Here is a 101,456-nt window from a genome sequence, read left to right on the forward strand (position 1 = left end):
ACAAGAAAAGGGTTTTGTGGACAGGTTCTTATTTTGTCTCTAGCTGCGGTGGCGTTACAATAGAAAGGCTTAAGGTCTACATCCAAGAGCAAGAATGTCCTGATTCATCCCATCGCGCTCAAGCGAGGGTCTTCTCAGGACAGGAAGGATAACTGTAAGGGTAGCGTAATAGTTTTTAGCCAGGTGGCTGTAAAAATAGTTTACCGCTAGGATGGCGTTGCTCCCTCCTGATTAAAGGCGGCTGATCGGTGCGCGATCGCGGGGTTGTCAATCCAGCGAGAGCCTTCTCAAACGCAGACGATTTGTTGTCTTTTGATACGGGATGGGGAGCTTTCGGACATCCTAACCGTTGAAAAATTGCTGATTAGTAGTGGCGTGGCACACCTTAGCAAGATGAATTAGAATTACGCCCGGAAACTGTAGGGGCGCAAAGACTTGCGCCCGATTCAATGATAAAATCTATTCCACAATTTTAGCTGTGCCACGCCAGTAGGTTGGGTTGACGCCAGGAAACCCAACAGCATCTAGGGCGAAAGCCCTTACTACAAGCTCGTTACATTTGTTCATATTTCTTTGATTTTATCGGGTTTATTGGTTACAGACTCTAAGGAAACGTATAGTTTTATCAGGTCATCCAAAAAAAGCGATCGCGTCTTAACGGCTATGGAAACCAGTGATTTTACTCAGTCCTCGTCCACTCCCTCATCCCCAGACAAACCCCTGCCCAGAATCAAGATTTTGACCATGTTCCGCCTGGGTTTATTCCAGATGGGGTTAGGGATTATGGCGATTCTCACCTTGGGTATCCTCAACCGGGTGATGATTAGCGAACTCGGAATTAATCCAGCTTATGCCACAGGAGTTTTAGCCATGCATCAACTGGTTGCCCCGGCTAGAATTTGGTTTGGTCAACTTTCTGATGCTAAACCCCTCTTTGGATATCACCGCAGTGGTTATGTTTGGCTGGGCACCGCCGGATTTACGATCGCGGCTTTTCTGGCGGTTCAGGTGATGTGGCAACTGGGTGCAGCAGTACAAACGGCTGGAGGTTGGACATTAAATACCGAGATATTAGGCTGGACAGGGGTATTGGCATTAATTTTCACCCTCTATGGCTTAGCCCTGAGTGCCAGTTCTACCCCATTTACCGCTATGCTGGTGGATGTTTCGGATGAGGACAATCGCTCCAAGTTAATTGGCACAACCTGGTCAATGCTGATGGTGGGTATTATTATTGGCGGGATTACTGGGGGACTCTTGCTCAACAGCCTTGATCCGGCAGAAACCGCCTCACAGGTTAGTGCAGAGGTTTTGTCATCACCCTTAGCCACATTACAGACTCCCCTCAACCGTCTGTTTATCATCGTGCCACTGGTGGTTATCGGATTAACCCTGCTGGCAACTCTGGGAATTGAGAAAAAATACTCCCGCTACGCTTCCCGTTCTAGTTTAGTGGAACGAGAAGACCAAGTTACCTTGGGTAGAGCGCTGAAAGTGTTAACCGCAAGTCGCCAAACGGGTTTATTTTTCACCTTTTTACTGGTGATGACGATTAGCCTGTTTATGCAGGAAGGCGTGTTAGAACCTTATGGCGCTGATGTCTTTGGTATGCCCATTGGCGAAACCACTCGGCTCAACTCCTATTGGGGGTTAGGCACATTAATTGGTGTGAGTACCACAGGCTTTTTAGTCGTGCCTCATATCGGTAAACAAAATACGACGAAATTGGGGTGTCTATCCGTAGCCATTAGCTTCTGCCTGATTATTCTAGCCGGATTTACGCAACAGGGGGAGATTTTGAAGCTAGCGATGCTGTTATTTGGTCTAGCGGCGGGAATCACCACGACGGGAGCATTAAGTCTGATGCTGGATCTGACGGCGGCGGAAACAGCGGGAACCTTTATCGGTGCGTGGGGATTATCTCAAGCGATGGCGCGGGGGTTAGCTACCTTTATCGGCGGTTGGGTGTTGTCCATTGGAGAAACCCTGTTTACCGCACCTGTGCTAGCTTATGGTTTGGTATTTGCCTTGCAAGCCATAGGCATGATTGCCGCGATTTGGTTTTTGGGACGAGTAGACGTGCAAGAATTCCGGGATAATACCAAGCAAGCGATCGCGACGGTTATGGAAAACGATTTAGACGGGTAATATTGTAGGGGCGGGTTTCACCATTATTGTTTTGGATTGACCCAGATGTAACGAAACCCGCCCTGACCTAGTTTTGAGGGTAACCATTTCTATCCAGGGACTCTGGATGAGGGATTATATGGATGTTTGATAAATGAAGGAATTTTGGGCGTCTGTACTTGACTTTGCTAAAGAGATTACTAACCATGTTGGTAGCCAACTACTGCCTGATTTTCGCCAGGTACAGGCGTCGCAGAAAGCGGATGGGAGTTTGGTGACAAAAGCGGATCATTGGGCGGATGAGACAATTCGTCGGGCGATCGCGTCTCGGTTTCCTAGCCACGGAATCTTAAGTGAGGAAGGGGAACATCGGTTTCCTGATACGGAGTGGTGTTGGATTATCGATCCCTTAGATGGTACGACTAACTTTACACGAGGCATTCCGATTTGGGGGATCTCTCTGGGTTTGCTGTATCATGGCACACCAGTGTTTGGATATGTTCATTTTCCCCCCATTGGGCAATCCTTTCATGGCTTTTGGGCGGGGGAATCGGGATTAACCGATATTATTTCTGCCGCGTTTATGAATGAGTTTTCCATCCACAGTAGTCCGGATGAACTCAGTAATAATCACTTTTTCAACCTTTGCTCTCGCAGTACCTCCCTCTTACAGCAACCCTTCCCCTGTAAAATTCGCATGTTAGGGGTTGCCAGTTATAACTTCATCACCGTTGCTACAGGCGCGGTGCTTGGCGGGATGGAAGCAACACCCAAGATTTGGGATATTGCTGGGGCGTGGGTGATTGTGAAAGCCGCAGGTGCGGTTTGGGTGTCGTTGGAATCCGACCCAATTTTTCCGTTGAAAGCAGGTCAAGATTACGGTGGGCGATCGTTTCCCACGCTGATTGTTAGCCGTGCTGAATTAGTGGATGTGTTTAAATCTTATATCCAACAGAATTAGAATTAGCTCCCCTAGCCAGACGTTCCGCCGGAGTAGAGACGTAGCATGCTACGTCTCTACAACCCCCTCTCCCCATCACCCCTAAAATCTTGGCTAGAACCTTGATGATCACTCTACCGAGAGGTCATTATGGAAGCGTCAATGCGTTACAGCGATCGCTCCTAGCCATTTGCTACTGTACAGATTAATCCGGCTACAGGGAAAGGGCAGATCGTGATCAGTGGTGACATCGGGAAAGTTAAACCTAGCCCAAGGGTGCAACCAAACGGTACTCAAGGTAATACGGGAAGGAAGCGGCTTCTCGACCAGTAGCAGGGTATCAACGTTGAAAGGCTCACGAATAGGAGTTTTTTACGCAAGCCCCCACGATGGCGATTGCCCTCGTTACCAGAATAAAAAATAGGGGTCTGGGGGTAAGGACGGGCTAAAGCCGCTTAATTGGGTGTTTTCCCTTCCCGTCCTTAGCCAGGTTTTTTGAGAGTATTATGGAGCAATAGAGATTTACCATGTCTTACGACCAAGAAAAACAGGTAGCTATTGAGGCGGCGCTGACAGCAGCCAAACTCTGTGAGCAAGTTCGCCAAGAACAGGTGACTGAAGCGATGGAAAAGAGCGATAAGAGTCCTGTCACAGTGGCGGATTTGGGTTCCCAGGCGGTTATCTGCCGAGCGTTAGCGATGGCGTTTCCTGATGACCTCGTGGTGGGTGAAGAAGATGCGTCCCAGTTGCGTCAACCCGAAATGGCTGATCAACTGAATCGGGTAAGTCACTACGTCAAGTCTGTCGTTGGTGATGCGACACCGGATCAGGTATTGGACTGGATTGATCGCGGCAATAGTCAGATTGGGGGGCGCTATTGGACATTAGACCCCATCGATGGCACAAAAGGGTTTCTGCGTCAAGACCAATATGCCGTAGCTTTAGCGCTAGTAGAACTGGGTGAAGTGAAACTCGGTGTTCTGGTGTGTCCCGCCCTACCCATTTCCTCTCATGAACCGGATGGAGAAAAGGGTGTCCTCTTCGTCGCGGTACGGGGTCAGGGTGCAACCATGGTTCCCATCTCTGGCGGAGAACCTCAGCCGATTCAGGTGACAAAGGCTGATAGTCAGGAGGCGATGCGCTTTGTCGAGAGTGTGGAATCCGGTCACGGGGATCACTCACGACAGGATGCCGTTGCCAAAGCCGTAGGCATTACCTCACCTTCGTTGCGGATGGATTCTCAAGCCAAGTATGGCGCAGTCGCGTCGGGGCGTGCATCGCTTTACCTGCGTTTGCCATCACCCAAGTCTCCAGACTACCGGGAAAAGATTTGGGATCATGCGGCGGGAACGATTGTGGTTGAGGAAGCTGGCGGACGAGTGACCGATATGCACGGGAAAGCCCTCAACTTTTCTCTCGGTGCCAAACTGTCTGATAATCAGGGGGTCATTGTCAGCAATGGTGTGATTCACGATACCGTGCTGGACGCCTTGCGGGAAACGGCGAGCGTGTAAAGAGGGTGCCAATCTAACCATTGTCAGTGATCAAAAAGGGAAAAGGTTAAACCTTTTCCCTTGAACCTATCCCTCACAACCTTGAGTCAAGCGCCTTAATTGTCAGCATTGATTTCAACAGTTGACCCAGAATGACTCACCAACGGTTCTTCAATCAGTTGATCTAGACCCGCAAAGTTCAAGGCAGATTGCCAATTTTCTTGAACTTGAGGATCATCGGAATCCTGACGTAACTGAGCCAATCTACCTGTTGCATCCATCCAGAAGCCATATTCAGCGAAAATAGCTGGCTTTTCCCGTTCTGATGCATTGGCTAACTTTTGAGCAAGTTCAGTTTCTGGAGAAACACGCTCAACCCACCCTTCGACAGTCAAATTTCCAGAAGCATCACCCCCCTCCTCACAACTGAGGGAAAATACCCACTGGTATTTTTCCGATTCCTTGAGGAGTTCCTCCTCCTCTGTCATCGGTTCTGGCAGAGTGAACATGACAATTCCTGGCGTTTTGTTTAGAGAAACCGTTTCGTGATAAACAATCCCTTTATCTTGACTCAGCAATGCAAATTCTGCTTCTTTGGCTTGAGTCTCACCGACATAAACCAAGAACGTTGGATTGGGCTGTACAGTCACTTCAACTGGAACTGTGTTTTTTTCTGAGGTTTCTGGTACTAATGGTGTGACTTCGACTTTTTCTCCATAACACATACCCGAACCTCGCGAGAACCCTGGAGTTCTCCACCGAGACGCTCGAATTCTTCGGTTGCGAAATCGCAGACCTTTATTTCCAGCGAAGAGGGTTTCTGAAGGCTTCTGATGATTTTGACTGGAAGAATTTGGTTTGAATCCAGCGATCGCCATAGCACTGGCACTCATTACCAATCCGACAGACAACATCAGGGAAAACGTTTTCAGATAGATAGAGGGCTTTTTCATTTTACTTTTTGCCAATGGCAGGTCTTGAGACAAATCTAGCCTTATCCTTATTCTGGTCTGTAGAAACGTTCCGAGAGAACGTCTCTAGCTGGGGAAAAGAGAATCTGCTTTTCCCGGATCTACATCATTATCCTGGCAGACATTAGGATTTGGAGTTGAAATTTATAGCAGTAGACACATCGATTAGGACTTTCGGAACCATTGTAGAGACGCGCCATGGCGCGTCTCTTGTCAACTTACTCAGGACTATTAACGGGACGTCCTGCAACGAGATTCTCTAATCCCACAGATGCAAGGAGATCTTTCCAATCCGCTTGAACTTGAGGATTATTCGGATAACGCTCTCGCAATTCTGCTAGTGAACTCACCGCCTCTGTCCAAATGCCATGATCCACAAAGACTTTCGGTTGCTCAATGTCTGGGGTTTTGGCTAACTCTTGCTTGAGAGACTCTTCTTTGGCAATTCGCTTCACCCAGCCTTCTGCTGTAGGATTTTGACTCCAATCATTCTTATCGCAAGGAATGGTTACAAACCAATTGTAGGTTTGATCCACTTGTAACAACTTATTCTCTGGATCAGACGGATCGGACTCTGGGATGCTAATGCTGACAATTCCGGGAGTTTTATTTTCTAGAGAAATGGTTGTTTCATAAACAACCTCATCCCTGTTTTCAGTCATCAGCGTAAACACGGCTTCCTCTGCTTCAGTCTCGGTGATATGAACTAAGAACGTTGGAGTTTGCTCAACTGTCAATTCAACCGGGATTTCTTCAGTGGTGGATGATTCTTGGGGATCGTCTGGTAACTCCTTACTTTGAAGTTGCGGTAATAATGCGGTTACGTTAACTTGTTTTTCTTGATCCCCGATTTTGCAGACTCCCCGCGAGAACCCTCCGGTTCTGCGCCGAGAGGCTCGCATCCTCCGCCGCCGGAAGCGTAGACCTTTATTCCCTGCGACTAACGTTTCTGAAAGCTTCTGATTGTCCTGATTGGGTGAACTCGGTTTGAGACCAGCAATTGCCATGGCACTGGCACTCATCACTAATCCCAGAGACAACATCAGGGAAAACGTTTTAAGATATGTAGAGGACTTTTTCATTTTACTCCTTGCCAATGGCAGTAATGGATACAATTTTAAGTAACGCGGTAGTAGAGAGCTAGAGCGAAGTCTGTGTATTCATCTAGGGTATTCATTTACAGAGCAACTCCTCTCTATTCAGCCAAGTTTCCGGTTCTAGCTGTAAAGTTGACGTGACGCTAAACCAGGTTACCTCATTTTTTTATTTATAGCGACTCAGCTAAGGTGATCGGCAATGAGCCTATTCACCGTCTAAGCTGGCTTTGTGTCCAATTTAAACCCCATGACAGCAATAAACTGACAGGGTAATATATTATATACTAATATTCTATCTGATTCGTCTGTAAACTCTAGTATCATTACAGTTCTTTAAAAAAAGTGATTAATATCTGGAGAAACTTTGAAAGTGGCTATAGTGTTTTAACTTCACGTTAATTTATATTAAGTTTGATTATCCGAATCCAAGGTTCAAAATTCAAAAAAACTGCGTAAAGTAGGCGTTGTCAGTGAATTAACCCTCAGGGAAACAGGAGGCAATACCAAGATGATTTCTGAAATGCGTTCATTTTTCACGCAACATCCCGTAGGTAAGGGAATCATGGCATTTGGCGGCACAGTCGTTCTGACGAGTGTTGTCGTTACAGGGGTGATTGTGGGACTGCGACAATTGGGAGCGTTAGAAGGCTCTGAATTGAAAGCTTACGACCAACTCGTGCGATCGCGTCCTGAATCTGAGCCAAGCGATCGCGTGTTAGTCGTGGGGATTAGCGAAGAGGATATCCGTAAATATAACGCAGATCCCATATCCGACGCGACCTTAGCTGCGGTTCTACAGAAGCTAGCAGAGGCTCAACCCCGTGTAATCGGTATTGACATTGGACGAGATATTATTATTGGCGAAGGTCGTGAGGATTTAATTCAGGTTATTGAGCAAAACGATAACATCGTTGCCGCCTGCGTCATGAGTTCCGCAACTGAACCCGGAACGCCACCTGCTCCCGGAGTTCCTCTAGAACGGGTTGGTTTTGCGGATATGCAGCTTGATCGGGATCAAGTTATCCGCCGCACGGCATTAGTTTCATTTCCGCCGTTTGTGGAACCACTTCCAGAAAATCCCCATCTGTGTCAAGATCCCGATAACCTACTCTATTCCTTACCGTTTCAGTTAGCTCTATCCTATCTGGAAAAAGAGGGAATCGAAGAAGAATTAACCACCCCAGAGGAATTCATCAAGTTGGATTCCACGATCTTCCTTCCTCTAGAAGAGCAATCAGGTAACTATAGTTACACAGGTGCGCTTGACTACCAAATCATGATCAATTGGTCAGGTGAAAATCCTATTGAGCAAGTCACCGTAACTGATGTATTGGAAGGTAACGTTACTCCTAATCTTATTACAGACCGTGTGGTTGTAGTTGGATACACAGCAAGCTCGGTTAATGACGATTTTGCTACACCCTTTAGTGCAGCCGCTCAGGATCGAGTGTTAATGCCTGGGGTAGTCCTTCATGCTCAAGTTGTCAGTCAAATCCTGAGTACCGTTTTAGAGGGTCGCCCCTTAATTTGGTATTGGTCACAGGGGAGTGAAATTCTCTGGATTTTTCTCTGGTCAGTTGTCGGTGGAACCCTGGCTTGGAAAATTCGCCGTCCTTGGATTCTGATTCCCGTTGTGATTGTAGCGGGTGGTATTGTGTATGGTATTTCCTATGCTTTATTCGTCCAACAGTCGGGATGGATACCATTAGTACCACCAGTCGTCGGGTTAGTCTTAAGCACCTTTAGTGTTGTTATTCTTGACCGCTACGGTCAAGTTGTGGCTAAAACCGTTAAAAAACTGCTGAGAATTAACATTGAAATCGACGAAACGCAAAAAGAAGAGCAAGTCGCCCAAATCACAGAAACTGATAGCTTTCAAGACATTCAGATCAGAGCTGATCAGCTCAGACGTCGCCGCCAAATCACCAAGCCTAAAACCTATAATAATACAGTCACGGATCAAGTAGACCTAAATTGGGAAGAGGTTCCAGAACTCGGTCAATATCAACAAGTACTGCAACGAGCGAGAGTATTAAGACATCAGCTAAACCGGGTGGAGGATCAACGAGACGAGGTTGAAGAGGTTGATCATTCAACGAACGGTTCGTCCGGGACAATGCCAACGGTTAAAAAACAAGCATTTAATCCAGAAGACGAAAGTTATCTCTCACAATTACAAAGTCGGGGAAGACGGATGAGAAACAGATAAACAATGAACCAGGAACAACGAAGGATTCTCTTAAAACTTGCTGCCAAGGTATCCCAAGATCCTTTACTCTTGCGGAAACTCAGCGATCGAGTGTATCAGCTTATGCAAGAGGATTTACGGAAGCAACGCGAACGCTATAAAAACTACAGAAGGTTACTATAAATGGCTGACAATGGTAATATTACCCACGAACTTAACTACGTCACCGCTAATCGATTTTATATCGAAATCGAAAGTCAGATTACGGCTTCATTTAGCGAGTGTTCTGGGTTAGGAGTTCAGATTGATAAAGAAGTCTATTTTGAGGGAGGAGTCAACGAACAGCAACGCATCTTTCTCAAGCAAGCCAAATTTGATGATGTGACTCTAAAGCGGGGGATTACCGAAGATTTAGTGTTTTGGGATTGGATTAACAAAACGCTCAATCCCGGTAAAAAAGAACGGCGCAATGTCAACATTTTGGTCTTTAATCAAGCCGGAGAAACCATGCAATGTTGGACATTAATCGGTGCGATTCCAGTCGGTTGGAAAACGCCAGCCTTACAAGCGAGTTCTAGCACCGTGGCGATTGAGGAATTAACCCTTGCTTATGAAGGCTTAAAGGTTGTCGCCGAGCAAGGTGGCGGCGGTGCTAGTACCAATTTACAACGTGCTAACACTGGCTATTTCCCCAGCAATTAACTAGATCAATTGGTGGGAAAAAGTAAACTTAATGGTGAGAATCGTCATTTGTCATTTGTCATTTGTAAGGGTTTGAGGAATATTGACAAAAGTTGGGTATTTCCACCAACTTACTTAGAGACGTGCCATGGCACGTTTTGAAGGACAGGTTTAGGAAGAATGTCACTGACTTAAGGCTGGTGGGTTTCGACTTCGCTCAACCCACCCTACGGTATATCAAGGGTTTTGGCACTCCCTAAATGAAATGCTTATTTTAGTGCCATTCGGTTTAGGAATGTTCGTGATAATTGTACCTCAAACTTGCTCTGACTAAATTTTAAGCTTAAAAAAATTGATGAAATTTTCAGAACTATCACTGGGGATAAAAAAGCCATTACTGTCAGCTAAACCTCTTGGACAAATGACTGGTAAATTGCCCCCTCTAGGGCTATTGGCTAACTCAACTGTTCATAACTTAGACATACTTTCTTCCACGGGTAGAACTGTATTAGCGGCTATCTCTCAAACAGAGGAAAAGGAATCTGTCAGGTTGGCAGAAAATGCTCAAGCTAACGATGGCGTTGGATTGAGGAACGACACCCAACGGTCAAGTATTCCCAGAAACCGGGTTTCTGGTGAGGACAACAACGAAATATCGGCATTTTACCCAAAGGTTAATCAAGCCAAATCTTTTCCACAACTTCCTTTGAGTTGGCAAGACTTAAACACCCTAATTTATTTAGGTCAATTTCATAGTTTAGGTCGGTCTTCTCTTCAATCTTTGCAGGTGTTAAACCTTACTTTTGAAACTTCAATCGATCAGGAATTAGCTGAATTGTCCTTAAGTCGTTCTGAGAATGATCAGAATCGTTTACCTGAGTTAAGTTTCTCACGATTGAATTCAATTGCTTTAGACAAGAGTCATTCAAATTTACATCTAGATAGTCAATCCTCTAGTCAAACTACACCAACCTCTTGGGAGAGTTTGGCTGAATTAATTGGTGAAGATAGTCCGGCTTCTAGCCAGGATAGGGATGATGAAAGCATCGAAGGGTTCATGTTTACCCCAGAAGGATTTCGTCCTATTTATGCTAATCCGAGAAAAACATCTGGTGATGTGGCAGATTCAATTGAAGCGGAAGCAAAAACAGTTTCTGAAACCGATCAAACTTCTAGAGTAACGGTTCAACCTTCATCAACAGTCGTTCCATCCTCCCAATCAACCGAACCGGAACTCGTCAGTGAATCTAATTTGCGGATGTTGGCACAGGAAGTCTACAAGTTAGTCCGACAGCGTTTGCAAATTGATCGAGAACGTTATCGTCGTTAAGCTTTTTATAACATGGAATTATAAACTATAATGATTTAATCAAAAACAATCTATAGCTGATACTAGATTTAGGTTAACTGCCTCCGCTTTTATAGAGGGAAATCAGAGAAAACAATGGTAAAATCAAGGAAACTAAAATGGAGCAAATCAGTAAATATCGCTTAAATTCAAAGCTGAAACTGATACTAATCGGGGGTTTAGTTGTTTTTCTGATTATTGCCAACAAACATTTCAACATTCGGGAACTTTTGCAAACCGCCTTACATTGGGTTGAAAGTCTTGGTGTCTTAGCGCCCATTGTATATATAATTATCTACAACCTAGCAACAGTACTATTTATTCCGGGTTCCCTCTTGACCCTAAAAGGAGGTTGCTTGTTCGGCTTGTTTTGGGGTTCAATCTATGTCACGATCGCAGCAATGTTTGGCGCCATTTTTGCTTTCCTAATTGGACGCTATCTCTCGCGGGATTGGGTTTGTAAACAGATTGAACATCATCCCAAATTCAAAGCGATTAATCAAGCGGTGAAGAGAGAAGGATGGAAAATTGTCCTGCTGACTCGCCTTTCTCCTATCTTTCCGTTCAACCTACTCAATTACCTATTTGGTGTTACCCAAGTTTCTATCAAAGACTATGTTTTGGGTTCCATTGGGATGATTCCAGCTACCTTGGTATACGTTTATATCGGTTCCCTGGCTAGCAATTTAGCCACAGTCAATATGTCTAATCAACCTACCACACAGGAAACTCAAATCGCTAAATGGGTGATTCGGATAATTGGCTTAATGGCGACGATTGCGGTAACGGTCTACCTAGCCCATCTTGCTAAAAAAGCTTTAGATGAAACTGTTGTATAGCGCTACGCGCCAGGCAATGGGCAATAGGCAATCGCAAACCCCGAATAGGGGTGCGGACATCTTCACGTTGATACCCCAAGAAATCATTGTGCCAGGGAATCGCCTACAGAAATTAAACGAGGTTTTTGATTGGTTATGAATGACTTAATTCAGCAAACGGTAATTCTTGGCGGTGGGTTTACCGGACTGTTTACTGCTATACATTTAAGCCGTTCAAATTATCCGCGCTCAGTTATTCTTATCGATCGCGAAGAACGGTTTCGCTTTAAACCCCTTCTCTATGAGTATTTCAGCGGTCAAATGGAGGAACCAGAGGTTATGCCTCGTTTTGAGGAGTTACTTGACGGTAGCGGCGTGACATTCGTGCAAGATGCGGTGCAAACTATTGACCTGCACCAGAATCGAGTTACCTTAGCCTCAGGGACATCTTGCCCTTACAGTAATTTGGTCTTAGCTTTAGGCAGTGTCACGGGCTATTTTGGCGTTGAGGGGGCAAAGGAGAATGCTTTGCCATTTCGGGAAGGAAAAGACGCGATCGCACTAGATCAGCGTTTACGGGAATGCCTGATCCAAGCGATGCAAACCCCAGACAGGGAAGAACGCCGCAAACTGTTAACCGTTGTCATTATCGGGGGCGGTCCGACGGGAGTAGAATTAGCCGCCACGTTAGCCGATTTGCTGCCACCTTGGTATGAGGCAATGGGGGGTCAACCCCAAGAAATTCGGGTGGTACTGCTCAATCGTGGAGCCGAAATTCTCAAAGGTGATATTAATGATCCCCTGCGGGACACAGCATACGAGGAGTTGCAAAACCGTGCGGTTAAGGTGGAATTGCTGACCGAGGCACAAGCGACTGCTGTTCGCCCGGATTCCTTGGACTATGAACAGGGGGATAAGGTGGAAACGTTACCCGCCGCAACGATTGTGTGGACAGCCGGAACTTCAACCCATCCTTTAATTAAGGACTTGCCTATTGCTGAGGAAAAGCGCGATCGCAAAGGTCGTCCGTTGGTCAAACCAACCCTGCAACTGTTAGAGTTTCCCGACGTTTTCGCTGGCGGTGATTGCGCGGCTGTGGAAGACCAATCCCTCCCACCGACAGCACAGGTGGCGCATCAACAAGGAGACGCGATCGCGTCTAATCTCCAGGCTTTAGCCAAAGGTAGAGAACCTAAGCCTGCTGACGTTAACATTCGAGGCACGCTAATGAAACTAGGGTTAGAAGAGGCGGCGGCAAACATCTCTAATCAGGTTGAGGTGGATGGCGAAATCGGACACCTAATTCGCCAAGGCACTTATATGAATATCTTGCCCACACCCCTACGGGATTTGAAGTTGACAGCGAAATGGTTCACAGAGGAAGTGTATCAGCAATATTTAGAACCCAAAGTAACCGGAAAAACCGCGAAAGTGGTGGCGGGTGCTGTTGTAGGTACGCTGATTGCCAGAAAGTTGCTCAAAGCATTAGGGGATGAGAATAAAAAGTGAATGTCAAAAACCTGAAGGTGAGGAAGTTTTGAGTGTTGATTGTGTAGGGGCGGGTTTTACCATTAACAGTTTTTGTCACCCAGATATGACTAAACCCGCCCCGACGTTTGACCCTTCACTGGAAGCGGTATCTCTGGCACGAAATTGTCAACGATACAGTCGGCGGTACTAACCTCACGGTTTCCTATTGTCCCCTGTGCGATACCATTGTAGTCTTTGAGCGGGGGAACACCACTTACGGGGTATCGGGTAAGTTGTATCAAAGTTGCCTAGTGATGTGCGATCACGCTGATGATACCCTGTATGTACAACCCTGGGCGCTTGGTGTCGTGGGTGCAAACGTCAACCGTTCTCTAGACAGGCTTCCCGCCGTTACAACCCCACTTGGCGACTAGCCTAGCCGAGTATCCTGTATTTTTTGCAGGTGAACAAAACTATGAATCCCCAAAAAACTAAATGGTGGCAAAAAAGTGTAATCTACCAAATCTATCCTCTCACCTTTGCTGATGCCAATGGAGATGGTAAAGGAGACCTGAAAGGCATTATTCGTCGGTTAGATTACCTGAATGATGGCAATCCCGACAGTCAAATCTCATTAGGAGTTGATGCGATTTGGCTCTCCCCGATTAACCAATCACCGATGATTGATAATGGGTACGATGTAAGTGATTATCGCGATATCTGTCCTACCTTTGGCACATTAGCCGATTTTGAGATGCTTTTAAACGAAGCCCATCAACGCGGCATCAAAGTGATTATGGACTTAGTGATTAATCACACCTCAAATCAACACAATTGGTTTATCGAATCGAGTTCCAGCCGAGATAATCCCAAAAGCGATTGGTATTTATGGCAAGATCCCGCCCCGGATGGTGGAGTTCCCAACAACTGGCTTTCCTATTTCGGAGGAAGCGGGTGGACTTTTAATCAACAACGCGGTCAATATTATTACCACACGTTTAATTACAATCAACCTGATGTTAACTGGAGAAATCCAGAAGTTAAAGCCGCTATCTATGACATGCTCCGGTTTTGGCTGGATAAAGGGGTGGATGGCTTTAGACTGGATGCGTCGAGTGTGTATAGTAAAGACCAATACTTTCGCGATAATCCGATGAAATTTGGGGCAACGGATAGAAATGACTACAATAACCAACATCACCTTTACAATAAAAACCTTGCCGAAAACCATCAAATCATTAAGGAGATCCGGAACCTAATAGATGAGTATGACGACCGAGTGATTCTTGGTGAAACCTTCATCGATAATCGTCTTTATGATTCCATCGTTTTTTATGGGGTAAACAATGATGAACTTCATTTACCCTTCACCTTTGAATTTGCCTTTAGTCCTTGGTATCCTGCCTATCTGCAACAAGAAATTGAAAAGAAAGAACTTTTGACTCCAGCAGGTGCTTCGCCCACCTACTTCTTAGATAATCACGATATTCCCCGACATTTATCGCGCTGGATTGAATGTAGTCTCTGCACGAATCCCAAAGCCATTGCCAAAGCTGCCGCTACCATATTATTGACAGTTCGAGGGACTCCTCTTTTGTATTACGGTCAGGAAGTTGGCATGGTTAATCATCTCAATATTCCCCCAGAAAAAGCCAGGGATAAAGCTGTCGCTAATCCTCAAAGTGGTGAATCTGTACCGTCGCGGGATGGTGCGAGGACGCCGATGCAATGGGATGATTCGGCACAAGCAGGGTTTAGTTTTGGCAAAGATGTTGAACCTTGGTTACCTGTTAACGAAAACTATCTGGACGTGAATGTTGAAAATAAACTGAAGCAAGATGATTCAATTTTTAATTTCTATAAATCGTTACTACGAGTCCGCAAAAACAGCGAAGCGTTACAGGTGGGACGTTGGCGAACTCTGATTTATTATCCTTACGAGCATTTAGCCTACCTGAGAGAAACGGAACATGAGAGCGTGTTGATTTTAATTAACTTCTCCTATGAAAAAGATTTAGGATTGGATGAATCCATCGAAATCCCAATGTGGGAAGTTTTGCTATCCAATAAGCGGAAAACGGGCAAAATTATTGATTTACCCGAAAAGTTGCAACCTTTCGAGGTGTCTATCTTGAGAAAGTCATGAAACCTTTAGGGATAGTAGAGACGGTACCGTGGAACGTCTGGAAGCAAGGGGAGAAAAAATCGTAGGGGCGCAAAGACTTGCGCCCGATTCAATGGTCACTCCTGCGGTTGCTTATGGTGTGACGCGATCGCTGTGGTCTGCTGTTATTTTACACTGGCTGGCGGTAAATATTTGGTTATTTGTCTTCGGGGGAAGAGGCAAACTCCACGTCAAACAGACTGAGATTTTGCACGAGTCGCACTAACGTTTACGCCGATAGAGGTTATGAGGATTCGGATTGCTCAAGCATCGGATATTCCCGAATTAGCCAAACTGTATCAAGAAACGGTACTCGCGATCGCGCCTCAATTCTACTCTGATGCTCAAACCCATAGCTGGGCGTCGTTTGCTGAGGATAGGGTTGGGTTTCGGGAGTTCATTTTGTCAGGGACAACTTTTCTGGCGGTGGATGAAACCGGGATTCTCGGCTTTGCGGGAATAGCCAATAATGGTCATATTCTCTCAGCTTATGTGCGGCGCGATCGCATCCATCAAGGGATTGGTTCTCAGCTTATGGACATTCTCTTGGATTATGCTAAACGTCACAGGATTCAGCGCTTATATGCAGAAGCGAGTGAGTTTAGTTTGGGGTTGTTTAAAAGGTTTGGTTTTCAGGTTTATGATATGGAGATTGTCGAGCGTCAAGGGGTGGAGTTTCAGCGCTATTTGGTTGAACGATTTACCCTCATCCCTTAACTTTTTCAGCCTTGTATCGCAGGTACGCGGATTACGGTGCAGAGTTTGAGACAATAGGGCACGGCAATGCCGTACCCCTACGTTAGGGATAATTGATGGGGTAGAGGCACAATACTATCGTGCCCTAATCTAGCTGAATTCAACTGCCAAGAGTTGATCTAAAAGCAACAGCCAGCAACCGCAGATGGTAGGTGGGCAATGATTGCCCACCCTACTCAATCGCCTGTTGTAAGATTGCTTTATTCACCGACGGTTCAACGGTTTCCAGGGATGCAAGATTCGTCGCCAATAATTCCTCCACCATCGCATTCACCTTACCAGAGACACGATCACGCCAAGCCTGACGCTGTAGGGAATGTCCATCCTGCTTGCACCATTGTGCGATCGCATTAGATAAATCTTCTATCTTATTGGGTAACGGTTCAATCAACTCAGCCAACTCAGCCAACTCTTGAGGCGAAAAAAGCGATCGTTGATGCTGTAACAGTTCAATAAAAGCCACAACATTTTGTTCAGCAAATAACCGTGCGGCTTGTTGAACCACTTCCCCAGGCAAATCCAATCCTTCAGCAATCATCTCCCAACTCAAACCTAACTGCATTAGGCGGGGTATGGCTTTTAACTTGGCTTTTTGCTCACCTTCTTCTTGCGCTTCCTGATAAACCTTGGTTTGTTTGAGTTCACTTAACCCGAACATAGCTTGTATCTCCTCTCGGCTTTTTTGCGGTAATTTGTAAACGATGATTGTCTCGATTAAATCAATCAGATTCTGTTTAGTCGTCTCATCGGTTATCTGGACTTGGGCTTGTTCAATCAAGCGTCTGGCTTGTTCCGGGGCTGTCTTTTCCCTCTCAATCACTAGCTTAACAACATTAACCCCCAGAGAATCCGATGCCTCCTCTCCTAACTCATCTAAGTATATCCGAGTAACCCGGGTGAAAAGTTCCCTAAAGTGTAACGGTTGTTCCCTTTCAATCCGACGAGTGGGATAAATGACCACAACCCGCCATTGATGGGCAGGTTTGTATTGCTTCAGAAAAATAAACAGTTCCGTAAATACACGATAATATAAATTCTCATCCGGTTGAAACTGAACCTCGACCACATAAAAGGGTTCGTTTGATTGTTCATTCTTCGGCAGAAACAACCCATCGAGTCGAAATGACAGTTCCTTAATTTCACGGGATGTGAATTCATACATCTCGGCTTGTTCTGGGGATTGGTTGATCAGTTCAAAGAAGATACTGGGAAACCCTTTGAACAAGCGATAAAAAATGCTGTCAGTTTTCACGTTCTCCTTGGGCTTTCCATCACACAGTTGACGATTAATACTGTGTCACCCCAGAAGCGGAAAATTCCTATCACCACAATCTTGACAAATTTAACCAATTATGAGTTAAGCCAGGACAGACGACGCGATCGCACCTGTGGAAACCGTGTAGGGGCGACCCGCCTGCATCAATTAACAAACTACTCCACTCAATTGGATCGGGTCGCCCTTTACTCAATGCAACAAAAACGCTTAAACTTGCTCACATCAATAGCCCCGGGTTTGACTTTTCTCGACTTGCGCCAATAATTGTTCCTGGGTATGAGCCGTCGGTTTACAACTGAGTCCCTGACAAACTAAGCCAACGGAATTCTCCGGAAGACTGGGTTCTAATCGATACATAATCGCCGGAAAATACTGCGTCATTAGGGATAAAATCTGAGCCACGCTGGTGCGAATTAAGGTAGAATTGCGGAACCAATCTAAAGCCGTAAACAGACTAGGACAGGATTGGGATGACTGGTTCATCACACTACTAAACGCATTCAGGGCTTGTTCTGCGCGATCCAGATAAGCCAAGTTTTCCGTGAGTAACGTCAGACGCACCAAATTCGCGATCGCGACTCCATTCGCCGCAGGTGTGGCATTATCGGTATAACTGCGTTCCCGTACCAATAAATCCCCACTACTATCATTAGCAGCGTTATAGTAGCCTCCGAGTTCCACACTCCACAGGTATTCGTCAAATTCGTCCTGTACCTTAATCGCCTCCTCTAACCAAATATCCGGGATTGGCGATTGGGAAGACTCCTGTGCTGTTGCTAATCCTAGTGAGGCTTGATGCAAATCTAATAACGCTTTAATAAATAACGCATAATCTTCCGACTGTGCCAATACAGAGGCTTGACCTTCGTAATTCAAGCGATGGAAACGCTGATCAACCCATTGATTCTCCAGAATAAATTTAGCGGCTGTTGTTGCTAATTCCAGGTATTCGGGTTTACGAAATACGCCATACGCCCGGGCTAAACCAGAAATCATCAGGCTATTCCATGCCACAATCATTTTCGTATCTGTAACCGCCGGAATGCGACCTGACCAATTCTTGGTTTTTGCCTCCTGATTGTTTTGGGCGGGTGGGAAGGTTTTTAAGCTATCGGGAGGGGAACCATAACGGGCAGTAAATAGTTTTGCTAATGCCGTTTCTAAGGAATCACTTAACTGATCCGAATAACGGCGCTGCAATACATTTTGTCCTTCAAAATTGCCCTCAGGTGTCACCGTAAATTGTTCTTGCAATTCTGCCAATTCCTCAGCCGTGAGGAGTTGCTGCAATTCGGCATAACTCCAGACATAAAATGCCCCTTCTTCCGGTTCAGCGGCGCTGGGTTCGGTGAAGCTATCGGCATCTTGGGCGGCGTAAAAATAACCGGACGATGCGGTCATTTCCCGCGTCAGCCATTGCACGGTTCCCGATATTGCCCGTTCAAATGCAGCTTCTTTAATCCCCGCACTCCACAGATTCGCCAGATACTCGACAATCTGCCCATTATCGTAGAGCATTTTTTCAAAGTGAGGCACTGTCCAAGTGGCGTCTACGGTGTAGCGATGAAAGCCGCCAGCGACGTGATCATAGATTCCCCCTTTGGCTAAATCTAACCCACGCGATCGCGACGCTTGGTACGCATCAACCTCGGTCATCTCCTGGAAACGAATTCCCCGCAAGGCTAAATCCGCATAGGGAATCATCGGAAAACTCGGTCCATAACTCCCACTATCTACAATCCGGATTGTCTTGTCCATCCCCTGGCGCAGTAACTCAGCCGTGAGTTGTCCCGAAGCGGGGAGGAGAACCGACTGTTGTAGATGACCAAGAATTTCTTGTTTAAAGTTTTGCAGCTTGGTCTTTTCCACATCATAGAAGCGGCGAATCGCTTGCAATACCTGTAAAAAGCCTGGACGCCCATAGCGCGGTTCCACAGGGAAATACGTCCCGCCGTAAAAAGGAACCCGATCCTCTGGCGTCAGAAAGATATTCAGGGGCCAACCCCCTTGACCCGTCATCATCTGCAACGCCTGCATATAAATGCTATCAATATCTGGGCGTTCTTCCCGGTCTACCTTAATCGGTAAGAAATTGGCATTCATGTACTGTGCGATCGCCGGATCGGAAAAGGCTTCCCCTTCCATCACCGTACACCAGTGGCAGCTTGAGTAACCAATGGACAAGAAAATTGGCTTATTGTCTGCCTTGGCGGTGAATAAAGCTTCCTCACTCCAGGGCCACCAATCGATGGGGTTTTCCGCATGCTTACGCAGATAAAGGCTTTGGCATTGGGCAAGGCGATTGGTCATAGTGACTCTTAGTGACTCTTGATGCTCTCTGGATCAGTGTATCGCGGTTCGCGGTTTTGGTCTTCCCCAGTGGGACGAAGTTTCGTGCGGTTCGCGATCGCAACCCACCTAAAGCCCTTACTACGAAATACGCCTCTCAAAAGTTTTATAATCTTAATCACTTGTTCCCCAATCCCCAGAATGTCTAATCAACCTAAAATCCATCACCGTAGTAATGCCGTCCGCGATCGCGCCATTGAACATCTTCCTGGATTGAGTGAGCAAGATTGCGCTAAACTTCAGCAGCAGGGAATTACGACAACAGATCAACTCCTCAAAGTAGCGAATAGTCGCCAATCTCAACAAGCGTTAGCTAATCAACTGCAAATCAAGGCACAATATGTGTATAAATGGGTCGCACTGGCTGATTTAGCTCGCGTACCCAGTATTGGCTATGAATACTGTGGGTTATTACTGCACGCGGGCATTATTTCAGTCAAGCAGCTTGCTCAAACACCGACTCACAAGTTACACCAGCAAGTTTTACGACTGCAAGTGGCAACAATGCAACGGCGTGATCTGAGTCCTACTGTTGATCAAGTTGCTGCTTGGATTCAACAAGCACGGGAGTTAGCGAAGGAATGATATCATGTCCAACCTACCTAGGTGACTAAAACATTGCCTCTACTTCTGCCAAAGGTATAGTGGCACGTTGCCGTCGATCACTAATCATTTGCCAAAATTCTGCTGAGAGTTGCAGATTCAATTGCTCCGGATCAACGTTTGTCAATCCCAAGAAAAGGGCAATTGGTTTACCGTTTTGGGTAATCAGGATCTGTTCCTCCTGAGCATTTCGCACATAGTCCTGTAATTGTTCGGAAAGTTGTTCTATGGTTAACTGTCTCATCCCACAATTTCCTCTGTCAGTAACTTCGGGATAAAGCGTTTTGCCTAATACCTAACACCTAATCCTTCGCTAACACACCATTAAGGAAAATATCAGCAATGCCTTCTGCCATGTCTTGCACATCTTTGAGGGAGGCTCCTGGTTCCATAATCGTCTCATCGCTAAACCCCGCCACAGCAAACATACCTAAAAATACCCTGGCTACAACCTTGGGGTTAGTCCGCCGATAGATCCCCCGCTCCATTGCCGTTTCAAAGAAGGCTTCTGCCACATCGGACATTTTAGCAATGACTTCTGACTGGATGCGATCGCGTAAATCGGGGTGAAACTGGGCTTCCATAAAACAAACCCGCATCATATCCGCATTTTCATGCATCCGCATCATCCGTCGCCGCATCACCTGCGCCACGGCTTTATAACTCCCCATTTCGCTCAATTCCGTCAGCAAATCCGTGAGCAATTCCACCCATCCTTGGGTCGCCACCTCGACTAATATGGCTTTCTTATTCTCAAAATGGCGAAATAGAGTCCCTTCAGCGACACCCGCTTTTGCCGCTAAGTCACGGGTTGTTGTGCCGTTATACCCTCGACTGGCAAATAAACGTTGGGCAGCATCTAGGATACGCTGCTTTGTCTCTGTCTCTGATTGAGGGGGCTGATGTAAGATTCGCATTGGACTCCAAAATGAGCTGCAAGGGTTATGGGCGACAGGTTATCTATGCCAGAAAAGGCACGCTTTTAAGATCAGACGTATTTTACACTAGGTTATTTCTTCCCCCAAACGGGTGAAAATTTACAAAAAGTTAGTTGTCATGAACAAAAAGCCGCATGGTAGGGGAAGATGGGGGTAGTAGAGACGTTCCGGTGGAACGTCTGGGAGATGGAGGATTCCGGTGGAACGTCTGGGAGATGGGGGAGCTAAACTAGATAAAGTCCGTCCTATGATATTTTGCCTCCCCTAACCCAAAACATTAAAAATCACGAATGACGTAGCTTGCTTCTCAAGGGAGCGAGTATGACAAATGACAAATGACAAATGACGAATGACAAATGACAAAGAACCGATCTATTTTGCGTTTTCTGCGTTGGACTGTTCACTTGAAAAAATACCCCTGGCGCTCCATCCTAGGAGCGTTCTTAGTCGTAACTTTAGTATGGAGTAGTATCCCGTTGGGGGCTTTGGCTCGCAGCGAAACTCCACCGACGAACGCCGAATCAATCCAACCTTACTTGGATGGCGTCGTTGACCAGGTGACGGAGTTTCGCCTGGATAATGGGATGAAGTTTATCGTTCTAGAACGGCATCAAGCCCCCGTTGTCTCCTTTGCCACCTATGCGGATGTCGGTGGCGTTGATGAACCTGTAGGCAAAACGGGTGTGGCTCACTTTCTGGAACATTTAGCCTTTAAGGGAACCAACCAAATCGGCACCCGAAATTATCAGGCAGAAAAACCCCTGTTAAACCGCTTGGATCAGTTAGCGGCACAAATTAAAGCCGCGAAAAAGGCAGGGGACGAGGCAAAGGTTGCCGAATTAAAAGAGGAGTTTGCCCAAGTTGAAGCCCAAGCTGCTAGCTTGGTCAAGCAAAATGAGTTTGGTCAAATCGTTGAACAAGCTGGAGGTGTCGGATTAAATGCCGCCACGTCAGCCGATGCGACAGTTTATTTCTACAGCTTCCCCTCCAACAAACTGGAACTGTGGATGTCTTTGGAGTCGGAACGCTTCCTAGAACCTGTGTTTCGTGAATTTTATAAAGAACAAGAGGTGATTCTCGAAGAACGGCGTCTGCGAACCGACAACTCGCCCATCGGTAAAATGATCGAGGCGTTTCTGGATACGGCGTTCCAAGTCCATCCCTATCGGCGTCCTGTAATTGGGTATGACGAAGACATCCGCAACCTGACTCGCGACGATGTGCGGCAATTCTTTGAAACTCATTATGTTCCCAGTGAATTAACCATGGCGGTAGTGGGCGATGTTGATCCCGATGAGGTTAAAGAGTTGGCTCAAACCTACTTCGGACGCTATGAGGCAAAACCCGCTGCCCCTGAAGTAAACATTGTCGAACCTCCCCAGCAACAAACGCGGGAGGTGACGTTGGAACTACAGTCTCAGCCCTGGTATTTAGAAGGATACCATCGACCTTCTCGTACCCATCCTGACCATGTAGTCTATGAAATTATCGGGCGTTTACTCAGCGATGGTCGCACCTCTCGCCTGTATGAATCGTTGGTTCAAGAAAAACAAGTCGCCCTCTCCGCCGCCGGATTTAGCGGGTTTCCGGGAGATAAGTATCCCAATCTGATGCTGTTATATGCCCTAACTGCACCAGGACATACCGTTGAAGAAGTCGCGACAGCCCTGCGAGAAGAAATTGAGCAACTCAAAACCGAACCCGTTTCAGCCCAAGAGTTGGAACGAGTGAAAACCCAAGCCCGTGCTGGCTTATTGCGATCGCTCGATTCTAATATGGGAATGGCACGTAATTTAGTGGAATATCAGGTGAAAACAGGCGACTGGCGCAATCTGTTTAATGAACTCCAGGCAATCGCCCAAGTTACACCGGCTGATATCCAACGGGTGGCTCAATCGACGTTTACACCCGACAATCGCACCATTGGACGATTGTTGTCGAGTCAATAGTCTTATGTCTTATGTCAGGGAACAGGGAACAGGGAACAGGGAACAGGGAACAGGGAACAGGGAATAGGGAACACCTCTGCTTACCTCGGCTTACTTCGGCTTACCTCGACTTCGCTCGGTAACACGCTCAGTAACACGCTCGGTAACACGCTTGGTGTGTAACCGAGAACAGTAAAGAATGTCCTAACCTGCCAAGGTAGCTGCTATATTCCTCAAACCCTTACATAAGACATAAGCACCAATGACCAATGACAATAAGAGCCGTTAACTTTAATTTTTCCCATCTACTTATCTAATGAGCAATCTTACATTGAACAGATTCCGTCGAAAAGCTTGGCGCTGGTGTGGACTACTGGTTGCCACAATGCTGTTGGTTGTCGTATCGCGCACGCCTGCTGTGGCGGCTACGGCGAAGCATTATACCGAGTTAACCTTTCCGCCTCTGTCAGAAATTCAGATCCCGGAGTATACTCGCTATCAACTGGATAATGGCATCGTTGTCTATTTAATGGAAGACCACGAATTGCCCTTGGTGAGTGGAACCGCGATGATTCGGACAGGCGATCGCATTGAACCTGCTGATAAGGTTGGCTTAGCCAATATTACGGGAGAAGTTCTCCGCACTGGTGGAACAACAGAACATTCGCCGGATGAACTGAATCAGTTACTCGAACAACGGGCGGCGTCTGTGGAAACAGGGATCAGCACGTCAAGTGGTAGCGCTAGTTTCAATGCCCTCAGTGAAGATGTGGATATGGTGTTTGACTTATTCGCTGAGGTGATTCAAAAGCCTGCCTTTGCCGAAGATAAGCTGGAGTTGGCGAAAAAGCAACAAGCGGGACAAATTGCCCGTCGCAATGATGATCCTAAAGATATTGCCAGTCGCGAATTTACTAAACTGATTTATGGGAATCAGAGTCCCTATGCCCGCACGATCGAATATGAAACTCTAGCCAATATCTCCCGTGACGATGTGGTGGAATTTTACCAGAACTACTTCCATCCAGAACGGATGATTTTGGGTATCGTGGGAGATTTTGATTCCGATGAGATGCGATCGCGGATTCAGGAGAAGTTTGGTAACTGGAACCCCCCATCCCCTCTCCCAGAGGTAACGGTACCCTCTGCATCCCAGGCAAAGGAAGAGGGTTTATTTGTCGTGGATCAGGATCAACTTACCCAAAGTTATGTGTATCTGGGGCATATTGGCGGAGAATTTGATAACCCTGATTATCCGGCGTTGGATGTGATGAATCAGATCCTGAATGGGTTTGGCGGACGGTTATTTAACGAAGTGCGATCGCGCCAAGGGTTAGCCTATTCCGTCTATGGGTTCTGGAGTCCTCGCCATGACTATCCTGGCATGTTTGTTGCGGGTGGACAAACTCGTTCTGAAGCAACTGTATCCTTGATTCAAGCGATTCGCTCAGAAATTGAGAAAATCCGCACCACGCCTGTCACCCCAGAAGAACTTGAGTCTGCTAAAGACCAAGTTTTAAACTCATTTGTGTTTAACTTCCAAGATCCCAGCCAAACCTTATCGCGGCTGATGCGGTATGAATATTATGGGTATCCCGAAGATTTTCTCTTCCAGTATCAGCAGAAGGTGAAAGAGACGACGATTGAAGATGTCCAACGGGTGGCTCAAAAATATCTCCAACCCAATCAACTGGTTACATTAGTGGTTGGGAATACGGATGCGATTCAGCCTCCCTTAACCAGTCTGTCGAACAATATCACATCGTTAGATATCACCATTCCCGAACAAAGCAGTTAGCGGTTAAACGGGTAGGGGCGGGTTTTACTGATAACGTTCGGTTGATATCCGATAACTTGACTAAACCCGCCCTTCTAAACCAACATAGGACGAATGACTAATGACTAATGACCAATAACCTACGAACCCTGTAGGGTGCGTTAGCGTAGCGTAACGCACCAGACAAATGACATAAGACCAATAACCAATGACACCGACCCAGTTATTAATTTTTGCATCTGCTGGCTTATTTGCCGGAATCCTAGCCGGCTTTTTGGGAATCGGTGGCGGTACAGTTCTTGTACCTTTATTAGTAACCTTAGGATATGACTATCAACAAGCCGTTGCTACAAGTACCTTGTCAATCGTGATTACAGCGATTTCGGGTACATTACAGAATTGGCGGCTGGGTAACATAAATTTTAAACGGATCATAGTCATTGGTTTTCCGGCTATTATAACAGCGCCAATTGGCGCTTATTTAACAGAATTATTTGCCGACTACTGGTTAAAGGCGGCATTTGGACTATTACTCCTACTTAATATTTACTTAGTTCGACTCCGCAAACGTTTGAAAGCCAGAGAAAAGCAAGACGCTTCCGAAACAGGAACTCCCCGACAAACTCCGCACTCGAAAAGCAAAGCAGCATTAGCCAGAATTGGCACAGGAAGTACAGCAGGTTTACTCGCTGGTGTATTTGGTGTGGGTGGCGGTGTGATTCTAGTTCCCTTGCAAATTTTACTGTTGGGAGAGAGCATTAAAACAGCAATTCAAACCAGTTTAGGGGTGATTGTGATTACCGCAATTTCGGCTTGTGTTGGTCATGCTGTACAAGGGAATGTGTTATGGATTGAGGGATTACTTCTGGGTACAGGGGGTTTATTGGGAGCGCAAATTAGTACCCGTTTTTTGCCTAAATTACCGGATCAAGTGGTTAGTTTGGCATTTAGTACATTACTGGCTATCTTAGCCATTTACTTTTTCTGGCAGGCATGGCAAAGTTATAGCTGAACTGGCACAGGCTTTCTTCTGGGTTTCCATGGTCAATTGTATGAGTCGGCTATTCTGCCTCGTGTCCAATTCGATGATATCTGCTCTCCACTCGATTGGTTAATGTTTCTGGACAATGTTCCAGACGATTAAGTGTACTTTTTCCCGCCAGGACTACGGGTTGTTTTCTCTCTTTTTTTGAGAAATCCGGATCAAGGGTATTATTTCGACTTTCGTTTCGACTTGGGCGGTGTTCGATGTGCGCCGAAGTATTTTTCACTGCGGTAGCGAAGCCACACTCGCAATACTTGGGGGATCTGTTCTTTTTGTTCTTTGGTCAAGGTATTATAAAGTGCTAAAGCGCGATCGCGTTCTCGGCGACAGGCAGGATTATTGTGAGCATCCCAGTAGCTACGGGCAACCCGAATCCGCCGACAAACTTCCTTGATCAGTGCTTTTCCGGTCAGGGGTTGTTTCTGCTTTGCCATATTTTAATCAGAATGCATTATATAGGCTCAATTCTAACCTTACAGAGTATACAGACATATCCCCGACTGGGATCTGGCTGAGAACTTAAATTAATCCAGAACGAAACGCCTGAACCGCTGATTGAGTACGATCATCACCACGCAGTTTATCCAAAACATTTTGGACATAGTGTTGAACTGTTCCCGCTGGAATATCTAACCGTTTAGCAATTACCTCATTATCATACCCTTCAATAATGAACTGCAAAACCGCTAACTCCTGTTCAGTTAAAGGACAAGCCGCTATCAGTTGACTAGGTTTGCTAATATAATCCTGAATCGGTACTGCTTCTTGGGGGGGTGCTATCTCAGGTTGATCCTGAGTTAAACTGCTATGTTTTAGAACAATTTTAGCAATTCCGGGATCAAGCCAAACATCGCCTCTATGAGTCCGTTTAATCGCATTTAATAGCTGCTCAAAATTAATCGTTTTCATGCAATAGGAACTCGCCCCGGCTGCCAATGCCGCCATAACTGCTTCTTCGTTTTCCTCTAAAGTTAAGATTAAAATTTTTGTCGAACAATCGGGATGATTCGCTTTAATAGTTTGAAAACGTTGAGTTAACTCGATGCCATCCATGTCAGGAAGTCCAATGTCAACAATCCCAATATCTGGTTGAACCCTTTCAAGTAAGCTTAACCCGTCAGCACCATTAGCAGCTTCACCCACCCATTCAATCTCATGACTCTCTTGTAAAGCGGTTCGGAAACCTATACGAGTGAGTTCATGGTCTTCAATTAAAACGACTCTAATTTTACTCATTATCAATCTTAAACATCAGGTTTGCCAATAATCAGGTATTATTTCGGCTTCGCTCAGTAACACGCTCGGTAACACGCTCGGTGTGTCACAGGCAACAGGCAACAGTGAGGGTTTGAGGGTGGTTAACATTTCTGGGTACAGGGTACAGAATTTATGTCCAGGTACTTATCTGAGGATGAATGGTGCTGACTTAAGGCTGGTGGGTTGAGCGAAGTCGAAACCCACCCTACGGTATGTCGAGGGTTTTGGTGTCTAAAGGGAAATCAGGCATTGCAATGCATCTTAGCGTACCCTGGAAGCTAAAGCGCGATCGCACTCCCGTAACTGCTACGCTTAGGCTAGGCGTCTCTAGACAGTTATCCATCAACACAGGAACCGCTATGCAAAAGTACCTCCCTTTAGTCGCTCGGATTTTCCTCTCCGCTATTTTTATCAAGTCGGGGATTAGTAAAATTTTCGGTTTCGCTGGCACTCAAGAGTATATGGCTGCTAGCGGAATTCCTTTTGCGGGTATCGTTCTCGTTCCTACTATCATTGTATTAGTTGGTGGAGGACTCTCGGTTTTATTGGGCTATAAAGCCCGTTGGGGAGCTTTATTATTGATTGGCTTTTTAATTCCCGCCACCTTAATTTTCCACACCCAGTTTCCTGAAGAAGAAAATGCCTTTTTCAAGAATTTAGGCTTAATGGGCGGATTATTGATGGTTGTCGCCTTTGGTGCAGGTGAGATTAGTTTGGATCAACACAGCGAATCCTCTTCTATGCAGTCGGCGAAATAGATAAGTTCTTTGATTAGCATAAACTGAGGAATAGAAAGTAGTGGCGTGACACACCTTATTTGGTGGATTAGAATTGTAGGGGCGCAAGGACCTGCGCCCAGCTTAAACGTCAAATCTATTCCACAATTTTAGCTGTGTCAGTCCAGTAGATGTAAGTCGTTGGGAATTTAAACCTTAATAAAATAATGGCAAATTCCTTAGAGTGCGAGCATCTTGCTCGCTATTAATACCAATTACTCGCTATTAATACCCAATTTAAATGTACGACAGCGTAGTCGTCATTAACTGATACTAAAAAATCCGCGATCGCACTCAATATCCGTTACAATGTATGAAGAGAATCTCTCCGACTTTTCAGGAGGAGGCAATTATGCCAATTCAAAGCCAAAACATAATGGGAAAAGTTTTCACCCAATTGACAATTATTAACCGAGCTGACCAAATTCGGGCAGAAGATGGAACAATTTCACCTGAACAAATTCGGTCACTCACGCTGGAAAATGTATTGGTAGACACAGGAGCCACAACTTTGTGTTTGCCATCAGATGCAATTGCTTCACTGGGACTAAAAATTCTCAAAGAAGTCGATGTTGCGACAGCCATGGGTATTGGCAAAGCCCGAATTTTCCGAGATGCCACTCTCTCTATATTTGGTAGAGAAGGAACCTTTGAATGTTTGGAATTACCTGGTGGTGCAGATGCACTTTTGGGCGTGATACCGTTAGAAGCATTGGGGTTAGACATAGATGTGCAAAATCAAACCTTGAAGCCGTTACCCATCAGTCCAACAGATACCTATTTGACAATTTTGTAATAATCTATAATTAATTGAACAAGCTTGAGAACATCGGTTGGGTTGAGCGAAGTCGAAACCCAACCTACTTAGGGACTCTAAAACCTTGACAAAGGACAAAGGACGAATAACCACTAACAAATGACGAATGACCAATGACAAATGACCAATGACAAACCTTTATACCCTTGAGCTACTGTATTAATCCCAACTGCCCCAACCCTGAAAACTCAATAACTCAAAAATTTTGCCAAACCTGTGGCACAAAACTTATCCTCGCAGAAAGATATCGTCCGCTGCGGCTTCTAGGTGCTGGGGGATTGGGTAGAACCCTGTTAGCCGAGGATGAATCCCAACCCTCAAAACCTTACTGCGCCATCAAACAATTTTATCCTCAAAGACAAAACAATTCGCCAAAAGCTGCCCAATTATTTCACCAAGAAGCCGAACGCTTAAAAGAATTAGGCAACCATCCCCAAATCCCGGAATTCTTAGCCTATTTTGAGCAAGATACTTGTCAGTACATTGTCCAGGAATTTATCGATGGAGAGAATCTGAATCAAGAGTTAGCCCAACTCGGTGCATTTTCAGAAAAACAGGTTCGCTCTCTGCTGAGTGACTTACTCCCCGTACTGCAATTTGTTCACCAAGGAAACGTTATCCATCGAGATATTAAACCGGAGAATATTATTCGGCGGCGTCGCGACAATAAATTAGTTCTCGTCGATTTCGGGGCAGCAAAATATGCGACTTGGACAATTTTGGCGAAAACAGGAACAAGCATTGGTTCTGCTGGATATGCTGCACCTGAACAAACCTTTGGTAAAGCTGTCTTTGCTAGCGATATCTATAGTTTGGGCGTTACTTGCATTCACTTGTTAACCCAGATGCAGCCCTTTGATTTATATGAACCGCTAGAAAGTGGGTTTATCTGGCGACAGTATTTAGTCAATAACCCCATCAGTCAAAACTTGGCTGAACTTCTGGACAAAATGATTGATCCGGTGATGAAACAGCGATATCAATCGGTTGAGCAAGTTCTCCAAGATTTCCATCACTTGGGAACAAGTCAGACAACGACTCAACCAACCCTTCCATCGCAACCCCTAAACGTTAATGCTTCGCTAGTCAATACAATTCGCGGTCATTCGGATAGAATCTCCACTATAACCTTCAGCCCCGATAAAAAAAGTCTGGCAAGTGGTAGTGTTGATAAAACGATTAAACTGTGGCAAGTGAGTATGGCATGGGAAATTCGTACATTTGGTGGCTGGTTTTCTGGGAACCATAGTAAGGAGATAACTTGTCTGGCATTTAGCCCGGATGGAAAATATCTAGTCAGTGGAAGTCGGGATGCCACTCTAAGATTATGGCAGGTACAAACCGGAAAACAATTGGTTAGTGTCAAAAGTCATAACGGTGGCGTTGATTCAGTCGCATTTAACCCGAAGAAACGTCTTTTGGCAAGTTGCGGTAGAGATAACAAAATTCGGATTTGCCAGAGTCAAACGTTGAAAACGATACAGGTTTTATCCAGTCGTTCCAGTGGATTTAATTGTGTCGCCTTTAGTCCCGATGGACAAATCTTGGCGAGTGGAAGTGGGTATCGAACCATTAAACTGTGGTATGTTCCCCACTGGCAAAGGCTGGGGACTCTAGCCGGACATATCAATTCCGTTGATGCGATCGCGTTTAGTCCTGATAGTATGATTCTAGCTAGTGGCAGTTCAGACGCAACGATTCGGTTATGGGATATTCGCACCCTGACGCAAACCGCCCTAATTCAAGGGAATTGTCCCCAGGTGCGTTCCCTCGCCTTTAGTCCCGATGGGCGTCTCCTCGCCAGTTGCGGTGGTGATAACACGATTAGAATTTGGGATGTTGCAACTGCACAAGCATGTTGTATTCTCGAAGGACATACGGACACAGTTCAGGTTGTGGCATTTAGCCCCGATGGACAAACTTTAGCGAGTGGGAGTTGTGATAAAACGATTAAAATTTGGCGTGTTTGGTAAGAATTGTCATTCGTCATTTGCCATTCGTCATTTGTCATTTAGTCGGGGCGGGTGTAGTGGCGTGGCACACCTTATTTGGTGGATTAGAATTGTAGGGGCGCATGGCGTGCGCCCATTTTAACGGTAAAATCTATTCCACAATTTTAGCTGGGTCACGCCGCCATCGTGCGTTAGCAAAGCGTAACGCACCATTTCAAACGATAGTCGTGAAACCCGCCCCTACATAAGAAATGGGGTTTGGAGACCAAACCCCTACAACTCCCATCTCCCTCATCTACCTGTTCCCTGATAATATGACTCAACCCATCAATCTTTTCGAGTACGAATCATTAGCCCATCAGCAGTTATCTCGCATGGCGCTAGATTATTACGCCAGTGGCGCTTGGGATGAAATAACGTTGCGCGATAATCGGACAGCGTTTGAGAAATTCAAACTTCGTCCCCGCATGTTAGTTGATGTTAGTCAGCGAGATTTAAGTACAACGGTTTTAGGGCAATCTCTCTCCCTACCCATTCTAATTGCGCCGACTGCATTTCAATGTTTAGCTCATCCAGAAGGGGAAATCGCGACGGCGAAGGTAGCGGCTAACGTGGGATCAGCGATGGTATTGAGTACCATGTCTACTCAACCCTTAGAAGAGGTGGCATTGACATCCAAACAGGTGCAGTCAGACTCTCAGACGGATAGTCATTCTCCATTATGGTTTCAACTCTATGTCCATCGCGATCGCGCTTTGACTCAAAACTTAGTTGAACGGGCGGAAGCCGCCGGGTATAGCGCCCTTTGTCTCACCGTCGATGCGCCTGTTTTAGGGTGTCGAGAAAACGATAAGCGCAATCAGTTTACCTTACCCATGGGGATGCAGTTGGCGAATTTAGTCCATCGCGATATTCCGGAAATTGTTGGCGAATCGGGGTTATTTGCCTATTTTGTCCAACAGCTTGATCCTGGCTTGACATGGCAGGATTTGGAATGGTTGCAGTCCTTGACAAATTTACCAATTATTGTTAAAGGGATTTTACGGGGGGATGATGCACTGCGGGCAGTCGAACATGGGGCAAAGGCAGTGATTGTCTCCAATCATGGAGGTAGACAATTAGATAGTGCGATCGCGTCAATTGATGCGCTTCCTGATGTTGTCGCGGCTGTCGGCGATAAGGTTGATATCCTCATGGATGGAGGGATTCGCCGTGGTACAGATATCCTGAAAGCCTTAGCATTGGGGGCGAAAGCGGTGTTAGTGGGGCGTCCGGTGTTGTGGGGATTAGCGGTGGCGGGAGAAGCTGGCGTGCAGCATGTCTTGGAATTATTGCGGGATGAGTTGGATGTGGCAATGGCGTTGAGTGGTTGTGCCAAGGTACAGGATATTGATCAGAGTTTACTCACGCAATCCTTGTAGTGTGAGCATCTTGCTCACTCACCTGTCAGGAGCATCAAAGCCCCTCCAAATAAAAAAATATATTCCGCTTCCCTCTCCTTGTAGGAGAGGGCTAGGGAGAGGTTCGGGGAGGGGGTTTGGGGAGGGGTCTGACCCCTCAGTTAATGACCAGCAGTATCCTTCCCTAGTAGGGAAGGGGTTGGGGGTTAGGTTGGTAAGACTATTGAGCCGACTTATCGAACTTTGTTACGCTTATCAACAATAACAACGTCCGGATCTTTATCGCCTTCTAGATCGTGAGCTTCAACAACTTCTCGATCATTTGTCCTTGGCTGCTTAACCGTTGACACAGGCTTTTGTTCTACATGTGTTTCTACATGTTCTTCTTTCAGGTGAACGTCTTCTTCATGCTCATGTTCAACCTGTTCAGGTGCCTCAAAGATTTCTAATTCTTCTGCATGGCGATCGCGCATAATTGAGGCAGCATGTTCTACTTTCTCCTCGCTTCCGCTAACCATCAACAAATAGTCGCCAGCTTTGACGCGCTCATTGTACACCTTGGCTTTCTCTTCCGGAATACCCAGACCAATCAAAGCGCCAACAATACCGCCTGTTGCTGCACCAACTCCGGCTCCAGCTAAGGTTGATCCTAACGCCCCTATCTCGGCTCCGGCGGCGAGGATTGGACCAACACCAGGAATCGCCAGTACACCGACGCCAATCAAGAAGCCACCGACACCACCAAGAAGAGTACCCGTAGTCGCACCTATACCGGCTCCTTCTTTGGCTTCATTCCCCTGTCTTTCGGTAATTTCCTTGGCACCTTCCACATCTTCGATATTCCGTGCTAAGAGAGAGACTCTCTCCATATCAAAATTCGCATCCTTGAGCGCCTGAATCGTATCTTGCAGATCTTCGCGCTTGGGGAAAATACCAACAACACGTTTGTAGTCACGGGTTTCGGGTACAAACTTTTCTTTTTCTAACATTACTGTTTCCTTTGAATAAATTAAACAACGTTAGGCTTGATTCAGCCCTTTGTTTTGGTTTTGACTAAAGCTATCCGGATGAATTCAGAAGTATAACAACTAATGTCACACTTTATCCTTCTGGACAAACTTATTATTTGTTATCGACAGCAGAAGGAAAAATATCTTCGGCTACAATAACGGGTCTGTCTATATATCTAGACCCAAACTCCTTAATCTTTTCTGCGTCCCAACCGATGTCAGAATCCTGCAACAGCTTCGGGTTAAACTGACGCGCTACACCCGTCACAGTGACTCTTTCGCCTTCTTGAACAACGCTATCCTCAGCTTTAAGATTGCGATTGACACCAATCACTAAAACGCCGATATCATCTACCCAACCATCTTCAAATAGAGAGATTGAACTGGGAGAGTAAATATCTCTAACATCACCCTCGACAGCAATAACTTTGTCGAAATAGCCTGCGGGTGCTTCCGCTAAGTCTTGAGGAGTCGGAGCTAGGGCGAGGGATTCAGCGATAATAACAGGTTGATCTTCATACTCGACATATTCGTCACCTAACTCTACACCGTATTCGGTTTCGATATCGGCAATTACTAATTGCGCGACTTCACCCGTTACTTGAATCGGCATCTCTTGCTCCTCTGGAAGCTGGAAGGGAGCTTCTGTAAGATCTAGAATCAGAATAGGTTCGCTGCCCAACTCCTCCGCCTGTACGAGATAGCCAAAGTTACCCACTCTTTGTTCGACAATGTTTCTAATCGTGACCTCTTTTCCGATGATGTCTTCGGTATTTTCAGCAACGTCCTCGGTGGTAACGTTGGTTTTTCCATCCTGAATTTCCTCGTTATCAGTAGTGCAGCCAGGAAGCAGCAAAGCGGCTAGAGCGAATGCGATCGCTCCTAAGTAATTCCCTGTTCGTTTAGTCCATAAGGGGACGGAGTCTCCTTGATTTAACATGTATTATTCCTATTTCTAGAACGAAAATTGCTGCTTATCATCGCAGCCAACCCAACCCTCTAACTTGTTGACGGTTAGATGGAGGCGTTGTAAAACGTTATTTTTAGCGTTTTACTTATTGCACTAACCTACATTCGCTCTAAAAAATCCTTTTTGTATCTATCAGGAGAGTGACTTTCTCCCTCTGACTAATTGCAGAGTATTCCGGAAGCTTGAGCGGTTATTCCTTTTCAGGGTAGGCACAGGGAAAATTGAGCGGGTGATTGATTTCTGCCATAATGATCGGAATGCAAGCACTCAACACCCTAGCTCTAACTGTCATTTTAGGCGTCACCCTAACGGTTGCGCCATTTGCCAAACCCGTTCAGGCACAACCCTGGCGTCCTGTGCGTGGTAGTATCCTGTTTGGGATTAGTGGCATGGCATTCCTAGAACAGCAAGAGGGTTCCACCTCATTTCTCATCGTTCATGATAATAAAGGGGTAGGGGAAGGGCGTCTGGCGATGATCACGGTTATCGGCGAACAAGCGCCTGAATATAGTCCAATCAACTGGTTCAACCAACCCTTACCTGTAGATTTAGAAGCACTCACGGCTGTTCCTGGACAATCAGAACCCACATTTATGGCGTTAACCAGTTCGGGAACAGTCTATCATTTCCGGCTCAATGGCAATCATCAAAATGTGTCTGTTTTAAATGTATTTAATTTGCCTAATTTGCCGGAAGGCACTAATTTAGAAGGATTTGCCTTACAAAAAATTGAGGATAAGCTGCTCGCAGTTTGGGCGCATCGAGGTAACCAGGAAGACCCCGGAGTCCTGTATTGGGGAGTTTTGGACTTGAAAACCAATGAGATTACGCCTCAAGGTTCAGCCAGTTTAACCGTCCCATTTCCAGTGGATAATGTTCGCCATATTTCTGATCTCAAGGTTGATTCGGCTGGTATTGTTTACATTACCTCGGCTTCAGATAAGGGTAACGATGGACCCTTCCAGTCTGCCGTTTACGTAGCAGGTGGTTTGAGTTTACAGGATAACCGCATTGTATTTCGTCAAAACCAAGCACTGATACCTATTTATCGCTTAAATTATCACAAAGTAGAAGCGATTGAACTCCTACCCGGTACAGTCGGAGGAATCATTTTAGGAACCGATGATGAAAATATGGGTTCATCAGTTTGGGGCTTTGACGGAATGTTTTAATCCCTTATTTTTAAGTAGAGACTCGCCATGGCGCGTCTCTACCATGGCGCGTCTCTACTACTTAAATAATGTGTCCTAACCGCTATAGCGTTTGCTATAATATTAAAATCTATTCATCGTCTTTTTGTATAAAAATTTGCGAAATATAGTAGCGATCATCTTCTCGCCAAATTCCTATACCTGTCTCGTGGAAATCAGAATTCAAAATAGATTCGCGTTGCCCCTCGTCATCCATCCATTTTTGTACTATTGATGACGCAGAAGGAGAAGTATCGGAGAATTTATCAAAGGAAAAATTTTCAGCAATATGCTCAAAAGAAAACCCCGCAGCTTGTGCCCTTTTTTCTAAAGGTTCTCCTTGAATTCCCAGAGGTGATAAAAAGTTGCTTTGTGCCATTTTACGGCTATCACTACGAGCCAGTTTCGCCAAATTATCGTTAATTTTTAGTTGATTGAGACCACGCTGCTGACGAATTTCATTGATGCGCTGATAAATTTTTGCCTCCAATTGTGCTATGGCATCGGATTGGACAGTGATACCATAATCGGCGCTATCGCCTTCCGCAAGACTCTCTCTAGTCGGTGTCTCTTCTTGGGTTGGGCGTGGTGAAGTATCTAGGGAAAAAACTGTACAACTTGATAAGAGGAAACTAAGGAATACAGCCCCAGCCAAATAGGTAAATAGTTGCTGTGGTGGCGTTAAAAACCCTGTCAAAGCTGTACTAGGTTTGGATTGGCTGTTTAGCTTGCTCATCGATTATCTCCTTTGTCCAATCCGAAATGTATTTCACTTATCTTAGTTTACAGCACTTTTTCCGATAGAATACAAAAATGTATCCACTTGCTGTTCGGCTCAATCAGGGTCTGTAGTCAGCTAACATTTTTTTATACTAGCTACTCGGCTCAATTTTTTTAAACAGTCTCAAAATTAGTAAAATAAATAGAGCAGAAATTAAACTCAAACCCCATAACCCACAGCCCGCCGCAACGCCCAACGCTGATGATACCCAAACCGCCGCCGCCGTAGTCAGTCCCCGAATTCTATATCCTTGTCGCTGCGGCTGAGATTCTTGTACGATTACTCCTGCACCTAAAAATCCTACGCCACCGATAATGCCTTGAATCACGCGAGGAAGTGCGTCTGCGCTTTGTTCAGCAACACCAATTAATATGGGTATCAAGGCAAAGAATGCAGAACCAAAGCTAACTAGGATATGGGTTCTAAATCCGGCGGGTTTATCTTTGATTTCACGTTCAAAGCCAATAATTCCTCCCACCAGTAAAGCAATACCGAGTCTAAGTCCTATCCCTAACCAATCATTTGGCGCAAGTACGTAAATATTTGACATCAATTGAAATCCTTCCCAACTAACTCTTTTGAGTATAGTTGAAGATGAATTACCAAAAAGGAACCCGCATTATGGTTTCAGTCATCCTGGATAACCGGGCAGAAGGATTGACATTAGAAGAGATTGTCGAAGACTATCCACCATTGATTGTAGATAACGTGCGCTCTGCGATCGCTTATGCTGCCGCACTGGTGAGAGAAGAAGAACCGTTACCTTAAGCAAGAAAGTTGTTTTTTAATGAACCATATCGAAGGAAATCCTCAAAAGCTTCAATTTTAATTTGAGAAACGAATTTATCGGCGGCACTTCTAACTAAGCTAGATTGCTGGTAGTATAGTTCTCTGTTTGATATAAGCTGAAAAAGAGCGTTATACCAAGGCGAAATTTTTTGCTCTGGAACAAGCGGGATCATCCTTTTATTTTTGTTAAAACTATGAGCGACTCGTTCAATCGGCTTCACGGGCAACATAAAACCAGTTCCTAGATTAATCTCTTCAATTCCTCCTACATTACTGGAAATCACAGGAATTCCTCGAAGCATTGCTTCAATAATAATCAGTGGAATATTTTCTAGCCAGAGTGATGGTACTAATAAAATACGAGTTTTAGATAAAATTAGATCCACATCAGAAGATGGTTGGAGCAGGTAAATATTTGAAATACTTTCAAGCCATACTCGATCTTGATAAGTCGTTCCCCATGTCGGAACTGCGGCAAATTCCAGATCGGGAAATTGATCGGCTAGTTTTATAAATATTGAAATACCTTTTAAATGGCAGGGATTAACTAAGGTAATAAAACCATATTCAAAATTTCCGAAGTTGGGAAATGGTGGTTGACCATACGCAGGTAAGTAAATAGTAATTGGTTGAATATCTATCCAATGATGGACGTAATCGGCAAGGAATTTACTGTTAACAACAAATGCGTCTACTTGCTTCAAGATAGATGTTTTTTGACGATCAGGATAGAAGGAGTAGAAACCAAATGGCAATAATGATGGTGTTTGTGCTATGCAAATTACAGGACATTTACGAACACTTAGAGATGTTTTAAGCAAGACCTGTGTAATATCCTCAGCGGCAACTATTATGTAGTCAGGCTGAAATTGATTGATCTGATTTTTTAAATACCAACTAATTATTTCTTCATCTGATACAGCATGAACTTCAACACCATTTAGGTGAAATATATACGCTCCTTGATTGAGGGTACAACGGATACCATATCTTTCTTGTTCCTCGAAAAATTGCTTTTCTGTTACTCCGCCAGGAGGCTCGCCGAAAGCAGGTACAATAACCACGACTGAGTGCTTTCGTAACGCCAAAGCCTCAGCCAAATAACGGATAGTTTTATTGGCTCCACCTAATGGAGGCAGATAAGGCATATGCATTGTAAATAAAAGCTTCATACAATGTCCTTATTTAAGTTAAATCCTAGTTAATCAATCTGCCAACAATTTCGATAATTGATTGACTACCATTTGTACCTATGTTTTTTAAATATTGCTGTTTCTTGTTTTCATAAATATCGGCTTCCATTAATCTACGTTTTATCAACGTATAAAAATTATGCTGATAATTATTTAAGGACTGATGAAAAGAATAAAATTCATTCAAATCATTAATTACAGCATTGACTTCTTTAGATTCATCTAAATTTCTTTTATATGTACAATTTTTTCCATAATAATTATAGTGACATACAGGACTTTCAATCCCTGCATCTATCAAAGCCATAAGTTGTAAATACTGGGTAGAATTATGAGGTAGGAGTAGCACAGAATGTTTACCCAAATAAACAGTTTCATAAAAAGTTTCGATTCCTGGCGTTGTGATTACTAAGTCACTTCTACCGATACAAGACAAAAAAGCATTATGATCTAGGGTTTTAAATTTAACATTACAATACTTATTATATTGGTTAGCCAATTTTTTCATGACATGATTTTTTCCAGTTACAATAAATTCAAAGTCTGATTTATCCTTAAATAAAGGTGATAGTATATCTGTCATAATAAAAGGATATCTTGAATTTTGAGGAACCTGAATATATGGTGATTCAATTCCACCATAATTTATAAGTATTCTCTTAGTACTGCCGGACGCTTTTTCAACTTGACTAATATTCTTTCTAAAGACTGCCCCTACTTTATGAAAGTTAGAAGGTTTTTTCCCAAGTGCGTCAATTGCCTGATCGACTCCTAAAAAATCTTGGACTATATAAGCATCTATTGAATAAATATCTTCTATCTTCGGAGAACGCCACCAAAAAACAGAATCAAACATAACTGATTTGACATCTAAGCTTTTTGCTCTCAATGCCAGATTTAAATCACTACAACTGATTATTAAGGAATAGTTTAAAATTGTTTGATCATCTAAATTATTTCCTAGTATAGGCTTACTTTTATTTGATACGCTCAGGCTATCTAACGCTATTAATTCCCAGCTTGTATTATAGCCAGAAAAGTCAATATCATAATAATCTTTTAAATGGCTTGCTAAAGACAATGCTTTGCCTGTTGGTCCGTAAGAAAAGGGAGCTGCATAGATCAGTATTTTTTTTCTTAAGTTTCTCTTCATATAATTTGTTTAGATTATTTGCTGTAAATCTTACCATTGATATTCAAAATGTCTACATCCGTAGAAACAAAAAACTCTTGACTATGTTGTTCCGTATCGCAAATGGGAAAGCCAGCACAATTTAATGAGGTATTTATGAGTATAGGAATTCCATTTATTTCATATATTCTTGAAATCAGTTCATGCAACTCTGGATTATTCGCACGAGATAAAGTTTGAATACGACTCGTACCGTCTGCATGAACTATGGCAGGAGCAAGTTCTTTTGTTTTATAGCTTTTGCCGTAAATGACATATAAGGAGAACTATATTGAAAGTCAAACCAATCAGAGGCATATTCTTCTAATACAACTGGAGCAACAGGTCTAAACCATTCCCTTTTTTTTATCTTCTCACTAACAATTGTTTTGATCGCCATTGTAGTTGGAATTGCCAATAAACTTCTGTGTCCCAGCGCTCTAGGTCCAGTTTCAGAACGCCCCATGTGCCAAGCAACTATCTTACCACTTAGCATTAAATCAGTTAATTTTTTATAGACAGAATCTGAAATTAAGTTGTTTTTAATACCTCGCCCTAAATAAGGAAGATTTGTAGTCGGTATTGCTTTATCTTGAGAACCAAAGTAATGTAATAATGCGCCTAATGACTGTCCCTCATCACCCGGGCAGGAAGGAACATAAACATTTTTGTAACCCAATGATTCACCTAACTCAGTATTGGTAATTACGTTTAAAGCACATCCTCCTGTTACAACAAGGTTATCTGAGTAATGCCTGTAATTTTCTATAGTGCTAATCAGATTTTCCGTGTACATTTTTTGTAAGGTGAACGCTAGAGAAGCCGCATCATCTGGAGTTTTAACATCCAAATAAGTGCAAAGTCTATCTAAAGACTCTTTATCAAATACCCATCCCAAATGGGCAAATTTATTACTTAATAATACTTCTTGATATTTCTCATTAAAATTCCCATAAGCAGCTAAACCCATAACTTTCCCAGCAGCATTGATATCATTAAATAGTTTATAAGCAACAATTGCCCACAATTTACCATCAAATCCATCAAAGCCTTGATTGAATGGAGAGCCTATCAAGTTTAGTTTTTTGTTTTTATAATGATAGATAAGACAGTTAGCTTTATGTAATGGGATTCGGTGATCTCCACCACCATCCATTGCTAAGACTAAGGCATCTTCAAAATTAGTGAGGTAGCAAAAAGAAGCATGACAATCTAGATGTTGTACTTCCGCTATCTGTTTTTGAGAGAAATTTCTATAGATGTACTCAATAACTTCAGGATATAGCCTTTCTCCATTATGCCGACTAACAATAAATTTAATTTTATTATCCAGATCTAACTCGTAAATTAGGAACGAAATTAGTGCAAATAACGTAGAAGTTTTATTGATTCTGTAGCGCTTATAATTAAAAAAACGTTCCATTTCTAAATGTAAAATGACTTGTTGACTATTGGCAATTGTGAGACAAGAGTCATGGGCATTTTCGGCTAATGAGATATAATACATCTTAATTGTTGCTGTTATTTAAGTTCAAGATTTATATAAAAAATAATATTATTCAATCAACTCATGAAAGTCAATATTTTGTATAGACTCCTGATCGAGCCATTTAGAAAGCACTGGAATATCAAAATTATTTAATTTTTCAATTAACTGCACTGGATTGTCTTCTGAAATAAAAATTGCTCTATGTTCAGGGCGAATAAATTTCTCTTCTGTTGCATAATCCAAAAAAGAAAGTAGTCTGTCATAAAACCCTTCAATATTTAAGAGTCCACAGGCTTTTCTATGAAATCCAAGTTGAGTCCAGGTTGCCACTTCACAAAATTCCTCTAATGTTCCTAATCCTCCTGGTAAAGCAATAAAGGCATCAGACAGATCAGCCATTAGCGATTTGCGCTCGTGCATTGATCCCACAACCCGCAGATCGCTTAATCCAGTATGTGCAGCCTCAAGGTAACTATCACGAACACCAAAGTTGGAGCCACAGTAAACACAAATACTCTTCATCAGTTAAAGCGAGCGCTTCTTGTTAGACTACAAATTTTATTGGCTTGGCTACAAGCTGCATTAATTTATAGTCATGTTTTCCAGGATAAACATTCTCAATGATTTGCACAGTAATAAAAGGTGTAATTTAGTACAGATTTTGACCTATATTTTTTAGCCGCAAATTGTTCAAAAAAGTATAGTTTAGTCTTAAAAAGTTGCAAAAGGGTGCAAAAGGTAGTAAAATCAATAAAAACAAATATGCGGATCGCCGATGGATGTCTACGAAGTCCTGGAATGGGTCGATGAATTGGTGTTGACCAAAACAGGATCGCACTTAAATAGCTTGCAACAGGCAGTATTATCAGGGGTCTGGAATAGTAAAAAATACAGAGAAATCGCGGATGACTATCACTGTACTGAAGCTAACGTCAAAAGAGTAGCGGGCAATTTATGGCAACTGATATCAGAAGAATTGGAAGAACAAGTTAATAAATCGAACTTCCGCGCTACAATGGAACGTTATTATATTTATAATTCTAATGTTGGTGATTTTGCACAGAGTAAATTTTGGGGAAGTAACATCAATCTCTGTAGAGAAAATTGGCATTCTGACGAAACTACACAAAACCGATCGCGCACCTCAAACGCCACCAGTACCAAACCCGAAAAACGCCACGATTTGACCGAAGCACCAGAGTGCGATCGCGTCTACAACCGCACCACACAACTAACCACCCTCAAACAGTGGATACTCCAAGAAAAAATCCGCATTGTCACTATCTTTGGATTGCCTGGTATCGGCAAAACCACCATTGCTAGAGAACTGGTAGAACAAATTCAAGATAACTTCGATTATATCCTCTGGCGCAACTGTACCGAAACCCTGACACTACAATGCCTACAAACTAACTTAATTCAGTTTTTTTCCCAAGATAGAGAAACTCAACTCCCCTCCCTAATCGACTATCTGCGATCGCATCCCTGTCTAATCATCCTCGACGACTTCCAAGAACTATTTACCCCTGGAGAATTAGCTGGCACATATCTGCCAGACTGTGAAAATTACAGCAAATTCTGGCAACAAATGGCGCGAACATTTCACCACAGTTGCTTCCTCCTCATGAGTTGGGAAAAACCTACAGAAATTGCTATCTTAGAAGGAGAAAATCGCCACTGTCGCACGTTACAACTTGATGGTTTGGCAGAGTCGGCGGCGGAACTATTGACGAATAAAGCCTTAACCGATGAGGATAAATGGTTGGAACTTATCGAACGGTATAATGGCAATCCCTCCTGGTTAACTATAATTGCCTCTACCATCCAAGATTTATTTAACGGTAGCGTTGATCGCTTCTTATCCTATCCCACTCTCTTTCTGGGAGACTTAGAACCCAGATTGCAGGCACAGTATCAACGGTTATCTGAATCTGAGAAAATGGTAACGCTGTGGTTAGCGAACCAAAACGCGGCAGACATTTCCGATAAACCTGCTGAGTTAGCGTTGTCTGATTCTGATTTTTTGAAGGCGGTACAGTCTTTGAGGAAACGGGGTTTAATTGAAAAAATAACCGATAACGGATCATCAATGTTCGCCGTTCAAGCTTTAGTTAAAGCCTATGTGAAAGAGAGATAGAATGTGCCCCGAAGGTTTCTAGCCCCCAGCCACATCTGAGAAACCATCTAGGTCTGTCGCCAATTCTCAGTTTGAAGACCAACAACGCGATTAAATTCTCGTTGGTTGGCGGTAATCATTATCAGTTGATGTTCCAGTGCGGTGGCAGCAATCAAGACATCATAAGCCCCAATTGGCTGTCCTTGAGATTTGAGTACGGCACGAATCTCAGCCGCTTTTTCAGCTTCGGCGGTTGTGAAAGGGAGAATCGTCACAGAAGACAAAAAACTGAGAATAATGGGTTTGATTTTTTCTGCCCGTTGTGGATTGAGGGTTAAACCATAGTTGAGTTCCATCACTGTAATTAAGGAAACAGCAATGTTGATTGGGGCGGTTTGCGTGATTCTGCTTTGAGTACCTGGTTCGCCTTTGATGAAGTCACTGATGACACAGGTATCGAGGAGGTATTGCATTAGAAAATTTCCGGTTCGCGAGGGGGAAGCAGTTCATCCCGATAGGACTCGAAAGCGGGGAAATCAGGGATTCCTTGATAAGACAAAATCGCCTCTGGCCATTGGGACACTGAAATGGGTGGCGTTTGTATGGTGCGGCGTAACACTTGCACAATTAAAGTAGGCAGGGGAATATTAGATTGTGTGGCTTGATGGATGAGGTCTTGTTCGAGGTCTGGCGGTAGGTCGATGGTAATTTGCATCGGTAATTTTCCTCAATTTATCCCGCTTCGAGATTTTATCACCCTCCATGATAAACTCAACGAGGATTAAATGTCTGCGGTGAGGATGAGCTTGCAAAACAAGGACTGTAGCTTTTAATCGCCTCAAAACTCTCTTGAAATCCGGGTAAAAATGGTTAAAGCTATTGCTGTTGTAGGTTGGGTTGAGCAACGAAACCCAACGCGAGCAGGTTAACGTAAACATTATGTGTAAACCTGACATACTCCCAGTCAGCTTTAGCTGACTTGAGCTTTGAGCCTTGGGTTTTAACCCAAGGCGGTTTAACATAGAGTTCGATAATGATTAATTTAAGGTTCCTTTAGAACTGACGAGACCAATCTTTAAACCAGCGTTCTACCACCACTTTTGTTTGGGTAAAAAACTCAACGGCTTGTCGCCCTTGTCCATGTAAATCGCCATAAAAACTATTTTTCCAACCACTAAAGGGAAAGAATGCCATCGGTGCGGCTACGCCAATATTAATGCCAATATTCCCCGCTTCGGCTTCATAGCGAAACTGTCGCGCGGCAGCACCACTGGTAGTAAATAAACACGCCATATTCCCCCATTGACCTCCGTTGACCAATGCGATCGCGTCTTCAATGGTGTCCAGATGCATTAGACTTAACACCGGACCAAATATTTCCGTTTGAGATAGAGAACTGTCGGGGTTGACATTTTCCAGAATTGTGGGTCGAATAAAATTCCCTTGCTCATACCCCGAAAGCTTCACCTTGCGCCCGTCTACCAATACCTTTGCGCCTTCATCAGCACCCTGTTGAATCAATCCCTCAATCCGGGTTTGACTGTCACGGCTAATCACCGGTCCCATTTCCACCCCTTCATCCAATCCATAGCCAACGACACGAGTTTGAGCCGCAGACGCGATCGCATCGGTAAAACTATGCCGTGCTTCCCCCACGGTAACGGCTACAGACGCCGCCAGACACCGTTGTCCCGCACAACCAAAGGCACTATCGGCAGCAATTCGAGTTGTCATTTCCATATCTGCATCCGGGAGAACAATAAGGGGATTTTTTGCCCCTCCCTGACATTGCACCCGCTTGCCGTGAGCGGCGCCTTTGCTGTATACATACTGTGCCACCGGGGATGATCCGACAAAACTAATGGCGCGAATTGTGGGATGTTCTAAAATCGCATCCACGACGGTTTTTGCCCCATTCACCAGATTTACCACCCCTTTAGGTAATCCCGTCGCTTCTAACAACTCAAACACCTTTTGCATCGTCAACGGGACTTTTTCCGAAGGTTTAACGATACAGGTATTTCCGCAGGCGATCGCATAAGGTAGAAACCAGAAGGGAATCATCCCTGGAAAATTGAACGGCGCAATAATCGCTATGACTCCCACAGGTTGACGAATCATGATTTCATCAATTCCCCGCGCCACATCTTCCAGGTTATATCCCTGCATCAGCATCGGAATACCACAGGCGACTTCCACGTTTTCAATTGCCCGTCGTAATTCAGCTTTTGACTCCTTTAGGGTTTTACCGCATTCCAGGGTAATCGTCTGGGCTAAGTCGTCCAAATTCTCGTCTAATAAAACCTTAAGTTTAAACAGATATTGGACTCGGGTTGGTGGAGGAATCCGCCGCCAATCGGAGAAAGCGACAGCCGCCGCCTCCACCGCCGCGTCTACATCATCTTGAGGCGACAAAGGAACTTGGGCTAAAACATCAACAGTAGCCGGATTAACCACCTGAAGCGATTCCGTGGCGCTGGAGGGACACCATTTGCCATTGATATAGTTCGGTAACAGATTTTTTAGATGCACCGTTGGTTCTCCAAAATGGGCGAGCAAGGGAAGATGGGAGAGCTGGGGGAGCTGGGGGAGCTGAGGAAGCTGAGGGAGCTGGGGGAGCTGGGGGAGCTGAGGGAGATGGGGAAGCTGGGGAAGCTGGGGGAGCTGGGGAAGCTGGGGGAGCTGGGGGAGCTGGGGAAGCTGAGGGAGATGAGGAAGTTAACTCAAAACTCTACCTTACCTATTGCCTATTGCCTATTGCCCATTGCCTGTTCCCTGTTCCCTGACGAATGACAAAAGTCGAATGACTAATCACGATTGACAAATGACCAATGACAAATGACAAATTACCGATCAACCACATTTAAGCGTCGAGTAATCATCGTCATCCCATCACCCCGAATCAAAACGGCTGAAATCCAGCGATCCTGGGGAGTTAAGGGCGCTCGTCCCACTTTAAAAATTCCGCCTGCGGATAGTAAATCCAATTCCAAGTCACTGGGTTGGCTGTAGCGATCGCCATTAATCGGTTCTTCTAAAGCAGTTCCCAATAGTAGATTATCCCCTAGGGGTTCTTGGACGATCGCATCAAAGTTAAACGACTGACCAATACGCACCTGTTCCGGTAAAATCACTTGCAGGTTGGGAGGATTGACGCCAGATGTCAGTTGGGAACGTTCTGCCAAAATTTCCGAGGAGACGATTTGTTGATTTTCGTAACGTTGGCGCGATCGCAACATGGATTCGAGTTTCACCATTGTACCGTTGTTGGGCTGAGTTCCGGTTACGGTGGTGACTGTCTCCGCCACAATCCCATCCCCTTGATTGTCCCAAGACTGTAACTCGGTGCGATACGTCAATTGAGGATAGCGTTCCCACAGTTGCTTCAGGGCTTCCTCCATCTGAGCGTGAGTCAAACCGTCAGAATGTTTGAAATCCTGGCTATAGAACTGCATCACACCCTCCACATCCCGGCGATTTGCGGCTGCATCGATTTGCGCCAGGAGTTCTTTAAGCTGAGGTGGGGCGGTTGCGGGATCTTCGGCTTTTGCTGCCGTTGCCCATCCCAGGGTTAAACCCAGGGCGAAGAGCAAAATCATTGACCCATTCAGCGAATACGCCTTGGTTTTCGCGCTCAAGGAACCTGACTTTTCAAACCTTGGGGAGAATTCAAAGCCTCTCTCCTTGCCGGAGAGAGGTTTGGAGAGAGGTTTTCTATATCCCGTGAAAAGTACGCTCAAGGAACGGGAAACGCGACGAAACATATTGACCGGATTGTGCATTAGGGGCATCGTAGGAAATAGTTTATATAAAGAAATTGGCTTCCAATTGGACAGATAAGATGGTATATTCGCCAATTTACTGCCAATCTTCGATTTTAACTCGACATAAGAGTCGCCTTTAGGAGGAACAACAACCTTGGCTGACACTCCAATTCGCTTATTGATTGCTGCCAGTGGCACAGGAGGACACTTATTTCCGGCGCTGGCGTTAGCTCAACAGTTACCAGAGTACCAAATTGAGTGGCTGGGCGTACCGAACCGGGTGGAACAATCGGTGATTCCCCAACACTATCCCCTGCACACGATTTCGGTTGAAGGCTTTCAGAAACCCTTGGGACTAAATACGGTTCGCGTTTTTGGGCGTCTCGTGGGTTCCATCCGGCAGGTGCAGCGACTGATCCAAACTCGGCAATTTGATGCTCTGTTTTCCACAGGCGGTTATATTGCTGGACCTGCGATCGTCGCGGCACGGTTACAGGGATTGCCAGTTATTTTACACGAATCCAACGCTATTCCCGGAAAAGTTACGCGCTGGCTGAGTCCCTTCTGTGATCAGGTAGCGATCGGATTTGACGCCGCCTCCAAGTATTTACCCAAAGCCCAAACCGTCACCGTTGGTACACCTGTTCGGGCTGATTTCTATAAGCCTCAGCCGTTAGACTTACCGATTCCTGACGATGTGCCGTTAATTGTCGTGGTTGGCGGTTCCCAAGGGGCCGTGAGTGTGAATCAACTCGTGCGTCAATGCGCCAAGACTTGGTTTGAAATGGGCGCGTGGATAGTCCATTTAACCGGGGAAAAAGACCCAGAGGCTTCCACCTTAGAGCATCCCCACTATATTGAACTGCCATTTTACACCAACATGGCAGCGCTACTGCAACGGGCGAATTTAGCGATTAGTCGAGCGGGTGCGGGTTCGTTAACAGAATTGGCGACAACCGGAACACCAGCTATTTTAATTCCTTATCCTTACGCCGCAGAAGATCACCAAAGCTTTAATGCGGCTAGTTTTGCCCAAACGGGGGCGGCTCTGGTTTTTTCGCAATCTGAACTCACCCCCGAATTACTCGAAAGTAAGGTGTCTTATTTGCTCAAATCTCCGGACATTCTCCAGCAAATGGCAGAAAAAGCGGCATCGTTAGCGGTGACGGATAGTGCAGAACAATTAGCAATGTTGGTGCGTCGGCTTGTGGAGAAAAAATAAGCGCAATTTCAGACAATTGAATTTACCAAAACCTTATCGGCTGTCTGAAATTGTCGCTGAATAAACGAACGACAAGCACACACCACCAAACACGATGAAACTCAGACTTTTGACAGTGCTAACCCTTGTGGCAAGTACCAGTTTTGTTGTTCCGGTAAAAGCCCAAAACGCCCAACCTGTTCAATCATCCCAAGAACAGGTTAATCGTGAGCAACTATTAGAAGCTTGTGCCAACAACCGCGCTGATACGTTACCCAATCCGTTTACAGATGTATCGCCGACTCACTGGGCGTACAAAGCAGTGTTGAGTATGTATTATTGTGGTGCTTATCGTGGCTCCATTCCCCCCGAACGAGTCAAGCCGTTGTTAGATGAGCTAGAGTAGATAAGACCATACTGCCTTATATGGGGCAATTCTAACGAATTTCCTAGCCGAATAAGCATTTCATGCCGTGTTGGGTAATCCCGTAGCGTTGTTTGAGTTCGGGGAGGGCTTGGCGTAGGCGATCAAGGAGGCGATCGAGGATGGGTGGGGATGGCTTTAGGTTCATCGTTCTATATTTAATTTAGCGATCGCGTACTTTTACAAAAGTTAATCAGCGTACCGTTTACTTTTATCCGACTACTGATCAACAGCATATTCGTCACTGTATAGTTTCTTGACGCCGCACGCTTCACAGACTATTGCTTGCATACAACACATTGTGCGAATATACTTATAGTGTTCATTGGGGAGTTGCAGGTAGTACGAATGGCAAAAGCGGTAAAATATGAGCAAATTTTGCTTTTCTCTTTCGACTCTGACAAAGATAGCTATTATTTGACCTTTAAGAAGCTTTACTACCATCTCTATTCCAATAGCTCATCTAGCCGTGCTGAACGTATCATTGAGGACATATCAAAAATTCTTCTTTGTAAACTACTAATTGACAAAGGAAACGTTACCAATATATTAGATACTTATATGGAGGGTAAAGGTACAGCGAACGAGTTGCTTTTACCAGAACTTCGGAAGAACTATCCATCCGCCATGGATGAATCTGACCGATTTAGTCTTGGAGATTCATCAATTAAAAGCAGTTTCAAAGTTTTATCAAATATTAATTTAGTTGAGTCGCCTTCCTATATTATTGGTGAGGCTTTTCAAGCCCTTATAGGACCAAAACTGAGAGGAGATAAAGGGCAGTTCTTTACTCCTAGAAGCTTAGTGAAAACCATGGTAAGCATTGCCGACCCGAAACCATATAGTAAAGTTGTCGATCCGGCTTGTGGCACGGGCAGCTTCCTATCAGAAACTTACAATTATTGGATCGAGACTACAGCTGAAACACTCTTGCCAGATAGTCACTATTCGTTAGTTGGTCTAGATAAGGATAAAGATATCTCAAGACTTGCAACAGCTACTCTAGAAATTATTGCACCCAATAACTACTCAATATTTACAACAGATTCACTCGACATAAATCATTTAATTGCTTCTGGATTTAGCTCTAAAATATTTGATGCAGATGTAGTTTTAACAAATCCTCCATTTGGGGCAAAAATTGGAGTCACTAGAGAAAGTATTCTGGAACAATATGATCTGGGTCATCACTGGTACTTTTCATCTACTAAGAATTGTTGGATTCAAAGTGACAAAGTTCGTAAAAATCAAGATCCACAAATTTTGTTCATTGAATTATGTGTAAAAATCCTTAAGCCAGGTGGAGTTTTAGGAATCGTATTACCCGAAGGGGTTTTCGGTAACAAGCAAACTGGATACATTTGGGACTATCTTTATCAAGAGGGTATTATCACAGCTCTTCTGGACTGCCCTCGTACAACATTTCAACCTGGGACAGATACAAAAACCAATGTTCTTTTTTTTCAAAAGTTTAAGGATAAATCTCACAATAAAACTAGATATCCTATTAAAGTTCCTATTGCAGTCGCTTTACATTGCGGTCATGATCGTCGAGGACGGGTAACCCTAGAAAATGGACAAAAATATCCAGATGATTTTATTACTATTGCTCACGAATTTAAAGATAAAAATCGTTCTAAATATTGGTCGAATTGTGAAGTCAATAATCCATATTATTGGGTACCAAGATTTTATGATGCTTCTTTAAGTAAAAGTATTCAAAAAAAAGCTTTTGAGATGCAGGCTAATTTGGCATCCTTTGATGAGCTTGTTAAAAGTGGCTATATTGCTATTAGGAAAGGGCATGAAGTCGGCTCTCAAGCCTATGGGACTGGCAACATTCCCTTTATTAGAACGTCTGACATTGCGAATTGGGAAGTCTCTGTAGATCCGACTAACGCTGTTAGCGAGGAAATTTTTCAAAAATACGCTAAGTACCAAAAACTTAAAACGGGTGACATATTGCTGGTTGTAGACGGAAGATACCGAATTGGACGTACAGCAATTCTTCATTCCAATAACATCAAAAGTGTTATTCAAAGTCACTTTAAAATTATTACAGTTACGACTCAAGCTCCCTTTAACAGTTATGAACTACTGTATATCCTTAACATGCCTTTGATACTTCAGCAAATGAGGAATTTAACATTTATTCAATCAACGCTGGGAAGCATTGGAAAAAGATTAGGGCAGTTGCAAATATTCATTCCAACTCAAACAGAGGAGTGGATCACTGAGATCAGCAATTTTGAGCGTCTCCTTTCAGCTAGGGCATCTATATTGTCTGAACTTCAAAAATTCCACACACCCGAACCAGAACTATAAGCGCCTAGCTCTATCTAAAATGCCTTCAATCCAAGCGTAGAATTCATCCAAAGTCTTAGTTCCCTGAGCGATATTACATTCTCTATGGGCAAAACCTACATTATCGGCATTGTGAACTCTTGGATTTTTGTGGCATGTTTCTATCGCAGCTTTCCCTCTTTGTGCTGTTGAGAATAAATTAAATGAAATAGGCAGTAGGCAAACTTCACACTTAGTCGAACTTGGAGTCATTTCTTGAAAAGCTTTTTCTAAATATCTTTGTATGTCATCTGGAGGCGTGGGAGAATCGGGCATTTGATAAACTAGCCATGTTAATTTCATGGCAACCTGCATACAATCCTCATAAGTGGCTGCTTTTTCTCTCAGTTTAGCCACAATACCCGGTCTAAGTTTGCTCATGTCTAACTCATAGTTCAGTAATTCTTCATCAGATAGGAGCATAGCCCAGCGTAAAATCCTATTTGGTCCAGCATCATCGCTTGCCCATGATGCACCTGTCGTATTAGTTGAATCACGCTTAATTTTATCAGCAATTTTTTTGTATCTTTTTTGAAGGTCTTTCAAATAGGGATATTCTAAGCACTTTCCATCATGTCCTTTTTCACGATGACAGCGATGATTAGCAATTGGCGCAAACCTAGATCGGCTATTAAGTGATTTCAAACAAAACTCAATCATATCTAGAGGTTTACGAATTCATCCAATGAACCCATCAGAGAACTGGGCTTGATTTGCAAAGCCTCGCAGAGCTTGACTATATTTTCTAAGGAAATATTTCGTTCACCTCTTTCAATACTTCCAACGTAAGTTCGATGCATACCCGCTAACTCGGCTAGCTGTTCCTGGGAAAAGCCTAAGTCTTCACGCCTAGCCCTCACAGCAGCACCAAACTTTTCGCGAAGTGTCATCATTACCTCTGCTAAGGATTGCTGACGCTAATAATCGGGTGGTGATGACTAAGAGTCTACAGACTATAAGTAGCGCTTGAGGGTGTGCAATTCACTGGTTATTGGCCATTAAACAGTTAAATGTCACCCTTTAAACATTTAGTGTCATGTCTGAAATCCTTGCTACACTTGGATTGTGCCAAGACAATAATCGCTGAAGCTGGCGACAAATAGCTCTTTAATGGAGAATATTAAGAAGCGGGCAGCGAGAATCGAACTCGCATCATCAGCTTGGAAGGCTGAGGTTTTACCACTAAACTATGCCCGCAGGCGCTCATAACTTTTCTAGTATAAACCACGATAACACAAGTTTGGCAAGTTTTCACCAAAATTATCGGCTCAATTCCCCTGGGGCTTAATTTCCAGGGTCAGGGAGTACGATCCGTACACAGGGCTACCCGCCATGTAGGTTGGTGAAAACTCCCAATCAGCAATAATCTGGTTGGCGAGTTTCGTGGCTTGCCCTTGAGTCAGTATCCCAGGCTGCACTGGGGTCTCAGCAGATCTAACCTCGGCTTTGCCCATATCTGTGATCAAAATGATCACCTCGACAACCACAGGTTGCTCCAGAGTAATGTCTAAAGACCTGAGTTTATCCACCGAGATGAATTGACTCTGTTTCTGGAGTTGGGCAAATCGGTCGCCCGGATTGCGTTGTGGATTGATAATAGAACCACCCCCGCTACTCACAATCCTGAGTCCATTAATAGAAGCAATGAAGCCCCCACCCGACTGATTGTCCGGTGACGTGGGTTCTGTGGGTTCCTCTGGCGATGGGATAGGAGATGGACTAGGCGTAGTCGTGTCTGGAAGTTCCTCTGATGGCTGAGGAGACGGCGTTTCTCCCATCCCTTCAGAGGTGGTGGAGGTTGGCGACGGGGTTGGGGTTGGGTTCAGTGAGTTGGGCGAGGAAACCGTTGTGGGTGAAGGCTTAGGGGTTTCCTGAGTGGTGTTTGCGATCGCCTGCGCCTGAGTCGGGCGATTTGTATCTGGTGCTGATTCTGGTTGACTCTCAGGACTCGGCGCTGGTGTTTTTTGAGATACTGGAGAAGGTGGAGATTGAGTCGCCGGAGTTGGCATGGTAGCATTTGAGGCGATCGCAATCATCTCAACGGGAATCAGTCGTTGACTCAACTGCCAATCCTGAAAACGTCCCAATAGCGCTAGACGCAGCAACCCCAAGCCCACTAAATGAATCGCCACAGAGCTTAGAATAACGGTTTTCCATAACGCCGGGGGGTCAGCGTGGCTGCGTTGGGGTATCTGAGGTTGGTTTAGCGTGGGTTGTGTCATTACAATCAGGTTGGGATGCTTGTATTCCATACTGCCAAATAGCCACTGAGCATCTGGATTAATTCTTAGCGTTCTTTTTGCGATCGCCCAATGACAGTCGTGACCGATGAATAATTATCGCTTGTCTAGGTTGAACGCACCCCAGCTCAATTAAAAATTCTAGCTGGGGATTCTTATGCTAGGCTTTACTCAGCTCCCAAAGGGTACTGAGCGTCACTGGCGTTCGCAGCGTCTGAGAGGAGCTTCTGCCTACCCAGACCCTAGTAAATTTACTATTGGATAATACCGCGTACCAATATCTGGCACCGATGTTATAGGAAGCGGATAAGTCAGCGTTGTAACGCTTCCCATTCTGGAATATGGCTTGGGAATATTTCTTGTTACTCCGCTTAATTTTCCCGCTACCGTCAAAGGCGTAAGCACTGGTGTACTTAGCATTGACTTTGCGTACCTTTCCGCCCAACTCGGAGAATTTCTGAATGGTTAACTCAACCAGATTGTCCTTGCACCATTGATGAAAGCGCTGTTTTTGTAAAGACCCATGCTTCCCTCCTTTAGCTTTCCAATTCGATAAGTCCTCAAACACAATCACGCTGACCTGATGTTTTTGGGCAAACTCAACAATTTGCCGAGAAACCGTTTGAGCAATGTGTTTGTTGATATTTTTAGACTTTCGGTACAAGCCTTGGCAGAAGCCTTTAGGCAAATCCTGGTCGATGATTTTCCGAGTCAGCTTGGACTTGGTTGCAATACGCTGCTTACGTTGGTCGCGACGGTCTATGTCTCTAGCCGGATTGATAAATTTCCTAGCTTTTACAGTACCGTCTAATCCTACTATTGAGCAGGTGGCTGTTGTGTTTATACCAATGTCGATAGCACAAACATAATCTGAATCAGGTAGAGGTTGAGGATGAACCTCAACGGGCATGGAAAGATGAATACTTCGCTTGTTAGCAATCAGAGCAGGAGACAACAGTTTTGCCCCTCTGGAGGTGTGCCGACTTTTTCCATGCTTTTTGATGGAAACACCTTGCATCCAAACCCAATCAGCACCATTCCAGATTTTCAAATCAACAGAGGTGAAATTGGAATGATATTTAATTTGCTGACCTTTGTACATGGCTGGATAGCTGTTGCACATCGAGGTCAACTTGGGAGACTTGTCGTACCGATTTCTCCGTTCCCCTCTCTTCCAGGTATCCCACCGAGTAACGAAGCTACTAACAATACCTATAGCGTCTTGAATTGCAGCACGTCTCAGATAACTGGTAAACTTGCGAAATGAAGGATGATTGCTGATTGCTTTGTGGAAGTACCAATAGTATTTAGGACTGGGGTTGTCTACTGTCTTGTGAATCAGCTTTTCTAAAGTGTTGACTTTTTCGGAACTGTTTAACCCAGAGAGATTCCCCCAATTCCAATAGCTGATCAGCACTAATGGCTTCAGAAAATGTCGGTATTCCGCTACGGTCAAGACGGCTAATCGGCGCTGCTCTTGCGTCATAACCAATTGCCAAACATCGGTTCTGATGTTTGGCTCTTTTTGATGCTTTTTTCGCTTAGATTGCTTTTTCGCTTTTTTCTTAACCACAGCTTCGACCTTGGCTTGGATAAATATCAGGTTACCTGGGTAATGCTTGGTTGTCAATTTGGATGTAGAATTAGTTGCATGACAACAACAAGACTTAAAACTCATGTTTTGGGCGAGTAGCTACGCTTTAATTATTGTTCTATTTTGGGCAAATAGCTAAATACCGATCCTGTTCGTACTTATCAGTTAATCCAACGCCAGTTATAGCCATTCCATTCGTAAATCCCTTGAATCTCATATTCCATGCCATTATCGAAGCGCACGACACAGTTCCATCCCGAACCATTACCCTCTATGCTCTGAAAAATCTGCACTACTGTACAAGGAAACCACTCTCGACTACAGGGTCCATTATCTTGTACCCATTCCCAAAGTCCGTTAGACACTTCGATGCGATCGCCGATTTTTAATTTTAACCCTTCCCCTGGGTTCTGTGCGTCTAAATACTGCGCCAGATGCACCCGCTTGACCCGATTTAGCCATTGGGGTCCATAGCGATCGCGAATAAACTGAACCGATGAAGATTCGCGATTATGCAGCCAGTCGTTGAGGAGTTGGATTTTCCAGGAATAGCCAAGTTGTTCTTGTTCCGTGACAAATTGTAAAAAGCGCGATCGCTCATCTGAAGTTAGGTCATCCAGAGGATTAGCCGTTGTCTGACCCCCTATTGCCGAAGACTGTAAGGATTGACCCATAATCGCATCCATCAACACCCGCCGTAAAATTTGTTTCTGCGGGTCTGTCAGGGGACATAAAACCGCTTCACATTGGATAAAGGCGAGTTGCAAGACGGCTTCAATCTCGGCTGGATTCATAACAGGCTCAATCAGCAGACTGGCTTATGGCTGGTGATAGCGTGCAGCATAATAATTGCATGATAATCTTTCAGGAGACAATTCAGCCGTCTAATTAAGGACAGTTTGCGGCTGGATTCGCGCTATGCTGAGGAATGGAATGATTCAGTTAAGATAATTATTACTATCGGTTATGCGAATTCAAGGTTGGTTTACTACCGTTGCCGTTGCTGGTCTGTTTTGGCTCATCAGTGGGGTCATTGCCCCTGCTGCGTTTGCCTTCGTTCAGGTTGAACTGTCTGACCTGTCTTACCACGAATGTTCCTCCAAGTTTTCCGAAGGATTGGTCACACCCGGTTCCATCCAAGCCGCCGATTGCTACATCATCACTGGCAAAGCGATCAACAAGTCAGGTAAACCCGTGATTAACGCTGACATTTTTGGTCGAATCTACGATGCCAATCATAATCCCGTCTTTCAAAATCGTACCCGGCTGGGTGCCATTGATGAAGTCCCACCGGGCGTTAGTGATTTTGAAGTGCGAATTACGGTTTCGGCTAATCAGCCAACCCCATTGCAGCTTGAACAATTCAAAGCCTCTGGTTTTACGGGCAAAGTCCGCCGATAAAAGCGTGTTGACTTTAATTAATATCTAACCCAAGACTATGCCATGCCTCCAAAGAGTTCAGCGATAAGTTGCAGGACAAAAATCGCCAAAATAGGAGATAGGTCCAAACCGCCAAGGGGCGGAATAAAGGAGCGGAAAATATTCAGGTAAGGGTCAGTAATTGGGCTAAGGAACCCAGCCACCTGGTTCATCCATTCAATCGTGGGGAACCAGTTTAGCAGAATGCGGACAACTATCAGCGATAAATAGATATAGAGGAAATTGGAGAGACTTTCGGTTACCAGTGCTGTAGGCATAAATTGAACTGTGTCCTTACTAAATTTTGCGGGCGGATATGATAGTGCCTTTCTAGTCAGTTTAACGGATATCACTCCATTCCGGCTTAGGAATCGAGGGAACCTTCCCGATCGGTGAGTTCCTTACTCCCACTCCCATTCACTGGACCCAATTGCTGGCGCACATCATCGATCGCTGTATTAAGCTGGGCAATTTTGTCTTCTAAACTGCGACGCGCCGCTTCAATGCTTTCCTCGGAGTTGAGCTGAGACTTTTTACCCTTCATCGCTTTCTTTTCGGAAAGGCGGGACTTGAGTAAAGACTGATCGGCATCTTCATCGCTATTATTGCGTTGTCCGGCTAGTATGGCTCCGATAACGCCACCGACTACTCCCCCTATGGCGATTCCGGCGAGAAGTCCACCTGTAAAACCATCGCGCTGACTCATTTTTCCTTTTGTACCCTTGAAAAAAAACGCAACTGCTTTTCCAGATTAACGGTTGGCTGATGCAGATGCCTACATCTTCGTCTTATGTCATTTGTCATTCGTCATTTGTCATTCGTCATTCGTTTACCCCTCATCTTCCCCTGCTTCCCCTGCTTCCCCTGCTTCCCCTGCTTCCCCTGCTTCCCCTGCTTCCCCTGCTTCCCCTGCTTCCCCTGCTCCCCCTGCTCCCCCTGCTTCCCCTGCTTCCCCTGCTTCCCCTGCTTCCCCTGCTTCCCCTGCTTCCCCTGCTCCCCCTGCTCCCCCTGCTCCCCCTGCTCCCCCTGCTCCCCCTGCTTCCCCTGCTCCCCCTGCTCCCCCTGCTTCCCCTGCTTCCCCTGCTCCCCCTGCTCCCCCTGCTCCCCCTGCTCCCCTATCCCTTGCCATCATGTGCCAAAGGCGCGATCGCCTGCATCTCCTAATCCGGGTACGATAAATCCTTGCTGGCTTAATTCTTCGTCAATTGTGGCGGTGTAGATGGTTAAGGTGGGATAATTGCCCCCTAACTTTTGCAAGGCGGGTGGAGCCGCAACCACGCTGATAATCCGGATCAAGGCTGGATCAGCACCTCGCTGGGTCAGTTGTGCGATCGCGGACATCATTGTACCCCCTGTTGCTAGCATGGGTTCGGTAATTAAGATATGGGTACCCGGATCAAATTGTTGGGGCAATTTATTTAAATAACACTTTGCTTCTAGCGTTCCTTCATCGCGCACCATGCCCAGATGGTAAATGGATGCCAAGGGCAATAAGGTTTGCGCCCCTTCTAATAGGGCTAATCCCGCCCGTAAAATCGGCACGACGACTAAAGGAGTCTCTGGATTCACCATTGTGGCTGGACAAGGGGCTAGGGGAGTCTGAACCATCAACTCTTCCGTCGGTAGCCAGTCTCGAATCGCTTCGTAGGTGAGCCAGCGCCCTAACTCCGTCATCGCACTTTTGAATAGGGGGGAGGGTGTCGCTGCATCACGGGCAACACCAAGCCAGTGCTTGATTAGGGGATGAGGGGGAACATAAACACGTAATTGGGGAGCCATAGCGAATTAATCGATAACGACGAAGGAATACCTAAACTGAATCATGATAATGCTTTTTTTTCCCGACTGCCGAGATGGTATCCGGGCTAAATGCTGTATTTGCCCGTTTATTGCCAATTGTTTGCATTAGTGTTGACATTAATTTTCAACAAGGATATAGTAGTCCTCAGTGTTCTCCTCTCATTAAGGATTGGTAGGTGGGACGGGCAAGCGGTAGCAGCCTGAACCACCCTCTTTTTTTTGGGGGCGCGGAGGGGTGCAGGGGTATAGGGGTGTAGGGGTGTAGGGGTGTAGGGGTGTAGGGGTGTAGGGGTGTAGGGGTGTAGGGGTCAGGGGTTCATGTAGAGACACAAACAGCACATCTGGAAGGGAGAATAGAGAAAAGTTAAACTCGAATTTGTAAAAGACCTCTCTCGTCTGATCATTCATGGCTATTGCTTCTCAATCTCCCTCATCCACGGATCACGCTCCGAACGAAACCTCTGTATTTGATGTCATCGTCATTGGTTCTGGTATTGGCGGACTCGTGACGGCGACTCAGCTAGCGGCTAAGGGTGCCAAGGTGCTGGTACTGGAACGCTATTTGATTCCCGGTGGTAGTGCTGGCTACTTTGAACGCGAAGGCTATCGATTCGACGTTGGCGCGTCGATGATTTTTGGTTTTGGTACTGAAGGAACCACGAATCTATTGACCAAAGCCTTAGACGCGGTGAATGTTGGTGTGGAAACAATTCCCGATGACGTTCAGATTCACTATCATCTACCGGAAGGCTTAGACCTGAAAGTTCATCGAGACTATGAGAAATTCTTACACGAATTGACGGAACGTTTTCCCCACGAACGGCGGGGAATTCGGCAATTTTATGATGAATGCTGGAAGGTATTTAATTGCCTCAACGCGATGGAATTGCTGTCTCTAGAAGAACCTCGCTATCTGATGCGAGTGTTTTTCCAGCATCCTTTGGCGTGTTTAGGATTAGTAAAATATTTGCCCCAGAATGCTGGAGATATTGCCCGTCGTTATATCCATGACCCTCAGTTACTCCAGTTTATTGATATGGAATGTTACTGTTGGTCAGTCGTACCTGCGGATAAGACACCGATGATTAATGCGGGAATGGTGTTTTCTGACCGCCATTATGGGGGAATTAATTATCCTAAAGGGGGTGTGGGTGAAATTGCCCAGAAATTAGTTGAAGGATTGGAGAAAGCTGGGGGACAGATTCGCTATTCCGCCAGAGTCAGCGAAATTTTAACGGAACAGGGTAAAGCTGTGGGTGTGCGGTTAGCCACGGGGGAAGAGTATCGGGCAAAGCGGGTGGTGTCTAATGCAACGCGCTGGGATACCTTTGAGAAATTAATGCCCTCAGAACAGATGCCTGCAAGTGAGGAAAAGTGGCAACAACGATATCAGAAATCACCCAGTTTTTTGAGTTTGCATTTAGGAGTTGAAGAAAAGGTATTCCCGCCAGGAACAGAATGTCACCATATTTTATTGGAAGAATGGGACAAGATGGAAGCGGCTGAGGGGACAATTTTTGTGTCGATTCCCACATTACTTGACCCGGACTTAGCCCCGGAAGGCTATCATATTATGCATACCTTTACGCCCAGTTGGATGGAGAATTGGCAGGGATTATCTGCGAAAGAGTATGAAGATAAAAAGGAAGAAGCGGCTGGGCGAGTTATTGAACGATTAGAGGCAATTTTTCCCGGTTTAGATGCAGGCTTGGATTATATGGAAGTCGGAACCGCCCGCAGTCATCGACGGTTTTTGGGGCGTGAGGATGGCACCTATGGACCGATTCCGCGCCGCAAGTTAAGGGGGTTATTGGGAATGCCCTTTAATCGGACGGCGATTCCGGGATTATATTGTGTGGGGGATAGTACGTTTCCGGGACAAGGGTTGAATGCGGTAGCGTTTTCTGGGTTTGCTTGCGCCCATCGGGTGGCGGTGGATTTGGGGTTATAAGCTCAGATTTTCACCATTTTCAACCATCAAATTGTAGCCGAATTGTCGAAAATTGTAGGGTGCGTTAGCGAAGCGTAACGCACCATTACTGAGTTAGCGAAGCGTAACGCACCATTACTGAACTATTTCATTTCACCCAACCTACGAATTAGAGTCTGATCGCCCCTTTTTAATCAATTTATCTGCCACCCACCACGCACCCCATGAACAAAAGAAACTCCCCACCAATGCTATAATAAACGGATGGGGGGGTAGCAAAAAGCGATCGCGATTAGGAAGCTGCCAAGGTTCAGTAATTAACCCGGAAGTTGAAGCAACGATCGCGCCCGCCGCAATCCCCACGCCAACCGCTTGGATTTGCCGTTCTAGGCTGCGATCGCGTTCCGCTTGGTCAATTTCCACTAATCCCCGAATCGTATTAATTGCCGTATCTAACAGCCGTTCCCCTTGCTGGAGATAAACCAAATCCACTTTAATTTGTCCCTGAAACATCCCAAAAATGTGATTTGCATTATCCCGCCAACCCGTTAAATCACTTTGACTTTTCACCTCCATTCGCGTCAAAGTATTTAGATAATTTTCCCGGTTGATGGCGATCGTATTCTCGAAAGTTACCAAACTCCGCATTTGCTGAGAATAGCGCAAGGATAAATCCAAAAAATTCTTGATTTCCTGCTTTAATGACCGTAACTCTTTCTCCGATAAATCCGGCAAAACATTCGTCGCAATATTAGGCATAAATGTCCGAATTGTCTTCTCTATGGTTTTAATCTCTTGATTAGCCCTTTTATATTCCTCACGACTGTCTAGGTAATTTTGAAAAATCTTGTTTTCATAACAAAATAACTCCGGTAAAGACCACTGAACCCCATTAAGTTTCTCTTTACTCTCTTCTGAAAAGATCAGCAAAATCAGAATCTGTCCGTAAGGATTGCGATTATAAACATCCTGATACTCATACAGAAATCCCCCTAAAAACTCGCGACAAGCTAAAAAAGGCGGCGCTGTTCCTAAACTGTCAATTCCTAACAGGTTTTGTAATAGTTGATTCGCCCATATTTTCCCCTCCTCCAGAGTTGCTGGGGGAGAGTCGATAAAACCACTAAACAGAATCGTTGTCCCCCAAGATGCTTGCTTGAGATGGGTTTGTATGGGTTCATCTAGGGTTGACGAGGTTCCCGTAAAAAATGACTCCGGGGGTCTTAATTGGGCAAGATCTGAGAATCTCACCCCATCTTTTCCCGGTTTTTGGGGATGGAAGACGTGCAATAAAAAACTATAGCTATCATTGATATATTGAGGATAGAAAAAACCCCGATATTTTGGCGGTAAATTAGCTCGTTGAATCCCGATTTTACCCGGGCTATTAATAAGCTGAAAAAAGGGAATATTCGCAGTAGTTAACCATTCAAAATCCGATCTAAATAGATAGTCGTAAATGACATCTTCTAGGGTCTGACTGCTCAGATATTTTGTCAAATCAATGAGAATTTCCAGAACAATTATTCTCAGCTTCCCCCACCATAAAAACACCTGAATTGTATCAATATACTGAAGCCAACTATCAAGAATTGACAAGGGGGATAACATCTCTTTTTTTAACTGTTTTATGAGCGAATCCACCAACCCATAATCCGCCAATAACCGCAGATAATAGGCAATCATTGAGCTTAAATATATCTCCTGCTCCGCTTCAGTGAGTGATGTAGTTTTGAGGATTCTTAAATGATAAGTAAATAAGCGAATTTCTGGGGCATAAATAACCTTTTTTGTCATCATGATTGCTGCTCATATTGCCCTTTAGCTTGGCTAATGGTTTCATCCACAAATCGAATCGATAAGTTAGTTATTCTCAGAATTTGTTGCTCGGTTTCGTCTTCATCAGGGTCTTCGTCCTCATCAATGGCATCACTTTGGACGGGTCGGAGAGCCTGTAAAATTGCACTATATTGGTGTTCTCGACACCATTTCGTAATCGATCGCGCTATAGTTTTAATATCATCATTGGCTGGCTTGAGGGTGGCTTGCAGTTCCGCTAAAGTTTCCCAAGCTGTGGGGGGAATAATCTTGCTCTCTGGTTTTTTGCTTTCTCGATGCAGAAGCAGTAAAAAAGCCCGCACAATTCGTTCATTTTCAGCAGTGGGCATCGTCTGACCTCATCATGGCTCAACTCTGCCCCATTATAAACCGATCGCCGTCAAGTCTGACCCGTAACAGACTGCTGCGAAGGGGGGGTCATCTATAAACTACCCAGTCTATTGGCTAGGTAATCTCTTAAGTCTGAAGGACAGGGCAGACGGGGGGCTAGCAATTCAACGATATTGTTGATATCGATCGGCGATCTAATTTTTAGCTTGACTTTTCCAGTTTTGACCTCTTCTTCCAGTCGGTTTAGAAACTTAATTAAACACCAGAGTTCTTGTTTTCCCCGCAACCAAACTTTTGTCGGTAAGGCTTCCAGTTCTCTGATGGTGGAGTCAATTGTCGTCGGATCTGGCTGGATATTGACATTACAGACTCTTCCTAAGTGAGTCAAGATGTCAGGTTTCCAGTTAAACATAATTTGATAGTTTATATCTACCTTCAGTATCGAAACCTTTATATTATTGGTGTTTGGTTTTTGTCCCAATCGACGAGTCGCTAAAAGCCACGCCATCCACGGTAAAAAAACTTGACGATAATCCCGTTGGAATTGATGAAACTTTTGGCAGGCGATCGCAATTGCCTCACTGGATGAATCCAAACCCCATAAATCGGTTAATATCGCCGCAATGGCTGGTTCTGAAACCAGATAATTCTCAATAGAGTAGTGTTCGGTTACGAATAAGCTTTGCTGAGTTTTTGTTCCCCGAGTTTCCCCGATGAGGTCATCATGATCTTTATCCACAAAAAACATGATTCTGGGGTTGTTTGGAAATCGTTTGCCTAGATAATCATAAGCATTCAACACTTCCTTTTTATTCCCTAATATAGTCATTTCGACCGATAAAGCCTTCGGTTCAGCGAAGCGTTGAACGTTGACTCGGATCAAGGAAGGATCGTCGCGTCCCTCCAGAAAAATTGCGATCGCCTGACCTTGGGGTTGAAAACTTAGGAGAAATATATTTAATTTAGCTTGGGATGATGTCGGTGCAGCCTTCAAAGCATCCAAGAAAGATGACATCTTCAAATCTCCTCGATAAACTCACTGATAGAATGTGCATATTCCGCCAGTGAATTTTCAAACACAAAAGGAGAATGAGTCACGGCAATTAAACCGGAACACTTTCCGGTATCTTTCAAGTCCTGAAGAAACCGGCGTTGCCAAGGTACAGATATGGATAATTCCGGCTCATCAATCACCACAAAATACTGACCGTAATCACTTAACAATATATGAGAAAATAATGAAATGATTTGTTTCTCTCCTGAGGATAAGCCTGGAATTGGCACTTCGCTCATATCTTTGTTTTTGCGATTAACAACCAAATTGAACTCACTGGGGTTAAATTCCAACTTTTTGTTGCTGAGATACTGATTAACCAAATCAACTAGCTTTCGGATTGGTCGTTCTTTTTCCTGTTGACTTTTATGAATTTCGACCAAACGAGTCAAAAAATAAGCAGTCACCCGTTGTTCTTCTAATAAAACCTGGTTAGTTTTTACATCTTCAAGGAGCTGTCCCAGTTTTTGGCGATCGCCTTCTGAAAGAATATCCCCAATCCGAGGAAGCATCACCTTGATTGTTTCCGTAAATTCTTCAGTAGACAGTTGAGATGCCTCAACATTTTTATAGTTATTACGAATAATATCCCCTAAGTAACTCCCAGTAAGTCGATTCAGTTCAGTGCGAAAATTTTGATCCAAGTCTGATAAGGTTGAGTCAAATGCCCGAATTACATCTTCCATACCAAACTCAACCAGTTCGACATATCCAGATCGTGGCTTCTTCCGATAACGATTAGTTTTAGAAAAAGGGAAGACATCATCCAAGTCTCTGTCCGGAAAAACATCGCTTAATTCTTTTTCAATTCTGCGATAAGTGGGTAAAAATAAAACTTGTTCTTTATAGCCAGATTGTACAGCTTCAGCCAGTTTGTCTGTAACTTGGCTTGCCTCATGTTCCTCTAAAGAGGCAAAATGTGGGTTTATTTTTGCTGCATCTCGCAAAACCCTAAAACTGACACTAGGGAATTCATTATTTATTTCTCTTAACTCTAGCATTCCGGGTGGTGACAACCAATATTCTGAAGGGCTTTCGGCTAGTTTGTTGAGAAGATTATCAAATTCACTTTGATTTAAAACGCGGCTCAAATATCTAAAAACTTTATTTTTTATTTGATTATTGTTTTGAGCAGTGTTTAAAGTTTTTCTTTCGATGGGATATTCTTGTTCACCAATTGTAACGGTACAGGAATGAAAGGGAAGCTGGGCTAGGCGTTCCCACTGAGCCGTTAAGGTGTAATATAATAAATTAATCAGTGTACTTTTACCCGATCCATTTTCGCCAACTAGGATTAAAGTATTGTCTTGAATGGGGACATCCAAATTATAAGCGTCAAAGAGACGCTCTATCCGAATTCGCTTGAGGTCAATAGACATTTAATTTATCAAATCACTTTAGGAATCATCTTGATGGTCATCCCCAATTATAAACCGATCGCCGTAAACGCTGACCAATAATAGGCTTCTGCGAAGGGAGGGTCATTAAATAAACTCAAACGGTCTTCCACTTCTTCCACTTCTTCCTCCGTCGCTTTCTGGTCATGTTTTAGCCAGTGGAGAACATCATCAGAAGATAAACCCCGTAACCAGGTTTGAGCCGCTTGCAGGGCAGCCGTGACCGAGGGATAGTCTGGTAAAATTTGATAGAGGCGCAGAGTCACCAGAGTAGCCGCCAGTTCATCCACTTCCCAGAGACTGGCGACCACCGTTCGCGCTCCGGCGTAGAAAAAGGCACTGGATAATCCCACATAGTCATCTGTACTGGAGGTTTCCACCAACCCAGTTTTGCAAGCCGAAAGCACCAGCAGGCGACAGAGGGGAATATTAAGACCGTTGAAAATATCCAGAAAGGTCAGCTTTTCCTCATTCGCCAGTCTCAGATAGGCGTTGAGGGGGTTGCGCTGGTCAAATTCACCGTGACAGCCAAAGTGAACCGTGTGACTCTGCTCAAGGAAGGTTTGGGTGTGGGGTTGGCTTAAATTAGCAAGGATAGCTTGGTCGCGACGCAAGACTTGATGGGGGCTGAATTGGCGACGCAACAGTTCCACCCCCCACTCGGCATAGTCGAGGTCTTCCGTCGGGTTTTGGATGGCGAAGAAGGGAACCGTTTCCCGGTTGAGGGGGGGACGCTGCTGGAGATTGTTGAGAATTTGACAACTGGGGGCATATTGGACGGGGAACCAGTCTTGCAGGGGTTTTCCCTCATTCCCAGAAGGCGAGGGAAGAGAGACGGGGAGAGCGTGGAGGGGGATGAGGTGCAGTTCCCGGTGGGGAATCAGGATGAGGTGTTGAATCTGGGATAATTCAGCCAGAAGGCGGGGGAGTTGCAGGGCGGCGCTGAGGGTTTCGAGGCATTGGGGGAGTTGCTTCTTCCAGGTGTCTTGTCCGTAGTCGCTGCGGTAGTCCAGTAGCGCTTGGTCGAGGTGTTCGCGGTCTGTGGCGCTGAAGTGGTGGGGGGTAATCTGGATTTGCTCGTCTCGGCGGGTGACGAGGAAGAGGTAAAACCCGGAGTCGGCTTCGGTGGGGAGATACCACTCGATGAGGGCGGTTTGGGGCTGGAGGAGGCGGCGCAAGTCCGGGAGTTGGGCGGGGACTTGTTGGGTGAGGGTAAAGTTGGGGTCGTCGAGTTCGGTGAGCAGGTCTTGGAATTGCTGGTTGGCGGCTTGGAGTTGTTGGCGGATGAGGGTTTCGGGTGAAGGTTGGTTGGGGTGCTTCTCGGTGGCGGGGGTGAGGGTGTCGCTGGGGGTGAAAGCGAGTTGTTGTTGGTAGATGGCGATTTGACGGCGCAGGTCACTGATGCGTTGTTTTTGTGCGTCGGTGGCGTTTTTGGGGTAGAGGTGGGCGCTGTCGAGGAGTTCAATCAGGGTGCGGGATTTACTGCGTTCGACAGTGAGCAAGGCTTGGGCGTAGTCTTGGTGGTTGATGCAGGCTTGCACCATTTTTTGATAAATATCGAGGGAGTTGGCGATGAGTTCCCGTTTGGTGGCTTCGGAGATTGCCCAGTAGCGGCTTTGTTCGATGGCAAGGATGGCTTGGTTGTAGCCTTCGATGGCGATTTCCCAGTTTTGGAGGTTGTAGCCGAGGTCGCCGAGAGCGCCTCCGGTTTGGAGAGCATTTAGGGGGAAAGAGGAGGGTGTATAGACTTCTAGAGCAGCTTTGTAGCAGGCGATAGCTGTTTCAGCCTCACCCTGTTCTTCGTAGATAGTCCCTAAATTATTTTGAACCGTTGCCCATTGTTCGGGAAAGGCAGTACAGGTACAGACTTTTAATGCTGCTTTATAGCAAGCAATAGCTCTCTGAGTATTTTCTCTCTGTTTGCCTTTGATCCGCTTTCCATAAGCATTCCCTAAGTTATTTTGAGTGATTGCCCATTCATAGGGAAAAGCCGTATGGGTATAAACTTTTAATGCTGCTTTACAGCAAGCAATAGCCCGTTCTATGTTCTGACTACGGTCTCCTAGGATGCGCTCTCTATAGGCACTCCCAAAATTACTTTGTGTCTCCGCCCATTCCTCAGGTAATCTAGTAAAAGTTCTTACTTTTAATGCAGCTTTGTAGCAATAAATAGCCTTTTCAAGATGTTCCGACCTATTTCCTATAATCCTGTCTCTATAGGCATTTGCTAAATTATTTTGGGTGGTTGCCCATTCATAGGGATAGGCGGTGCGGGTATATACTTCCAAAGCCGCTTCATAGCAACCAATAGATATTTCAATATTTCCTGAACGTTCTTCATCAATGCGATAAAGGTAGGCATTTCCCAAATTACCTTGAATCATTGCCCACTCGTCAAGAAAGCCAGTACGGGTGTAAACTTTTAATGCCGCTTCATAGTGAGAAATAGCCCGTTTGATATTTTCTACTCGCTTCCCGTCTATGCGGTAGAAATAAGCAGTCGCCAAGCCATTTTGAGTCTCTGCCCAATCTTCTGGAAAGCTAATATAATTCCTTACTTTTAAAGCGGATTGATAGTAAGTAATAGCTCTTTCAAGGTTTTGCGATCGCTCCTCTCGAATACGGTCAGAGTAGGCATTACCCAGGTTATTTTGGATTATAGCCCATTTTTCAGGAAAATCGTTATAAGTAAAAATTTCTAATGCTGCTTTATAGTAAACAATAGCCTGTTCAATGTTCTCAGCCCGATTTCCTTGGATGCGTTTACTATAGGCATTACCCAAGCCATTTTGAGTTCCCGCCCACTCTTCAGGAAAAGCCATAGATGTGCAGACATCCAATGATGCTTCATAACAAGCAATAGCCTTTTCAATATTTTTTGATCGATTTCCTCGAATTCGTTCTCCGTAGGCATTTCCTAAGTTATTTTGTATATCTGACCATTCTTTAGGAAATTCGACACGGGTACGAACTTTTAATGATGCTTTATATAGTTTAATAGCAGCCTCTATATTCTTAGCCCTCTCTCCTCGAATACGCTTGCTATAAGCATTCCCTAAGTTACTTTGGATCTCTGCCCAACCTTCCCTAAATTTTCTATATGTAAAGACTTTTAATGCTGATTTGTAGGCACTAATGGCAAGTTCTATATTCTCGGATCGCTCTTCTCTGATCCGAAATAAGTAGGCATTTCCCAAGTTATTTTGGGTGGTTGCCCAATCTTCGATGAAAGTGGTTTTAGTATAAACGTCTAAAGCAGAATTGTAATAAGCAATAGCTTGTTCTATATTCTCTCCTCGCTCCCCCCATATCCGAATTAGGTAGGCATTCCCTAAGTTACTCTGAGTCCCTGCCCATTCATAGATAAAAGTAGTAGGAGTATATACCTCTGATGCTACTTGGTAGCAAGCGATCGCCCGTTCCAAGTTTTTAGCCCGCTCTTCCTTGATCCGAAATAAGTAGGCATTCCCTAAGTTATTTTGAGTGGCTGCCCAATCTTCGGGAAAAGCAGTTCGGGTATAAACCTCTAGTGCCGCTTGATAGCAGGCAATTGCAATTTCAATATTATCAGATCGACTCCCCAATGGAAATTGATGAACATCAATAGCAATACTATTAAGTAATCCGGCTAAGGAGTGATTTCGTTCTGAATTATTGACTTTTGTGTCAAGTTCGGAGTGAAACCATTGAACAAGACTAGCTACAAAGGTCAGATCGAGTTTATCTTGATATTCAGCCAACAAACTCTAATTCTAAAGGGATGGATTCTGGCATCTCCTGCACCGACTTAACTTTAAGCCAAGCCGCTTCAATTCCATTAACAATGGTTTCAGAGTTAGGAAATCCTGATTCAACGGTTTCCGAGTAAACCGCTTGGGGAATGACTATCTCAGTAAACAGGAATTTTAATATATCTAAGCGATTAATACTTGCAAAGTTAATCAAAGGCGTAGCATTACAAATGACTTTAACCATCCCACAATCCTGAGTGAATCGCTTCGATATCCTCTGCTAAATCATCTTTGTCGTATTGCCGAACAATATGATTTTCTCCCAACAGTTTTTGAAATTCCCACACGGAATAATTCAACAACCGACGGGCTTGACTAAAGGTAAATATCTTGTTTTCATAAAGTTGCATGGCAATTTGTTCCAAAACTGCCGTCTCACCTTGCTCAATTAATTCGATGGGAATTTGTATATTAATTGCTTGCATCTACCATCACCTCATCATTTCAAAAGACATTCATTAATCACTCTCGCGATCTCCACCGGATACCTCACCTGGACAGGCGAGGAGTTCTTGAATCAGGGAAAGATAAGCCTGCGATCTCTGTTCATCCATAGCCACACAAGGGGTAGAGGATACCATTCCGATTTTACCCCAGACCCAGCTTTTTATCATTAACTCACTTAAAGGAGAAGTATCACTCACAACGATCATAGCCATCCCTTAGCCGTTAAATGCTGTATATCCTCCTGCAACTCCTCCACATCATAATGAATATTGATACCCCTATCTGATAGAATTTTTTGAAATCTAACCTGAGAGATATTCAGTAACTCTGCTGCCTTACCCAAACTAATTTTTTCCTGCTGAAACAGTAATAATACCAACTCGATAATCAACTCTTGTTCAGAGAGTCCACTGGCTTTAACAATCTCTTCGGAAATTACTAAGCTCATCATATTACCTTGAAAAATATAAATCCATCCAAAACTTTCTTAAGTCTTCCAGAAAAAATAGAGATGATGTCAGAAACCCGGTTTCTTGTCACCTCATTTTCTAAAGATCTCTGATTTTCTGTAAATCCTGCAAAAACTTCTCCCGCGTAACCGACATTAACACATCATCTCCAGATTTCGCACTTTTTCCAGTTCCACTGCGATCGCTTCACTCGAAATGAGTTGCCATTCTCCGGTGCGAACTCGTTCCAGAATAGTTAAAACTGAGTCTCCCTCTAGCCGAACCCGTTCCTGCGCCCAGTCATCAAAAGGGCGATTGAGACAACATACATCTAAATATACCGCAACCATCAAACCCCCTACAAATTAGCTGCCACCAACTCGCACACCTGCACAAACCCCTCATCCACCAACTCCAGATGACCAACCGTTGAGGATTTGCGGTTCCTCCCCTTCTCCCTTAACAATGCGGAAAATAATACTATAGTCACAAAATGATTCACCTGTTATAAACAGGACTTACGCAGCTACACCACAGATGGTGGCAAAGGTGCGTTACGCTTCGCTAACGCACCCTACACATAGAGGCTTTGCGTAAGTCCTAATAAAGACTCAGAGTAATGGATTTGGCGGTAAAATATGATTTTTGCTACAGTCCTTTTTAAGACGGTGTAGTACGGAATATTCATTATGAATGATTCAGGATTATCAACAGTAGCTCATCAAATCCCTATTCCTCATGGTATAACCATTTCCGCTGAATCCCTAAAACAACTATGTCAACACTGGCAAATCGTAGAGCTTTCTCTCTTTGGCTCAATCTTGAGAGAAGACTTTAATGCCGATAGCGATATTGATGTATTAGTGGAATTTTACGAAAAAGCCAGAATTACATTTTTCGATCTCGATGTTATTGAGCAACAACTGAGCCAACTGTTTCATCGCCCCGTTGATGTCGTCACCAAACCAGCAATTGAACAAAGCCATAACCCTATACGTCGCCAGAATATTTTAGACAACTCGAAAGTGATTTATGAACAGAGATAAAGAGGTTTTACTGGATTTGATTAGAGCCAGTCGCTTAATTGTGGAATTCTGCGAAACCTTGGACTATCAAACCTTTGCCGAAGACTTAAAAACTCAATCCTCTGTTCTCTATCAAATCGTCATAATGGGCGAAGCTGTGAACCGCCTATCGCCAGCATTCACCCAGGCTCATCCAGCAATTCCTATCAACGCAATTCGAGGAATGCGTAACCGAGTTGTTCATGAGTACAAAGAAGTTGATATTAAAATCCTGTGGGAAGTTATTCAACTCAATATTCCCCAACTTCTCCAGCAAATGCAAACCAGCCTCGCAGAAATGAAAGAGTAGGCTATAAACCTTAGTCGGGGCGGGTTTAGTCTTATCTGGGTGCAACGGAAAAGATAGTAGTAAAACCCGCCCCTACACAATTTTCCAAGGAGAACCACCAAATCCGCCAACTGATGAGCGTGCGATCGCGCTGTGCATGGTGCTATTATGTGATCGCTTCCTTCGGGATGGTGGTGTCCCGCATGGCTGATCTACTGTTATGCGATCGCGTTTCTCCTACACTACAAAAATTTCTGCCAATTATTTACAAGTATCAGGTTCGTTTGTGTGTATAGATAGCGATAGGTAAAATTATGTCGAAATCAAAGCAAATTAAATCTCACTGGCCCCCTGGAAAAGAACCTTGGTTAGCTGTTAACTTATCTAGGTTTTTTCCAGGTTTAGGGCAAATTTATGCAGGTCAAGTAACTCGCGGATTGATTATTAGCGTCAGTTACATAGTGTTAATCGGTTTAGCGATAAACTTAGCCTTCAGCACTCTGGATACTATAACCGTTTTGACTGTATTAGTACTGGTAGTACTGGGACTATTATACCTGTCAGTTTGGAACTTATTTGATGCTTATCGCTGTGTTAAACGCTCAAACTCGCCTCGTTTTGAAAAGTTTAGAATCAGAAACAAAGATCCATGGCTAGCCGTTTTTTTGTCTCAGATTATACCAGGATTGGGACATCTATACCTAAAAAAATGGACAGGAATTTTGTGGTTTATCCTGTTTATGATTTCTGGCTTGATTCCCGGATTGCTCTTTTTTTTCATGGGGTTCGTTGTTTATCGCGCTTATGCGGCTTCACCTATTCGACGCGAGAGAACATGGAAACCTATACTAATTGTTTCTCTTTTTGTGATTATTAGCAATTTTTTGCCAAGTGGGATAAGAAGCTTTGTCGCTGAATCCCGTTATATCCCATCAGGTACAATGGAGCCGACACTACAAGTTAATGATCGTTTACTCATTAATAAGTGGAGTTACCACTTCCAAAAGCCACAACGAGGAGATATTGTGGTGTTTTCTCCCACAGAAGCTCTCAAGCAGCAAAATTTTAAAGATGCATTCATTAAGCGTATCATCGGTCTACCCGGAGAGAAAGTAGAAGTTAAAGCGGGTCAGGTTTATATCAATGATCAACCTTTAGAGGAAAACTATATTGAAGAGCCTCCAGAGTATACTTATGATCCTGTCACTGTACCGCCTAATTCTTACTTTGTCCTAGGCGATAACCGCAATAACAGTTATGATAGTCACTATTGGGGGTTTGTTCCTATAGAAAATGTTATTGGTAAAGCAACTAAACGATATTGGCCCCCTAACCGAATAGGTACTGTAGAGTAATGATACTCAATCCACGTTGGAAACCCCCTTTATCGGTTGGGTTCTTTTTCCTTTTATACTATTTGCCTTTTGCCTTCTGGGGAGCCTGTTAGGATTGCACACCATATTCAAGCGAACAATGGCGTTGGGTTTGTTGGGTTTCGTTCCTCAACCCAATCTACTTGGCGTTGGCACAGCTAAAATGGTGGAGTAAATTTTACCATTGAATTGGGCGCATGTCGGTCATTCGTGTCAACTTAAGCCAAAGCGCAAAATCCCCCAGTCACCTAAGACAGGGGGAAATTTTTGCGAATTATTGCAGGTTCACCAGAACGCCGTCTTGCCTCAGCTTATGACCTGGAAAACCAGGTGGGTATCGTGGACACTCGTTTTAAGTTTCCGGGTTCATGCCCGGTCTACTGCCACAAGGTCTCTCGATTCCCTTTTACATACAGACAAGATCAAAAAACACTATTGGCAGTCACCAACGTCCCAGTGAGAACCTGTATCCCTATTCTAACGATTTATTTTCAGATGTCTACTGTCCCGTATCGCCACCTTCTGCAGGGGCGCATGATTAGCCATGAAACAGTCTGCTGTTCATGCCTAATCATGCGCTGTCGCTCTAAGCTAAACTGATGAGTGTCATCGATCGCAAATTATGTATGATGTTCGGGGTTATTCTCAGATGGTGTACAGCGAACCCCATTCCTATCTTGTCAAACTGGGGTTATTCCACTGGAACAGTTGGCGTGAGAAGCATCCTGATGTTACTCCCATGCTGGAGGGTGCTAACCTAAATTTATTGGATCTGAGTGGGTTTAACCTGAGAGGGGCTAACATTCAAGGGGCGAACCTCTTTGGCACGGATTTGCTTGAAGCCGACTTGACCGATGCCAATTTGAGAAAAGCTGATTTTACAGGCGCAGATTTTAGAAATGCTCTTTTAAGCGGCGCTGATTTATCTGAAGCCCGATTGATTAGAACTCAAGCTTTAGGTACAAACTTTGAGAGAGCCATATTTACAGGAGTTTGCTTAGAAGATTGGAATATTGATAGTACAACCAACTTAACTGGAGTTACTTGCGACTATGTTTATCTTAAATCCAGATATTCTCCTAAGAGTAAACGATATGTACTGCAAGAACGCCGTCCTCATAGTGGTACATTTGAGCCGGGTGAGTTTACGAAGCTTTTCCAAAAAACGCTGGAAACCGTTGAGTTGATTTTCCGCAAGGGGATTGATTGGCAGGCTTTTCTGGTTGCTTTTCAAGAGTTGGAGAAGGAAAACGATAATTTTCCGGTTTCTATTCAAGCGATTGAAACGAAGCATCGAGGTACTGTCGTTATCCACCTCAACGTTCTTCCAGAGCAGGATAAGGCAAAAATTGAGCAATCGTTTAAGCAGCGCTATAAACAGGAACTTCAACGCATTGAGGCAGATTATCTAGAAACGTTAGGTGTTAGAGTTCAGTCAGAGGATTTAATTACCAAGTATCGCCAACGAAATGCTGATTTCAAAGCGATGATTCAGATTATGGCTCAAGCTCAAAGTGACTTTGTTTTAAAGGGGATTTCCCAATTAGAATGATTTGTCATTTGTCATTTGTCATTTGTCATTTGTCATTTGTCATTTGTCATTTGTCATTTGTCATTTGTCATTTGTCATTTGTCATTTGTCATTTGTCATTTGTCATTTGTCATTTGTCATTTGTCATTTGTCATTCGTCATTCGTCATTTGTCATTTGTCATTCGTCATTCGTCATTTGTCATTTGTCCTTGGTTAAAGATTGCTGTCGCCCCAAATAAGAGCGAAGAAAGTTGGGGTACTTCACCCGTACCACAGGGTTTCTATTGTTTGTGCGATCGCCTGGGGGTTCTTCCCTGAGCTAGAATCTAGGAGAACGGTGACATGACCGAGTTTGCGCCCAGGGCGCGATTGCTTTTTCCCATACCAATGCACATAAGTTTGCGGCTGACTGGCGAGTTTTTGCCGTTTTTCAAGGTAATCATTTTGGGAATATTCATAACCCAATAGATTAACCATGACCGCTTCTTTACACTTAAGTGTTGGTTTTGTCAAGGATAATCCAGCAACTGCCCGTAAATGCATTTCAAACTGCGAAGTGTCACAAGCCTCTAGACTAAAATGTCCAGAATTGTGGGTACGAGGGGAGACTTCGTTGACATATACCTGATTATTGGCGGTGAGAAAGAGTTCAATCCCAAACACGCCCACGGCTTGTAGACTATTGAGTAAGGTATGTGCGATCGCGTTAATCTCTTGTTCTGTCTCTGGGCTAATCGGGGCGGGAATAATCACCCGACGGCACACTTGATTTTCCTGCTGGGTTTCGACAACCGGGTAAACCACTACCTCACCGCTTACAGAACGAGCCGCGATGACAGCTAATTCTCGTTCAAAGGGTATAAATTCCTCGACGAGTAGAGGTGTATCGGCAAGTTTTTGCCAGAGTTCCTGGAAACTCTCTCTATCCTTAAAAATAAACGTGCCTTGACCATCATAGCCGTGGCGTCGCGCTTTGAGAACTAGGGGAAAATTCAGTGTATCGGGGTTGAGGGGTGTCTCTAGTAAGTTAAAAGCAGGTTGGGGTAAGCCAATGTCACGTAAATAGCAACGTTGGTGATATTTATCGAGTAGGGGGGCTAAGGCGTCTAGGCGGGGGCGAAAACAGACACCTTGGTTTGCCAAGGGGAACAACGCATCCAAATTAATAAATTCATTCTCAAATGTGATCACATCACAATGGGCAGCTAACTTTGCAGTCGCGGCGGCGTCATCAATCGGGGCAAAGATGGTATCGGAGGCAACACTAACGGCTGGATCAGTAGGCTGGGGTGTTTGAATCACCAAATCCAAACCCAATGATTTAGCCCCACCTCCCATCATCCAAGCCAGTTGTCCACCACCGATTACCCCTACTCGTTTCACAGTCTTAGCCATCAATAGGTTTGAGTCACTCGTTTGCCATGTTAGCGGATTTTGGTGTCAACGTTTTAGGACTTAGGCACAGATCTTGCTTATGGTAGCAGGGCTAATTCATGTAAGGAAAGCTGTATTTATGAATTCAGCCAAGCCGGATTAGTAAATGATTAAGCCGCAAGTTCTTAAGTGCTTTATTAGTGACTATCAACGCTTAATTCATTGTCAACCAAGTCCATACGGGCGAACTAGGATAAAATCGAGAAGTTTGAAACCGACTCCAGTCAGATGTTATTACTGTAGCTGTGATTACTCAAACATAAGCGGCTACCTGTCTACAATCATCCTGTTGAGAATGGTGCTTGGCGTCGAAAAATAACCAATAATAGTCAAACCCATCCCGACTATCCGAAAAACTCAAAACTCTAATCACCAACCATGAGCCAACCCACACCCGATCAACTGCAAATCTTTCTTGATATCGCCACAGAAGCCGCCATGGCAGCCGGGGCAATCTTGCAAACCTACTGGGGTAAACTAGATGCCGTAGAAGAGAAAGGGCGTCCGGGTGATTTAGTCACCGTTGCCGATAAAGAAGCAGAAGCCGTCATTTTAAAAGTATTAAGGCGTCATGTCCCCCATCATGCTATTTTGGCAGAAGAATCGGGTCAAGGGGGAGATCAACAGAGTAAATATCGGTGGGCAATTGATCCCCTCGACGGCACCACCAATTATGCTCATCAATACCCCATTGCCTCTACATCAGTGGGATTACTCATTGACGAAATCCCGCAAGTGGGAGTGATCTATAATCCCTTTCGCAATGAACTCTTTCGCGCCGCTAAAGGATTAGGGGCGACTTGCAACCGCCGTCCCATTCACGTCTCTAACACATCGACTTTCAATCAAAGCTTACTGGTAACTGGCTTTGCCTATGACCGTCGCGAAACCCCAGATAATAACTATGCCGAGTTTTGTCACCTAACTCACCTCACCCAAGGCGTTCGCCGCAGTGGTTCAGCCTCACTGGATTTGGCAGATGTGGCTTGTGGACGCTTAGATGGTTATTGGGAACGGGGAATTTCGCCCTGGGATATTACGGCTGGTGTAGTATTAGTGCAAGAGGCAGGTGGCACAGTCACCGCTTATGATGGTAGCCCCCTCGTCCTAAAATCTGGACGAATTCTCGCCACCAATGGTCAAATTCACGACCAACTCAGCCAGGAACTTTTACAGACACCACCTCTGTCCAGTTGGAATTGAGAGCAAGTCCGTCTAAACTGAACTCTTACACCATTTTCAGTAAGCCCCGGCATCTGCCAAGCACTTAAGGATGTCGTCGGCTAATTCGGAAAACCTAATCCCCAGCCCCCTCCCGTCCCCTTTCAAAAGGGGGAAGCCAGCGGATGCTTCGCTTTTTGTTCCATGGGGAAGCCAGAGTACCCTTATCTTGGGAATTGTATTTTCTACAATAGCTATGAGGATGTCAAGGGGGTCTCTCATCTCTAAGACAGACTATAAAACTATTCTTTCGTCACAGCAATTGGACAGCACCCTATGGCTTTTGAAATTGAACGCGGACTCTTTAAGTATGATTTCACGGATTATCATGCCATTCTAGGCGTTCCCGTCGATGCGGATGAGAAGACAGTCCGGAAGCAGTATCTCAAAGTAACTCGCCGTCTCCACCCTGACAGCAGCAAATTCAAAACAGATGAGGAAAAACAGCAAGCCAATGAACTGTTAACCAAACTCGTCAATCCTGCCAAGGAACAACTGTTTCGCGGCAGTCGCGACTATAAGATCAGTTTAGGACACATGGGCAAGCGTCTAGCCGCAGAAGGAGGAAAAATTTCTATTTATAGTGATGTGGCTAAACAATTGGCAAAAGCTGGTGCAAATGCCGATTCTGTTTATCGAAACTCCTTGAAATCGCTAGCCTCTAAGCAATACGAATCTCTTGATCGAGTTGTGGACGTCACTGGCGAAATCAGTGAACTCAACTTAGTTTACTTGATGCTTAAAGGAAAAACATCCAAATCCGGCATCGGCAAAACCTCTCCAGGAACAGCCGTTTCCAAAACAGCAGGACCGGGTAAGGCGGTCAAGAAAACCCAAGCTGGCGCTGCTACCAGTGATGCCTCAACCAAGGGGGGTGGAACTCAAGAAGGCTCAAAAGTTGCTGCTTATATCAGTCGTGCCGACAGCTACATGCAGAAAAACAATTTTGCGGGTGCTGTTTTAGAATTACGAGAAGCCCTCAAATTAGAGCAAACCAATAGCAAATGTCATGGCTTATTAGGGTTAGCTTATTTAAAGCAAAATCAAGTGTCCATGGCTAAGGTTCACATTAATAAAGCCTTGCAATTAAATCCGCAGGAAGAAAATGCATTGAAAGGGAAACAATATATCGACAAATTAACCCAGAAATCAGGTTCAGGCAAAAAGCCGAAAGAGCAATCGGGTGGCGGGGGTTTATTTGGAGGATTGTTTGGCGGCAAGAAAAAGTAAGGGAATCAGGGACAAAGGATAAAAAATGAAACCGTTTTTAGGTTGGTCGGTTGTTCCGGCAGGTTTCACCCTGATGTCCCTCAACCCACCCTATCCAAGTGCGAGAATTTTTTGACCGATGGATGAGGGATGAGGATATAAACGTGCAGAAGCCTCTGACATCCTGTCCGTCTAAACAGTCATAAATTCCTTTTCCCTGGCATCCTTGCTTTTTTCCTTGAAGCCCTCAGCTATCTGTAAGTAGGTTGATGGAAATAAACTCAACCATGTTAAGTTATGTTAACAAGCCTCAAACCCTTACAAATGACGTAGCTTGCTTCTCGCTCTCGCGAGTATGACGAATGACGAATGACGATCCCCACCGTTAACTTTAATTGTCCCCACCTACTTATTCTGCCTTGTTTCCACCAAAGTGTAAGTATTCAACCGGACATGAGATAACTTGCAAAAAGGATCGTTGGCGGTAGATGATAGGAGAGGAATCCACCCTGTAGGTGGTTAGCAGATTGAACGATAGGTGGATGAGTAATCTAGAGTTTTACGATTATAAGCCGCACCTAAGCAGCTTACGTGAGGAGATATTCAAGGGTTTGACTCAACCCCAAAAAGCGATCGCGCCCAAGTTCTTTTATGATAAACGTGGGTCAGAACTGTTTGATCAGATCTGTGAGGTGGAGGAATACTATCCCACCCGGACAGAAATTCATCTGTTAAAAACCTATTGCCGGGATATTGCCCAACTCGTGGGTCAAGATTGCTTGCTGATCGAGTATGGTAGTGGCAGTAGTGCCAAAGTCCGCCTTCTGTTAGATGCCTTGCCGCATCTAGCTGGATACATGCCCATCGATATCTCCCAAGAACACATGCTGCAAGCGTCAGCAGAACTAGCACAATCCTATCCTGACTTGGATGTGATCGCCGTTTGTGCCGATTATACCCAAGATTTTCAACTGCCGCCCTACAGCAAAAAACCCGTTAATCACAAGCTAATTTTCTTTCCGGGTTCCACGATTGGCAATCTCGATCCCCAGGAAGCCATCCATCTGCTGAAACAGTCGCGTCGTCTTTTGGATAAAGGCGATGGCATGTTAATTGGTGTCGATTTGAAAAAAGACCCAGCTATTTTAAATGCTGCCTATAATGATGCCCAAGGAGTCACGGCTGCATTTAATCTCAACCTGCTAGAGCGGATTAATCAGGAGTTAAACGCTAATTTTGATTTATCCCATTTTCGCCACTGGGCTTTTTATAATCCAGATAAAAGCCGCATTGAGATGCATTTAGTTAGTCTCAAGGAACAAAGCGTCGTTATCGATGGCACACCGTTTCACTTTCGTCAAGATGAAACAATTCACACCGAAAATTCATATAAATACAGCATTGAAGAGTTCCAGGATATGGCAAATTATGCTGGATTCGATGCTCAACAGGTATGGACAGATGCTGATCATCTCTTCAGTCTCCACTACCTAACGATTAGCCATTAGAAAATTTAATTCCCGGTTCCCTAGAAGGGCGGGTTTAGTCAAATTATCGGTTTATGGCAAAATGTGAGCGGTAAAACCCGCCCCTACATCCCTGTTCCCTATTCCCTGTTCCCTATTCCCTGTTCCCTGAAAAATGGCAAAAGCTGACAAAATAAACTTTTCTTGTCCGAGTGGTTTTCCCGAATTTCTCCCCGGCGAAAAGCGTCTGGAGATGTATTTGATAGATACCATCCGCCAAGTTTTTGAGCGATATGGATTCACCCCCATCGAAACTCCAGCAGTTGAGCGATTAGAAGTCCTGCAAGCCAAAGGAAATCAAGGGGATAATATTATTTACGGATTGCAACCAATTTTGCCGCCCAATCGCCAAGCCGAAAAAGAACAGGCGGGAGAAAGTGGTTCAGAAGAGAGGGCATTAAAGTTTGATCAGACGGTTCCCTTAGCGGCTTATATTGCCCGTCACCTAAATGAACTTCAGTTCCCCTTTGCCCGCTATCAGATAGATGTGGTATTTCGGGGAGAACGGGCAAAAGCGGGACGCTATCGCCAATTTCGCCAATGTGATATTGATGTAGTGGGTCGTAATAAGCTGAGTTTGCTCTATGATGCCCAAATTCCAGCGATTATTGCCGAAATTTTTACGGCGATTAATATAGGAGAGTTTTTGATTCGCATCAACAATCGTAAAGTTCTCAGTGGGTTCTTTGAGTCGATTGGTTTAGATGAGAGCAAAATTATGCCCTCTATTCGGATTGTAGATGCCGCCGAGAAAATTGGCGAAACGAAGGTTAAAAAAGCGCTCCTGGCTGAAGGGTTATCAGATGAACAAGTCGAACAAATTTTAGCCTTCACCAAGATTCAGGGGTCAGTAGATGACGTGTTGGCACAATTAAACGCCATGCTTGAGGATAAACCAGACGCTCAGGTATTGAAAACGGGCATTGCTGAACTAGAAACGGTGATTACCGGAGTGCGGAATTTGGGGGTGAGCGATCGCGTATTTTGCATTGACCTCTCCATTGCCCGTGGATTAGATTATTATACGGGAACGGTGTATGAAACAACACTCGTTGGTCATGAAGCCTTGGGCAGTATTTGTTCCGGGGGACGGTATGAAGAACTCGTGGGTATGTTTGTTGGGGATAAAATGCCAGGAGTGGGCATTTCCATCGGCTTAACTCGATTGATGAGTCGGTTGATTCAAGCCGGGATTCTAGAATCCTTCTCGTCTACACCCGCCCAAGTGATGGTGGTGAATATGCAAAGTGACCTGATGCCCCTGTATTTAGACGTATCTCAGAAACTGCGTCAGGCGGGAATTAGTACAATAACCAGTTTTGACGAGCGTTCTGTGGGCAAACAGTTACAGCAAGCTGATAAACGGGGAATTCCCTTGTGTGTCATTATTGGCTCTGAAGAAGCAGCCGCTCAACAATGCGGTTTGAAAAACCTGAAAACCGGGGAGCAAATTGCTGTCAATATAGAGCAGCTAGCTGATGAGGTGAGCAAGCAACTAGCCTAAGCATTCCTGTAGAGACGCGCCATGGCGCGTCTCTTTGTAGCATAAATTACAGACAATTTGCTAATCATCCGAATTAGGTGTGATTACTGGATTACTGTTGCTAGCGATCGCGTATTTCCGAAAAATGAACCATGAACTACACTGCCACCAAAGCGTCTTGATAACGGTTATGGAGCAAACTGACATGAACCTGACTAAGAGCATACCAGGTTTGCTCACTGACCACTCCATCTTCCACTAAGCCATGACGTTTTTGGAACGATCGCACAGCACGTTCTGTTTGTTCGCCAAAATCACCATCAATTGGCGCTGAATAATCCTGAGTCAGATGCAGCACCCACTGTACAGGAATCACCATATCATGTCTGCTACCTCGATTGAGTACAGGCATATTAACCGGGGAACCTTGATAAAGAGCCTGCCACGTCAGAGAATCGACAATACCATCAGCTTTGAGGAACATACTTTGCTGAAATTCCATCACAGCATCATGAACCGAGCGATCAAAATACCCTCCCATGGGACCCGTATAGGTGCCGCAATGAGCCAAAAGCTTTTGCAGTTCTAAAACCTCGGCTCCCACCGAACCCAGTTGCAGTATAGGTTTGCGAACCGACGATTTAGCGGTGAGTCTAACCTTTGATGTCGTTTCCGGATTAAAAAGCGCTTGCATAGTACAGTCCTCATAAGTTTAAGTACTGGACGCCAGGAAATAAATTTCCGGCTTAAAGCTAAAGTAAGCTAAAGCTTACTTCTCAACTTAATCCTACAGTAGGTTTAACGGAAGGGAAATCAAACAAAAGCGATCGCGCCTGAGTGGGAAGGTTCAAGAGTGCGATCGCTTAATTAAATTTAACGGATTTTATCTCAACCTGTGGAAACCCGCGCAGGCGGGTTTCGTTTGTGTAGCTGCGGTTACCCTACGGGAAGCCGCTCCGCGTCTACAACCGCCCAATTAATATGATGTCCGGCTAGGCGAGGATAAAATCGCTACTGTTAAGGGCACTCGCTTGAATCCCCGTCAAGATAGCTAAGTCTGTATTGAAGACACTAATGCGAGTATCATTCCCATCTTGAATCAGGTCGAGCTGTTGGAACGTGATGCCCAAACCACGAATGCCAATCCGGTCAATCTCTACCTCAAAGTCAGTAATCGTGTGAGCCGCACTGGGAACAAAGCCATTAACAATCCAGAACTGCTCATCACCATTGCCACCCGTCATGGTGCTACCCCCATAACCACCGAACAATAGATCATCGCCGTCGCCGCCTGAGAGTTGGTCATTGAAACCAGCAATCAGGATATCATCACCTTTGCCGCCAAACAACTGATCGTTGAGGTTGGCTAACAGTTCATCGTCGCCTTTCCCACCATCGAGTAGGTTGTTTCCCGCACCATTGGATACATCCAGGCGATCATCGCCAGCTTCACCAAATAATTGGTCGTAGCTGTTGCCAATCAGTGTATAGGAGAAGGTGTCAAATCCGGTTTCTTCATTGAAAATGGTAGGAGAGAATCCGAAAGAGCTATTGGTATTCGCTAGCGTGTCCAACGTATTTGACACAATCGAAACGAAGCCAAAATCGTTAAAGGAAGTGGGTGTACCTTCGTTGGTGAGGAAGTTCCAATCAAAGCTCAATTGAGTGCCAGCCGATACTGTTACTGTTTGCTTGATTGCTGAACCAATGGTAGCATTGCCATTACCCAGACCATCTAGTGCATCGCGGCAAAAATACTTGAGCAGCTTCGTAGAGACGATGAAGCTGGGGGAGCTGAGGGAGCTGAGGGAGCTGGGGGAGATATTAGCTGTTCAGTTATTTCTGCCTTCTTGCACTAGGCTTCCGGAAGTCAACCCCAAGAAAGTTTCTAGTTGGGTATCGTTTACAGCACTACCTCCGTTAGTGAGTAACGCTTGATTGGTTCCCTCCGTTGGACCCGAACCAAAGGTAGCACGCGAATGAGCGATTTTTTTGACAAAACTTTACACAACCTGAACAGTCAGACACAGGATTTACTCCTTCACGCTCAATGAATGTAAGTCAAAACTAATGCAACGAAACACTGTATCTGGGAGGTTTACGCTTTCGGGCGTAAGTCCTCAAAAATTAACCTGAATTTAACCTTACTTATGTAGCCGTAAGGTTAGAACATCGATGTCTAGTTGAGGAGTATAGACGTTTCTTTGCCGGAAATCCAAATAGTTAACAAAACTTATGAACATCCACATAACCAACTGTCTCAGCCGACATTGAAACCCCTACAGGACTTAGGCACAGTGTCTATATGTAGGGTTTGAATCCTCAAATTGCGTCCTACCCTAGTCATTTGCCTACATCCAGTCATTAACATAAAGTTTTGTAATAAAAACTGACCGATCGCGTAAAATCTTCCCCTTCAGCCAGAGTGATCCAGTGAACGGTTAAGCTGTTGTAATTCGCAGAGTAATTTCGTCGCGTCAGATATCTGACATGGACACTGGGAATCATTCTGCTTTGTGGACAGCCTAGTTAAAGAGGTCATCTGATGAACTTGTTACTTGGAATTGCTTTATTTTTCCTCGGTTTTATCTTGGCAATCATTGGCGGGTTTTGGACGCTAATTCTCGCCTTCATGGATCACTGGGGTTGGGGATTGGCTTGTTTATTCATTCCTTTCGCCGGTTTAGTCTTTATTATCATGAAATGGAGTAATCAATCAGTCAGGCGTTCTTTCTTCCTACAGCTTGCCAGTTTACCGTTGACGGGATTAGGAATGCTTTTTGGCGGACTCTCTGCCTTTAACTTGATTTCCAATAGTACAATTCCTCTATCGGAGGATGACATTTTCGTAGAAATGCCAGAATCGGAGGTATCTATAGATACAGAACAAGAGTTATCTCCAATACAAACGCCCGCTAGTTCTCCTACTCCTGAGGTGGCTGTATCTCCATCTCCACCTCCCCCTCTATCTCCTACACCGAATACGACTTCATCCCCTACCGCCAAACCCGACTATACTCAATATATGCGGATTGGTTATGCGGCTTTCGACCAGGGAGATTATCAGACGGCTTTAATTAATTTCAAAAGAGCCTTAAATCAAAGACCAGGAGATAGCTATGCGACAAAAGCTATTGAAAATACGGAAGCGATAATTAACCGCAACCGCTAAAGCTTTGATGCAGCAATTTAAATGACCCCAATTAGCTCAGAAACAATACCTCAAGAGTTGAGTTCCCTTTGACTATTATGAGTGTTGACAATGAATGATTCTGGCAAAAACATAATAATGGATACAGGAATGAATCGGACGTATTTAAATTTGGAGATTAATGGATGTCTAATACATCTCAAAAGACTGAGTTACTTAATTTACTTCTTGAGGTCAAACAAACTGTCCCAGGAAGTATAGAGCGAAGGCAAACGGTAACCAAACTCGTTGATCGAATCCTGCGATCGCGCCCAATATGCCGTCCACTTAAAGATCAATCCCTATCCCCTGCTTGCCAAGACATTTACCAAGCCGCACGCCAGCAACTTTTGGGTACTCTGTCCTCGGATATTGACCGCTACAATCCTGAAAATGAATCTTTAAGAGAATGGGCAAATCTACGCATGCGGGAAGCCTTTCAAGACATACTCACTGACAACCGTCTTAAACCGCTAGCCCTAGAAGCGAAACAGCATCCAGCCCAGACACAGCAACGCCAATATCTCTTAACTGAACTCATTAATGCGATTCAACTATCCCGGAGATTGATCCATCCCCAGCGAGGTGAACTTTCTCGTGATTTTTATAACATAATTTATGATGATGCTGTCAATCGGACATTGCTTTATGTTTTCCAAAAAATTGACTTATATGACCCGGAACGAGGGAAGGGGGTATTTATGAATTGGGTTAACTTTAGACTGGATAGAACATTAAGAGACATTCGAGCCTCTTACCAGATTACCCAAGATAAGCCAATTGCTATCGAGGAAATAGATAATCTGGGAACAACTGAAGCAGTTCCCACGACATTTGAAATAATTATGCACTATGTAGAACGTGACCCCGACAATATTTTTAAACGGGAAGTGATTCAAAAAAATCCCAACGCCAGCTTTCAAGCTATATTTTTAGCCAAACGGATTCAAGGGAAAAGCTGGAAAGAGATTTCTCAAGACTTGGGAATCCCCGTAACCACCCTAAGTAGTTTCTATTGGCGCTGTATTCAACGGCTTGCGCCCAGAATTAGACAGTACGTCCAAGACTGTGCATAAGTTCGTCATTGGTTTATGTTATTTGTAATGATTTGAGTACGATTTACAGAACGGGTGGAGTGTTCGGTTTATTTTCAACAACCCACTTATTAGATTACGGCGACACCGATAAACAGGAGAAAACGTGATGATTCATATCAATAAAGCCTCGATGTCTAAAGTTAAGCTAGGTTGGCAAGTCCATCAAAACGCCAAACAGTTTCGTCAACATCAATCCACTCCCTTTAATTTTGTCAACGCGCAGCAGGTTTATCTGAATACCTTAGCCGTGTATGCAGTTAATGACTACCTCAAACGCCAAGGAATAGAAACAGACTTAACTGGAAGCGATAGCTGGGACCCATTAATCCAGTCTTTAGCCAATATTGCCGACTTAAAGGTTAAACGGCAAGGGCAATGGGTAAAACTTGAGTGTCGTCCTGTGTTCTCGGATACAAACTCGGTTTACATTCCAGCGGAAGTTTGGGAAGATAGGATTGGTTATGTTGCCGTCGGGATGAATGAATCTCTCACCGAAGCAACGTTACTGGGTTTTACTCAAACTGTGACTACGGAGGAGTTATCTCTTAACCAATTCCAATCTTTGGATGATTTGCTCAAGTGTCTTCAACCCAAACGTGAACCATCACCTCTAGTTAACTTAAGTCAATGGTTTGATAATATTGTGGCAGAGGGTTGGCAAACGGTTGAAGCATTATTGGGTACACCAGACGTTAGTCTAGCATTCAGAAGTGTCAATCCGGCGACGGTTAAGCGGGGGAAGATAATCCAACTGAAAGACCACAATCTAGCACTTATACTTGACCTGAATCAAGACAATGAACAAAATGTTCGCATCCGGGTTAAAGTTCGCTGCTTAACGAGTAACACCCCTTTACCCGAAGGAATTAAGTTAATGGTACTGGATGAAACCGGAGAACCTTTTCTAGACACCCAAGCCGGAAACGCTGATCATTCGATTCAAACTAAACCCTTTCAGTTTATTGATCAACCTGAGGAAAAATTTACCGTTAAAGTGGTGCTGGATGAGGAGAGCGTAACGGAGGATTTTATAATTTAAACTGAGTCAAGCCGGAATATAACTATGGGTAAGGTCGTTAAACTTAATCTAGAACATGGGGATTTTAGCCAAGGGTTTCAGATTACCCTAGAAATTGGTGATGAGAGTTTGCCCCATCGTCAAATCCGAACGGGTGGTAGTCTACCCGCTAATTTACAGGTTTCGGCAAACTATGATAATTGGAAAACAACCTATCGCCGCTTAGAAACAGCGTTCAGGCGTCCAGTTATTCTAGAGGAAGAAACTGAACTTCTTCCCCCTGTCTCTGCTGACGAATGTCAAGTCTTATTTGAAACCCTAAAAGGCAGTCTCAATCATTGGCTTAATGCTGAAGAGTTTCGCCGTGTCAAAGAGCAATTACTCAGAGAGTTAGACGAAGACGAAGAAATTCGTGTCATTATCCGCACCAGTGAACATAACTTGCGGAAATTACCCTGGGATACGTGGGACTTTTTTGACGAGTTTCCCAATGCGGCTGTGGCGATTAGTCCGACGGAACATGATGTCGGAACGCCGGTTAAACCGAAAAATAAAGTTAGAATTTTGGCGATTTTAGGCAATAGCCAGGGAATTAATATTGCCAGAGACAGAGGGTTACTCGAAAATTTACCCCAGGCTGATGTCCGCTTTCTGGTGGAACCGCAACGTCAAGAATTTGAAACGCTGTGGAGTGAAGAGTGGGATATTCTTTTCTTTGCGGGACATAGTTACTCTCAAGGAGATGGCGATTGCGGTTATATTTATATCAATCAAACCGAGAAGCTAGCCATTAGCGAGTTGAAAAATACCCTAAAACGAGCGATTAAGAAAGGGTTACAACTGGCGATTTTTAATTCCTGTGATGGTTTAGGATTAGCCAATGAGTTGCAGCGGCTGAATATCCCGCAAATGATTGTTATGCGGGAACCTGTACCGGATAAGTTTGCTCAGGAATTTTTGAGATATTTTCTGGAATCGTTTTCCAGTGGCAAATCGTTATATACTTCAGTCCGAGAAGCACGGGAAAAGTTACATGACTTATCGGATATTGAGAGAAGGTTTCCGGGTGCAAGTCTATTACCCGTGATTTGCCAAAATCCTACAGTTTTACCCGTGAAGTGGGACGATTTTTTGGCAAAGAAAAAGCCTGAGGTTAAATCCGAATCAGTGGAGTCGGTTGAACCGCCAATTTTACCTGAAGATAAACAGACGATACCCCAACAGATTTCTCCGGAACAGTCGGCGACTGAGGATAAAGCTCTCCAGGTTTCACCCCCAGGGAAAAAGCCAATCGGTAAACTAATAGGTATCGGAGTTTTGGGCGGCGCTATTTGTATCTCAGCTATTAGTGGTTGGTTATGGTGGAAACGCCCTATCTGTTCATTGAACGATAATCGGATACCATTCATGATTAATATTCCCCAAGGACAACTGTTTAACTATGGGGGAAGTACAACTTGGGTTCCTCTTGCTCAACCCTTGCATGAACAGATCAAGACAACCTTGCAAGATTTTCAACTCAATTCACCGAAGTATAGTGGTTCAGTGGAGGGAATTGAACAGGTATTGGGAGGCTATTTTGCCTTCAGTTTATCCTCTACCCATCTGCGAAAAAAAGATTTAGCCGAGGCGAGACAGCAAGGCTATGAACTGATTCAGAAACCAGTGGCGATTGACGCGATCGCAGTCGGGGTAAATCCTCAACTTAATGTTCCTAGCTTAACCCTAACTCAGCTTAAAGATATTTATACCGGAAAAATTCGCAATTGGCAACAAGTGGGAGGTCCGGATTTACCGATTACTCCCTACTCCCGCGCACCCGAAGGCGGAACCGTGCGATTTTTTACTGATGCGGTTTTAGCAGGACAACCGTTAAATACCCAAATTGTCCAATTTGTTGATTCGACAACCACGGGAATCAGTAAAGTCAGCAATGATCCAGGCGGTATTTACTACGCCTCAGCACCGGAAATTGTCTCTCAATGTGGCATTCGTCCTTTACCGTTGGGACTTCCGGGAAAGACGGCGATTGCTCCCTATCAGGGTGATTTAGTTCCCTTAGAGTCTTGTCCCCAGCAGCGCAATCAGGTTAATTTAACCGCCTTCAAAAGTGGAGAGTATCCTTTAACTCGAAACTTATTTGTGATTATTAAAGATTTTCCCGGTGAGAATAATGCCCAAGAACAAGCCGGGAGAGCCTATACTAATTTGATAGTAACGGGTAAGGGTCAAGCGATGGTAAAAGAACCGGGATTTGTTCCGGTTGCTCAGGCTTCTTGTCCGTCGCCCTAGTGCAGCGGGCAATACGGTGAAGCAGAGGGAGCTGGGGGAGCAGAGGGAGCTGGGGGAGCTGGGGGAGCTGGGGGAGCAGAGGGAGCTGGGGGAGCAGAGGGAGCAGAGGGAGCAGGGGGAGCAGAGGGAGCAGAGGGAGCTGGGGGAGCTGGGGGAGCTGGGGGAGCTGGGGGAGCAGAGGGAGCAGAGGGAGCAGAGGGAGCTGGGGGAGCTGGGGGAGCAGGGGGAGCAAAGGATAAAAAAATGATTAGCTGGTGGGGGAATTATTTAGTTGTCTGTGTCAATCTGTGTGCTTGACTATTTAATGTTCTAGAAAGTGCCATTCCATCTGTGTACTCTGTGTTTTTGTCAATAGCTGGCAATAATTTTTATTATAACTTTAACAAAATACATGCGTCCAAGGGGGAGGTTGGCAGTGAGACGAAAACCATCAATTATACAAAGTCTTACGAAGATTCAAGGGGTTTAGCTGTATCAAAATTATTTTTGCCGATAAAAAACCCACCATAGATAGTATACCTGAAAATCGCACAATGCTCTCACAATCGCCGCAACCCTTGAAAATTCGTAGCCTTTTCCCAAAACGAGGTAAAAAACGAGCAATTATGACGTTTTGTTGAGATGAGATCCTGATTGAAAAAATTAAACAGTTCTGGGGGAAAGAATAGTTTAGCTTATCATAACTTGACAAATTAAGCCGAAATAGAATTGAGTCAAGCTAAGGAAATGTCAGTAGCGAAGCAGAAAGTAAAGAGTCAAGGGGTATGTCGTGAATCGTGGTATCAAAAGAAGTGCGATCGCTCGCTGTGCCGGATCTGATTCGTCTAAAGTCCACTATTAATCAAGTGTCCGATTATGCCATTAGAGAATGAAGCGAAGCGAAATGAAGAATATCTCCAGATACTGATGCTTATTCCAACGCTTGTTACTCGCTAACACTTCGCGCTACGCTACTGGATTGACACAGCTAAAATGATGGAAGAGACTTGACGATTGAACGCGCACAACCTGCGCCCCTACAGTTTCGGGGCTAATGGTTAATTGATCAAATAAGGTGTGCCGAACCACTACTAACGTGACACAGCTAAAATGGTGGAGTAGATTCTACCGTTAAATCGGGCGCAAAGCAATAAGCCCCTACAGTTTATGCACTACTCATCTTTATTGGTATTAGTATCCTTATCCCTATCGTTCCCGCTACTTTCGCCCTCAACGGCAAATGCCCAAGATACAATAGCACAATCTAGCTTTGCCCAAGGATTTTGGCGTCCAGCCGAAGGACTGGTTCAAGAACAACTGAATTTGATTAATCGGATTGAGGGGGCATTCTACAGTCCTAATGTATATCAAGTAGAAGCGACGCGATCGCAACTTTTCTTACACCTCGGCAAAGTGGAACGCTTCTTGAATAGTCAGTATCGAATTCCCCAGTTTCTCTGTAATAACGGAACACCTGATCCCGATGTTCCTGCGCCGTTAACCTTACCCCAGCGACAGGTGTATTGTAATCTTTATGTGTCTACCCAAAAGCTGGAACCAATGGTTGATCTGTTGGATATGCGGTTACCGATGCTAGCTGGGTTAGCTGCACCTAGTACCCTACCATTAGATGATCAACGTCCAGGCTTGCGGTTGAATTTAGCCACACCACTTCGTCCTGAATTTGCACCTGTACCCGACTTCCCCGAACCGGAACCGCCTGTCTTGGGTATGCCAACAAAGCGCCCCCTTACAGACTATCAGAGACAGCCGTTACAACCTGCGATCGCGCCTCCGGAAGCGGTGACTAAAACCCTTTTAGCCGCACGGGAACAACTATTACCCACATTACCCGCATTTCCCGACTCTGCTCGTATAATTGATCCTGGTGTTTACACGGTAATTCCAACTCAGAGTACTTTGGGTCTTTTGCCCTTAGAACCCCAGCGATATGCAGACTTTCTTGACCAACCCAACACCGGGATTGCCCGTATCTTTCTCGCCGAAAGCTATCAACCTGATCCCAATAAGCTACGAAACCGCCTGCAATCTCCTCTCCCCCAACCCTTTCCCTTAACGACTGGGGTTGAATCGGCGACGGATTCCGTTCCTAGCTTGGCGTTGGAAATTGAAAATGGAAACTTCACCATTCCTTTGCAAGGGCTGGATTATGGCTTTATCGTCAATTTGGGTGATGTTTCTTTAGACGAAATCAACGCCAATCTACAAACAATTCCCACCCTGACACCCGAACAACGAGATTTATTTCTGAACTATCGTCCACCCAATGAAGTAGAAGCCTTACAAATCGATCAACGGCGCTTTTATACGGGTAAAGATGGGATTGGGTTTGTCCCGCCTTTAAGCCCACCTGCGGCTATAGGTTCAGAGGTAGGATTAAATAATACCTATTTAGTCAGATTAATCCAATTCCAGTTACCTGAAGCTGTACTGGAAGGAGAACCAATTTCACGATCGCAGCGCCGCTATTTACCCGAAATTCTAAAGACACCAAGCAGCGATGTTATTGTGGCTTTTCAACCTGTTCACCAACGTTTAGATGGGAGTTATACAGTGCTATGGCGTTTACTTTATCGCTTTCCTGATCCCCAAATTGACAATTTAGCCGAATACGTGGAATTAGAGTGAAGTTTCCCCAAAACAAAACAATGTAAGACAATGTAAGTCGAAGGGTTAACCCGTCTCGAAGTATCCTTTTAGAATCCTTGGTTATTTATACCAAGGAGAAGTCAACTCAAGGTTATTCAAAATCCACTGATGTCGTTACGACGGCTGGCAACTCTGACGGTTGAACGCTTAGAACCTTGGCACAAGCCAGCAGCTTGGTTTCAGTAGGTACTTTAAGCTTTGACGCTAACTTGAAGAACTCAAGCATTTTAATGAAGCTAAACGTGGGATCTGGAAGATAGACAACCTGTCCAGAACGAATGGTTATCCCCTGGCGACTGGATGACTGAAAGGCATGATGGAGATTATGCCAGCCTTCACCCAGAGTTAGAAATGCTACTAACTTATTATTGCAACTGAGATCGTCAGTTATAAAAGGTTGTTCCCCCACAATATGGCAAAGGGAGTTGACGGTTTGCACGCCATGAAACAGCAGCGTTGTGCTGAGAAAAAATGCACCAAGATATTCAACGCCACCGATGAGATAAGAAATTGTTCCCAGTGCCACTAGAGGGAGAAAGTGCAAACGGTCAATCACCTTTAAAACAGGATCACTCTCAACATCGGCAGGTAGCTTGGCAGGAAAGAACCGGGGGGATAATAGCCAACCCCCTTGAGACCAATAAAATCCTCTGATCCCCTGAACGGGTGTACAGGGGGAATGGGGATCGAGATCTTGATCGACATGTTTATGATGGGCTACATGGTGTGCTTTCCACCAACTTGGACCCATCTGCCCCGCCGCCGCCGCCACAATACTTCCTACCCATAGAACTGGAGCCGGAGCTTGATAGCTTTTGTGGGTGAGTAGTCGATGGTAGATGGCGGTTGTTGCCAGCATACGGATGACATATAAAAATATGATCCATAGGCAAGCGCCCCACGATAAACCCGTGATAAAAACAAGTAATGATCCGATATGGCTAAAGATAATCAGCGTCGGACCGATTAGATAAGAAATAATTGTCAGTGGAGAATACTGCCTCATTTTTTTCTATTGTCCTAAAAGGATGGTTAAATAAGCCGTTAATGAAACCTGCCCCTACTTTCCTATTACCGAGAAATTCCTCTGACCTACAAAACAACCGCATAACCTACGCTTGTCAAGTCATGCGGTTCAATGTAACTCATGAATATTAAATTCAATTATTAATTGAGTTAGCATCAGGCTATCTTCAAATTAATAATCTAAAGTAGAACAATACCTACGTTGGCTAACTCTTCAAAAAATCTGATGAAAACAAACTTTTGACCCTTCGCGATCCTCAAGAGCATACAAACTTCCCAAGGGTTTTACTAGGCTGTCTTTTTGGGTGGTAGAACAACTTTCTTGGCTAAACCCACTCCTTGTAGTAGTTGAATTGCCCACCATGTCATATCGATTTCCCACCATTTACGTCCAGCCGGAGCAACATTGGGATGAGCGTGGTGATTGTTGTGCCAACCTTCTCCGTAGGTTAAGATAGCTGCCCACCAGAGATTGCGAGAACCATCATTAACTTCATAAGTCTGATAACCGCGCAGGTGAGTGGCAGAATTAATTAACCAGGTGCTGTGCCACAGTACGACAGCTCGGACAAAGACACCCCAGAATACAAATTGCCATCCTCCGACTACGTAAAGCAATAGACCCAGGGGAAGTTGTAACAATAAGAAGTAGCGATCTAACCAGCGATAATAGGCATCTCTTGCCATATCAGGAGCGTATTTCTGATAAACTTCGTAATCAAAAAATTCGGGTTTGTGATAAAACAGCCAAAGCATGTGACTCCACCAAAACCCATATCGCGCTGAGTAAGGGTCTTTGTTTGCATCATCGGGATGAGCATGGTGCTGACGGTGTGCTGCTACCCAGAAGATTGGTCCTCCTTGTAGAGCTACAGCCCCGATGGTGGTCAGGATATATTCTAACCACTTAGGCACTTGAAAACTCCGATGGGTCAAAAGCCGATGATAGGCTAAACAAATGCCAATGCTGCCAAAGAGCCAGTGGAGAAGTATCATTACTCCCAAGGCTGACCATGAAAAAAACCAGGGCGCCAGCAGTGCCAAAGCGTGAATCGTGCCAAAAAATAGCAGACTGGGCCAATGAAAGGGTAAGTTAGTGCGACTTTGAGGAGGCACTGAGATTGAATGATTAGTCATTGAGAATCGTTAGAGTAGGAATTGAGGTGCAAGTGTTACTTACACTTCTACCATCAGCTTAACGATTTATCCATCAAAATGCAAGTGTTACTTACATTACTAAACTATGTCTCGTACCAGTTCTACAACACGAGCGCGTTTGATTCAAGCAGCGCTTGAGTTGTTTACCGTTCAGGGGGTTACCGAGACGACCACACGTCAGATTGCGGAATTAGCCCAGGTTAATGAAGTCACACTGTTCCGTCACTTTGGTAACAAACAAGGATTACTCTTAGCGGTGATCGAAGACTCTGGGGTGTTTACCCGTCTGGGTGAATCACTCAGAGCGCAAGTCGATCAGACAACGACGTTTGAGCAGGCGCTAATTAACTATGGACGCGATCGCCTTCAGGTTCTGACGCAAATGCCCGAATTACTGCGTTCTGTGGTTGGGGAGTCAGGAAAATATACGGTTGAGCATCGTCAGGCGTTAGGAGAAGGTGTGACTCAAGCCAACCTGGACTTTGCTGATTATCTTACCACCGTGATTCAACGCGATCGCTTACATTTACGTTTATCAGCGGAAAAATTAGCCAGTTTGGTTAATGGGATGTTATTTGGGTATTTGGTGATTGAACTAACCAGCGAGTTCCACAGGCTTTGGCAGAATCAGGAGGAGTTTTTGCAAAGTTTGATCGAACTCATCTTACACGGAGCTTTTGCAGACGGAGAGCTACAGAGACGGAAAGAGGCGGAGGAAGAACCAGAAAACGGCGACACAGTGGAGACAGTGCGCCCGCCTATCCCCAATTCTTCCCTGAACTCGACCTCTCCAGCCATCTCCTCTGAGACGGTAGCCGATTTACCTGCATCCTTAGTTCATGCGATTTTGCAACAAGCCAAAAAAAGCGGCTTACGGGATTATGCTCTCGCCTATATTCTCTTTGGTGCAGGGTTGCGGGTAGAAGAAATTATTGCCTTAGAGCGATCGCACCAAATTAGTGACGCCCATCGACACTTATTGCAAGTGACTCAAGGTAACGTGCGCCAAGTCCCTGTAAATCAGTGGATTATGGGCAAGCGCTATGGTTCTTACACCCGCAATCCCTTAAACCAATGGCTCAAAAGTCGTAAAGATGATCGCTCACCCCTGTTTGTTAATGAAGCTTTAGAACGGATGTCTGTGCCAGAATTAAGAGCTGCATGGCGTAACTTTACCGCTGAGTTGGAAACGCCATCTCCCTCAATTGAGCAAGCGCGACAAACCTGGTGTGTGGAACTGTTAATGCGAGGGATGAATGTGGAGGATTTAAGTATTTTAAGCGGTTTGGATGTACAACAATTAGAGCCTTATGTTCGCCGAGCAAGGGAAAAAACAGCGTTGGAACGGGCGATTCGTTTAGATCAAAAACCTTGAGTAGGGGTTGCTGAATAAGTATTGTGGTGAGGATAGGGAACAGGGAACAGGGAACAGGGAACAGGGAACAGTAAGGTTTGAGAGAAATTTGCAAAAATTGATACAGTAACGTTTTCTTTTGTCCGACTACTTACCCAATATTAAAATATGAATAATACAGTTATCCTCAATTATTTTGAACAGAGGCTAATTGAAAAAATCCGCGACTTACCTCCTGGTAAAGTTGAAGAAGTCGCCGATTTTGGGGTCTTCCGGACTAACTTTGACAAGGACTACCACCAAAGAGTAGATCTAAATCACCAGGTTGTATATTTAAATCTCTCATTAAATGACCGGGATCAACTTGTTTGATATCTTTCTCAAGAAGCAAAGTTCTCAGATTCTCTCTGTCCATTACGCTGCGGAGGGTTTGGCAGCAGTATGGGTCAATTTCGATATCAGCTAGTATTTCAAAGCCAGCTTGACGGACACCGATATCCATCCCACCTGCACCTGAGAAAAGAGATAAGGCAGACAACATAAAATGGACACTCAGTACAGAAGTATTATTTGATCCTCAGACTTATAGACTATCACAATAACGGATATTCCCAAACGACACCCCTAATTTTATGGGTTATTATTTTCGAGTAGCATCGATGTCATGGGCGTCAACTTAAGCCAGGTTGCGTCCGAGTGAATTCAGAGGCAAGGATAGTAACCTGAAGTGGAAACAAGAAGCTGTAGGATACCTCCTAAGCTGAAACCTTAACTTGCTGATTTCCGGCTAAACCAAATGCCTGGTGAATGGCTTGTAATGCTGTCACCCCTTGGTCTTTATTCACCACACAACTAATTTTTATTTCTGACGTAGTGATCATTTGAATATTGATTTGGTGTTGAGAAAGAGCGGCAAACATCCGCGCCGCTACACCGGGTTGTCCAATCATTCCTGCACCAACAATACTAACTTTAGCAATATCGGCATCAAGGAGAACCTCGCCGTACCCTAAAATAGGTGCAGCCTCCTGGAGAATTGTCTGGGCATTTTCCGCCTCAGCTTGGGCGACAGTAAAGGCAATATCGCGTGTGGGAATTCCATCAATCACGCGACAGCGCTGAGATTGAATAATCATGTCCACACTAATGGTTTGCTCGGCTAAGATACTAAATATCCGAGCCGCCATACCCGGACGATCAGGAACATAGCGAATAGCTAAACGGGCTTGATTCTGGTCAAGGGCAACCCCTCGAACGGGATTTGAATGTAGAGACGTTGCATGCAACGTCTCTACATTCTCGGAAATCGGTAAACGGGCAGGGGAACTCTTAATATTAAACTGGTCACACAAAACCGCGATCGCACGATTACAATCAGACGCATCAATCACACAGCTTACTTTTACCTCAGAGGTGGAAATCATCTGAATATTGATCCCCGCATTTGCCAATGTGGTGAACATTTGCGCCGCAATACCGGGATGTCCAATCATCCCCGCCCCCGCGATCGCGATTTTGGCGATATTCGATTCCACTAAGACTTCCGCCTCATCAGCACTGGGATTAGTCGGGCTACGAAACGCGGGTGCGATCGCTTCGGCGACGGCTTCAGCCCGTTTGAGAATACCCTTACTTACACTAAAGGCAATATCATTCGTATTCCCTTCATGAATCGACTGGATAATTAAATCCACATCCAAATCTTGACCCGCAATTTCACCAAATAATTGGGCGGCGACACCCGGATGATCGGGAACCCGCAGCATTGCCACTTTTGCCTGATCGGTATCAAATTCTACAGCATCCACCGATCGAGCAATTTCTAAATCATCTAACGAACGGGGTTGTGGCGTAGGAGAAATCACCTTCGTCCCCGGATCATCCGTCCAACTGGATAATACAACCAAAGGCATCCCGTAATTTCGAGCAATTTCCACCGCACGCGGATGCAGTACCTTCGCCCCTAAGCTTGCTAATTCCAGCATTTCATCGCAGGTAATCTCGTCCATGAGTTGAGCATCGGAGACTAAGCGCGGATCGGCGGTTAAAATACCCGGAACATCCGTGTAAATCTCACACCGATCTGCCCCTAATGATGCCGCTAACGCCACGGCTGAGGTATCTGATCCGCCGCGTCCCAAAGTGGTAATCTCTAAGTCAGTCAGACTACTGATCCCTTGGAAGCCAGCAACGACAACCACTTTACCCTCGTTGATATGCCGAGAAATCCGTTCGGTGTGGATACTAAAAATTCGGGCGCGGCTATATTGGGCTTCTGTGACAATACCCACCTGTGCGCCAGTCAGGGAAATTGCGGGTTGTCCTAATTCCTGCAACGCCATCGCTAGCAGCGCGATGGAGACTTGTTCTCCAGTGGAGAGTAACATATCCATTTCCCGACGGCTGGGATTGGCGGAGATTTCGTGAGCCAGTTTGACCAACCCATCCGTCGTTTTACCCATGGCTGACACGACGACGACTAATGAGTTACCGGCTTGAACTGTTTTTAATAGGCGTTGGGCAACGATTTGAATCCGCTCAACTGACCCCACCGAGGTTCCACCGTATTTTTGGACAACCAGCACCATAAATCTTGCTCCTACACCTTTGCTATTATGTCATTCGTCATTTGTCTTATGTCATTTGTCAAGAGTCATTTGTCAGGGAATAGGGAATGGGCAATGGGCAAGTCGGGGCGGGTTTGGTTACATCTGGGTGTAACCGAAAAGATAATAGTGAAACCCGCCCCTACACAAACAATTTGCCCCCATCTCCCTCATCTCCCCCATCTCCCCCATCTCCCTCATTTCCCCCATCTCCCTCATCTCCCCCATCTCCCCCATCTCCCTCTCACGATTGATGCAGGTACTCTACTAACTCACAAAATCCATCGCCTTCTGTAGCGTTGGTTACATAAGCAGGTTTATAGTCCAGTTCATCCCGATAATCCAAAACATTAGCCACGCCTACAGAGAGGGGAAATAACTGAGGATTAAATAAACTAGCATCGTTAGGGCTATCACCCACTGTCAGCACTTGTTCCGGTTGATACTGGGGAAAATGATCACGTAACACTTGAATTAATCCAGTGGCTTTATCCTGAGATCTGGGTTTAATGTGACACTGTACCGAACTGTAGGTAAAACCCCAATCCATTGACGTACATAGGGCGTTAAGGCGTTCTAGCTGATGGATGGTGAGATCGCGATTATCAAACGTCCAATCGGTGAGACGAAAGCAATTGTCAGCCGATTCGTGAATCTGGGAAAATTCGGATTTGAGGCATTGATAGGTATCCGCTAATTGTTGGCGATGGGTGGTCATATCAGCAATTGTGGATAAAAAGACAGGTTGCTCTTGATCGGCTGGATAATATAATCCGCCATTTTCCGCGATCGCGCCCTGTACGGGTAAATAATTGACCAAACCACTGACCCAACCTGCGGAACGCCCTGTAACAATCAGTACCGGGATATTCGCTGCACTTAAATGTTCCAACGCTTGCAGCAAATCGGCACTAAATTTACCCTGTCGTGTTAGCGTACCATCCATATCCGTGGCAATCAGACGTAGCGTTTTCCAGCAATGGGCGGCTATTGCGGAGTTCATCGATGAAAAAGCCATAGATTATTGTGTAATGGGTGCTATATCTTGGATTATCAAAATTCGTCATGGCAATACTCTTACCAGACCAACGGAATTATTATTACCTTCTAGCCGCCGAACGAGCGGGAATTCACAAGCCAATTTTGGCGGCTCTTTATCAGGTTCATTCGTCTCCGACGTTTGCTGATGGAGAAACGGGATTAGGCATCTCGCCTGCCAATCGGGTATCACCCGATCAGGTGGATACATTCCCCGAACAAGTACAATATGCTGCTAATGCTATCCGATCGCTAACTGATAGTTTAATTGCTCAGGGACAACGGGGAAATGATTTATGGCTGTCCGAACAGGGACGCTATAGTGACAAGTTCCTGCAAAACGTGGCTAGAGGATATGTACCGCCAGCCAGTCAACCCTATATGGCACGTTTAGAACCGAGTAACTTTGAGTCCCTCAAACAAGCCTATCTAGCTGATTTAGCCGCCGACTTTAGCAGTGAAAACCTGCCCCAAAACCTTGCCTATCTGGATAAAGCCTTACTGACGCTTGTGGATCGACTGCCAGAGTATTATAGGGGATTAGCTCATCAACGGGATGCGTTGGTCGAAGGGGTGCGAGTGTGGCGGGAACTGGATACGCGGGATGCGGCGATTGCTTCGTTAGTGCCAACGGATCAGGTGGAATCAGCGCGTGAGGATGAATCCCTATTGGATATTCCCCTAAAGCAATTTATGGGACGGGTGTCTGCCAACTATAGCGGTTATCCCCATCAACGGGAGGCATTGCTGCGCCTAAGTCAACTATGGCGTCAACTGCGAACCCGAGAAGAAGCGATCGCGTCTTTGGAAAAAAGTGCCTCCCCCGAAGAAGATCTCGATATTATTGATCCGGCGCTAATTGCCTTTGTCGAGCGCATACCGAAGTTCTACCAGGGACAAGGTAGCCAACGCAATGCCCTCACCGAAGGCTTTCGACTCTGGAATCAATTTGACTCCCGCGCCACGGTATTAAGTCATCTGGGCATTAATCCAGACATCCTTCAAGCGAGTACCACTGATCCCACCGCGATGCAAAAACTGGCAGCAGAACTGGATCGAGAACTGATCAGCTTTGTCGGCAAGATACCCAAAGACTATAAAGAAGAGGACAACCAACGGGAAGCATTAATCCGTCTAGTACAACTTTGGCGAGATTTGCCCACCCGAAATCAGGCAGTGCAATCTCTCCTGGACGACCAAAAACGGATGAATGAAGCCCGCCGCCAAGCCCAAGAAGCACCGCCCAAGCCCACACCTGTAGTCATTCCCAAACGTCCGGAACGGTGGACACCCTACAATATTCAGCTATTAGCACCAATTATTCCCGATGGTAACTTTACCTGGGCAGAAGCCACCCATGGAGGTACACGTATGCCCCCGAACCAAGCTACAGTGGATGCTATGATTCGCATTGCGAAACTGGCACAACGGGCACGCGATCGCATTGGGCGACCTTTTATCGTCACCAGTTGGTATCGCCCCCCTCACATTAATCGAGCAGTTGGGGGTGCCAAGTATAGTCGGCATCTGGTGGGAGATGCCATGGATTTTGTGTGTGAAGGGTTAAGTGGTAATCAGATTTATTGGTCTCTGGAACCGTGGTGGCCCGGTGGTTTAGGTCGCTATATTCGATTTCCTAATTTGTGCCACATTGATGCTCGCAGCTACCGGGCACGCTGGCGCCACTAAGGGTAACATTCAGCACGAACACCTCTGTTTGCTGCTACCTTTTTCCAGGACTGTAATTCAAAATCTGCATGGGTGCATCTGTAATTGAAGCAACAAATCAATCAACCACACAAATCCAGAACAATCTAACATTCATGGCGGAGTCCTAGGGGACTTTCGCAAGAGTTTACGACTCGGTACAGTGTTTTCCCCACCGACAAAAAATGGCTGTCGGTATACCCCAGCAGATTTAGCAAGGGCGAGATTGCACCCGATGCACTCCCTGGAAGGCATTCTAGAAATAACTCTTACGTTTTCTCCAGCAGGCATTATGTCCAGTTCGATTATCCCTAGAGAATCTACATTAGCTCAAGTTTCTCAGCCGTCACCCACGGCTGTCTCTCCTTTACCCCCAAACAATCAGTCTTTCGGATCACCCTGGATGTTTGTCTCCATGGGACTGTTCTTACTCATGATCGGCTTACTGGTCTATGGCAAAATGCAATTGAATGCCGTGACGAAAAAGCTGAAATTTGAGCAGTTTAAAACCAAAGATCTCCAGAAAAAGTTAAAGTTGGCGCTCAACACGATCCGTAAAATGGAAACCAATCCGGATTTGGTTCACTCTCGCGAGTTCAATTTAGACTATCTGCGATTGCGGATGGAGGAAGAGGTATTCCATTTTGCCATTGTGAATCAAATCAAAATCAAGGTTAAACAAATCATCAGTGTGGCGCTACGACCAAATCAGGCGACTCAAAGCGCGGTCGGGATTGCTAGTACCACGGGGAGGCAAGTTGATGAACTGTTTGATGTCAAGTACGAGACGGAAAGCAGTGGTAAACGTACCATGCGAGTGCTGTTCCGGATTCAAATCAAGTTGACTAAATTACCCACTCAAGCCACCTCAGCCACGATTAGCCAGATTATTGATTGTATCGAAACTTTTCTTAGTCCAGAGGATGAAAGCTGGCAACCCACGATTCAAGGGCGAATTGTTTCAATTCACTGGGATCAAAAAGCTAAACCCACTCCTTTACTGGTGCTTCAGCAATCCAGTGAGGGGGTTAATGTGACCTTAAGAACAAATCGGGCGCGGATGCACTGAACCCATTTCCTGGCTCTCAATCATTAGATAAACTTGCTCAAACTTCAACGTTGTTCTTAACTCAAATAACTGATGCCACATTTTTTTCAATTTTATATGTATTATTTATGACCCTTCGCTTCGCTCAAGAACATGCTGATTACTTCGGTGAATATGTCCATCTTCGATATGAATAATCCGATCCGCAATATCTAAAATCCGATTATCGTGGGTGACAAGTAGAATGGTGCATCCTTGTTCTTTGGCTAACTGTTGCATTAATTCCACTACATTCCGTCCAGATTGACTATCCAAAGCTGCTGTGGGTTCGTCGGCTAGAACTAACTGAGGACGACTCACCAATGCCCGCGCGATCGCAACCCGCTGTTTTTGTCCGCCAGAAAGGTTATCGGGGTAGTGATTAAGATGATTGGCTAAACCGACTGTGGTTAATAGTGCTGTTGATTTTGCTACCGCCTCGACGGGAGAAATATCCGGGTGAAGTTCCAGAGACATTTGTACGTTTTGGCAAGCCGTAAGACTCTTGAGCAAATTATGAGATTGAAAGATATAACCAATATGACGGCGCACTTGCACCAGTTTTTCTTCTGTTGCACCGACAAGTTCCTGTCCTAAAACCTGAACTTGACCCGATTGGGGTGAACGTAAGCCGCCAATTAGGGTTAATAAGGTTGTCTTCCCTGAACCCGAAGGACCCGTCACTAAGACAATTTCTCCAGATAATAGTTCTAGATTGATATCAAAGAGAATTTGTTTACGTAGAGAACCTTTACCAAAGTAATGGTTTAGATTTTTAATCGAGACAACAGGAGATTTACGTAATACGTGATAAGTCATAAGTGGTGGACATAATTAAAGTTAACGGTTGAGATTAGGGAACACCTCGGACTTCGGCGTGAGCGCGGCAACTGAGCCTGTCGAAGTTCAGTCGAACGCTTACCTCGACTTCGCTCGGTAACACGCTCGGTGTGTCACAGGGAACAGGGAACAGCAAGGGTTTAAAGGCGGGTTCAGGGACAATTGTAGGGGTGGGTTCAGGGACAATTGTAGGGGTGGGTTTAGGGACAATTATAGGGGCGGGTTTAGGGACAATTGTAGGGGTGGGTTTAGGGACAATTGTAGGGGCGGGTTTAGGGACAATTGTAGGGGCGGGTTTAGGGACAATTGTAGGGGCGGGTTTAGGGACAATTGTAGGGGCGGGTTTAGGGACAATTGTAGG

At 44.8% G+C, this 101,456-nt stretch carries 95 protein-coding genes, 1 tRNA gene, 1 other RNA gene and 4 pseudogenes; 49 read left to right on the forward strand and 52 right to left on the reverse strand.

Features of this window, described 5'->3' with window-relative positions:
* The 4 genes from RIC07_RS03910 to RIC07_RS03925 form a co-directional block, all read left to right on the forward strand.
* Positions 1-152 (forward strand): transposase (locus tag RIC07_RS03910; RefSeq protein ID WP_446393444.1); only part of this gene is annotated, 152 nt, incomplete at its 5' end.
* A gap of 511 nt (positions 153-663) precedes the next feature.
* Positions 664-2,148, forward strand: coding sequence for a BCD family MFS transporter (locus RIC07_RS03915; RefSeq protein ID WP_446393445.1), 1,485 nt, complete (start codon positions 664-666; stop codon positions 2,146-2,148).
* Positions 2,149-2,281: 133 nt separating this feature from the next.
* Positions 2,282-3,088: an inositol monophosphatase family protein gene (locus RIC07_RS03920; protein WP_446393364.1), complete on the forward strand. Its 807-nt coding sequence runs from the start codon at positions 2,282-2,284 to the stop codon at positions 3,086-3,088.
* A 506-nt stretch (positions 3,089-3,594) separates the two neighbouring features.
* On the forward strand, positions 3,595-4,581 hold the full coding sequence (locus tag RIC07_RS03925; protein ID WP_446393365.1) for a 3'(2'),5'-bisphosphate nucleotidase: 987 nt from the start codon (positions 3,595-3,597) through the stop codon (positions 4,579-4,581).
* A gap of 95 nt (positions 4,582-4,676) precedes the next feature.
* Here RIC07_RS03925 and RIC07_RS03930 read toward each other — a convergent pair whose 3' ends face one another.
* Both RIC07_RS03930 and RIC07_RS03935 read right to left on the reverse strand, forming a co-directional pair.
* The gene (locus tag RIC07_RS03930) at positions 4,677-5,546 is read right to left on the reverse strand and encodes a DUF928 domain-containing protein (protein WP_446393366.1); all 870 of its coding nucleotides are present in this window, start codon (positions 5,544-5,546) and stop codon (positions 4,677-4,679) included.
* A gap of 203 nt (positions 5,547-5,749) precedes the next feature.
* On the reverse strand, positions 5,750-6,613 hold the full coding sequence (locus RIC07_RS03935) for a DUF928 domain-containing protein (RefSeq protein ID WP_446393367.1): 864 nt from the start codon (positions 6,611-6,613) through the stop codon (positions 5,750-5,752).
* A 523-nt stretch (positions 6,614-7,136) separates the two neighbouring features.
* Here RIC07_RS03935 and RIC07_RS03940 point away from each other — a divergent pair.
* The 10 genes and pseudogenes from RIC07_RS03940 to RIC07_RS03985 all read left to right on the forward strand — a co-directional run bounded on the left by RIC07_RS03940 (position 7,137) and on the right by RIC07_RS03985 (position 16,014).
* Positions 7,137-8,837 carry a CHASE2 domain-containing protein gene (locus RIC07_RS03940; protein ID WP_446393368.1) on the forward strand — a complete coding sequence of 567 codons (1,701 nt, stop codon included), beginning with the start codon at positions 7,137-7,139 and terminating at the stop codon, positions 8,835-8,837.
* Between the two features lie 3 nt (positions 8,838-8,840).
* Positions 8,841-8,999, forward strand: coding sequence for a hypothetical protein (locus RIC07_RS03945; RefSeq protein ID WP_446374613.1), 159 nt, complete (start codon positions 8,841-8,843; stop codon positions 8,997-8,999).
* Complete coding sequence (locus RIC07_RS03950) at positions 9,000-9,518, forward strand: phage tail protein (RefSeq protein ID WP_446346802.1); 519 nt, start codon at positions 9,000-9,002, stop codon at positions 9,516-9,518.
* Between the two features lie 400 nt (positions 9,519-9,918).
* Positions 9,919-10,827 carry a hypothetical protein gene (locus RIC07_RS03955; RefSeq protein WP_446393369.1) on the forward strand — a complete coding sequence of 303 codons (909 nt, stop codon included), beginning with the start codon at positions 9,919-9,921 and terminating at the stop codon, positions 10,825-10,827.
* A gap of 137 nt (positions 10,828-10,964) precedes the next feature.
* The gene (locus RIC07_RS03960) at positions 10,965-11,684 is read left to right on the forward strand and encodes a TVP38/TMEM64 family protein (RefSeq protein WP_446393370.1); all 720 of its coding nucleotides are present in this window, start codon (positions 10,965-10,967) and stop codon (positions 11,682-11,684) included.
* Positions 11,685-11,819: 135 nt separating this feature from the next.
* A complete protein-coding gene (locus RIC07_RS03965) occupies positions 11,820-13,172 on the forward strand; it encodes an NAD(P)/FAD-dependent oxidoreductase (RefSeq protein ID WP_446393371.1) in 1,353 nt (450 codons plus the stop codon).
* A 134-nt stretch (positions 13,173-13,306) separates the two neighbouring features.
* Positions 13,307-13,564, forward strand: a pseudogene (locus RIC07_RS03970) (DUF3179 domain-containing (seleno)protein); the annotation flags it as partial.
* A 44-nt stretch (positions 13,565-13,608) separates the two neighbouring features.
* A complete protein-coding gene (locus tag RIC07_RS03975; RefSeq protein ID WP_446393372.1) occupies positions 13,609-15,279 on the forward strand; it encodes an alpha-glucosidase in 1,671 nt (556 codons plus the stop codon).
* 28 nt (positions 15,280-15,307) lie between these two features.
* On the forward strand, positions 15,308-15,523 hold the full coding sequence (locus tag RIC07_RS03980; protein ID WP_446393373.1) for a hypothetical protein: 216 nt from the start codon (positions 15,308-15,310) through the stop codon (positions 15,521-15,523).
* A 20-nt stretch (positions 15,524-15,543) separates the two neighbouring features.
* Positions 15,544-16,014 carry an N-acetyltransferase family protein gene (locus tag RIC07_RS03985; RefSeq protein WP_446393374.1) on the forward strand — a complete coding sequence of 157 codons (471 nt, stop codon included), beginning with the start codon at positions 15,544-15,546 and terminating at the stop codon, positions 16,012-16,014.
* A gap of 211 nt (positions 16,015-16,225) precedes the next feature.
* Here the strand turns inward: RIC07_RS03985 and RIC07_RS03990 are convergent, their stop codons facing one another.
* Positions 16,226-17,305, reverse strand: a complete 1,080-nt coding sequence (locus RIC07_RS03990) for an Rpn family recombination-promoting nuclease/putative transposase (protein WP_446393375.1) — start codon at positions 17,303-17,305, stop codon at positions 16,226-16,228.
* A gap of 246 nt (positions 17,306-17,551) precedes the next feature.
* Positions 17,552-19,639: a thioredoxin domain-containing protein gene (locus RIC07_RS03995; RefSeq protein ID WP_446393376.1), complete on the reverse strand. Its 2,088-nt coding sequence runs from the start codon at positions 19,637-19,639 to the stop codon at positions 17,552-17,554.
* Between the two features lie 180 nt (positions 19,640-19,819).
* Here RIC07_RS03995 and RIC07_RS04000 point away from each other — a divergent pair, with 180 nt between their 5' ends.
* On the forward strand, positions 19,820-20,263 hold the full coding sequence (locus RIC07_RS04000; protein ID WP_446393377.1) for a DUF4332 domain-containing protein: 444 nt from the start codon (positions 19,820-19,822) through the stop codon (positions 20,261-20,263).
* A gap of 25 nt (positions 20,264-20,288) precedes the next feature.
* On the opposite strand, the gene RIC07_RS04005 is transcribed toward RIC07_RS04000, so the two are convergent.
* Together RIC07_RS04005 and RIC07_RS04010 are read right to left on the reverse strand one after the other, a co-directional pair.
* Positions 20,289-20,525: a type II toxin-antitoxin system Phd/YefM family antitoxin gene (locus tag RIC07_RS04005; RefSeq protein ID WP_446393378.1), complete on the reverse strand. Its 237-nt coding sequence runs from the start codon at positions 20,523-20,525 to the stop codon at positions 20,289-20,291.
* 58 nt (positions 20,526-20,583) lie between these two features.
* Entirely contained in the window at positions 20,584-21,198 is a 615-nt protein-coding gene (locus RIC07_RS04010) for a TetR/AcrR family transcriptional regulator (RefSeq protein ID WP_006098675.1), read from the reverse strand.
* Between the two features lie 377 nt (positions 21,199-21,575).
* On the opposite strand from RIC07_RS04010, the gene RIC07_RS04015 reads away from it, so the two are divergent.
* The 3 genes from RIC07_RS04015 (at position 21,576) to RIC07_RS04025 (ending at position 25,936) form a co-directional block, all read left to right on the forward strand.
* Positions 21,576-23,168 carry a M16 family metallopeptidase gene (locus tag RIC07_RS04015; protein ID WP_446393379.1) on the forward strand — a complete coding sequence of 531 codons (1,593 nt, stop codon included), beginning with the start codon at positions 21,576-21,578 and terminating at the stop codon, positions 23,166-23,168.
* Positions 23,169-23,463: 295 nt separating this feature from the next.
* Positions 23,464-24,945 carry a M16 family metallopeptidase gene (locus RIC07_RS04020; protein WP_446393380.1) on the forward strand — a complete coding sequence of 494 codons (1,482 nt, stop codon included), beginning with the start codon at positions 23,464-23,466 and terminating at the stop codon, positions 24,943-24,945.
* A gap of 187 nt (positions 24,946-25,132) precedes the next feature.
* Positions 25,133-25,936, forward strand: a complete 804-nt coding sequence (locus RIC07_RS04025; RefSeq protein ID WP_446393381.1) for a sulfite exporter TauE/SafE family protein — start codon at positions 25,133-25,135, stop codon at positions 25,934-25,936.
* A gap of 200 nt (positions 25,937-26,136) precedes the next feature.
* Here the strand turns inward: RIC07_RS04025 and RIC07_RS04030 are convergent, their stop codons facing one another.
* Together RIC07_RS04030 and RIC07_RS04035 are read right to left on the reverse strand one after the other, a co-directional pair.
* A complete protein-coding gene (locus RIC07_RS04030; protein WP_044204786.1) occupies positions 26,137-26,403 on the reverse strand; it encodes a hypothetical protein in 267 nt (88 codons plus the stop codon).
* 85 nt (positions 26,404-26,488) lie between these two features.
* Positions 26,489-27,205, reverse strand: a complete 717-nt coding sequence (locus tag RIC07_RS04035; RefSeq protein WP_446393382.1) for a response regulator — start codon at positions 27,203-27,205, stop codon at positions 26,489-26,491.
* A gap of 380 nt (positions 27,206-27,585) precedes the next feature.
* On the opposite strand from RIC07_RS04035, the gene RIC07_RS04040 reads away from it, so the two are divergent.
* The 4 genes from RIC07_RS04040 (at position 27,586) to RIC07_RS04055 (ending at position 32,192) form a co-directional block, all read left to right on the forward strand.
* Entirely contained in the window at positions 27,586-27,984 is a 399-nt protein-coding gene (locus RIC07_RS04040) for a DoxX family protein (RefSeq protein WP_446393446.1), read from the forward strand.
* Between the two features lie 370 nt (positions 27,985-28,354).
* Positions 28,355-28,798, forward strand: coding sequence for a retroviral-like aspartic protease family protein (locus tag RIC07_RS04045; protein WP_446393383.1), 444 nt, complete (start codon positions 28,355-28,357; stop codon positions 28,796-28,798).
* Positions 28,799-28,965: 167 nt separating this feature from the next.
* On the forward strand, positions 28,966-30,792 hold the full coding sequence (locus RIC07_RS04050) for a protein kinase domain-containing protein (RefSeq protein ID WP_446393384.1): 1,827 nt from the start codon (positions 28,966-28,968) through the stop codon (positions 30,790-30,792).
* 293 nt (positions 30,793-31,085) lie between these two features.
* Positions 31,086-32,192, forward strand: coding sequence for an alpha-hydroxy acid oxidase (locus RIC07_RS04055; RefSeq protein WP_446393385.1), 1,107 nt, complete (start codon positions 31,086-31,088; stop codon positions 32,190-32,192).
* Between the two features lie 212 nt (positions 32,193-32,404).
* On the opposite strand, the gene RIC07_RS04060 is transcribed toward RIC07_RS04055, so the two are convergent.
* On the reverse strand, positions 32,405-33,160 hold the full coding sequence (locus tag RIC07_RS04060; protein WP_446393386.1) for a histidine kinase: 756 nt from the start codon (positions 33,158-33,160) through the stop codon (positions 32,405-32,407).
* A 133-nt stretch (positions 33,161-33,293) separates the two neighbouring features.
* Entirely contained in the window at positions 33,294-34,121 is an 828-nt protein-coding gene (locus RIC07_RS04065) for a hypothetical protein (protein WP_446393387.1), read from the reverse strand.
* 287 nt (positions 34,122-34,408) lie between these two features.
* On the opposite strand from RIC07_RS04065, the gene RIC07_RS04070 reads away from it, so the two are divergent.
* Positions 34,409-35,323: a hypothetical protein gene (locus RIC07_RS04070; protein WP_446393388.1), complete on the forward strand. Its 915-nt coding sequence runs from the start codon at positions 34,409-34,411 to the stop codon at positions 35,321-35,323.
* A 109-nt stretch (positions 35,324-35,432) separates the two neighbouring features.
* Here the strand turns inward: RIC07_RS04070 and RIC07_RS04075 are convergent, their stop codons facing one another.
* Positions 35,433-36,077: a CAP domain-containing protein gene (locus RIC07_RS04075; RefSeq protein WP_446393389.1), complete on the reverse strand. Its 645-nt coding sequence runs from the start codon at positions 36,075-36,077 to the stop codon at positions 35,433-35,435.
* Between the two features lie 136 nt (positions 36,078-36,213).
* Positions 36,214-36,672: an MgtC/SapB family protein gene (locus RIC07_RS04080; protein ID WP_446393390.1), complete on the reverse strand. Its 459-nt coding sequence runs from the start codon at positions 36,670-36,672 to the stop codon at positions 36,214-36,216.
* A gap of 44 nt (positions 36,673-36,716) precedes the next feature.
* Here RIC07_RS04080 and RIC07_RS04085 point away from each other — a divergent pair, with 44 nt between their 5' ends.
* A complete protein-coding gene (locus RIC07_RS04085; protein WP_446393391.1) occupies positions 36,717-36,890 on the forward strand; it encodes a DUF433 domain-containing protein in 174 nt (57 codons plus the stop codon).
* Here the strand turns inward: RIC07_RS04085 and RIC07_RS04090 are convergent.
* From RIC07_RS04090 to RIC07_RS04105, 4 genes and pseudogenes are all read right to left on the reverse strand, one after another.
* Positions 36,887-38,083: a glycosyltransferase family 4 protein gene (locus RIC07_RS04090; RefSeq protein WP_446393392.1), complete on the reverse strand. Its 1,197-nt coding sequence runs from the start codon at positions 38,081-38,083 to the stop codon at positions 36,887-36,889. The genes RIC07_RS04085 and RIC07_RS04090 overlap by 4 nt on opposite strands.
* A 25-nt stretch (positions 38,084-38,108) precedes the next feature.
* On the reverse strand, positions 38,109-39,257 hold the full coding sequence (locus RIC07_RS04095) for a hypothetical protein (RefSeq protein WP_446393393.1): 1,149 nt from the start codon (positions 39,255-39,257) through the stop codon (positions 38,109-38,111).
* A 14-nt stretch (positions 39,258-39,271) separates the two neighbouring features.
* Positions 39,272-40,782, reverse strand: a pseudogene (locus RIC07_RS04100) (carbamoyltransferase C-terminal domain-containing protein).
* Positions 40,783-40,830: 48 nt separating this feature from the next.
* Positions 40,831-41,286: an LOG family protein gene (locus tag RIC07_RS04105; RefSeq protein ID WP_446393394.1), complete on the reverse strand. Its 456-nt coding sequence runs from the start codon at positions 41,284-41,286 to the stop codon at positions 40,831-40,833.
* 253 nt (positions 41,287-41,539) lie between these two features.
* Here RIC07_RS04105 and RIC07_RS04110 point away from each other — a divergent pair, with 253 nt between their 5' ends.
* Entirely contained in the window at positions 41,540-42,901 is a 1,362-nt protein-coding gene (locus RIC07_RS04110) for an NB-ARC domain-containing protein (RefSeq protein ID WP_446393395.1), read from the forward strand.
* Positions 42,902-42,948: 47 nt separating this feature from the next.
* Here RIC07_RS04110 and RIC07_RS04115 read toward each other — a convergent pair whose 3' ends face one another.
* The 3 genes from RIC07_RS04115 to RIC07_RS04125 all read right to left on the reverse strand — a co-directional run bounded on the left by RIC07_RS04115 (position 42,949) and on the right by RIC07_RS04125 (position 45,412).
* Complete coding sequence (locus RIC07_RS04115) at positions 42,949-43,353, reverse strand: PIN domain-containing protein (protein ID WP_446393396.1); 405 nt, start codon at positions 43,351-43,353, stop codon at positions 42,949-42,951.
* Positions 43,353-43,595: a hypothetical protein gene (locus tag RIC07_RS04120; protein WP_446380157.1), complete on the reverse strand. Its 243-nt coding sequence runs from the start codon at positions 43,593-43,595 to the stop codon at positions 43,353-43,355. The genes RIC07_RS04115 and RIC07_RS04120 overlap by 1 nt, the downstream gene beginning before the upstream one ends.
* A 338-nt stretch (positions 43,596-43,933) precedes the next feature.
* Positions 43,934-45,412: a CoA-acylating methylmalonate-semialdehyde dehydrogenase gene (locus RIC07_RS04125; RefSeq protein WP_446393397.1), complete on the reverse strand. Its 1,479-nt coding sequence runs from the start codon at positions 45,410-45,412 to the stop codon at positions 43,934-43,936.
* A gap of 2 nt (positions 45,413-45,414) precedes the next feature.
* Between RIC07_RS04125 and RIC07_RS04130 the strand changes: the two genes are divergently transcribed.
* Positions 45,415-45,666, forward strand: a complete 252-nt coding sequence (locus RIC07_RS04130; protein WP_446393398.1) for a hypothetical protein — start codon at positions 45,415-45,417, stop codon at positions 45,664-45,666.
* Positions 45,667-45,726: 60 nt separating this feature from the next.
* Here RIC07_RS04130 and RIC07_RS04135 read toward each other — a convergent pair whose 3' ends face one another.
* A complete protein-coding gene (locus RIC07_RS04135; RefSeq protein ID WP_446393399.1) occupies positions 45,727-46,809 on the reverse strand; it encodes a YybH family protein in 1,083 nt (360 codons plus the stop codon).
* Here RIC07_RS04135 and murG point away from each other — a divergent pair.
* Together murG and RIC07_RS04145 are read left to right on the forward strand one after the other, a co-directional pair.
* Entirely contained in the window at positions 46,799-47,866 is a 1,068-nt protein-coding gene (murG, locus tag RIC07_RS04140; RefSeq protein ID WP_446393400.1) for an undecaprenyldiphospho-muramoylpentapeptide beta-N-acetylglucosaminyltransferase, read from the forward strand. The genes RIC07_RS04135 and murG overlap by 11 nt on opposite strands.
* A gap of 94 nt (positions 47,867-47,960) precedes the next feature.
* Complete coding sequence (locus RIC07_RS04145; RefSeq protein ID WP_446380164.1) at positions 47,961-48,251, forward strand: S-layer protein; 291 nt, start codon at positions 47,961-47,963, stop codon at positions 48,249-48,251.
* Between the two features lie 43 nt (positions 48,252-48,294).
* Here the strand turns inward: RIC07_RS04145 and RIC07_RS04150 are convergent, their stop codons facing one another.
* Positions 48,295-48,417 (reverse strand): hypothetical protein, encoded by a 123-nt coding sequence (locus tag RIC07_RS04150; protein WP_446380165.1) that lies wholly within the window; start codon positions 48,415-48,417, stop codon positions 48,295-48,297.
* Positions 48,418-48,617: 200 nt separating this feature from the next.
* On the opposite strand from RIC07_RS04150, the gene RIC07_RS04155 reads away from it, so the two are divergent.
* On the forward strand, positions 48,618-50,594 hold the full coding sequence (locus RIC07_RS04155) for an N-6 DNA methylase (RefSeq protein ID WP_446393401.1): 1,977 nt from the start codon (positions 48,618-48,620) through the stop codon (positions 50,592-50,594).
* Here the strand turns inward: RIC07_RS04155 and RIC07_RS04160 are convergent.
* From RIC07_RS04160 to RIC07_RS04185, 6 genes are all read right to left on the reverse strand, one after another.
* Positions 50,589-51,272, reverse strand: coding sequence for a hypothetical protein (locus RIC07_RS04160; protein ID WP_446393402.1), 684 nt, complete (start codon positions 51,270-51,272; stop codon positions 50,589-50,591). The genes RIC07_RS04155 and RIC07_RS04160 overlap by 6 nt on opposite strands.
* A gap of 2 nt (positions 51,273-51,274) precedes the next feature.
* Positions 51,275-51,502, reverse strand: a complete 228-nt coding sequence (locus RIC07_RS04165) for a helix-turn-helix domain-containing protein (protein ID WP_446380192.1) — start codon at positions 51,500-51,502, stop codon at positions 51,275-51,277.
* A gap of 236 nt (positions 51,503-51,738) precedes the next feature.
* Positions 51,739-51,809 (reverse strand) — tRNA-Gly (locus RIC07_RS04170).
* Between the two features lie 71 nt (positions 51,810-51,880).
* Positions 51,881-52,864 carry a hypothetical protein gene (locus RIC07_RS04175; RefSeq protein WP_446393403.1) on the reverse strand — a complete coding sequence of 328 codons (984 nt, stop codon included), beginning with the start codon at positions 52,862-52,864 and terminating at the stop codon, positions 51,881-51,883.
* Between the two features lie 148 nt (positions 52,865-53,012).
* Entirely contained in the window at positions 53,013-54,425 is a 1,413-nt protein-coding gene (locus RIC07_RS04180; protein WP_446393447.1) for an IS200/IS605 family accessory protein TnpB-related protein, read from the reverse strand.
* Between the two features lie 182 nt (positions 54,426-54,607).
* Complete coding sequence (locus RIC07_RS04185) at positions 54,608-55,240, reverse strand: hypothetical protein (protein WP_446393404.1); 633 nt, start codon at positions 55,238-55,240, stop codon at positions 54,608-54,610.
* Positions 55,241-55,412: 172 nt separating this feature from the next.
* Here RIC07_RS04185 and RIC07_RS04190 point away from each other — a divergent pair, with 172 nt between their 5' ends.
* Complete coding sequence (locus RIC07_RS04190) at positions 55,413-55,847, forward strand: hypothetical protein (RefSeq protein WP_446393405.1); 435 nt, start codon at positions 55,413-55,415, stop codon at positions 55,845-55,847.
* Between the two features lie 35 nt (positions 55,848-55,882).
* On the opposite strand, the gene RIC07_RS04195 is transcribed toward RIC07_RS04190, so the two are convergent.
* From RIC07_RS04195 to upp, 4 genes are all read right to left on the reverse strand, one after another.
* The gene (locus tag RIC07_RS04195) at positions 55,883-56,143 is read right to left on the reverse strand and encodes a YggT family protein (RefSeq protein WP_446393406.1); all 261 of its coding nucleotides are present in this window, start codon (positions 56,141-56,143) and stop codon (positions 55,883-55,885) included.
* 86 nt (positions 56,144-56,229) lie between these two features.
* Positions 56,230-56,571 carry a hypothetical protein gene (locus RIC07_RS04200; protein ID WP_446393407.1) on the reverse strand — a complete coding sequence of 114 codons (342 nt, stop codon included), beginning with the start codon at positions 56,569-56,571 and terminating at the stop codon, positions 56,230-56,232.
* Positions 56,572-56,694: 123 nt separating this feature from the next.
* A complete protein-coding gene (locus tag RIC07_RS04205) occupies positions 56,695-56,997 on the reverse strand; it encodes a hypothetical protein (protein ID WP_446393408.1) in 303 nt (100 codons plus the stop codon).
* Positions 56,994-57,644, reverse strand: a complete 651-nt coding sequence (gene upp / locus RIC07_RS04210) for a uracil phosphoribosyltransferase (RefSeq protein WP_446380174.1) — start codon at positions 57,642-57,644, stop codon at positions 56,994-56,996. The genes RIC07_RS04205 and upp overlap by 4 nt, the downstream gene beginning before the upstream one ends.
* Before the next feature lie 427 nt (positions 57,645-58,071).
* Here upp and crtH point away from each other — a divergent pair, with 427 nt between their 5' ends.
* Positions 58,072-59,616 (forward strand): carotenoid isomerase, encoded by a 1,545-nt coding sequence (gene crtH / locus RIC07_RS04215; protein ID WP_446393409.1) that lies wholly within the window; start codon positions 58,072-58,074, stop codon positions 59,614-59,616.
* A gap of 141 nt (positions 59,617-59,757) precedes the next feature.
* Here the strand turns inward: crtH and RIC07_RS04220 are convergent, their stop codons facing one another.
* The 11 genes and pseudogenes from RIC07_RS04220 to RIC07_RS04270 all read right to left on the reverse strand — a co-directional run bounded on the left by RIC07_RS04220 (position 59,758) and on the right by RIC07_RS04270 (position 69,392).
* The gene (locus tag RIC07_RS04220; RefSeq protein ID WP_446393410.1) at positions 59,758-61,395 is read right to left on the reverse strand and encodes a hypothetical protein; all 1,638 of its coding nucleotides are present in this window, start codon (positions 61,393-61,395) and stop codon (positions 59,758-59,760) included.
* Positions 61,392-61,763, reverse strand: a complete 372-nt coding sequence (locus tag RIC07_RS04225; RefSeq protein ID WP_446393411.1) for a hypothetical protein — start codon at positions 61,761-61,763, stop codon at positions 61,392-61,394. The genes RIC07_RS04220 and RIC07_RS04225 overlap by 4 nt, the downstream gene beginning before the upstream one ends.
* A gap of 92 nt (positions 61,764-61,855) precedes the next feature.
* A complete protein-coding gene (locus tag RIC07_RS04230) occupies positions 61,856-62,779 on the reverse strand; it encodes a DUF4435 domain-containing protein (protein WP_446393412.1) in 924 nt (307 codons plus the stop codon).
* Between the two features lie 2 nt (positions 62,780-62,781).
* Positions 62,782-64,197: an AAA family ATPase gene (locus RIC07_RS04235; RefSeq protein WP_446393413.1), complete on the reverse strand. Its 1,416-nt coding sequence runs from the start codon at positions 64,195-64,197 to the stop codon at positions 62,782-62,784.
* Positions 64,198-64,244: 47 nt separating this feature from the next.
* Positions 64,245-67,955, reverse strand: coding sequence for a CHAT domain-containing protein (locus RIC07_RS04240; RefSeq protein ID WP_446393414.1), 3,711 nt, complete (start codon positions 67,953-67,955; stop codon positions 64,245-64,247).
* Positions 67,948-68,190: a hypothetical protein gene (locus RIC07_RS04245; RefSeq protein WP_446393415.1), complete on the reverse strand. Its 243-nt coding sequence runs from the start codon at positions 68,188-68,190 to the stop codon at positions 67,948-67,950. Before RIC07_RS04245 ends, RIC07_RS04240 begins: the two co-directional genes overlap by 8 nt.
* Positions 68,183-68,431, reverse strand: a complete 249-nt coding sequence (locus RIC07_RS04250; protein WP_446393416.1) for a UPF0175 family protein — start codon at positions 68,429-68,431, stop codon at positions 68,183-68,185. The genes RIC07_RS04245 and RIC07_RS04250 overlap by 8 nt, the downstream gene beginning before the upstream one ends.
* Positions 68,432-68,464: 33 nt before the next feature.
* Positions 68,465-68,665 (reverse strand): hypothetical protein, encoded by a 201-nt coding sequence (locus RIC07_RS04255; protein WP_446393417.1) that lies wholly within the window; start codon positions 68,663-68,665, stop codon positions 68,465-68,467.
* A complete protein-coding gene (locus RIC07_RS04260) occupies positions 68,656-68,901 on the reverse strand; it encodes a UPF0175 family protein (protein WP_446393448.1) in 246 nt (81 codons plus the stop codon). The genes RIC07_RS04255 and RIC07_RS04260 overlap by 10 nt, the downstream gene beginning before the upstream one ends.
* Positions 68,902-69,069: 168 nt before the next feature.
* Positions 69,070-69,252, reverse strand: a pseudogene (locus RIC07_RS04265) (hypothetical protein); the annotation flags it as partial.
* Positions 69,253-69,260: 8 nt separating this feature from the next.
* Complete coding sequence (locus tag RIC07_RS04270; RefSeq protein ID WP_446393418.1) at positions 69,261-69,392, reverse strand: hypothetical protein; 132 nt, start codon at positions 69,390-69,392, stop codon at positions 69,261-69,263.
* A gap of 199 nt (positions 69,393-69,591) precedes the next feature.
* On the opposite strand from RIC07_RS04270, the gene RIC07_RS04275 reads away from it, so the two are divergent.
* The 3 genes from RIC07_RS04275 to lepB all read left to right on the forward strand — a co-directional run bounded on the left by RIC07_RS04275 (position 69,592) and on the right by lepB (position 71,610).
* A complete protein-coding gene (locus tag RIC07_RS04275; protein WP_446393419.1) occupies positions 69,592-69,948 on the forward strand; it encodes a nucleotidyltransferase family protein in 357 nt (118 codons plus the stop codon).
* Entirely contained in the window at positions 69,935-70,276 is a 342-nt protein-coding gene (locus RIC07_RS04280) for a HepT-like ribonuclease domain-containing protein (RefSeq protein ID WP_446393420.1), read from the forward strand. The genes RIC07_RS04275 and RIC07_RS04280 overlap by 14 nt, the downstream gene beginning before the upstream one ends.
* A gap of 293 nt (positions 70,277-70,569) precedes the next feature.
* Positions 70,570-71,610 (forward strand): signal peptidase I, encoded by a 1,041-nt coding sequence (gene lepB / locus RIC07_RS04285; RefSeq protein ID WP_446393421.1) that lies wholly within the window; start codon positions 70,570-70,572, stop codon positions 71,608-71,610.
* Positions 71,611-71,909: 299 nt separating this feature from the next.
* Here lepB and ssrS read toward each other — a convergent pair.
* A non-coding RNA gene (ssrS, locus tag RIC07_RS04290) (6S RNA) lies at positions 71,910-72,091 on the reverse strand.
* Between the two features lie 159 nt (positions 72,092-72,250).
* Here ssrS and RIC07_RS04295 point away from each other — a divergent pair.
* On the forward strand, positions 72,251-73,180 hold the full coding sequence (locus RIC07_RS04295; protein WP_446393422.1) for a pentapeptide repeat-containing protein: 930 nt from the start codon (positions 72,251-72,253) through the stop codon (positions 73,178-73,180).
* Between the two features lie 241 nt (positions 73,181-73,421).
* Here the strand turns inward: RIC07_RS04295 and RIC07_RS04300 are convergent, their stop codons facing one another.
* Positions 73,422-74,555, reverse strand: a complete 1,134-nt coding sequence (locus RIC07_RS04300) for a 5-(carboxyamino)imidazole ribonucleotide synthase (protein ID WP_446393423.1) — start codon at positions 74,553-74,555, stop codon at positions 73,422-73,424.
* Positions 74,556-74,972: 417 nt separating this feature from the next.
* Between RIC07_RS04300 and RIC07_RS04305 the strand changes: the two genes are divergently transcribed.
* The 4 genes from RIC07_RS04305 to hisS all read left to right on the forward strand — a co-directional run bounded on the left by RIC07_RS04305 (position 74,973) and on the right by hisS (position 80,054).
* On the forward strand, positions 74,973-75,797 hold the full coding sequence (locus RIC07_RS04305; protein ID WP_446393424.1) for an inositol monophosphatase family protein: 825 nt from the start codon (positions 74,973-74,975) through the stop codon (positions 75,795-75,797).
* A gap of 294 nt (positions 75,798-76,091) precedes the next feature.
* Positions 76,092-77,045, forward strand: coding sequence for a J domain-containing protein (locus tag RIC07_RS04310; RefSeq protein WP_446393425.1), 954 nt, complete (start codon positions 76,092-76,094; stop codon positions 77,043-77,045).
* A 521-nt stretch (positions 77,046-77,566) separates the two neighbouring features.
* Positions 77,567-78,532 carry an L-histidine N(alpha)-methyltransferase gene (egtD, locus tag RIC07_RS04315; RefSeq protein ID WP_446393426.1) on the forward strand — a complete coding sequence of 322 codons (966 nt, stop codon included), beginning with the start codon at positions 77,567-77,569 and terminating at the stop codon, positions 78,530-78,532.
* Between the two features lie 133 nt (positions 78,533-78,665).
* A complete protein-coding gene (hisS, locus tag RIC07_RS04320) occupies positions 78,666-80,054 on the forward strand; it encodes a histidine--tRNA ligase (protein WP_446393427.1) in 1,389 nt (462 codons plus the stop codon).
* A 136-nt stretch (positions 80,055-80,190) separates the two neighbouring features.
* Here hisS and RIC07_RS04325 read toward each other — a convergent pair whose 3' ends face one another.
* Positions 80,191-80,727 (reverse strand): peptidoglycan-binding domain-containing protein, encoded by a 537-nt coding sequence (locus RIC07_RS04325; protein WP_446393428.1) that lies wholly within the window; start codon positions 80,725-80,727, stop codon positions 80,191-80,193.
* Between the two features lie 298 nt (positions 80,728-81,025).
* Positions 81,026-81,694, reverse strand: a complete 669-nt coding sequence (locus RIC07_RS04330) for a calcium-binding protein (RefSeq protein WP_446393429.1) — start codon at positions 81,692-81,694, stop codon at positions 81,026-81,028.
* A gap of 884 nt (positions 81,695-82,578) precedes the next feature.
* On the opposite strand from RIC07_RS04330, the gene RIC07_RS04335 reads away from it, so the two are divergent.
* From RIC07_RS04335 to RIC07_RS04360, 6 genes are all read left to right on the forward strand, one after another.
* On the forward strand, positions 82,579-83,205 hold the full coding sequence (locus RIC07_RS04335; RefSeq protein ID WP_446393430.1) for a tetratricopeptide repeat protein: 627 nt from the start codon (positions 82,579-82,581) through the stop codon (positions 83,203-83,205).
* Between the two features lie 164 nt (positions 83,206-83,369).
* Complete coding sequence (locus RIC07_RS04340) at positions 83,370-84,299, forward strand: hypothetical protein (RefSeq protein ID WP_446393431.1); 930 nt, start codon at positions 83,370-83,372, stop codon at positions 84,297-84,299.
* A 127-nt stretch (positions 84,300-84,426) separates the two neighbouring features.
* Positions 84,427-85,359 (forward strand): DUF1822 family protein, encoded by a 933-nt coding sequence (locus tag RIC07_RS04345; protein WP_446393432.1) that lies wholly within the window; start codon positions 84,427-84,429, stop codon positions 85,357-85,359.
* Between the two features lie 24 nt (positions 85,360-85,383).
* Positions 85,384-87,630, forward strand: a complete 2,247-nt coding sequence (locus tag RIC07_RS04350) for a substrate-binding domain-containing protein (protein WP_446393433.1) — start codon at positions 85,384-85,386, stop codon at positions 87,628-87,630.
* A gap of 16 nt (positions 87,631-87,646) precedes the next feature.
* Positions 87,647-87,877 (forward strand): hypothetical protein, encoded by a 231-nt coding sequence (locus RIC07_RS04355; RefSeq protein WP_446393434.1) that lies wholly within the window; start codon positions 87,647-87,649, stop codon positions 87,875-87,877.
* 899 nt (positions 87,878-88,776) lie between these two features.
* Positions 88,777-90,258 carry a hypothetical protein gene (locus RIC07_RS04360; protein WP_446393435.1) on the forward strand — a complete coding sequence of 494 codons (1,482 nt, stop codon included), beginning with the start codon at positions 88,777-88,779 and terminating at the stop codon, positions 90,256-90,258.
* Positions 90,259-90,370: 112 nt separating this feature from the next.
* Here RIC07_RS04360 and RIC07_RS04365 read toward each other — a convergent pair whose 3' ends face one another.
* Both RIC07_RS04365 and RIC07_RS04370 read right to left on the reverse strand, forming a co-directional pair.
* A complete protein-coding gene (locus RIC07_RS04365; protein WP_446393436.1) occupies positions 90,371-91,285 on the reverse strand; it encodes an acyl-CoA desaturase in 915 nt (304 codons plus the stop codon).
* 308 nt (positions 91,286-91,593) lie between these two features.
* On the reverse strand, positions 91,594-92,442 hold the full coding sequence (locus RIC07_RS04370; RefSeq protein WP_446393437.1) for an acyl-CoA desaturase: 849 nt from the start codon (positions 92,440-92,442) through the stop codon (positions 91,594-91,596).
* Positions 92,443-92,548: 106 nt separating this feature from the next.
* Here RIC07_RS04370 and RIC07_RS04375 point away from each other — a divergent pair, with 106 nt between their 5' ends.
* Positions 92,549-93,838 (forward strand): TetR family transcriptional regulator, encoded by a 1,290-nt coding sequence (locus RIC07_RS04375; RefSeq protein WP_446393438.1) that lies wholly within the window; start codon positions 92,549-92,551, stop codon positions 93,836-93,838.
* Between the two features lie 256 nt (positions 93,839-94,094).
* On the opposite strand, the gene RIC07_RS04380 is transcribed toward RIC07_RS04375, so the two are convergent.
* From RIC07_RS04380 to RIC07_RS04390, 3 genes are all read right to left on the reverse strand, one after another.
* Complete coding sequence (locus tag RIC07_RS04380) at positions 94,095-94,358, reverse strand: DNA cytosine methyltransferase (protein WP_446393439.1); 264 nt, start codon at positions 94,356-94,358, stop codon at positions 94,095-94,097.
* A 214-nt stretch (positions 94,359-94,572) separates the two neighbouring features.
* The gene (locus tag RIC07_RS04385) at positions 94,573-96,405 is read right to left on the reverse strand and encodes an aspartate kinase (RefSeq protein ID WP_446393440.1); all 1,833 of its coding nucleotides are present in this window, start codon (positions 96,403-96,405) and stop codon (positions 94,573-94,575) included.
* Between the two features lie 262 nt (positions 96,406-96,667).
* Positions 96,668-97,441 (reverse strand): HAD family hydrolase, encoded by a 774-nt coding sequence (locus RIC07_RS04390; RefSeq protein ID WP_446393441.1) that lies wholly within the window; start codon positions 97,439-97,441, stop codon positions 96,668-96,670.
* Positions 97,442-97,488: 47 nt separating this feature from the next.
* Between RIC07_RS04390 and RIC07_RS04395 the strand changes: the two genes are divergently transcribed.
* Both RIC07_RS04395 and RIC07_RS04400 read left to right on the forward strand, forming a co-directional pair.
* The gene (locus tag RIC07_RS04395; protein WP_446393442.1) at positions 97,489-99,150 is read left to right on the forward strand and encodes a D-Ala-D-Ala carboxypeptidase family metallohydrolase; all 1,662 of its coding nucleotides are present in this window, start codon (positions 97,489-97,491) and stop codon (positions 99,148-99,150) included.
* 310 nt (positions 99,151-99,460) lie between these two features.
* Positions 99,461-100,237 carry a hypothetical protein gene (locus tag RIC07_RS04400; protein WP_446393449.1) on the forward strand — a complete coding sequence of 259 codons (777 nt, stop codon included), beginning with the start codon at positions 99,461-99,463 and terminating at the stop codon, positions 100,235-100,237.
* A 105-nt stretch (positions 100,238-100,342) separates the two neighbouring features.
* On the opposite strand, the gene RIC07_RS04405 is transcribed toward RIC07_RS04400, so the two are convergent.
* Positions 100,343-101,074, reverse strand: a complete 732-nt coding sequence (locus RIC07_RS04405) for a DevA family ABC transporter ATP-binding protein (protein WP_446393443.1) — start codon at positions 101,072-101,074, stop codon at positions 100,343-100,345.
* A 131-nt stretch (positions 101,075-101,205) separates the two neighbouring features.
* Here RIC07_RS04405 and RIC07_RS04410 point away from each other — a divergent pair.
* Positions 101,206-101,456: pseudogene (locus RIC07_RS04410) on the forward strand (hypothetical protein); the annotation flags it as partial.

This window comes from Coleofasciculus sp. E1-EBD-02 (genome assembly GCF_040218245.1).
Lineage (GTDB): Bacteria > Cyanobacteriota > Cyanobacteriia > Cyanobacteriales > Coleofasciculaceae > Coleofasciculus.

Coding starts and splice junctions, on each gene's coding strand:
- RIC07_RS04245 (WP_446393415.1), bottom strand. CDS start 68,190: ATGGTTAAAGTCATTTGTAATGCTACGCCTTTGATTAACTTTGCAAGT.
- RIC07_RS04235 (WP_446393413.1), bottom strand. CDS start 64,197: ATGTCTATTGACCTCAAGCGAATTCGGATAGAGCGTCTCTTTGACGCT.
- RIC07_RS03985 (WP_446393374.1), top strand. CDS start 15,544: ATGAGGATTCGGATTGCTCAAGCATCGGATATTCCCGAATTAGCCAAA.
- RIC07_RS04220 (WP_446393410.1), bottom strand. CDS start 61,395: ATGATGACAAAAAAGGTTATTTATGCCCCAGAAATTCGCTTATTTACT.
- RIC07_RS03915 (WP_446393445.1), top strand. CDS start 664: ATGGAAACCAGTGATTTTACTCAGTCCTCGTCCACTCCCTCATCCCCA.
- crtH (WP_446393409.1), top strand. CDS start 58,072: ATGGCTATTGCTTCTCAATCTCCCTCATCCACGGATCACGCTCCGAAC.
- RIC07_RS04225 (WP_446393411.1), bottom strand. CDS start 61,763: ATGCCCACTGCTGAAAATGAACGAATTGTGCGGGCTTTTTTACTGCTT.
- RIC07_RS04165 (WP_446380192.1), bottom strand. CDS start 51,502: ATGACACTTCGCGAAAAGTTTGGTGCTGCTGTGAGGGCTAGGCGTGAA.
- RIC07_RS04015 (WP_446393379.1), top strand. CDS start 21,576: ATGACAAAGAACCGATCTATTTTGCGTTTTCTGCGTTGGACTGTTCAC.
- RIC07_RS04105 (WP_446393394.1), bottom strand. CDS start 41,286: ATGAAGAGTATTTGTGTTTACTGTGGCTCCAACTTTGGTGTTCGTGAT.
- RIC07_RS04065 (WP_446393387.1), bottom strand. CDS start 34,121: ATGTTAAATCAAGGAGACTCCGTCCCCTTATGGACTAAACGAACAGGG.
- RIC07_RS04370 (WP_446393437.1), bottom strand. CDS start 92,442: ATGACTAATCATTCAATCTCAGTGCCTCCTCAAAGTCGCACTAACTTA.
- RIC07_RS04185 (WP_446393404.1), bottom strand. CDS start 55,240: ATGAATCCAGCCGAGATTGAAGCCGTCTTGCAACTCGCCTTTATCCAA.
- RIC07_RS04020 (WP_446393380.1), top strand. CDS start 23,464: ATGAGCAATCTTACATTGAACAGATTCCGTCGAAAAGCTTGGCGCTGG.
- RIC07_RS04255 (WP_446393417.1), bottom strand. CDS start 68,665: ATGGCTATGATCGTTGTGAGTGATACTTCTCCTTTAAGTGAGTTAATG.
- RIC07_RS04040 (WP_446393446.1), top strand. CDS start 27,586: ATGCAAAAGTACCTCCCTTTAGTCGCTCGGATTTTCCTCTCCGCTATT.
- RIC07_RS04305 (WP_446393424.1), top strand. CDS start 74,973: ATGAGCCAACCCACACCCGATCAACTGCAAATCTTTCTTGATATCGCC.
- RIC07_RS03950 (WP_446346802.1), top strand. CDS start 9,000: ATGGCTGACAATGGTAATATTACCCACGAACTTAACTACGTCACCGCT.
- RIC07_RS04030 (WP_044204786.1), bottom strand. CDS start 26,403: ATGGCAAAGCAGAAACAACCCCTGACCGGAAAAGCACTGATCAAGGAA.
- RIC07_RS04350 (WP_446393433.1), top strand. CDS start 85,384: ATGGGTAAGGTCGTTAAACTTAATCTAGAACATGGGGATTTTAGCCAA.
- RIC07_RS04085 (WP_446393391.1), top strand. CDS start 36,717: ATGAATTACCAAAAAGGAACCCGCATTATGGTTTCAGTCATCCTGGAT.
- RIC07_RS03965 (WP_446393371.1), top strand. CDS start 11,820: ATGAATGACTTAATTCAGCAAACGGTAATTCTTGGCGGTGGGTTTACC.
- RIC07_RS04385 (WP_446393440.1), bottom strand. CDS start 96,405: ATGGTGCTGGTTGTCCAAAAATACGGTGGAACCTCGGTGGGGTCAGTT.
- RIC07_RS04325 (WP_446393428.1), bottom strand. CDS start 80,727: ATGCAAGCGCTTTTTAATCCGGAAACGACATCAAAGGTTAGACTCACC.
- RIC07_RS03960 (WP_446393370.1), top strand. CDS start 10,965: ATGGAGCAAATCAGTAAATATCGCTTAAATTCAAAGCTGAAACTGATA.
- RIC07_RS04155 (WP_446393401.1), top strand. CDS start 48,618: ATGGCAAAAGCGGTAAAATATGAGCAAATTTTGCTTTTCTCTTTCGAC.
- RIC07_RS04310 (WP_446393425.1), top strand. CDS start 76,092: ATGGCTTTTGAAATTGAACGCGGACTCTTTAAGTATGATTTCACGGAT.
- RIC07_RS04150 (WP_446380165.1), bottom strand. CDS start 48,417: ATGAACCTAAAGCCATCCCCACCCATCCTCGATCGCCTCCTTGATCGC.
- RIC07_RS04090 (WP_446393392.1), bottom strand. CDS start 38,083: ATGAAGCTTTTATTTACAATGCATATGCCTTATCTGCCTCCATTAGGT.
- upp (WP_446380174.1), bottom strand. CDS start 57,644: ATGGCTCCCCAATTACGTGTTTATGTTCCCCCTCATCCCCTAATCAAG.
- RIC07_RS04075 (WP_446393389.1), bottom strand. CDS start 36,077: ATGAGCAAGCTAAACAGCCAATCCAAACCTAGTACAGCTTTGACAGGG.
- RIC07_RS04175 (WP_446393403.1), bottom strand. CDS start 52,864: ATGGAATACAAGCATCCCAACCTGATTGTAATGACACAACCCACGCTA.
- RIC07_RS03995 (WP_446393376.1), bottom strand. CDS start 19,639: ATGACCAATCGCCTTGCCCAATGCCAAAGCCTTTATCTGCGTAAGCAT.
- RIC07_RS04070 (WP_446393388.1), top strand. CDS start 34,409: ATGCAAGCACTCAACACCCTAGCTCTAACTGTCATTTTAGGCGTCACC.
- RIC07_RS04280 (WP_446393420.1), top strand. CDS start 69,935: ATGAACAGAGATAAAGAGGTTTTACTGGATTTGATTAGAGCCAGTCGC.
- RIC07_RS04060 (WP_446393386.1), bottom strand. CDS start 33,160: ATGTTAGAAAAAGAAAAGTTTGTACCCGAAACCCGTGACTACAAACGT.
- RIC07_RS04360 (WP_446393435.1), top strand. CDS start 88,777: ATGCACTACTCATCTTTATTGGTATTAGTATCCTTATCCCTATCGTTC.
- RIC07_RS03935 (WP_446393367.1), bottom strand. CDS start 6,613: ATGAAAAAGTCCTCTACATATCTTAAAACGTTTTCCCTGATGTTGTCT.
- RIC07_RS04295 (WP_446393422.1), top strand. CDS start 72,251: ATGTATGATGTTCGGGGTTATTCTCAGATGGTGTACAGCGAACCCCAT.
- RIC07_RS03945 (WP_446374613.1), top strand. CDS start 8,841: ATGAACCAGGAACAACGAAGGATTCTCTTAAAACTTGCTGCCAAGGTA.
- egtD (WP_446393426.1), top strand. CDS start 77,567: ATGAGTAATCTAGAGTTTTACGATTATAAGCCGCACCTAAGCAGCTTA.
- RIC07_RS04010 (WP_006098675.1), bottom strand. CDS start 21,198: ATGCGAATCTTACATCAGCCCCCTCAATCAGAGACAGAGACAAAGCAG.
- RIC07_RS04400 (WP_446393449.1), top strand. CDS start 99,461: ATGTCCAGTTCGATTATCCCTAGAGAATCTACATTAGCTCAAGTTTCT.
- RIC07_RS03925 (WP_446393365.1), top strand. CDS start 3,595: ATGTCTTACGACCAAGAAAAACAGGTAGCTATTGAGGCGGCGCTGACA.
- RIC07_RS04365 (WP_446393436.1), bottom strand. CDS start 91,285: ATGAGGCAGTATTCTCCACTGACAATTATTTCTTATCTAATCGGTCCG.
- RIC07_RS03975 (WP_446393372.1), top strand. CDS start 13,609: ATGAATCCCCAAAAAACTAAATGGTGGCAAAAAAGTGTAATCTACCAA.
- hisS (WP_446393427.1), top strand. CDS start 78,666: ATGGCAAAAGCTGACAAAATAAACTTTTCTTGTCCGAGTGGTTTTCCC.
- RIC07_RS04025 (WP_446393381.1), top strand. CDS start 25,133: ATGACACCGACCCAGTTATTAATTTTTGCATCTGCTGGCTTATTTGCC.
- RIC07_RS04110 (WP_446393395.1), top strand. CDS start 41,540: ATGGATGTCTACGAAGTCCTGGAATGGGTCGATGAATTGGTGTTGACC.
- lepB (WP_446393421.1), top strand. CDS start 70,570: ATGTCGAAATCAAAGCAAATTAAATCTCACTGGCCCCCTGGAAAAGAA.
- RIC07_RS04375 (WP_446393438.1), top strand. CDS start 92,549: ATGTCTCGTACCAGTTCTACAACACGAGCGCGTTTGATTCAAGCAGCG.
- RIC07_RS04195 (WP_446393406.1), bottom strand. CDS start 56,143: ATGCCTACAGCACTGGTAACCGAAAGTCTCTCCAATTTCCTCTATATC.
- RIC07_RS04335 (WP_446393430.1), top strand. CDS start 82,579: ATGAACTTGTTACTTGGAATTGCTTTATTTTTCCTCGGTTTTATCTTG.
- RIC07_RS04205 (WP_446393408.1), bottom strand. CDS start 56,997: ATGATGGCAAGGGATAGGGGAGCAGGGGGAGCAGGGGGAGCAGGGGGA.
- RIC07_RS03955 (WP_446393369.1), top strand. CDS start 9,919: ATGACTGGTAAATTGCCCCCTCTAGGGCTATTGGCTAACTCAACTGTT.
- RIC07_RS04405 (WP_446393443.1), bottom strand. CDS start 101,074: ATGACTTATCACGTATTACGTAAATCTCCTGTTGTCTCGATTAAAAAT.
- RIC07_RS04115 (WP_446393396.1), bottom strand. CDS start 43,353: ATGCAATACCTCCTCGATACCTGTGTCATCAGTGACTTCATCAAAGGC.
- RIC07_RS04000 (WP_446393377.1), top strand. CDS start 19,820: ATGTCTAATCAACCTAAAATCCATCACCGTAGTAATGCCGTCCGCGAT.
- RIC07_RS04260 (WP_446393448.1), bottom strand. CDS start 68,901: ATGAGCTTAGTAATTTCCGAAGAGATTGTTAAAGCCAGTGGACTCTCT.
- RIC07_RS04145 (WP_446380164.1), top strand. CDS start 47,961: ATGAAACTCAGACTTTTGACAGTGCTAACCCTTGTGGCAAGTACCAGT.
- RIC07_RS04095 (WP_446393393.1), bottom strand. CDS start 39,257: ATGAAGAGAAACTTAAGAAAAAAAATACTGATCTATGCAGCTCCCTTT.
- RIC07_RS04005 (WP_446393378.1), bottom strand. CDS start 20,525: ATGAGACAGTTAACCATAGAACAACTTTCCGAACAATTACAGGACTAT.
- RIC07_RS04390 (WP_446393441.1), bottom strand. CDS start 97,441: ATGGCTTTTTCATCGATGAACTCCGCAATAGCCGCCCATTGCTGGAAA.
- RIC07_RS04380 (WP_446393439.1), bottom strand. CDS start 94,358: ATGTTGTCTGCCTTATCTCTTTTCTCAGGTGCAGGTGGGATGGATATC.
- RIC07_RS04300 (WP_446393423.1), bottom strand. CDS start 74,555: ATGGCTAAGACTGTGAAACGAGTAGGGGTAATCGGTGGTGGACAACTG.
- RIC07_RS04160 (WP_446393402.1), bottom strand. CDS start 51,272: ATGATTGAGTTTTGTTTGAAATCACTTAATAGCCGATCTAGGTTTGCG.
- RIC07_RS03920 (WP_446393364.1), top strand. CDS start 2,282: ATGAAGGAATTTTGGGCGTCTGTACTTGACTTTGCTAAAGAGATTACT.
- RIC07_RS04230 (WP_446393412.1), bottom strand. CDS start 62,779: ATGTCATCTTTCTTGGATGCTTTGAAGGCTGCACCGACATCATCCCAA.
- RIC07_RS04120 (WP_446380157.1), bottom strand. CDS start 43,595: ATGCAAATTACCATCGACCTACCGCCAGACCTCGAACAAGACCTCATC.
- RIC07_RS04200 (WP_446393407.1), bottom strand. CDS start 56,571: ATGAGTCAGCGCGATGGTTTTACAGGTGGACTTCTCGCCGGAATCGCC.
- RIC07_RS04340 (WP_446393431.1), top strand. CDS start 83,370: ATGTCTAATACATCTCAAAAGACTGAGTTACTTAATTTACTTCTTGAG.
- RIC07_RS04080 (WP_446393390.1), bottom strand. CDS start 36,672: ATGTCAAATATTTACGTACTTGCGCCAAATGATTGGTTAGGGATAGGA.
- RIC07_RS04345 (WP_446393432.1), top strand. CDS start 84,427: ATGATTCATATCAATAAAGCCTCGATGTCTAAAGTTAAGCTAGGTTGG.
- RIC07_RS04275 (WP_446393419.1), top strand. CDS start 69,592: ATGAATGATTCAGGATTATCAACAGTAGCTCATCAAATCCCTATTCCT.
- RIC07_RS04190 (WP_446393405.1), top strand. CDS start 55,413: ATGCGAATTCAAGGTTGGTTTACTACCGTTGCCGTTGCTGGTCTGTTT.
- RIC07_RS04395 (WP_446393442.1), top strand. CDS start 97,489: ATGGCAATACTCTTACCAGACCAACGGAATTATTATTACCTTCTAGCC.
- RIC07_RS04045 (WP_446393383.1), top strand. CDS start 28,355: ATGCCAATTCAAAGCCAAAACATAATGGGAAAAGTTTTCACCCAATTG.
- RIC07_RS04250 (WP_446393416.1), bottom strand. CDS start 68,431: ATGCAAGCAATTAATATACAAATTCCCATCGAATTAATTGAGCAAGGT.
- RIC07_RS04055 (WP_446393385.1), top strand. CDS start 31,086: ATGACTCAACCCATCAATCTTTTCGAGTACGAATCATTAGCCCATCAG.
- RIC07_RS03940 (WP_446393368.1), top strand. CDS start 7,137: ATGATTTCTGAAATGCGTTCATTTTTCACGCAACATCCCGTAGGTAAG.
- RIC07_RS04035 (WP_446393382.1), bottom strand. CDS start 27,205: ATGAGTAAAATTAGAGTCGTTTTAATTGAAGACCATGAACTCACTCGT.